Source organism: Angelakisella massiliensis (assembly GCF_900104675.1).
Classification (GTDB): domain Bacteria; phylum Bacillota; class Clostridia; order Oscillospirales; family Ruminococcaceae; genus Angelakisella; species Angelakisella massiliensis.
The window spans coordinates 1,330,020-1,445,362 of the sequence record NZ_LT629945.1; the positions used below are offsets into that span (position 1 = coordinate 1,330,020).

The window sequence follows — 115,343 nt, forward strand, 5'->3', positions numbered from 1 at the left end:
CTGGCTGTAAGCCCCCGCCGGGCATTGATTACCGCCCCCACCTTCGGGGAGTATGAACAGGCCCTCACGCTGGCGGACTGCCAGGTGGAACGGTTCTTTCTCCGGGAGGAAGAGGGCTTTGTCCTGACCTCTCGACTGTTGGAAGCCATCACCCCCGGCGTGGAGATGGTGTTCCTCTGCGAGCCCAACAATCCCACCGGCGCGGTGTCGGACCGGCAGCTGCTCTTGGAAGTGTTGGAGCGGTGCCGCCGGACAGGGGCGCTGCTGGTGGTAGACGAGTGCTTCGGGGACTTTCTGGAGGACCAGGAAGCTCACACCCTCCGGGGACAGGTGGGGGACTTCCCCAATCTGCTGATTCTCAAAGCCTTCACCAAGATGTATGCCATGGCCGGGGTGCGGCTGGGGTACTGCCTATGCGGTGATACAGTGCTGCTGGAAAAAATGGCCGGGGCAGGGCAGCCCTGGGGCGTTTCCTCCCTGGCCCAGGCGGCGGGACTGGCAGCATTACAGGAAACGGAGTATGTGTCCCAGGTGCGGCAGCTGATTACCAGACAGCGGCCTGTCCTTCAAAAAGGGCTGGAAGAGCTGGGCTGCACCGTCTGGCCCGGAGCGGCCAATTATCTGCTGTTCAAGGTCCATCGCCCCGGCCTGACCGAGGCCCTGGAACAGCGGGGAATCACCCTGCGCAGCTGTAAGAATTATCACGGCCTGGGGCCGGATTATTATCGGACAGCGGTGCGGACGGAAGAAGAGAACCAGCGGCTTTTGGCGGCGCTCAGGGAGGTGCTGTAGGATGGCAAAAATCATTATGATTCAGGGGACTATGTCCGGGGCGGGAAAAAGCCTTTTGTGTGCCGCTCTCTGTCGTATTTTCCGTCAGGATGGCCTGCGGGTGGCTCCCTTCAAAAGCCAGAATATGGCCCTCAACAGCTATATCACCCGGGACGGTCTGGAAATGGGTCGGGCCCAGGTGGTACAAGCGGAAGCGGCGGGAGTGGAACCGGATGTGCGGATGAATCCCATCCTCCTCAAGCCCTCCAGTGATACCGGCAGTCAGGTGATCGTGCTGGGAGAAGTATGGGGCCAGATGGGGGCCGCCGAATATTACCGGAAAAAGGAGAGCCTCAAGCCGGTGATTCGCCAGGCATTTGACAGTCTGGCGGCCCAGTATGATGTCATCGTTATTGAGGGGGCGGGCAGTCCCGCCGAAATCAACCTCCGGGAACATGATATTGTCAACATGGGTCTGGCTCAGATGCTGGATGCCCCGGTGCTGCTGGCGGGGGACATCGACCGGGGCGGGGTGTTCGCGCAGCTCTATGGCACGGTGGCTTTGCTGGAACCGGAGGAACGTCAGCGGATCGTGGGTCTTGTCATCAATAAATTCCGGGGTGACCCGGAAATCCTCCGTCCCGGTTTGAAGATGCTGGAGGAGCGAGCCGGCATCCCGGTGCTGGGAGTGGTTCCCTATATCCGGGCGGATATAGACGATGAGGACAGCCTTTCCACCCGCCTGGACCAGCGTCAGGCCCACCGTCCGGTGGATGTGGCGGTCATCCGCCTGCCCCGCATCTCCAACTTTACCGACTTTTCCCCCCTGGAAGCCCATCCGGCCCTGGGGGTGCGGTATGTGGAGCGGGTGGAGGAACTGGGGGCGCCGGATCTGGTGATTCTTCCCGGAACCAAAAATACCATGGAGGACCTGCTGTGGCTGCGGCAGAATGGTCTGGAAGCGGCAATTCTCAAGCTGGCTGCGGCAGATACTCCGGTGCTGGGGGTGTGCGGTGGCTATCAGATGCTGGGGCGCAAGCTCTCTGATCCCCTGGGCGTGGAGCACGGTGGGGAGCTGGCGGGAATGGGTCTGCTCCCCCAGGAGACTGTCTTTACTGGGGAAAAGACCAGGACCCGGGTTTCCGCTGTTGTACAGGCTCCCCAGATGAAGGGAGCGGCTATAGAGGGATATGAGATCCACATGGGCCGCACCACCGGAGGGGGAGAGCCCTTCTGCGTCCTCTCTGATGGCAGAACCGAGGGCGCATGGCGGGGGGATGTGTGGGGAACCTATCTCCATGGGCTGTTTGACACCGGGGAGCTGACCGCCGCCCTGGCCCGATGGCTGCTGGAACGGAAGGGTTTACACCCGGAAGATGCCGTCCCGGAAAGCCACTGGGCCTACAAGGAGCGGCAATATGACCTGCTGGCCCGGCAGGTGCGGGAAAATCTGGACCTGAAAGCCATTTGGAAGGCAATGGAGGACTATGAGCATGGATGAACAGTTGGGGCTGCTCCACTTGTACTGGGGAGACAGCAAGGGAAAAACCACCGCCGCCATGGGACTGGCAGTGCGGGCGCTGGGAAACGGCCTGCGGGTGGCGGTGCTCCAGTTCCTCAAAAGCGGGACCAGCGGAGAGCTGGAACCTCTGCGGCAGCTGGGGGCTTCGGTCTGGTCCGGGAAGGGCAGCCGGAAGTTTGTTTTTCAGATGACCCCGGAGGAGCGGGAGGAGACCCGGCAGCTTCAGGACGAAAACCTGCGGCAGCTGCTGGAAGGCCAGTGGGATCTGGTGGTGCTGGATGAGGCCTGCAGCGCCTGGCAGCTGGAGATGGTGGACCATCAGCTGCTCCGCCGGGCGGTGCTGGAGCGCCCCAAAAACCAGGAAATGGTCCTCACCGGGAGGGAGCCTGCCCCATGGATGATGGAGGCGGCGGACTATTCCACTGAAATGCGCTGCCACAAGCACCCCTATGAGCGGGGAATCAAAGCCAGAAAGGGAGTGGAGTTTTGAGACCGGAGCATTATCTGCCGGGGGATATTGAGCGCACCAGCATGGCAATCATCACCCGGGAAATGAAGGAGCGGGGCATTTTCGTCCCGCCGGAGCAGGAAGCTGTGGTGCGGCGGGTCATCCACACCACAGCGGACTTTGATTATGGGGAGAATCTCCGTTTTTCGTCTGATGCGGTGGCCGCAGGAGCGGCTTATCTGGCGAAGGGCGGTGTTATCGTCACCGACACCAATATGGCCCGGGCAGGAGTGAGCAAGCCGATTCTGGCCCGACTGGGGGGAGAGATTCGCTGCTTTATGGCGGAGGAGGAGACCGCCCGCCAGGCAAAGGAGCGAGGGTCCACCCGAGCGGTGGTCTGTGTGGACCGGGCAGCTGAGGAATACCCCAACGGATTACTGGCGGTAGGTAATGCTCCCACGGCGCTGCTGCGGGCGGTGGAGCTGATGGAAAAAGGTTACCGTCCCGCCCTGATTGTGGCCGCTCCCGTAGGCTTTGTCAACGTGGTGGAAAGTAAGGAACTGCTGTGGGAGACCTGCCTGTGCCTGGGAGTGCCGGTGATCGCCGCCATGGGCCGCAAGGGAGGCAGCAATGTGGCCGCCGCCATCTGTAACGCTTTACTGTATCAGGCGGCGGATGCCCTGGACCCTTCCGCACGAGGTTGGCAGGGATAACTATCCCGCCGCAAGAAAAAAATGGATCGCTGTCGGCTGGTCTGATCCATGGGAGAAAGCTTTGGTTTCGCAGCGTTTGTCCAGATTTCAATCAATTCAAAAATTGCCCCTGATACCTCAGGTACAGGGGCATTATTCATTTCCTGCGGACCTGAATGTAAATGGGAAGGAGGAAATTTCGGTACAAACGATGCTGATCGTTGTCAGGGAAAAGTATCCATTGTTCAAATTTCGAATGGCGGAAAGAACTTTTTACGCAGATTTGGAGAGAGAATTTTTCCAGCCGAAGTCGTCCTGATTTTAGAAAAGCTGTGTTTTGCCTATGACCGCAATCGGAATGCAGTACCAGGCGCACCAGGAAGAGCTTGTAGCTTTGCAATATTTCTTAGTTGTATTTTAATGAAATACTAAAATGAGCACAAATGTATTTAATTAAAATATAAATTGTGATTATGACGAAAAATATTCGCATAAATTTGTTGAAAAATACATATAGTTTTACGGGATTTTTCACAAAAATGAAAAGAACCAGGCAAAAGCTGGAAAATTGTTTTGACATACAATTAACAATCCGTTATACTGTCTCTTGTTCAACGAGAGATTCTCTCACAAAACAGGAACAGTAAAAGGAGAAACTTGCATGAGAAATCTGTGGAAAAACAGCCGGAAAGCCCTTGCGGTAGTTTTGGCAATCGTCATGACTATGGGCCTCGCCGCCTGCGGAGGCAGTCAGCCTGCCGCCTCCCCCTCCAGTGAAGAAAGCACAGCCTCTACCGGGGCACAGAGTGCTACCGGTACAGCAAAGGGCTTTGGCGGAGATGTATCCGTCACCGTAACCGTTGCCGACGGCAAGATCACCGAAGTGGTTGCTGAAGGCCCGGGCGAGACCGAGGGTGTGGGTTCTGCCGCTTTGGAGCAGCTGCCCCCCAAGATGGTTTCCGGACAGACCCTGGATGTGGATGCCATCAGCGGCGCCACCATCACCAGCAAGGCTGTAGTGGAAGCGGCCAAAGCTGCTGTGACCGCCATGGGTCTGGACCCCGCCTCTTTTGCGGGAACCGGCGAGACCGCCGCTGCTGAAGATCAGGAAATCACTGCCGATGTTGTGGTGGTGGGAGCCGGCGGCGCAGGTATGACCGCCGCCATCACCGCTGCCAAGGAAGGCAAGCAGGTGGTTCTGGTGGAGAGCATGGCCATGGTAGGCGGCAACTCCGTCCGGGCCACCGGCGGTATGAACGCAGCCAAGACCACCGCTCAGGATGCCAATGAGTTCACCGAGAACGCCGGTGTGGACAAAACTCTGGCAAGCGCCGCGGAGTACGCTTCCAATGAGACCATTGCCGCCCTTACCGCGACCGTCACCCAGCAGTGGGCGGATTATCAGGCCAATCCCACTGGTTATTTTGACAGCGCTGAGCTGTTCCAGCTGGATACCCTCATTGGCGGCAAAGGCGTCAATGATCCCGCTCTGGTGGCTGCTCTGGTAAACAACAGTGCCGACAGCATCGATTGGCTCAAATCCATCGGCATCGATCTGCCCAGCGTGGGCAGCTTCGGCGGCGCTTCCGTCAAGCGTATCCACCGCCCTGTGGATGCCGAGGGCAAGACCCTGTCCGTTGGTTCCTATATGATCCCGATTCTGGAGAAAAACTGCAAGGAGCTGGGTATCCAGCTGCTGCTCAACACCAAGGCTGACAGCATCCTCACCGATGACACCGGCGCTGCTGTGGGCATTACCGCCACCGGCGAGGGTGGAGCCAAAGTGACCGTCAACGCAGGCAGCGTGGTACTGGCTACCGGCGGATTTGGCGCGAACCTGGAAATGGTCACCGAGTATAAGCCCGAGCTGGCTGGCTTTGCCACCACCAATGCTCCCGGCGCTCAGGGCGACGGCATCGCCATGGCTCAGGCCATCGGCGCGGCTACTGTGGACATGGATCAGATCCAGATTCACCCCACTGTGGAAGTAGAGACTGCCGCTCTGATCACTGAGGGTCTCCGTGGCGACGGCGCTATCCTGGTCAATGCCGAGGGAAAGCGCTTCTGCGACGAGGTAGGTACCCGTGATGCCGTCAGCGCCGCTGAAATCGCTCAGACCGGCAGCTACGGCTGGCTGGTGATCGACCAGAAGATGGTGGATGCTTCCAGCGTCATCGCAGGCTATATCACCAAGGGCTATACTGTACAGGGCGATACTTACGAGGCTCTGGCTGAGGCGATGGGCGTTCCCGCCGCTGACTTTGCCGCTACCATGGAAGCCTGGAACGGCGCTGTGGCTGCCGGTAAGGACGAGGAATTTGGCCGCACCAGCTTTGCTGAGGCGCTGGATACCGCTCCCTACTATGCCATCAAGGTCAGCCCCGGTGTCCATCACACCATGGGCGGCCTGAAAATCAACACCGATACCCAGGTCCTCAACGGGGAAGGCGCTCCCATTGCCAACCTCTATGCTGCCGGAGAGATCACCGGCGGCGTTCACGGCGCAAACCGTCTGGGCGGCAACGCTGTGGCCGATTTCGTGGTCTTTGGCCGCATCGCCGGTGCAAAGGCTGCTGAAAATGTCGGCTGAGAAATGAGCCCGGAAATAAAGCATAAACAATAAACCAGAGCCTTCCGCTTCAGTACAAGCTGATGCGGAAGGCTCTGGTTGTTTATTAAAAGGCGGTAGGTAGCCAAAGGAATGAATACAGAAAAGATTTGGGCATGACTTGACAAAATTTCTTTTTTATATAATGATTGTTATATAACTAATGTTATTTAATGCAATTTTGCAAGGGGAGATAACGAAATGCCGCCCAAAGCAAGGATATCAAAGGAAATGATTTTGGATACTGTTTTAGGGCTCACCAGAGAAGATGGATTTGACACCGTAAACGCCAGAAGAATCGCGGACAGAATGAATTGTTCCACACAGCCCATTTTTACCTGCTATGAAAATATGGAGGAATTAAAAAGGGATTTTCTGGAGTTTGCCTTTGATTTTTATCAGCAATATGTAGCTGACTATGAAAAATCCTCCTGGGTGGAGCCGTATTTGATTCTGCCCCTTTCCTATCTTCAATTTGCCAGGGAGGAAACATTTTTATTTCGGCTGCTGTTTATAAGTGATATGGATTTGCGGATGGCCCAACCGAAAGATTTTTACCGGGAAGTGGGAAACGAAAAAAAGGCCCAGGTTTTTTCGGAGCAGCTGGGAGTGCGGCTGGAGGATGGAAAAGAAATCTTCCTGGATTTGTTCCTTTATACCCATGGAATGGCGGTGTTGACAGCGACGGGCAAGCTGTTTCTGGAGGAGAACAGCCAGGAAAAAATGGTCCGTGGGCTGCTGTCAGCCCTTGTGAAGGAAAAAGAAAAAGCTTGAAATGAGGAGGTGCGAGATGGAGACTAACCCCTATGTGACGGATTTCTACAATCATTACGATGAGGATCAACGGCTTTGCTCTAGACATGGTTCGGTGGAGTTTCTGACTACCATGAATTATATTCAAAAGTATCTGACCCCTGGAAGCCGGGTCCTTGAAATCGGGGCTGCCACAGGACGATATTCCCACACCTTGGCCCGGCAGGGTTATCAGGTTGACGCGGTGGAACTGGTGGAACACAATATAGAGATCTTCCGCAAAAATACGGTCCAGGGTGAAAATATCACCATTGTACAAGGGAACGCTTTGGATTTATCGGGTTTTCCCGACAGCTGGTACGATCTGACACTGCTGCTGGGGCCCCTTTACCATCTCTATTGCGATGAGGACAAAGAGAAGGCGCTCAGGGAGGCCATCCGTGTCACAAAGGAGGGAGGAATCATCTTTGCGGCTTATGTCATCTCCGACGGCTGCCTGCTGGATGAAGGGTTCCATCGGGGGAATATCGATGTGGCGGAATATATAAAAAATGGTCTGGTGGATGGGGAAACCTTTGCCGCCAGATCGGAACCCAAGGACCTGTTTGAACTGGTGCGAAAAGAGGATATCGACCGGTTGATGGCTCCTTTTCCCACGGTCCGCTTACATTATGTGGCGACAGACGGCTGTGCTTTATTAATGAGGGAATCGCTGGACCAAATGGACGATGAAAAGTTTCAGTTATATCTCAAGTATCATTTTACCACCTGTGAGCGGGAGGATTTTTGTGGGGTCACAAGTCATGCCCTTGATATTTTCAGGAAAAAAGCCACAGGAAAATAAAATGAGCAAAAATCCAGATTTCTCACCCATCAGGTGTGGAAAACCAAGGTGCCAGATATCATTTTCAGCCACGTCAAAAGCGCCTGGAAGACTTACAAAGTCCTTCCAGGCGCTTTTATCATAGGACAAAGCGAAAAAAACAATGTCGTTTAATTTTCCTCCACCCACGCCCCGTAAACAAAGTAGGTGGTGATGCCGTCGGCGTAGATGGAATTGTTGGGGCCCTGGGACAGCTTTTCCGGGGAAGAGGAATGATCCAGCTGGACAAGGGAAGCGCTGGTGGCCTCAGCGGCCCGGAGAAAGGTGGTCACCGAAGGGGGAGAGTCAATATTGCTGTCAGTGAATTTTAAAATTCTGGAATAGTCGAAGCTTTCAATGGCCTGGGCGGTTTCCGCATCCCGGGGGACCGCCTGGGCTGGAGTGAGATAATGGGAGCAGTCTGCCGATGCCACTACCAGCACCCCTTCCCGGCTCAGCTCCTCCGCTAACTGCTGAAAAGCCTCCAACCGCTGGGAGGAAAGGGTGTTTGCCAGCAGACAAACGGAAACTTCCGCCCTTGGCAGGTAATATTTGATAAAGGGAATCAGCCCTGCCGCTCCATGATCCCACTCCACCGAAGAAGGGGAGTCCACTGCAACAATCTCCTGGCTTTCCAGGATACGGCCAATGGTTTCACGGTCCGGTTCCACTTTGCCATAAGGGGTGTCCCAGGCGGCCAAAGCGGTAAGAACCTCCCCGGGGCAGTTTTCAGGAAAATGGGAGGGGGAAACGATGAGGACCCGCTGGGGAGGACTTTCCTGAGCGCCGGCCATCTGGAAAAATCCGGCGATCATATCCGAGGCCACCAGATGATGGGGAACCATCCCCGCTGTCAGTTTGCCGGGCAGCTGATAATCGGGAGCATCCCGGAAGCCACCCTCCACCTGTGCCTGGTCAAAGTAAAGGCACTGGAGCAGGGGAAGGCTTGTTTCCGCCTCCTCTTTTTGGGCCGAAGCAGAGGCCCCTTCTTCCCGAGCCTCAGCCGGGGCTTGGGAAGAGGGGGAGGAAGCCGGGGCGGCGGCGGCCGGGGTCCCACAGCCCGCCGCCAGCCCCAAAGCAAGAATCAGGGAAAGAAGAGGAAGGAGTTTTCTCATGAAATGCTCACCATTTCCCGGTCAGAAGCGCCCCAGTTTTCTCCCGAGGTGCTGGTGACATAGGCGCTCTCCACCACATAATCGCCGGGAGCCACGCACCGGGCATAATAGACAATGGGTTTCAGCTGCGTGTCTGCATCATTGCCCCCCCAGGCGGAGAATTGCAGCCGCTGTCCCTGGCGGGAGGAGAGGAACCAGCCCTGATTGTTGTAAGAATTATCCACCGCGCTGTACCGCTCAAACCGCATTCCGGTGGGGATGTAGTCGTCGATGACCAGCTGGGCTTCTCCCACATCCAGGTCGAAGGCGGACAGGTCAGGGGTAATGGTGATCCTGGCCAGATCACCCACTTCCAGCGTGCCTCCGTCCACCGCTTCCACCTTCTTGGCAACGGGGATCTTTTTATTCTCGGGGTCCAGATCCTGGGAGGCGGGAGCCACATAGTAGACGTCCGCCCATACCTTGCCGGAAGTGACCTGGAAAGCCGCTTCCTCCAACTGCTGACGGGTGAAGGAGATCCGCTCAGTCTGAGTGCCCAGCTCCTGGGTCACCTGTTCTCCGTCCCTGGTATAGGTGAAGGAGGCGGAACCGGCGGCAGCGGAATTCTCTTTCACTTTGGCCAGATAGTACAGCCGCTCCATGATGTAGGGCTCATATTCGCTCTTTTTCCAGGTAACACCCAGAGCCAGCCCGTCGGCATCCTCCTGTCCGCAGGCGGTGGCCAGCAGCAGGGCGGCGGCGGTGCAGTCCCCATCGGAGAGGGAATCCTGCCCGGGCACCACCAGAGCGGTACTGCCGGAGACCCCTTCCAGTTTGGTCACCTTGGGAGATACCAGCTTTTTATACCACTGGGCGGCGATTTCGGTCTCTCCCAGTTGGGCGATGGCGGTGGCCAGATACATCTGGTCCACAAAATCCAGTCCGTCTGGGTTCTCCAGCATTCCTTCAAGGGTGGCCAGATCCACGTTGCCGTAAAGACTCTGGGCCAGGTATCCAATGGAGGCTCGCTGACCGGAAGCTGCCACTGTCTCCGGCGTGAGGTCATAGATGATGTAGCTGTCCACCACATCGGGCATGGCCATCACCGCCAGGGTGCTCAGCTGGGCGTCGGTATCGCTGTAGGGGAACAGGGAGAGAAGCTCTCCGTTTGTCAGGTCGGAAAGCTGTTCCTTCATTTCTCCCACATCGTACCAGTCGCAGCCCTCAGACTGATACTGCTGGGCCACAAAGTAGGCGGCCAGCCGCTGATCCGCTCTGGCGCCATAGGTGTCCATCTGCCGCAGCACCTCATTGTAAGCTGCCAGGCTTTGGTCATAGAAGGCGATGGTGATGGGCCAGCGGTAAGGTTCCACATCCAAGCCCTGGGAGAGATCAAAGGTCTGCACCCGGGTCACTTCGATGCCGGTTTCTGCCACGGTGAAGATGAGCTTCACACCGTCGCTGCGGCCTTCGCACTCGCCCAGGATGGAAACAGTATAATCTCCCGCTTCCAGTTTGGGGAAGGAGACGCTCTGGTAATCCCGGACGCCGCCGGAAGTGGTGAGGGTCTCATTGACCCCATCGCCCTCCACTGTCACAGTATACTGGGCCTGGGAATCGGTAGTGACAGCGGTGCCTGCGCCCCGCAGGCCGATGGTGATGCTGTCCCCTTCCAGATACAGGCTGCCCACGATGGGGGAGAGGAAGAATTCCTTGGTGGCTGCCCGGTTTTCCTTCACATTTCCGGCATAGTTCTGGTCAGTGAGGGCCAGCCCGGTGAGACGCCAGCTGGTGATGTTGTCCGGCAGGGTGAAGGTAAAGGTCAGCTTTCCGCTGTCGTCGGTGCGTCCGGTGAAGAACTGGGCGGTATCCTGGAAGTCTTCCCGGAATTCTTCGCCGCCTCCGCCACCGCCGCCTTTTTCTCCGGCAGCATCGGTATTGCCGTTCTCTACATAGGAGGCGTATTTGGCGATGTAGGGATAGGAGAGGGATTCATAGATGCTGCCAAGGATATCGCTGGACTGCTCCTGGAGGGCGAAGATGGCCTCATCCACCACGCTCACCACCACTTCCGCCTGTGCGGCAGGCTTTCCGGTGGCCTTTTCGGTGACGGTGGCGGTGACGGTCATTTCCCCGCCCGGCTCATAGGTCTGGCTGTCGGTTTCCAGCTTGATTTCCAGGGCCCGCTGCTGGGGATCAAAACGCATCCCTTTATCCTGGAGGTTGTAGATATGTTTGCCGTCGAAGTAGGCGCCGGTGATGATGTAGTTGGGCAGCAGCTCCTCGCCAAAGGGCAGCTGGAGCTCAGTGGCATCGGTGACGGTGGTGTGGGTGAAATCATCCTGGACCACGGTGTACAACAGCCGTCCGCCGGTCTGGGTCACCGGCTGGTCATTGTCCACCAGCTGGAAGGTAACGTCCTCCCCGTCCCCAAACCGGGAACGGAGGGTATAATTTTCCTCAAAGGCGGTGCCGGAGCTGGTTTCCACCTGATCCTGGATACCTGCCTCCATCATTTTTTCCAGTCCGTACTGATGGTTTCCGTTGCCGGAGCCGTTCCAGTAGTACTGAACGCCCAACCCCACTTCGTACTGCACTGCCTTGCCGGTGGAATCGGTGGTGGACAGGGTGAGATAGTAGTAGTTCTCCTCATCACATCCAGGCAGGCCGGTGAGGGTATAGCTGCCGCCTGTGGTGGTAAAGGAGCGGTTGTCGATGATCTCGTCGTGGCGGACATATTTGAAGTCCTCCACCATGGTATGGGAAATAAAGTCGTAACGGGTGCCGGTCTTTTCTTTGGTATAGTAGACGTGGTGAACAGCGGCGCTTACTTCTTTATTGAGGGCGGCGCCCTGGATATTTTCCGGCTCCCAGAGCTGGTCGCTGTCGGTGATGGAGGAAATATCTACCTGGTGGGTGGTTACCTCCACTGAGACACCATCAGCGGATTGTTCTGTCACCTTGCCCCGAAGCATCACATCCCGGTGGATGACATAGATGGTGGGATAGAAGTAGAAGTTTTCCCCCTGGGCGTCGGTGTTGGAAACGGTAATGCTGTAACCCCTGGGATACCAGGTGTTGGTTCCCTCAGCTTCCGAGAACCGCATGGGAATGCGCACCATTCCATCCTCTCCGGTAGTCAGGTTATCCTGTCCTCCGGGGAAGGAGACATTATCCTGCCAGGTGTTGGCCTGGAGGGCAAAGCCGGAAGCGGGGGTTCCGTCATAGAAGGTGATCTCCGCCACCAGAGCCGGGTCGGCGGCAGGGTCGGAGAGGAGATACACCGGTTTTTCCGGGGCCACGGAGGCGGTGTAGGTGGGCTTGACATAGTCCTCGATTTCCAGATACAGCTCCCGCAGGGTGATGTCATCCTGGATCTTCAGGGACAGGTAGGAGCTGGCGGTGGTGGAGAAATTCTGGATGGACAGCTCCGCTGTGAACAGTCCGTTATCCTGGGTTTCCACCTCCTGGGTTACTGCCCCATTACCCAGGTCCAGAATGACCGTTTCCGGAACGGTTCCATCAGTGTCTCTGGGACGTACCATGCCCCAAACCTTAATGGTATCTGTGGTTTGATAGATGGGCCGGTCAGTGAACAGATAGCTGTAATAGGCGTGCGCAGTGAGGGTATCATCATTGGTGTTGTAGGTATTCAGCCGGGCCAGATCCACAAAGGTCCGGTCTCCGGCAGTGACGGTGAAGAGGCTGTAGCTGCGGTTCCCCTTTTCATCAATGACGCCGGTGGAAACAGAGGCCACGCCGTTCGTGTCGGTGACAGCGGAAGCGGTATACTGGCCGGTCATTTCCAACTTGGCCTCAGCGACAGGCTCCCCGGTGGCGGCATCGTTGACCCACAGCAGCAGATTGGAGCCGGAGGCCATCTGGAACACGGACAGGTCGCTCACCTGGAGATACATCTGCCGGGTGAGGGTGAAGGGGTCGCCGGAGATCGCCGCATCTTCTCCGGTGGCGGAAAACTCCACCACATAGTAGCCCTCAGGCAAGGGCTCCGGGAATTGGAGGAGGAACTGGGAGGAATAGTACCCCTTTCCGCCGCTTTCGTCCTCTGATGCGGAGAAGGGAACCCCCTCAAATGAGGCGTATTCCGTCAGTTGTGTGGTATCCACAAGGCCGGAAGCGGGAAGCTCATAGGCTCGGTAGGGGAGCACCCGCTCCAGCTCCTTGCGGTATTCCTCCGCACTGTCCAGCTGGTAGATGGTCACATCCAGTTTGGAGCGGTCCAGGGAGGAATCCAGATACATGGACACCAGGGGTGTTTCGGAGGAAAGACAGTTGTAGGAAAGGGTCTCTCCCATCTGGAACAAATAAGCGGTTTTTTCCTCCTCAATACTTTGCGTGGTGAAGGTGAAGGAATAAGGCTCCCGCAGTTTCAGTCCACCCGGCGTGGCGAGGGGTGGGGAGAGGGTGACGGTGTAGGTGGTATCGTACTCCATATTTTTGTCGGGATAGAAGACAAAGCGGTCTTCCCCCAGGGAGATGCTGCCCTCCAGAGGCGGATCGATGGTCAGCGCCTGCTGGAAATCCACGGTGGACAGGGCGCTGGAATTGAAGGAAAACTCAATACCGGAGGAGGTCTGCACCTTTTGGGCGCCATCGGTGGGGAAGGTGGATGTCACTACCAGGACCTTCTGAACCTGGAAGGAAAATTCCTTTCCCAAAACGGTGATGGTATATTCCGCTCCCGCCTCCAAAGGATGAAGGGGTGTGAGCAGCCAGCTTTTATCCTCCTCCTGGGAGAGATAGAAGCTGGTTTCCGGCTGTGCTTTCAGCTGCTGACGCAGACCGGCTTCGTCCAGATTGGAAACACCGGTGAGACGAAAGGCGGAGCGGGGGTCCACTCCTTCTTCGCTGGATATGGTCGGGGTCAGCTGGGGATTGGTCAGCAGGCGGGGCAGAAAAGCCAGCGCTGCCGCCAGAACCGCCACAACGACGCAGATAATCACCACCAGACGGCGATGCTGCTTGAAGCTTTGGCTCAGTTCCATAAAAACGCCTCCTTACGGCTGAATAATCAAAGCTGCTGAAAAAATGCTCTCATAAAAAGAAACGTCCCAGAAGGGGCAAATATTGGCCTTCCGGGAAAGTTTTGGGATGAAATTTGCGAGAAAAGAGGGGAAAAGGGCGAAGGGTTGTCCACAATCCTTTCCTGAAAAGAGCTGCTCCTGTCGCGTTGCCTGGCTTTGGCTTTCTGACCGCCGTCAGACTCAGTCATCCTTGGGTCCATACCCTTCCAGGCCAAAGACCGGCGGAATCACCTGCAGTTCACATTCCGGGATGGGGCCGTGCTCCGCCTCATACCGCTGCCGTTCCTGTTCCAGCGCTCCCTCCAATCGGGCCCGGTCCGGCTGGGGAGCCTGGCGCAGTTCCTTGGGAGGGGGAGCAGGCCGGTCAGTGGGACAGGCGGGGGTGAGCCAGTGCTCTTCCACCTCCTGTACCTGTTCCGGGGTCAGGGAGGCGAAGGCAAGGAGATTTTCTCCCCAACGGTGGTCTGCCAGCATGGTCTGGTCACAGCGGAGAAAATACCGGTAGGTGAGCAGATCGTTGCGGATGACGTTGTCCTCCAGCTGTGGGTCCAGATGGTACCAGACCCCATCCAGCTGCACCATACACCAGGCGTGGTCCACAAAATCCCCATACACCGAGACAGTCAGCCCCGGAACATATAAGGTTTCAAAGCCCATTTCCTCCAGCACCAGGCAGAGGGCCGCGGCATAGTCTTCGCAGCTGCCGATACCGAAGGCCAGGGGGCTGAGGGCACGGTTTTCCAGATAGGAAGGGGCCTCACCGCCGCCCCGTACCTGCCAGATATCCAGCCCTACCGGTTGGGCGAAAAAGGTGCGGGCGATCAGGTCCTCATAAGCAGCCTGGATTTTCTCCTCTCCGGTCATTCCCGGTTGTACCAGCCTTTGGGCGGTTTGACGGGCAAGGCCCCGGATATAGGCGGCTCCGGAAGAAGGAGGCGGTTCCTCCTGAGAAATTGTGGAGGATGCCTGGGAAGATGACGAACTGGAAAGGGAGGATGGGGAAGCTGGAACGGACAGGGAGGAGGAAGCTTGAGAGGAAGAAAGTTTGGTTCCCGTTTCGTCTTTGGGAAAAAGCCGAAGGAGGGCCAGAACTGCCGCCGCAGCGATAGCAATGACAGCAAAAAGCAAACATTTCGCTTTCATCCGCTTTCCCGCCTCCTTTGCTGGTGATGCCCAGAAAGTTTATATCCCCATCTTAACACACCCTTACATAGAAAGTACACCCCAGGGAAGAAAAAGCAAAGCTTTCTGAGGGCGCGGCGCTTTTGGGGGCAGGCTGATAAACTATACTGATACATTTCTCGATACACTGTCTGCGTCATCACCGGCCGGAGGGCGATCCCATAGATTCATACTGAAATGATGAAATTGCCTGTGGAATGCCGCCCGTTCAGTCAGAAAAACAGAAGCAGAAGGATTTTGACAGAAAAAGCCCACCCCAGGCATCATACCCCGGAGTGGGCTTGCAGAGCGATTATTCGTTCAGGGAGTTGATATAATTGGCAGCCTCAAAAGCGGCCACAGCGCCGTCCGCGGCAGCGGTGACGATCTGCCGCAGGGCTTTGGTGCGGGTATCACCGGCGGCAAAGACTCCCTCCAGGTTGGTTTTGCAGTCCTCTCCCGCCAGCAGGTATCCTGCCCGGTCTGTTTCCACCTGTCCGGCGAACATTTCGTTGTCCGGCTCCAGGCCAATGGCTACAAACACACCGGTTACCGGCAGATCGGTGGTGTCGCCGGTTTTGACATTGCGGATGGTCAGGCGGTCTACACGTTCTTCCCCTCCGATTTCCTCCGGTACGCTGTCATAATGGACCTGAATATTTTCCCGCCGCAGCAGGGCATCGGAGAGAATCTTATTTCCCCGGAACTGATCCCGGCGGTGAATCAGATGGACCTTGCGGCAGATGTTGGCCAGGAAAAGAGCATCCTCCAAAGCGGTGTTGCCGCCGCCCACAATGGCCACCTCCTGCTCCCGGAAGAAGGAACCGTCGCAGGTGGCGCAGTAGGATACGCCCAATCCGGTCAGCCGGTCTTCACCAGGGCAGCCCAGCTTCCGGCGGCGCGCTCCGTTGGCAATAATAACAGCGGGAGCCTCATAGGCGCCCTGTTGGGTACGGACTTCCTTGACAGGAGTATCCAACCGGCAGGATACCGGCGCTTCCAGCTTGATTTCCACCCCCAGAGCGGTGACCTGGTCATAGAGAGCCATGGCCAGCTCTACACCGGAGATGTGTTTGATGCCGGGATAGTTTTCCACCTCGGGGGTGTTGGCGATCTGTCCGCCGTAAATGTTCCGCTCCAGCACCAGGGGATTCAGTCCATACCGCTTGGCATACAGCGCAGCAGTCAGGCCGCAGGGCCCGGCGCCCAGAATAATCATATCATACATGGTTGCTACCGCCTTTCTCGTCATTACAGAACAGCCGTCAGGGCCGTCTGCCCTCATTATATCCTGATTATGCGGGAGATTGCAAGAAGTTTCGTTGCGTTCCGGCAGACAGGGGTCAGGATGATTGAGGGGAAGGAAAAAGTATGGTACAATAACCCCTGAAAGCGGCGAAAAGAGCAAAATATTTGCGTTATTTATTCCGTAAGCAGTGGCAGAGACTGATGACCGCGTCCGGCGGAGAATTTCAGTTTGATGCGGCTGGGTTTACACAGTCAGAAAAGAAATCCTGCTGAAATCCCACTGCGTGAGAAAGGATGAAATAAAGATGGAACCAGTGGTTTTTGTCACCGGGGGCTCCCGGGGCATTGGCGCGGCCTGTGCCAGAGCCTTTGCTCAGGCGGGTTATCGGGTGGCTGTGGGCTACCGGCAATCGTCGGAGCGGGCGGAAGTGCTGGCAGCCGGTTTGGCGAAGGAGTTTGGCCGTCCCATGCTGGCGGTGGGAGGCGATGTGGCTGACGAAGAGGATGTGGCGGAGATGTTCCGGCAGATTCGTCAGGAATTGGGGGAGCCTCAGGTCCTTCTTAACAGCGCCGGCATCTGCTGGCAGGGCGTATTTCAGGACATGACGGTGGAGCAGTGGGACCGGTTGTTTGCGGTGGATGTCCGAGGCGTTTTTCTCTGCTGCCGCCAGGCGGTGACGGGGATGCTGCGGCAGGGATCGGGATGTATCATTAATATTTCCTCCATGTGGGGCACTGCCGGTGCTTCCTGTGAAGCGGCCTATTCCGCCGCCAAAGCCGCCGTGGACGGTTTTACCAAGGCACTGGCCAAGGAGCTGGGGCCATCAGGCATCACCGTCAACGCTATTGCGCCGGGGCTCATTGATACTGATATGAACGCCCATCTGGGGCGGGAAGCACTGGAGGAGATCCGCCTGGAGACTCCCCTGGAAAAACTGGGACAGCCGGAGGATGTGGCCGCCGCTGCGGTTTTTCTGGCCTCTCCGGGGGCAAGATTTATCACAGGCCAGATTTTGGGTTGCAACGGCGGACTGGTGATTTGAGGATTCCTTTTATAAAAACAGCGGTTTCCGTGGATGCTGTTTGCGTCCATTGAAGCGGTCAAAACCCGATCTTTTAAGAAGACCAGGAAGAGTGTGCCGAAGGAGTTCGGCCCACTTCCAGGGGGACCCAGTCCCCCTGGTATCGCCGCAGGTTCCTGACGAAACCAGCGGCGATACCCCCGGTTTCGCGCCCCGGTGGGCGCGGGTCGTGGTATAAAAATCAGGCACATGTCCTGATTTTTATGATTTTGAATTTTGTTTGCGCTTTGGAATGTTTTTTCTATAATAAAAACCCGGCCTTTTTAAAGGCCGGGAATTTTTTTATGTTTCAGTAGGATTTTACTGCTGTTCAAAGGGAAATACGGTCTCAGCCATGGTTGAGATGGTACAGCCGCAGCAGTCCGGTGAGAAGCAGATTTTCATCGTAGTGGATGGGGCGGCGGCAGAAGGGATATACCACACCCATCAGACCTCCGGTGGCCACCACCGTCACAGGCTGACCTAAGGTGTCCTCCGCCCGCTGGGCCATACCATCCAGCATGGCGGCGGTGCTGTAAAAAGCGCCGGATTTCATGCAGTCCACCGTGTTTTTGCCGATAAAGACCATGGGGGGTTCATCCAGGTTGATGAAAGGCAGCTGCGCCGCCCGGGCCGAGAGAGCGTCCATGGACAGGCGCAGTCCGGGGATAATGGCTCCACCGATATAGTTGCCCTCAGCATCGATGACGGACATGGTGGTAGCGGTACCCAGGTCGAAGATCACCAGGGGAGGCTGATAAAGAGAGAGGGCGGCCACAGCGTCCACCACCAAATCCGCTCCCAGCTGGCGGGGAATGTCCATCTTGATCTCCATCCCACCCAGGTTCATGTCGTTTGTGACCACCAGGAATTTTTGCCCGGTAAGACGCTCCATGGCCTGGCGGAGAAGATACCGCAACTCCGGCACCACGCTGGAGATAATGCCCCCCTCCACCTTGGAGAGGTCCACCTGCCGGTCCTGTAAAAGACCACGGAGATAAAAGACATATTCATCAGCGGTACGGGTGCGGTCACTGCACATCCGCAGGCTGAAACGCAGCTCATTTCCTTCATAGCCGCCGATGACGGTATTGGTGTTTCCCACATCCAGAACGATGATCATAATTTACATTCTCCTTTATGGTTCAGCTGGAAAAGCCCTTGGACAGGACCTTTTGCAGCGGCAGCCCCACAGCGGGAACCAGGACGGCGGCGGCAATCGCTTCGGGAATACCGTTGCCCGCCACCACCGCCATGATGGCGGCAGACACCTGGGATACAGGCAGATTATTGGCCAGGGCGTAAGCATCCTGGAACAGCAGATAAATCAGCCCCATCACCAAAGCGGTGTTGGTGATAGCCCCGGCCACAGCAGCCACAGCCATACTGATGGTGCGGCCATGGAGCTTTTTCCCCAGCAGCCGGGAAAGCAAAGCGTACACCGCCCAGGCCACCAGACCGATAAGCATTCTGGGCACCATGGAGATCACCAGGGCCCATAAGCTGCCCCTGGAGGCGCCGGGCACCGGAATCAGGGGACTGAAGGCGAAGGCCAGCAGACTGGGGACCATGGTGTTTTTCACCACACTGGTGATGCCGAAGACCGCTCCCAGGAAGATTCCCTTTTTAGGACCCAGAAGAATAGCGCCGATGATTACCGGCACATGGAGGATGGTGGCCTTGATGAGAGGCAGATCAATGAGCCCGATGGGGGTACAGGCCATCAGGATAATGATCGCCGTGAACAGGGAGAGGAGCGTCATCTCACGGATGGCGTTCCGGGAGGAACCGGGGTTTGTCTGATTTCTGTGCTGATTCAATTGTAAGACCTCCTGCTGCTGTTCCGATGGGATACAGCGCAAATAAATTTTTGTGCCCGGGAGCCCGTTGATTCCTGCCGTCCCCAAGGGGGGTACAGCGGAAGGACCCCGCCGGCATCCTCATTATAACGCCGCCAACAGGACAAATGCAAGACAAAATGTACCGCCGGCGGACGTTTACATCAGGCAGGGGATTTGCTATACTAAAGTTGCGGCGGTGGACAGCACAGTTTGGCTGGAATGCTTTGAAAGAGCCTGCTGCCGGAAAGGCGGAAATTCTGTTTTCCGCTGAAAATATGGAGATAATAAAGTTTTGGGGAAGCGAAAGCGAGGGACCATTTTATGCTCAAGGGAAAAACCGTACTGCTGGGGATCACCGGCGGCATCGCCTGCTATAAAGCGGCGGCGCTCACCTCCGCCCTGGTCAAGCAGCACTGCAATGTACAGGTGATCATGACCAAAAACGCCATGGAGTTCATTTCTCCCCTCACCTTTGAGAGCCTCACCGGCAACCGGACCGTGACAGACACCTTTGACCGGAACCACAGCTACCAGGTGGAGCACATCTCTCTGGCGGATCAGGCGGACCTGGTGATGATCGCTCCGGCGACCGCCAATGTTCTGGCGAAGCTTGCCCATGGCATTGCCGACGATATGCTCACCACCACGGTACTTGCCTGTAACTGTCCTAAGATCGCTGCTCCGGCGATGAATACCAAGATGTATCAGAATCCTGTTACTCAGGATAACCTGAAGACGCTGGAGAAATACGGGTGGGAGATCATCACCCCTGCTTCGGGACGGCTGGCCTGCGGTGCTGTGGGCCTGGGAAAGATGCCGGAGCCGGAGGATCTGCTGGAAAGCATCCTGCATCGGCTGGCCCATGAGCGGGACATGGAGGGGCTGCGGGTACTGGTTACCGCCGGTCCCACCCAGGAGGCCCTGGACCCGGTGCGCTATCTCACCAATCACTCCACCGGCAAGATGGGCTACGCCATCGCCCGGGCTGCCGCCGCAAGGGGAGCCCAGGTGACACTGGTCACAGGTCCTACCCAGCTGCGCCGTCCCGCCTATGTGGAGACAGTGGAAATCGTTACCGCCGGGGAAATGTTTGAGGAGGTAACCAGCCGCTCGGCACAGCAGGATATTATCATCAAGGCGGCGGCGGTGGCGGATTACCGTCCGGCCCAGGTATCCGGAGACAAGATCAAGAAGTCTGAGGATGGCAGCGACCTCGCCTTGTCCCTGGAGCGGACACAGGATATTTTGGGCTGGCTGGGAGAACACAAACATCCTGGACAGTTTCTCTGTGGTTTTTCCATGGAAACCCGGGATGTGCTGGAAAATTCCCGCCGCAAGCTGGTGAAAAAGAACCTGGACCTTATCGCCGCCAACAGCATCCGGGAGGAAGGAGCCGGTTTCGGGGTGGACACCAATCACGTTACCCTCATCGCTGAGGACGGGGAGCGTCCGCTGCCTCTCCAGTCCAAGGATGAAGTAGCCAACAGCCTATTGGATGAAATTCTCCGCCGCCGGGGGTTGTCCATCAAATAAGCCCTTACATGACAAGTTGAAAAATAAAACAGTCCCCATCTTTCACTGCCAACGAAGGATGGGGACTTAATCTGTTCTGAACTGCTCCAGGGAGAAAAAAGGGCAAAATAAGATCTGGTTTGCTAAGAAAAATGAAGCGTTGGAGGGTTTGGCACATCTGAATAAAGATAAAAGCCAGCCTCCAGCTCATTTTCTCAAATCCGAAAAAGATGGATTGAAATGGTGGTAGATGCAGAAACCTAGGAAGCGGATTGTGATCGTTTCAACCGGTCTTTCCCAAATGATGATGCTTTTTGCTGTTACCCTGCATATCTTTTTTTGCAGCAGATTTTTCGGTACGTTTACTTTCCTCTCCTTCTCAATGAGTGTCAATGGGCACGGACGGTCTATGATATAATGTCTTGGACAGCAAAACCCCCCGCCTTGGCGAAAGAGCCAGGACAGGAGGTTTTTTGTTTTGCCGCCGGTGCACCCACAGGCAGCGAAATGTTCTATTCAAAATCCTTCCGGAAGGTGGAACAAATGTACAGGCAGTTACAGAGCCTCCCCTGCCGCAATAGACAGCAGCGCCTCTTTGGCGGTTTCCGTATGGAAGGAGGTGGAGGATATAAAGACGCCGCAGGGCTTATCTCCATAAATGTCGGAAAACTGCTCCATGGAAGTCAGTTCAATACCGCAGGGAGGCGTTTCCTCCTCCAGAAGGTTTCCTTCCTCATCCGTCAGCTGGAAGGTGATGAGACGCTGAGTATAGGGGGCCAGCTCTTCTTCGGTACAAAGCTGCGACAGATCGCAGAAAGCGCCGTTGCGGCCAAAGGAAGCCGCGTTTTCCAAATCGGAGATCCACAGATCGATATCGCCTGCGGCGCTCATAACCGTCAGCTTCATCACAGAGGTGGAATAGATCATGGGGTCCAGCTTTTCGCTGCCCATGCTCAGAGCCATCACCTCGAAGGAGAGGTTTTGCTCTTCCTCCCAGCTGCTGTCTTCAGGGACCAGTGTATCTCCATACTCGGTTACAGCGGCCTCGTCCAGATAGGGACCGCAGACCACCAGCTGGAAAGCCTCCTGTTCTGTGCCGCAGGCTGTGGTCAGCAGCATCAGGGAAAGCGCCAGAAGGACCAGAGTAAAACATCGCTTCATTTTCAACATCCTTTGCGGTATTCTGGACATCACTCGGGCTGAATGTCCGAATCTCTTTTTTTAAACAGCTGGGACCTCACCTAAGGTGAAAAGTAAAATATCCGGCAGGAGTTTCCCGGAGTTTCTTCTGCCGCGAAAATTTTCAGCACACTCATCATACACAGAGATTCTGACAAAATTATGAAGTACTGTTAAAGTTTTGGAGAAGCTGTAATACCAGGACGCTCCCATGAGAAAATCCCTTTTCCAAGCAGCGGCAGCGCCAAAGGTTTTCCGCTTTATGATACTCAAAAGGTGCGGGAAAATCAACTGGCAGTCTCAAAAGAAAAAGGGGGCCAAAGCCTCAGACACACCGAAAAAAGGAAGCGTTCTTCGGGAAATTTTTGTGTTATTTTTGCAGGGAAAAAGCAAATTCTCTTTCTCAAAAAATACTTACAGTATAAATTTATATTATATATACGGAAAATTGGGAAAAATCTTTGAACTTCTGCTCTTTTGCGTTATACTGAAAGCAATAGAAATGATGATATGGTCATATATCAGTGAAGAACTGGCAGCAGCATTCCAAGAAAAAGTAAATCTGCGGGATGTTTCAGGAGAGCCGGAGCCTTTTCCAACAGAAAGGAGATTGAGAATGAAAGATGCGCTTAAAAACTTTTCTGCGGTGCCGGAAGGCCCTTTTTCAGCCACCGGTGAGATTGCCGGTTATCCGGTCCGGCCGGGATTGTTTTTACTCAATGGGGCCAACGTGGTGCCGGGAGGGGTGAGCTTTACCATCCATTCCGTTTCCGCTGCCTCCTGCGAGCTGTGCTTGTTCCGGCGGGGTGAAGAGGAGCCCTTTGCGGTGCTGCCCTTTCCAGAACATTTCCGCATCGGCAATACCTTTTCCATGATCGTCTTCGGGCTGGACATCCATGAGTTTGAGTACGCCTACCGCATGGATGGTCCCTGGGACCCTGCCCGTGGTCTGCTGTTTGATCCCACCAAATATCTGCTGGACCCCTATGCCAGGGCTGTAACGGGGCAGAGCGTCTGGGGCAGCAGCCGTCATCCCGGCCAGGCTTATCATGCCCGGGTGGTGGAGGATGTGTTTGACTGGGGGGATTTTTCCGATCCTCACCTGCGCTTTCAGGATATGATCATCTATGAGACCCATGTCCGGGGTTTTACCCGGCATCCCTCCTCCGGCGTGAGCTGTCCCGGTACTTTTGAGGGACTGCTGGAAAAGCTGCCTTATCTGTTGGAGCTGGGCGTCAATGCAGTGGAACTGATGCCGGTTTTCGAGTTTGACGAGGTGGCCGACGGCAGAACGGTGGACGGCAAACAGCTGCTGAACTATTGGGGCTACAACACCGTCTGCTTTTTCGCCCCCAACACCAGCTATACCGCCGCCGTTGAATACAACCGGGAAGGGACCCAACTGAAAAAGCTCATCCGGACCCTCAACGAGCATGGGATCGAAGTGATTTTGGATGTAGTGGTCAACCACACCGCTGAGGGAGATCACCGGGGGCCTTTTTTCTCCTTCAAGGGATTGGACAACAACATTTATTATATGCTCACCCCCGACGGCAGCTATTACAATTTTTCCGGCGTGGGCAACACCCTCAACTGTAATCATCCCATGGTGCGGCAGTTTATTCTGGACTGTCTGCGGTATTGGGTGGTGGAGTATCGGGTAGACGGCTTCCGGTTTGATCTGGCCAGTATTCTGGGACGGGACAGCGATGGCAGTCCCCTGGCGGAACCGCCCCTGCTGGAAAGCCTGGCCTTCGATCCCATTCTGGGCCGGGTGAAGCTGATCGCCGAAGCCTGGGACGCGGGGGGCCTCTATCAGGTAGGTTCTTTCCCCTCCTGGAACCGCTGGGCGGAGTGGAATGGCAAATACCGGGATGATCTGCGGCGTTTTCTCAAGGGGGACGAGGGAATGGCCTGGGCCGCTGTGGAGCGGATTTGCGGCTCACTGGACCTGTATCCGCCTGATAAACGGCAGAATGCCTCGGTGAATTTTCTCACCTGTCACGACGGATTTACCCTGTATGATCTGTACGCCTATAACCAGAAGCACAACGAAGCCAACGGCTGGAACAATACCGATGGCGCCAACGACAACAACAGCTGGAACTGTGGGGCGGAAGGGGAGACGGATGATCCGGCGGTACTGTCCCTCCGGGAGAGAATGGCAAAAAACGCCTTCACCGTGCTGCTGTGCAGCCGCGGCACACCGATGTTTCTGGCGGGGGACGAGTTCGGCAACACCCAGATGGGCAACAACAACCCATACTGCCAGGACAACGAAATTTCCTGGATGGACTGGAGCAGGCTGGAAAGCCACCAGCAGCTGTTTTGTTTTGTGAAGGAGCTGATCGCTTTCCGAAAAGCCCACCCGGTGGTACGGGGAAAAACCGCCCCCGCCGGCTGCGGATGGCCGGATGTTTCCCTTCATAATGGCGTCCCGTGGAATAAGGAAATAGACGGCTGCACCCGGCAGATCGGGGTGCTGTTTGCTGGAAGAAACCAAGAGGATACACAAGACGATCTGGTACTGCTGGCAATCAACGCCCATTGGGAGGCTCATTGGCAGCAGCTGCCAGAGCTTCCCGCCGGGATGAAATGGCGTTTGGTGCTGGATACCGCCCAGCCGGATTCCTTCCATCCACAGAGGCCCTTTGACGGCAGCGGATTGCAGCTGGAAGGCCGTTCAGCGGCAGTGTTTACAGCGGAGAAAGTATAGAAAAAACTGTGGAAGGATGTTTTTCGCAAACCATCCCTTTCCCGAAGACAAAAGGCTTCACCCGGGAAAAAACGGAGGGGTGAAGCCATCATCAATTGCATACACAAAAATCCCCGAGGCTCTGGCGCGCTTCGGGGATTTTTGAAAGATTAAAATTTTACGGAAGAAAAGCACATGGATGATTTTATTTGGCGGGAATGATCTCCAGCCAGTAACCATCCGGATCGGAAATGAAATAAACGCCCATCTCTTTGTTTTCAAAGCAGATGCAGCCCATTTCCTTGTGGAGCCGGTAGGCGGCATCAAAATCGTCGGCAGTAAAGGCGATATGGGTTTCATTGTCCCCCAGATTATAGGGGTCCTGCCGGTCGGCCAGCCAGGTCAGCTCCAGCTGGCAGGAGGAACGATCGTCCTGGAGAAAGGCGATCTTAAACTTACCGGGATTTTCCTTTACTCTTTTCACAGACAATCCCAATGCTTTCTGGTAAAAATCAATGCTGGCATCCAAATCAAAAACGTTGATATTGGTGTGGGCCATGGTAAAGGCCATTTCCGGTCACCTCCTGTCTACGGTTTTATTATATTCCGAAGAGAGGAGTTTTTTCATCCTTTTCTGATGAATCTTTGATTACAATCCTGTAACGACAAAGGGCAAGGAGGTTACAATTTGTTCTGCCCTCAGCTGATATAATCCTCCACCAGACGGGTCATTTGCTGGTAGCCCTCTACAGGGATCCCTTTTGTCAGCTGCTGCTGATCCAGCTCCGGCAGGGTTTTGGTATAGATGTCGAAAATCATTTCCGGTTCCTCCACTCCTTCCAGAAAAACCGCCACCCTCCCCTGGTAATCCCGGATGAGATAACGCTCCGCTTCCTCTTCAGCCTGGGCCTGGGAGGAGGAAGAAGAGGAGGAGGAAATGGAAGAAAGAGAGGAAGGAGCTTCCCGCAGAGGGGAAGCGGTTTCGCCGGCAGATACCGTACCGGGACGGCTGCCCAAAGCCAGGGCAGTGCCAATGGCAACTCCCGCAATGGCGGTAAATACGCCGGCCAGCAAACGATGTTGAACCAACTTTAAGACCTCCCTTTGGCGTGGTATACTCCATCATACAGTCGCAGTATGGCCCGAAAAGCCCCTTTTTATACCTTTTCTCCGAAAAAATTCCACCTTTTGAACTGCTTTAAGGTTTGCGGCTTTTGCTCAAATATACAGCTGGAGTATTTTGGTTTGTTTGTGGATGCTTCCCGGCACTGAGCAGATAAAAAGCGATTTTATTTTGATTCCCAGGCTCCCCTCAAAGCTGACGTTTATATCAGGAAAACAAGGAAATCACAGAGATTTGACTTTTCAGGGGGATTTTTTAAAAAATTTTAACACTATAGGCGCTTAATATGGTATAATATCAAAGATAGTTGCATTTTTCTCCCGCAGTCTGCCAACAGGCTGTGGGAGGTCTGTTTCGTATCCCACTGCGGCGGGATACGGCGGCACCCATAAAGGAGGCGACCTCATCCCTTATGAGAGAACAGAATCAAAATCCGACCCACAGGACGGTCAGACCGGCTGCGCCTGAGGCCGGAAGGATGCCGGGAGGGGAGGAACCCCGGAAGAAAGGCCGTGCACCCCGGGAAAAGAAGCCCAAAAGTCCCGCTGCAATAGCGGTGCGGCGTGTGTTTCGCTTTTTCCTGGGCATGATGATGCTTGGCATCATCGCCGGCTGCATCCTGGCCTGTTATCTGACGATGTACATCTTTGATATGCTGGATAACGGCGAAAAGATCGAAATGGACCTGGATGTCCTCAAACTCAACTATACCACCATTATCTATGCGGAGGATTCCGCTACGGGTGAGACTTATGAGCTTCAGCGGCTCTCCAGCCAGGATGGCTCCAGAATCTGGGTGGATTATGAGGATATGCCCCAGGTGCTTTTCGACGCGCTGATTGCTGTAGAGGATAAACGCTTTGAAAGCCACAACGGTGTGGACTGGCAGCGTACCTTTGCCTCCTTTGTCAATCTGGTGGGGCAGAAGTTTGGCTTTTCCCTTTATGAGGGCACACCCGGTGGTTCCACCATCACGCAGCAGCTGGTGCGCAACCTGACGGATGACAAGGATGTCACCATCCAGCGTAAGCTGCGTGAGATCGTGCGGGCGCTGACGCTGGAGAAGCATTATTCCAAAGATCAGATTTTGGAGACCTATCTGAACCTGGTTACCTTCGGCAACAATACCTACGGTATTCAGGCGGCAGCCAATCTGTATTTTGATAAGGATGTCTCGGAGCTGACGGCGGCGGAGTGTGCCTCCATCGTGGGTATTACCCAGAATCCCACCAAGTATAATCCTTACTATAATACAGACGGCAACAATGGCTATCAGAATAACCAGGACCGCAAAGAAGATATCCTGTATCTGATGCATGAGCAGGGCAAGCTGACCGACGCGGAATATGAGGAAGCTCTCGCTCAGGAGATCGTTTTCAATACCGACAACAATGACGCTCGTATTTCCACCGACCAAAGCTATTTTGTGGACTATCTGATCGAGCAGGTCCTCAGCGATATGGAAGAGCAGCTGGGCATCACTTACGCGGAAGCGGAGAAACGGCTGTACAGCGGCGGCTACCGGATTTACTGTACTGTGGATCAGACTGTTCAGGATAAGCTGGAGGAAATATACGTCAATTGGGAGGAGTATTTCCCCAAGGTCTCCAATGTGGATGAGTATCCTGAATCCGCTTTCATTATTACTGATACCGGCGGAGCCATCAAAGGCCTGGTGGGCGGTAAAGGTGAAAAGGAAGGAGCCCGCGTTTGGAACAGGGCGACGGATACCAAGCGGCAGCCTGGTTCCACCATCAAGCCTATTTCTTCCTATGCGCTTTCCTTTGAAAATGAGCTTGTTCACTGGTCCTCTTTGCTGCTGGACGGCCCTTACAAGTATGAGATTCCCGGACAGCCTGCCTGGGAGCCGGTGGATTATTACGGTGAGCCCAAAGGCTATATGATTCTGGAGGATGCCATTCAGCGTTCCACCAACCTGATTCCTGTGCGTCTGGTGGAGATGCTTACCCCCAAGGCTGTGTGGACCTTCCTTCACGACACACTCCATATTGAATCTCTGACAGAATCGGATCAGGCCATGGCTCCCATGTCTTTGGGAGCGCTCACCTATGGCGTCACCCCCATGGAGATGGCGGGAGCCTATCAGATGTTCGCCAATGGCGGCACCTATACCGAGCCTTACACCTATACCAAGGTATTGGACAGCAAAGGCGAGGTGGTGCTCCAGCGGGATATCACTCCCACCCGGGTCATCAGCTTTGAGACTGCCACCATCATCAATCGTTTGCTGCAGCGCGTGGTTACAGGTCCTTATGGTACCGGCAGCGCCGCGTCCCTGGCTCAGACCAATCCGGGTATTCCTGTCGCTGGCAAGACCGGTACGACTGATGATGACGTGGACCAGTGGTTTATCGGTGTGACCCCCTATTATGTGGGCGTTTGCTGGATGGGCTTTGATGATCAGATTCTGATGCAGGAAAATGAGGACGGCACCAAAACGCCGGTTTATGACCAGTGGGGCAATACGATTCCTCACAGCATCGGCTACCGCTACCTGCCTTATCCGCCCCCCCTTCTGTGGAAGACTGTCATGGCTTCCGTTCATGAGGGGCTGGAGCCCAAACAATTCCAGTACAGCTCCAATGTGGTGTCGGTCACCTATTGCCGTATGACAGGCTACGCGGCCAGTGAGGATTGTGAGGATACTGCTGTTGGCTGGTACACCACCAGCAACATTCCTGGTCCCTGTCCGCTTCATGGTTCCGGTATGGAGACCGATTACTATGTGGCAGGGGATAAGCCCTGGCTGGACGAGGTTTACGATCATGAGGACGCCGACAAGAATAAGGATGGAGACGAACCCGGCTCTGAGTATGATGATGAGTACGGTGAGTACACCTATGAGCGTCCGGATGATGATGATTGATCTGCGTCGTTTGCTTTAAAAAGCGGGCGGTCTTCCATTTACCCATGGAAGGCCGCCCATTTTTGATTTGGCAGTTTTGAGGCGATGCGAAATCGCCATTGCTGAAACGGGGGGAAGACATTGACCGTTTGTTTCACCAAACACACAAGGCTCTGTGGGAATGATTCCGTAATCAGTTTAAGGGAAAAAAGAAAACATACCGGCACGATGAGCCGGGAAAAAATTGCAGTTTCAATATCTAAGGAATGTGATTTCCGATAAATCTTTCGATCAAGAAGAACTTTTATGAGCATATCCTATTCTGTTTTCAGGAGGATAGACAAATGCCCCGAGAGGATAAAATTCAGCAAAGCGCAAAAGTTCTGCTGCCCGAAGAAAGGGAAAAAGGAAGGAAAGCGGCAAGCTTTAAACTGAATGATGGGACTTCACCATGGCGGCTCAAAGCCGCCTTTTTTAATGCAAAAGAAAAAGACGGCCATCCCTGACCCAGGGAGAACCGCCTTTTTTAGATGTAAAGTATGCCCGCTGCAAGAACAGGGAATTTTACAGGACCTTATCCAAAAACTGTTTGGCCCGCTCCGATTTTGGTGTGGAGAAAAACACCTGAGGGGGAGCATCCTCCACCAACCGGCCTTCATCCAGGAAACAGATCCGATGAGCCACTTCCCGGGCGAAACCCATCTCATGGGTCACCAAAGCCATGGTGATGCCGGTGCCCGCCAGGCTCTTGATCACCGTCAGTACTTCCTTGACCATCTCCGGGTCCAGGGCGCTGGTGGGTTCGTCAAAGAGGATCACCTCCGGGTCCATAGCCAGGGTTCTGGCAATGGCCACCCGCTGTTTCTGACCGCCGGAAAGGGTGGCGGGATAACAGGCGGCTTTGTCCGCCAAACCCACCCGCTCCAGCAGCTCGATGGCCTTATCCATCGCCTGCTTGGGAGCCATATTTTTGACATTGATAGGAGCGTAGGTCATGTTCTGCATCACTGTCATGTGAGGAAACAGATTGAAATGCTGAAAGACCATCCCCACCTTTTGGCGGATCTTCTGAATATCGGTTTTGGGGTCCACTACATCCACACCGTCTACATAGATATGACCGCTGGTGGGCTTTTCCAATAAATTGATGCACCGCAGCAGGGTGCTTTTGCCGCTGCCGGAGGGACCGATAATGGCTACGATCTCACCGTCACTGATATTCAGGGAAATGTCACGGAGGACCTCCAGCTTACCAAAGCTTTTTGAAAGGTGTTCAACGCAAATCACTCTTGTTCACCCACTTTTCCAGTTTTTTGCCCAGGAAGGAGATAGCCATCACCATTACATAATAGAATACGGCTGCCGTCAGCAGCGGTTCAAAGGCTCTGAAGGTGTCGGAAACAATCATCTGTGCCGCCCGGAGAACATCCACCAGTCCGATGGTGGAAATCAGGGTGGTGTTTTTCAGCAGACCGATGAACTCGTTGACCAGGCTGGGCATAACGCTTTTGATTGCCTGGGGAAAGATGATGTCCTTCATGGTTTTGCCATAGGAGATACCCAGGGCCATAGCGGCCTCCCTCTGCCCAGCGTCCACGGCCATGATTCCGCCCCGAAGGCTCTCGGAGATATAGGCGGCGGAGTTGAGCGCGAAGGTGACACATCCGGCCTGAAAGGCATCCATTGTCAGTCCGAACTGGGGCAGCCCGAAGTATACAATGAAGATCTGCACCAGCAGCGGAACGCCGCGGAAGATGGAGGTATAAAAGGTACCTACCGCCCGAACAGCCCGGAAGCGGGACAATTTGATGAGAGACAGAGGAATTGCCAGCAGGATGCCCAGCAGCAGCGACGCAGCGGTCAGCTGAAGGGTAACCTGGAGAGAACGAAACAGATAGGGCATATATTTGCCCATCATACCAAAATCAAGAAGCATGGACAGACGCTCCTCCACTTAAAATGATGATGCCGCAGGGGCGAAGCCGCCGAAAACAGTTCCGGCGGCTTCATTGAAAGGCCGGATTGATCAGCCTTCCTTGATGTAGTCTTCACCCAGCCAGGTGGAGATGATCTCATCCAGTTTGCCATTTTCTTTCATCTTGGCGATTTCTTCATTGAAGATGGGAACCAGTTCGCTGCCCTTGGGGAAGGCGATATTGTAGGTGGACAGGCTGCCTACATCCAGCTGGGAGGGATCGATGATGAAGTAGGACAGGCCCTCATTTTCCTCGCAGACCTTCTTGCAGGCGGTGGCGCCGGTGATGGTGGCATTGACCCGTCCGGCCAGCATTTCCTGGGTGCAGGCGGCCTGACCGTCAAAGGTTTTCAGCTCTGCGCCTTCGATGCTCTGGATAATCTTTTCATAGTTGGTACCGGCGCTGCAAGCCACAGCCTGACCGGAGAGTCCCGCTACATCGGTGATGCCGGAGTCGGACCGCACCAGGCAGCCAACCTTGGCAGTGGCATAGGCGTCGGAGAAGTCCACGCTTTCAGCCCGCTCTTCCGTATAGCTCATGCCGGAGATGACGAAGTCTGCCTGACCGGCCTGAAGACTGCCTATGAGGCTGGAAAAGGGCATATTGGAGATGGTGTAGGTGAAGCCCAGATCCTCGGCCATATAGTCCAGAATATCAATGTCCAGACCTTCATACTTCTCGTTGCCCTGAGCGTCCACCGTCACACTTTCAAAGTACTTGAAATTGGCGCTCAAAGCTACTTTCAGTTCCTTGCCGGCCAGGGGCTTGTCGCTGTCGCTTGTAGCGGCGGCCTCTGAGGAAGAAGCCTGGGAGGATGCCTCAGAAGAAGCGGCGGTGGAAGAAGGAGCCTCCGAGGAGGCGGAGGAAGCGGCGGAAGAGCCGCAGCCGGAGAGCATGGAGACAGCCAGCAGGGAAGCGAGTATCATAGAAAGCATCTTTTTCATGTTAAATTCCTCTTTTCTCTTTCTTTGTCAATGGGGCTTCTGGAGCCCGGTGATGTTCAGAGCATCTCTTTTTTGATGCCCTTTTGAAGGATGTTGTCATAATCGATATACGAATAAATGGTTTCATCAAAAACAGGGGAGAAGGTAAGAAGCTCATTGAGCGTCAGTTCCTCAATGGCTTTGCCATGATCTTCACAGTAGATAACGATTTCACCGACGATACCGTGAGCGTCCCGGAAAGCCACGCCCTTTTTCACCAGATAATCGGCTACTTCTGTGGCGTTGAGGAAGCCCTTTTTCACCGCTTGTTTCATTGCTTCCGGCTTTGCTTTAAGGGTGCCGATCATGCGGTCCATCATTTGCAGTGAACCGGTGACCACATCCAGAGCGTCGTAGAAGGTGGATTTATCCTCCTGAAGATCCTTGTTGTAAGCCAGCGGCAATCCTTTCATAGCGCAGAGAAGGATAAACAGATCTCCATATACACGTCCGGTACGGCCTCGCACCAGCTCCGCCCCATCGGGATTTTTTTTCTGGGGCATGATGCTGGAACCGGTGGTGTAGCGGTCATCCAGCACCACAAAGCCGAATTCCGCGCTGGTCCACAGTACCAGCTCTTCCGCCAGACGAGACAGGTGCATCATCAGGATGCTGAAATCCGCCATGGTCTCCAATACAAAATCCCGGTCGGAAACCCCATCCAGAAAGTTTTTGCAGGCTCCGCCCTGGAACCCCAGCAGTTGGGCGGTGTAGGCCCGGTCAATGCTGTGGGTGGTGCCTGCCAGAGCGCCGCATCCCAGCGGGGACTGATCCATGATTTCCAAGGCGTTGGAGAGGCGTCGCTTATCCCGTTCCATCATCTCATAGTAGGCCAGCAGATGATGTTTGAAGGTGACTACCTGGGCTCGCTGGAGATGGGTGTATCCCGGCATGATCCACGGATTTTCCTCCGCCACACGCTGAAGGGTTTTCTGGAACTCTTCAATCAGTCCGATCACCCCTGCGGTTTGGGCTTTGACGTAGAGCTTCATATCCACGTTGCACTGATCGTTCCGGCTGCGGGCGGTGTGCAGCTTTTTGCCCACCTCTCCCACCTTGCGGATGAGGTTAAGCTCCACGAAGGTATGTACATCCTCGTATTCAGGACCATAGATCAGTTTTCCCTGCTGATATTCCCCCAGCAGCTCCTTGAGCCCCGCGGAGAGGATGTTTCCTTCCTCCTGGGTCAGCATTCCGCATTTGACCTGCATGGCCACATGGGCCAGACTTCCTTGTATATCCGGCTCTACCAGCCAGTCAGTTCGGCAGCGGCCGCTGTTGAAGCGCTGCATCAGCGCATCCTCATCTTCCCGAAATCGTCCGCCCCAAAGCTTGGTTTCATATGCGTTTGCCATAGCGTCCTCCTGTGGGCTTGCAGCCCTCCTTTGTTTTGCATTATTATACGCCTTAAAAAATAATTATGCAATATGCTTTTAAAAATATTCTGTTTTACACATAAAAATAACGAAATATCCTTAAAATAAAGACTATATAACCATATTTAAGAATAAATACATACCATGATATGACTATTTATTCTTAAAACAGAGGGCAATACGATGAAATTTTTTGGTATGGTACCCAGGTTTTATACATCCTTAAAACAGCCAAACTATTTGAAAGAAAGCTGTCAGAGGCGCTGAACAAAGTGCAAAATGAAACAGGAATAAAAAGCAGGAAGAGAAAAAGCCGATAAGGGCGCTGCAAAAAATCCTTTTTTCCGCCAATGACCAAACAATAGTAAGGAAGACTGATTCAAAGCAGGGGGAGGGGGAGGCACCGGCACTTTTTGGCGGTCACAAAAGAATACCGGAGCGTCCTGTTGGAGATTTTCTGACGTCGGCTTCAGATGTCCCCTGGACCAGGGAAGCATTTTGAGCAAAAAGCAGATGAAAAAATGGCGCCCCTGTACGGTCAAGTACAGCAGCGCCATAAAATGAAATTTTCTTTTGCTTTGCTTTGGAAAAGAGCAGGGGAAGGAAACGCTTTATTCTGTCAGATGCATGGTTTGCAGCAGAATCAGCCAGGTGAGGCCATAATAAGAGACCACAGCCACCAGATCGTTGATGGTAGTGATGAGGGGACCGGAAGCCACGGCGGGATCGATTTTCATTTTCTTGAAAAAGATGGGGACGGCGGTTCCGGCGATGCTGGAAAGCACCATCGACAGCAGCAGCGCCATGCCGATGCAGGCGGAAACGGCAAAGGAAAACAAGGGGGATTTCTGTTTGAAGATCAGGATGTACAGGCCGATGACGACAAAGGAAAGCACTCCCAGGAGCAGCCCATTGAGAAAGCCTACCTTGGATTCCCTGAACACCAGAGAGAGCTTCTGACGTCCCGTAAGATGCTCATCCATCAGCACCCGGATGGTTACCGCCAGGGACTGGGTGCCCACATTGCCCGCCATGTCCAGCACCAGGGACTGAAAGCAGACCACCAGCGTCAGCTGAGCCACCACACCTTCAAAGAGGCCCACAGCGGAGGAAACCACCATTCCAAGCCCCAGCAAAATAATGAGCCATGGAAGCCGTTTACGGGTGCTTTTGAGAACCGGCTCCCGCAGGTCCTCCTCGGCAATCAGACCGGCCAGCTTGGCATAATCCTCTCCCATCTCATCATCCACCACCTGGATGAAATCCTGAGCGGTGATGACCCCCAAAAGATGGTTGTCGCTGTCCAGAACCGGAATGGAATCTTCGGAATAGTCTTTGATCCGTTCCATGCAGTCCTCAATCTGTTCCTGAGCATAGATATAAGGATAGGAAGTGGTGATGATGTTTTCCAAAGGATCGGTTTCCCTGGCAATGATCAGGTCTTTGAGGTCGATAGCCCCATAAAAGGTACCGTCTTTTTCCACTACATATAGGGTGGAAACATTGTCGTGCTCTGCTGCCTGGTCGATCAGCTGCCGCATGGCCTCACGGACAGTGATGCCCACCGTGATGCGGATGAAATTGGTGGTCATGATGCTGCCAACTTCGTCCTCGTCAAAGGACCACAGCAGCGTGATATCCCGGCGCACCTTTTCATCCATCAGCTCCAGCAGGATATTCCGCTGGTCCTTGTTCAGCTGCCGCAGATGGTCTACCGCCCGGTCCGGTTCCATGTGGGAGAGAACATCCACCTTTTTGCGTATGCTCAGCTCACCAAAGTAAGGACTATCCTCAGGGGTGTACTCCAGAATGTTGGACAGGGTTTCTGCGTCCAGAATATGATACAGGCGCTCCCGGTCCTCCCGGGAAAGCAGCTCCAGAGCGGCGGCGACATCGTTTTCATGATAATCTGCCACCTTTTCCCGCAGAGCGGGGGGAGAGATCCTGCTGTGAATGATTTCTGCCAGCTCCCGGGGATAATCCCGATGGGCGGCGCCGTTTTCCGTCAGCTGATATTTTTTCTGTTCCATGTTCAGACCTCCCTTTCTGTGGGACCGGTCCGCAGCCGGTCCAAGAGATCTTCCGGCCTGGGAAAGGGATGGACACAGCGAGGTCCTCCGCAACAACGCAATCAGATAAAAAAATACCATTGCCTCCGGAGAACCTGCTCTGCCGATCCCCAAAAATGGGACGGAAGATCGTGTTCAGAAGGGGCAATGGCAAAAGTTCCATAGGGAAATCAGCCCGGAGAGGTCCCCGGCAGTGCCGGAAACGTCTTCAGACGATGATAAAATTCCATTGCCCGTTTTCGATCGCAGCTACTGCCGCCGTCCATCTCCTCACCTCCCAAGGAATCATAAAATATTCTGATTGTCAGCTTAATGCGTCATTATTGTAGTCCGTTTAGCTGCAAATGTCAACATTTCCCACATGTCGGAAATGTGAACTTTTATAGACAAAACAAATAGGCAGAAGCTGCTTTTTAAGAACAGGTGTTTTCCCTGTGCCCATAGGCCCGCTGCCGAAAAGAGCAGTGTAAAATTCGCGCCTTTGGTTGAAACAGATGCAGGTATGGTATATAATAAATAAAGTCAAGGTCCCCAAAAAGGGGCCCCTTTCCTGTCCGATTGTCTGATAGGAACAGAGTATCTGAACATTGAAGGAGGTGGCAGGGTTTGAGCAGCGACCCCGGAGGTAGTAGACGCAGCATACATTTCAAAAAAAGGGAAGCAGCGGAGGACTCTGCCGGGTCCGCTGCTGTCTGCCTGTAAAAAGGAGACGCATTGTTTATGATTCAGTACTTCAAGACCATCGACAATCGCTTGGTGGAGCAGGACAAGCTGAGCAGCGGCTGCTGGATCAATGCCATCGCCCCGGATGAAAAGGATATGGACTTTTTGCTCCAGGAGCTGGAACTGGACCGGGACTTTGTCATGTCCTCATTGGATGAAGAAGAATCCTCCCGTATCGAGAGCGAGGAAGACCAGACCCTGGTGATCGTGGACCTTCCCACCGCCGAGCCTCAGGAGGACGGCACCATGTCTTATTCCACGATGCCTATGGGCATTATCCTCACACCGGATTATGTGGTCACCATCTGTCTGCGGCCGCAGCCGGTCATCAGTGAAATTGCCGACGGCCAGGTGAAGAATGTGACCACCCACCTGCGGACCCGCTTTGTACTCAGCCTGTTGTTCCGCATTGCCACACGATATCTTACCTACCTCAAGCAGATCGACAAGATCTCTTCCAACACGCAAAAGCAGCTGCATCAGTCCATGAGAAACAAGGAGCTCATCCAGCTGCTGGGGCTGGAGAAATCCCTGGTATACTTCTCCACCTCTCTCAAGGGCAACGAGATCACCCTGGAAAAGATTCTCCGGGGCCGCATCATCAAGCTGTATGAGGAGGATCAGGACCTGTTGGAGGACGTGCTGGTTGAAGTCAAGCAGGCCATTGAGATGTGTAATATTTACACCAGCATCCTTTCCGGCACCATGGATGCCTTCGCGTCGGTCATCTCCAATAATCTGAACATTGTGATGAAGATCCTCACCTCCATCACCATCGTTATGGCTATTCCCACCATCGTTTCCAGTTTTTACGGCATGAACATCGCCGGTGGAATGCCCTTCGATCAGTGGTGGTGGTTCCCGGTGCTTCTCTCCGTGGCGGCCAGCGCGGCGGTGGCGGCTATTCTGGTGAAAAAGGACCTGTTCCGGTAAAAAACGTGTTGTCATCATAGGTCATTTCGTTTAAAAGCTTATCAGGGCTTTGAAGCGCTTTGCTTCAAGGCCCTTTGTGCAACTTATACGAGATTGTCAGCAAAGCTGGAGAGGGATTGACAACCTGTTAGAATTTTGCTATTTTATATTTGGACTACAATTTGTTATCATAAAGCTGAAAGGCGGGGGAAACCAGAAGGTTTTACCGGCCCTGTTTTGTTCAAAGAGAAAGTTGAAATGGAGTTTTGCCGAAAAATTCTCTCCCCGGATATTGGCTGATTTTATGAAAATGCAACGGAAAGGATGAATTTCCATGAAAAAGAAAGTGGCTGCTTTGGCTCTGGTCCTGCTTCTCCTGCTATCCGTTTCCTGTGAGGGGAAGAATGCGGGATCTTCCCAGTCCTCTGAGTCCCAGCCTTCTGAGTCTCAGTCCTCCTCTTTGTCGGAATCGGTGCCGGAAAGTGATATTTCCCATGAGATCCCCGCCCATGAAGTGACAGACCCCCAGCAGCTGGATCAGTTGTGGTGGGATTATTTCGGCTTGGCGATCATTCCCCTCCAAAGAGAATTCGCCGCCCCGGAACAAATGGACCTGGGATACCTGACCACCTACTGCTGGTACAGCTTTGCCCGGCAGAATGGGGGAGCGGAGGGCCTTACACCGGCGGGAAATGATGAATATATCCTTCCCGGCGAGAAGATGATGGAGCTGTTGGAGCAGTATTTCAACTGGAAGCCGGAGAGCCTGTCCGGTGCCGCTCCCCAGGATTTTTATGCAGGCATCCGCTATGATGAGGAAAAAAATCAGTTTATCGTTTCCTGGAGCTCCTCCGAGGAACTGATCCTTCCCGGTTATCCTTCGGGAGAGGGTAATCCCTGGGGAATCACCTTAGAGAGCTTCCGGTACAACGGGGATGGCACCGCCACCGCTGTTATATCCCATGAGAGCCTGTATGTAGACGGCGAAGTGGACAGCAGGGATATTTACACCATGGGGGTACGTGAGGAAGGAGACCTGTATTTTATCTCCATGGTTACGGAATATGTAAAAACCAATCTGGGCAATGTCACCGGAGAATACATGACCCTGCCTGCCCTGTCTGAAAAGGACTGGATTTATCAATCCACCCGGGGCAGCGGCAGCTATGTCACCGCAGACAGCGTCATCCTGGGCGCTACAGATGAGCCGGAAGACCAGGTGATCTGGCATCTGGAGCAGTATGATACCGGCACCTGGCAGACTGCGGCTACCCTTGATGTACCGATGCCAAAATCTTCTCAGATTACTTTCCGGATGATTTCCACCGATCAGGGACCCGCCCTCACCGGCCCGGATGGACTGTATCTCATCAAAGAGGATCTGTCCAGTTATGAAAAGCTGCCTCTGCCTCAGGTGATTCTGGAGGGCATCCAGGCAGCGGAAGGGGCGAATTGGGAAAGCCCGGAGGCTCATTTCACCGGCTATGATGTGACAGCGGACCTTCGTTACTGGCTCTACTGCGACGCTGAGGGCCTGCAGCTGCTGGACCAGGAGACTGGGGAAATCCGGTGCCTGCGGGAAAATGAGCTGACTGATTCCGGTAAATTTGGAATCATGGGATATCAGAGCGGGCCCGTGTTGCTGGATGGAGGAAAAGGGGCCATGGCCTATGTAGGCGGCTATGAGCATATTGATAAAATCGTCCTGGCGCCTACCGATGGCGGAGAGGTCACTGTGCTGGATGGTGTCCTGTGGGACGTTCAGCAGGTGGGAGATAAGGGTCTGGCTCTGACCCAGTTTGACGAAACCCTGGAACCGGTGGAGATCTCCTACTATTCCTTTGCCGCAGGACAGCGGTGGAAACTGGATCTGGACGCTTCCGCTTTGGGTGTCAGCGACTGGGTGGCCGGAGAGCATAACGCCGCCTTTGTCGCCAGGGACCGGAATTATAAGGACGAGAATGCGGCCCAGCACCTGTGGCGGATGAGCGTCACCGACGGCAGTGTTCATGATACTGGGGTATCAGTGACCACCAATTATGCGGCCTCTATGAAGACACTGGCGGCGTTAGAGGATGGCAGTGTGCTGGCCTGCTACAGTGTAGGCCCTGGTGAACAGGAAGTATTTCTGGTTCCCTGAATTGGAAATGGGCAGTGATGCGTTTTGAGAAAAGAGCGCATCATAACGGAATAAAAAGTGGGGCATGGTTTTCTTTTATGGAAAGCCGTGCCTCGCTTTTTATTTGGCACAATGAGCTTCTCGGCTTTGGGGAAGGAAGCAGCAAGCTTTGGATTCAAGGACCGGGCGAAGGGGAAAAGGAATCAATACAGCTTTGCCAGAAAGTTTTTTGGCATCAGTAAATCTGCTTTTACCAGTCAGAAGGCAAGGAAAGAGGCTGCGGAAAACTCAGAGCTGCAAGAAACTTGCTGGTACAAGCCCCTGCAATTTTTCCCCCAGACTTTCACTCTGCATTTGGCCCAGTTTAACCTTTTCTTGTCTGTTCTGCCGGATTGAAAGGGAGAAATTTCTCCACCTCAGGCAGTTTCATAACCTTGACGGAAGAAAAATCCAATGATAAAATGAAGTTAGCTTCACAGGAAGTAAACTTCACTTTCCGGGAGGAGAGCCGATGAAAACAAAGGTCCGCCAATTCCGTATCGCCAGCGGTATGACCCAGCAGCAGCTGGCTCAGCTGGTCCATGTTTCCGCCCGCACCATCATTTCCATTGAGGGAGAGCGGTACAGTCCCTCCCTGATGCTGGCCTACCGGATGGCGGAGGTGTTCGGCACCACGGTGGAGGAGCTTTGCTGCCTGCGGGAAAACCGTGAGAAGGAGGATGAGCAGCTTGAGAATGTTTGATGGAGTTTCATATGTCCAGCGGGTCCGGTGGCGGATTCGGGGCCTTTGGCTGGTGGTATTGGGAATGCTTATATACATGGTTGTGGTGGGAGAGACCGGCGGCGGTGATTCCCGCACCATGACTCAGCTGGCCCAAACTGTCAGCCGTCTGATCTTTTTCGGTGGACTGATTTATATTCTGGTGCAGATTCACCGGTACAAAAAGCTGCTGTCCAGCCCTGCCCTGCTGCGGGGACAGCGGATGCTGGAGCAGGATGAACGGAGGATGTGGCTCCATGACAAGAGCGGCGGAATCGTTGTGGACCTGCTGCTGGTGGTGCTGCTGTTTTCTACCCTCACCGCCGCGCTGTATCATCAGGTCCTGTTCTTTTTCTCCCTGTTTTTGCTGCTGCTGACGGTGATTCTCAAAGGAGCCGTCTGGCTGGTTTGTGACAGGATGGGGTAAAGGAGGATGAGGATGAAGAAGGATTGGCTTCTCCAGCGGGAGCTGAACCGGATGCAGCGAAAGGAGAATAAAAAGCTGCTCCGTGAGGCGGACCGCACTCAGCCGGGGCCGGTGGAACGTCTGGGAAAAAAGGTGGAACAGCATCTTCCCTCTCAGGGGGTGGCGGCAGCGGAAGCGGCCTTTCAAAAAGGTTTTGGAATGCTTTTTGAACAGGGGCTTCCTTTGGTGGAAAAGACTGCCGGGGGAGAAAAACGGCGTCTTTGGGGCCGGGAAAACGCACGCCAGCTGGAGCAAGAGCCTTCCTTATCCCGGTTAAAGGAAATGGATCGTCAGGCCAGAGGAGCAATGACACAGAATCAAGCCGTCACGCTGGCGGAAGGGGGAGGACTGGGGCTGCTGGGTGTGGGAATCCCCGATATCCCTCTGTTTTTGGGGATGATGCTGCGTACCTTGTGTCAAATCGGGGCCAGTTATGGCTTTGACTTCCAGTCTCCCGGAGAGCGGCTGTATCTGCTTTCCCTGATTCGTCTGTCTGTGTCCAAAGGCAAAGAGCGGCTGACGGCTGCTCAGGAGACGGATCGTTTGGCTCATTGGCTGGATGGGGAGGGAGCTCCGCCGCAGGAAGCGGAACAGGAGAGTATCGCCCGTACCTCCCATTTGCTGGCTGGGCAGATCACTTCTCTAAAGCTGCTGCAAGGTGTTCCGGTAGTAGGAGTGCTGGGCGGGGCGGCCAATTTGAATATTCTTACCGCTCTGGGAGAAACTGCCCGTCTCAAATATCGTCAGCGGAGACTGCGGCTGCTCCAGAATGGGAAAGGAGCGGCAGAGGGTGCTTCGTCTTGTCCCTAAACTTTTTGGTGGAAAGTGATTTCGGTTTATAACCCTCCGAAAACCATTATGGGAAGATGCCATCCCGGTGGCAAAAGAAAAATGGAACCCAACTTTGGGGGAAAAATGAAACGGCCCTTCGGCAGTTATGCCGAAGGGCCGTACAGGTTGTCCAGAAACCCATTAGTTGAGAAGAAATTCAATTTAAAATCATAAAACGCAGGACATGTGCCTGCGTTTTATACTACGACCCGCGCCCACGGGGGCGCGAAACCGGGGGTATCGCCGCTGGTTTCGTCAGGAACCTGCGGCGTATCCAGGGGGTATTGGATACCCCCTGGAAGCGTGTCGAATTTTTTCGACACGCATAGCGGCCCTTCGGCAGTCATGCCGAAGGGCCGCTTTTCATATTGCCTGATACTTTTTATTGGGGCTGATACTCCTGCTCGCAGTAGATGCAGCGGTACACGCCCTTTTCAGTGAGGGCGAAAACATGGTCCAGCTCCTGCTCCACGCTGGTGATGCAGCGGGGATTTTTGCATTTGACCACGTTGACCACCCGGGCGGGAAGGGTCAGCTTTTTCTTTTCCACAATTTTGCCGCCGTCGATGATGTTGACGGTGATGTTGGGGTCAATGAAGCCCAGCACATCCAGATCGATGTCAATGCGGTCCTCGATCTTGATGATGTCCTTCCGCTCGCTCTTCTTGCTGCGGGCGTTCTTGATGATGGCCACGCTGCAATCCAGCTTGTCCAGCTCCAGCACCCGATAGATTTCCATGCTCTTTCCCGCTTTGATATGGTCGATGACCACGCCTCTTTCCAGGCTGTCGATATTCAGCATCTTACTCCACCTCCAGCATTTTCATGATCAGAGCCATCCGGACAAATCTGCCGCACCGTGCCTGTTTGAAGTAGCAGGCGCGGGGGTCCTTGTCCACCTCCACGCTGATTTCATTAACACGGGGGAGGGGATGGAGGACGATCATATCCTTCTTGGCCAGCTCCATTTTCTCTGTATCCAGAATGTAGCTGTCACGCAGGCGGATATAATCCTCTTCGTTAAAGAAGCGCTCCCGCTGTACACGGGTCATATACAGGATATCCATCTCCCCGATGGCATCCTCCAGGCGCTCCACTTCCTGGAAGTCGAAGCCGCCGGCGGTCAGATCATCCCGGATGTAGTCGGGAATCTGCAATTCCTTGGGGCTGACCAGGATAAAGCGGATGCCTTCATAGCGCATCATGGCGCGGATGAGGGAGTGGACGGTGCGGCCAAATTTCAGGTCGCCGCAGAAGCCGATGGTCAGGTTATCCAGATGACCCTTGAGCCGGCGGATGGTCAGCAGGTCGGTGAGGGTCTGGGTGGGATGCTGATGGCCGCCGTCGCCGGCATTGATCAAAGGGCACTCCACATTGGCGGCAGCCACAGCAGCGGCGCCTTCCTTGGGATGACGCATGGCGATAATGTCCGCATAGCACTCCACAGTGCGGACGGTATCCGCCACGCTTTCACCTTTGGATGCAGAGGAGGAACTGGCCGAAGAAAAACCCAACACCTTTCCGCCGAGACTGAGCATCGCTGATTCGAAGCTGAGGCGGGTACGAGTGCTGGGTTCAAAAAATAGTGTCGCCAAAATTTTGCCGTCACATTTGTGGGCATAGGCTGTGGGGTTCTCCATAATACGATCAGCGAGAGACAAAATCTCGTCGATTTCCTGCGTCGTCAGGTCCAACGGACTGATGAGTTTTTTCACGATGGAACGTCCTCCTCTTGGTCAAATTTTTTATATTCTACTACACCTTTCGAGCAAAAGCAAGCTCTTTTTATCAGGAGAGGAAAATGAACGCGCAATATTGGACAGTTGGACAATTTTAAGCTGCTGAGAAGTTCTACCTTTGATGGAGGGCATGAAGAAGAGATGTTGAAAGGCACTGGAAATCATTGTATAATAGCCAGCAGGCGTCTGTGATACCAGCCGGTTTGTACCCGCGCTTAAAATGATTTTGTTTGAGGTGCCTGCCCTATAAAGAAAGCGGGCCCATGGATGGAGGAAAAGAATATGGCCGAGCCCACCAATACCAGTCTGCTGCCGCATATAGGGCTGAGGAATCTGAAAACCGCCATAGCGGCATCCTTATGCGCGCTGATTTATGAGCTGATCGACCGCAACCCCACCTTTGCCTGTATCGGGGCGATTTTCGGCATGGGCGCCGACATGGAAAATTCCAAGCTCCATGGCGGAAACCGCCTGTTCGGCACTGTGATTGGCGGCTTTCTGGGAATGATCCTGTTCCGCTTCTATCTGATTTTTTATCCTGATGGAGGCAATCATCCTGCGCTGATGATCTTTTTGTTTATTGGTGTGATTATCCTGATCCTCCTCAGTCAGTATTTTTGGGTGGGAGCGGTGCAGCCGGGCGGAGTGGTACTGTGCATCATCCTCTTTAATACCCCTACCGATACCTATATCAGTTATGCTCTCAACCGGATGCTGGATACAGGGGTGGGCGTGGTGATGGCGCTGGCGATCAATTGGCTTTTCCCCCGGGAATGTCTGGTTCGGTGGCGTACCGCGTTTAAAAATAAAATGAAAAGGGGAGACAGCGAGCAACAAACCGCATAAATAGGATCTCCCCACGGTCGCTGAAAAAACAAAGAACGGGAAAAGATTTCTTCCAAAGGGAAAAGTGACGAGCGGTATTGAGAAGCATTCCAGGAAAGATTTGGGACGATCTGCAAAAGCACCTTGATCAGGTTATGAAAAAAGCAGTGGCAGTGTTTTTTCCCCAAAGCAGACAGCAGAAGGATACGTTAAAAACGGCAGAAGGTACAGGAAACCTTCTGCCGTTTTTGATGATTTTTATTCTATCTGTTTGAGAGAAACAGCCCTTTCCCGTCAGACGTTGTACAGCTCCCGTCCCAGCTGGAAAGCTTTCAGATTCATTTCCAGGAACTGAGGCTTGACGCACTGTTTAAGCGCCTCTTTCCAGGCGTCCTCGGGAAGGTCCATCATTTTAGAGAGCAGCCCCAGCAATACCACATTCACCGCTTTGCTGCTGCCTGCCTTTTCGGCGGGGGTGAGGGCGTCCACAATATAGGCATGGGAGCAAACCGCCCGAAGGTTCTTTTCCAGGTCGGCGGGATACTGGGTGGCGCCGGTAATGACCGGCATGGGCATGATCTGCTGTGTGCTGGTGATCAGTACACCGTCCTTTTTCAGATATCCGCTCCACCGGGCTGCTTCGCACAGCTCAAAGGAGAGCAGTACATCCGCCTCGCCGGTCTGGATCACAGGGGAGCAAACTCTCTGACCATAGCGAACATAGGTGACCACCGAGCCGCCCCGCTGGGACATTCCGTGCACCTCAGAAACCTTGACGTCATATCCGGCGTTCATCAGCAGCCGTCCAAGGGTTTTACTGGCCAGCAGGCTTCCCTGTCCGCCCACGCCGACGATCATGATGCTTTTGGTGTTTGTCATCTTATTCAGCCTCCTTGATGGCGGATTTGGGGCAGAGGCCTACACACAGGCCGCAGCCGACGCAGAGGGTATCATCAATATGGGCTTTGCCGCCTTCCATGGTAATGGCGGGACAGCCGATCTGGAAGCACTTGCGGCAGGCGATGCACTGCTGAGGCTCCACATGGACGGGAGGCTTTGCCTTGACGCCCTTGAGCAGCGCGCAGGGACGGCGGGCGATAATAACAGAAGGCTCCTCAGCGGCAGTTTCAGCACGGACGGAAGCTTCCAGCGCTTTGAGATCGGCGGGGTCCACCACCACGACCCGGGACACGCCCAGAGCGCGGCACACCGCTTCCAGAGAAATCTGGTAGGCAGGCTGGTTGTGGATGTCGTATCCGGTGGTGGGATTCTGCTGATGGCCGGTCATACCGGTGATGGAGTTGTCCAGAATAATGACGGTGGAAACGCCGTGGTTATAGGTGATATCCGCCAGGCCGGTCATACCGCTGTGCATGAAGGTGGAGTCTCCGATGACCGCTACCGCTTTTTTGGCGGCTTCAGGCCCCCGGGCCTTGGTAAAGCCGTGGAGACCGGAGATGGAAGCGCCCATGCAGAGGGTGGTATCCATGGCCAGCAGGGGAGGAGTGGCGCCCAGTGTATAGCAGCCAATGTCCCCGAATACAGTCAGGCCCAGCTTATGTAAGGTGTAAAAGACACCCCGGTGAGGACATCCGGGGCACAGCACGGGGGGACGCACCGGCACCGCTTCAGGATAGGCACAGCCCTCCAGAGGCGGCTGCCCCAGCAGCTTTTCCCGGATGATCTTCTGGGAAATTTCACCGATATAGCCGAAAATAGACTTGCCCTCAACAGGGATGCCCAGAGAGGCACAATGGTTTTCGATGATGGGGTCCAGCTCCTCCACCACCACCACCCGGTCCACGGTGGCGGCAAAATCCCGGATCAGCTGTTCCGGCAGAGGATTGAGCAGACCAAGCTTCAGCACAGGAGCGTCGGGCATGGCTTCCCGGACATACTGATAGCAGATGCCGGCGGTGATGATGCCAATGCGCCGGTCGCTGCCTTCTTCCACCCGGTTGAGGGGTGTGGTTTCGGCAAACTGCCGCAGCTTCAGGGTGCGCTCCTCCACAAAAACGTGACGGCCCTGGGCGTTGGCGGGCATCATCACATATTTCTTGGCGTTTTTCTCATAATCCCGCACCGGCAGCTCCTGACGGGGGCCTACCTCCACCAGACTCTGGGAGTGGGATACCCGGGTGGACAGGCGGTAAAGCACCGGTGTGTCGAATTCTTCGGAGATGGCATAGGCGGCCTTGATATAGTCGGAACACTCCTGACTGTCGGAAGGCTCCACCATGGGCACTTTGGCGGCCTGAGCATAATGGCGGGAATCCTGCTCGTTCTGAGAGGAATGCATTCCCTGATCGTCGGCCACTGCCACGATCATTCCGCCGCCAACGCCGGTGTAAGCGGTGGTGAACAGGGGGTCCGCCGCCACGTTGAGGCCCACATGCTTCATGGCGCAGAAGCTGCGCGCGCCGCCGATGGCCGCGCCGATGGCTACCTCATAAGCCACCTTTTCATTGGGGGCCCACTCGGAATAAATTTCAGGGTATCCGCTGATATACTCGGTGATCTCAGTGCTGGGGGTACCGGGATAGCTGGAGACCACATGACAGCCCGCTTCGTAAAGACCTCGGGCAGCCGCCTGGTTGCCTAACATCAGTTCTTTCATTTCGTCACGTTCCTTGCTCTTTGGTGTTGTGCCCGGCAGACAGCGACAGCCGCTGCTTTTTCAGCTTGCTGGTTTAAAGGAGTAAAATGCAGCGGCCAAAAAGATCATGGGTGCCGCCGGAGGTCCCATGATGGCAGAAAGGAGCTGCCGCTTTATCTGTATTTTATTTATGATACAACAAAATCCGCCCCGGCACAAGTGATAAATTTCACCAATACAGGGCGGATGGAGAAAAAACTGGTTTATCCAAAGGTATGTTCCACAAAAATTTTCAGTCCGATGGCAATGAGGATCAGTCCGCCGAAAATCTGTGCCCTGGATTCCAATACTCTGCCGAAGCGTTTGCCCAGGCTGACCCCAAAGAGAGAACAGGTGAAGGTGACAACGGCAATAAAGGAAGCTGCCGGAACAATGTCTACACGAAGGGCGGCCAGGCTGATGCCAACAGCCAGAGCGTCGATGCTGGTGGCTACAGCCTGAAGCAGCAGGCTGCGCACCGTAAAGACCCCGCCCACGGGACATTCATCGCCGCCAGCCGCTTCCTTCCGGGCCTCCCAGATCATTTTGCCTCCCAGATATCCCAGCAGGATCAGAGCAATCAGATGGTCTACCGATTCGATCATGGAAATAAAGGTGGTTCCGGCAATAAAGCCCAATACCGGCATCAGGCCCTGAAAGCCGCCGAAGGCAAGAGCAGTGCAGAAGGCTTGGCGGGAAGTGTAATTCCTGTAGCAGATACCGTTGCTGACCGAAACAGCGAAGGCATCCATGGACAGGCCGACGGCCAGGATGAACAGTGTGGCGAGATTCAAAGAGAACCAGCTCCTTTTGATAGTCGGAATAAATGTTTTCTATCACAACTGGAATGAAAGTTTAACTTTTTTATTATATCGGTATGAGGACATCTTGTAAAGAAATATTTGGCGGGAAGTGTCATAAACGGTGTTTTTCTCCAGAGGTGTATGCAGTTTATGGCATTTTACAGTTTATTAATGCTTTTTGCAATTTTCTGGTGTAAGATAAGGATGTACTTGGAGGCGGACAAAAAGAGCCTGAAGCAGGCGGGCCGCCCGGGAAAACGGGGGAAACGTCATTGTTTGGTTATATCAGGGCCTTTAAGCCGGAGCTGAAGGTAAGGGAGTTTGAAAGCTACAAGTCGGTCTACTGCGGGCTTTGCCGGGAGCTGGGACGGCAGTATGGGCCCCTTGCCCGGCTGACCCTCAGCTACGACTTTACTTTTCTGGCTATGCTGGCGTTGTCGCTGTCCCAAGAGGAGCCCCGGACCACAGTGGAGCGCTGTCCGGTCAATCCTCTCAAACGCGTCCCCTGTTCGGTGGGAACGGAGGAAGCGGTTTTTTGCTGTGATATGGCTGCCCTGATGCTGTGGCACAAGCTGAGGGATGATGCCGCTGACGATGGCCCCATCCGACGGCTGGGAGCCAGGCTGGGGTTGCTGCTGGCCGCTCCTGCCAGAAAAAAAGCACAGCAGCGTCAGCCACATCTGGCGTCCCTTTTTCAGCGGCAGATGGACCGGCAGGCGGCGTTGGAGCGGGAAGGCTGCGCCGACGTGGATCAGGCCTGCGACCCTACCGCCACAGTTTTGGCGGAGGTATTTGCTTCGCTGTCATCCCAGGAACGGGAAAAGCGGGTGTTATGGCGGCTGGGCTATCTTTTGGGCCGCTATGTATATATGGTGGATGCTTTGGATGATCTGGATCAGGATCAGAAGCGGGGAAGCTACAATCCCTTTCTGCGGCGGGGAGATCCGCCGGAGGAGCTTCGCTCCAGAGCGAAAGGTTCACTGTATTTGACCATTGGCGAGATGGGAACGGCCTGGCAGCTGTTGGAACCCAGGCGCTTTGGCCCTATATTGGAAAATATTCTCCTTCTGGGGCTGAAAAACACAGTGGACTGGGTGGCCCTTCCTTCAAAGGACCGGCCGAAACAACGATATTGGTAAGTTTTTCTTTTTGAGGGACTATCCATTCATCAGAAAATTTGCTATACTTTGCAAAGGGAAATTCATGTAGATTGGAGTTTTTGCCCATTATGACCGATCCGTATAAAGTATTGGGAATCTCTCCCTCCGCCACTGACGAGCAGGTAAAGGATGCCTATCGCCAGCTGGCCCGGAAATATCATCCGGATAATTATGTGAACAATCCGTTGGCGGATTTGGCTACGGAAAAAATGAAGGAGATCAATGAAGCCTATGACGAGATCCAGCGGCAGCGGCGTTCCGGCAGGGGACAAACCGCTGCGGGAGCTTCGGCAGGGGCTTATGGGTCGTCTTATGGGTCTTACAACTCCTACAACGGTTATGCCGGACAAGGAGGCCAAAGCGCTTCCCAGTTCTCCGATATCCGGGTCATGATCAACAGCGGACGGCTGGTGGAGGCGGAGGAGCTGCTGGACGGCGTACCGGAATACCGCCGGGATGCAGAATGGTTTTTCCTCAAGGGCAGCGTTGCTGCCAGCAAGGGATGGATGGATGCGGCGCTTCAGTATTTCAGCACCGCTTGTCAGAAAAACCCTTCCAATCAGGAGTACCGGGCTGCCCTCAACCGGCTGATGTATCAGCGGCAGACGGCTTATAATCAGAGTGTGCAGATGACCAGTATGTCCTGCTGCGACCTGTGCGCGGGAATGTACTGCGCCAGCTGCTGCTGTGATTGTTTGGGTCACGGCTGCTGATCAGATCCCCGTTTTTCGGGAGGATTACGCCTTGGGGCGAAAAAAGGAGAGGCGTTATGTCAAGGTCCTCGGGAAAGAGCACCCAGGTAGCGTTGGGCGGACTGGCTGCGGCGCTGAGCCTGCTGCTGATGTTTTTGACAGGGATGATCCCCTTTGGTGATTATGCGCTGCCCGCCTTTGCGGGAGTGGTGCTGCTGGCAAACGTGGTGGAGAACGGACGGAAAACTGCTCTGATGGTTTATGTGGCGGTATCTCTGCTGGCGCTGTTTGTGGTGCCCAGCAAGGAGGCCGCGCTGTTGTTTGTGTTCTTTTTTGGCTATTATCCCATTCTTCAGACCCTGCTGGATAAGATCTCCGTAAAAATTTTGCGGATGGCGCTCAAGCTGGTGATCTTTAATACAGCGGTCATTGCCGCTTACTGGATCATTATCAATCTGATGGGTGTGGCGGACATTTTGGACGAATTTGGTCCCTTCGGCCAATATTCGGCGTTGGCGCTGCTGGTGTTTGGAAATATATTCTTTGTGGTATATGATAACATGGTAGCCAATTTGTACGCGGCTTATATTCATTGGTTCCGGCCCCGCTTTTTGCGCAGAGCGGGCTGAACCGATAAAAAATCATGGCGTTTGCTTCCCGGGTCCGGCCTGAATATACCTGTGGCCGGATGTGGGGAAGATTTGAATGGCGGTAGTTCCAGCGACCATGGGCCACCGTCTTGTTTTCTTGCAGTGCAGGTGTGTGTTTCCCAGATGGTGCCGTATGAACGGCAAGGAGGTTAAAACAGTATGAAACAATCTGCCATGCCGCCCGTTTATTCTCAGGTGGCTTATGACATTGCCGCAAAAATCGCGTCGGGAGAGATCCGGGAGGAGGAGCGTTTTACCGGACGTTCTCTGATGGGTTCTCAGTATGGCGTTTCAGCGGAGACTATTCGCCGTGCCATGCGGCTGCTGTGTGATATGGGCATCATCGCCATCCGGCAGAACGTGGGATCGGTGGTCATATCCCGGCAGCGGGCGGCGGAGTATGTAGAACAGTATCAGACCCATCGGGATCTGCGGGCCATGAAGGCACAGCTGCGTCAGCTTCTGCGGCAGCGGGAGGAGCTGGATGGACAGATCTATGAAACCATCAACCAGATCACCGATTTGGGAGAGCGGTTTCAGCGGAGCGACCGGCTGCGGAACTATGAGTTTCCCCTGAAAAAGGATTCGGCAGTGGTGGGAAAAAGTATTGGCCAGCTGGAGTTTCGCCAAAAAACAGGAGCTACCATTGTGGCGGTGCGCCGTGGAGAGGAGATACTGCTTTCTCCCGGTCCGCAGCTGGTGCTTCAGGAGAATGATGTGTTGGTGGTGGCCTGCGATATTACCCGTATCGGCAGGGTGGGAGAACTCATCGGCTGATAAAAAATTTGAATAAAGCCGTACATTGGCGCAAACGGTCCCTTTCTATATTTGACTGAGCGAACAGAGGAAAAAACAAGACAGGTTGTGTGCAGAAAAAGCTTTGGGAGGAGACAAAATGGCCTTCGATCCGAAACAGAACTTTACCGGCAATCCCTTTGGCGCTGCGGACATGAAGCGTGCCGGCAGCGGGAAAAAAGTGGGAAAAATCCTTTTGATCGCAGTAGTGGTGCTGTTTGCGGCAACCATCGCTTTGGGCGCCTTCACCACAGTGGATGAAGGTCATGTAGGCGTTCGGTATCAGTTCGGACGCATCGTGGAGGACGATATTCCTCCGGGACTGGTGTTCAAAATCCCCTACGTTCAGCAGATCGTCAAGGTGGATGTTCGGGAACAGACCTATGAGCTGATTACCAATGCCTACACCAAGGATACGCAAACGGTGGAAAACCTGATTATCAAGCTCAATTATTCTTATGACGAAAGCGCCTTGTCCGATATCATCCGCAATGTAGGCATTCAGAATGTGGAATCCAAGCTGATCATTCCCCAGCTCCAGTCGGTGGTGAAAAATGAGATTGGTCAGTACCGGGCGGAGGAGCTGATCCAGAACCGGGCAAAGGTCCAAAGCACCATTGAGGAAAAAATGTCTGAAAGCTTGTCTCAGGGCGGCATTCTGGTCAACAACCTGGCCATTGAGGACATCGACTTTGAGGATGGTTTTGAGGAGGCGGTCCGGGCCAAAGTGGTGGCGGAACAGGAAGCGCTGAAGATGCAGAACAAAACCAAAGAAAAAGAGGAGATGGCCCGTCAGACGGTCATAGAGGCGGAGGCGGAAGCGGAGAGCCAGAAAATCCAGGCAGACGCTCAGGCTTACGCGATTCGTACCGTTCAGCAGGAGCTTCAGAACAGTCCCGAATACATAGAACTGGAAAAGGTGAAAAAATGGGACGGCAAGCTGCCCCAGGCGATGGGGGACAGCATCAACCCCTTTATCAACTTCGATCAGCTCACCGGCCAGGAGTAAGGACATATTGCTGGCTTTTATAAGAAAACCAAAAATGCGTGCAGGTGGAAAGATTCCATCTGCACGCATTTTGTTATCCATGGAAACCACCGGCTCTGCCGGTGGAGGCATCCCGTAAAAAAGCTTCAGCTTCAAGTATCGAGCGAAGCGGGCTATGAGGAGCAAATTGCCGCACATGAAAAACTTCCGTGGAACGGAGACGGCCCGTTTACGGGCTGCAGGGCAAGGGGTGCAAGGGAAGTAACGTTCAGTGCGTCTGAAAACGTATGCCGGTAATATGCCCTTTTAGGGCTGGTGCACACCACCAGTTCAACTGGTGGTTTTGATTTTTCAGCAGGCAGCAACTCCCTTGGTCAAAAGAGAAACCGTCGCTGTCAACTTGTCAAACGAACACCGTTTGAATCAGCAGCATATAGACCACGGTTCCGCCGCCAATGCTCAGCAGCGTGTTTTTCTTCCACAAATGGAGAAGCAGAATCACGCCAACCGCTGCGGCTTCCGGCAGGCCGTAGGGAGAAGCGGTGATGGACACTCCTTTGAAGCAGTAAACCACCAGCAGCCCGATGACCGCATAGGGCAGAACCTTTCCCAGATAGAGAATATAAGCGGGAGTGGGCCGTCCGTCTGGAAAAAGCAGAAAAGGGAGAAACCGGGTGATGGCGGAGCCCAGGGCCACCATCACAATCAGCAGCATCATCTGTGTGGAGGTCAACATGATTCTCCCCCCTCTCCTTCCAGGTGTTTTCGCATCAGTGTCAGTACCGCCAGGATAACGATCATGGCGGGGATAATAAAGTTGTCCGGTCCGAACACCATCAGGCACAGGATGGAACAGCCCACCCCGACGAGAGCCGGGATTCGGTTGCGCCGCTGTTCCCACTGCCCCAGAAAAATCACCACAAACAGGGCGGTGAGGACAAAATCCAGCCCGTTTGTATTGAAGGTGACCAGGGAGCCGATCACACAGCCTGCCAGTGTGGCCGCGGACCAGTACAGATAATCCAGCAGTGTGACAAAGAAGAAAAACCACTGCCGGTCCACACCCTCAGGAGGCTGAGCGGAACACAGGATAGAAAAGGTCTCATCACACAAGCCGAAGATGAGGAAGGGTTTTATTTTTCCGGTGCCCCGGTAACGTCTCAGCATGGAGATGCCGTAAAAAAGATGGCGGGCGTTGACCATCAGGGAGAGGGCCAGCGCAGCCAGAGGATCGAAGGCGGAAGTCAAGAGGGTGACAGCGGCATACTGCATACTGCCGCAGAAGGCCAGCAGGCTCATCAGCACCGCCCAGGGAAACCCATACCCCTTGGCAGTCATAAGGATGCCATAGGCCATCCCCAGAAAAGAAAAGCCGGTGAGCACCGGAATGGTGTGAGGAAAGGCGGCCTTTAAAGCGTCAAGGCGGGAAGAAGACATGGAAAGGACCTCATTTCACTTGGAATATCTTTGGTGAGCGGCGGACAATGGTGCTTCACAGACAAAAAGTAAGACAGCTGTTTTGAGCCTGGGGAAAGGATGAAAGGACAAAAAACAGTTCATTCTTTCATTTTCCATGCCCATGCTGATCCACTTCTCAGGGGATGTTCAGCAAGCAAGGTATGCTGTCAGGATACGGCGCTGAAAAATTTCCCAGGCATTCTGTGTACCAAAGATAAGATTTTAATGATACCAGTTCTGGCGCAGGAAGCGGCGGCGGCAGACAATGCCCCGGAAGGTCAGATCCGCGAACATAGCCACCCATACCCACTGGAGACCCAGACCGAAGCCGAAGACAAAAATCACCGCCAGCAGCACCCGGATTCCCCAGACGCCTACCAGATTGATATAGAAAGGCCAGCGGGAATCTCCTGCGCCTCTCAAAGCGCCGGTATAGATATTGGCCCAGGCTTCACCCGGCTGAGCGAATGCCACCACCCGCAGCAGGCTTGCGCCCAGAGCGATCACGGCGGCGTCCCGGGTAAAAATGGAGATAATAGGCGCGGCCAGCACAAACAGCAGCACGCCGGTGACACTCATACAGGCAAAGCCCATGTTGGCGGCGATACGGCCAAAATTCAGCCCCTTCTCCGGCTGAGAGGCACCCACGGACTGTCCCACCAAAGTGGTGGCCGCCACTGAAAAACCGAAGGAGGGCAGATAGGAAAGGCTTTCCGCCTGTACTGCCAGATGGTGAGCCGCCACGGCAGTGGTGCCCATGGTGGAAACAATCCGCAGATAAGCCACCTGTCCCAAAGACATGGTGATTCGCTCCAGTGCCACAGGGATACCCAGAAAGGCTGCCCGTACCAGGACTGGGCCATCAAAGGAAAATTTACCTCCAAGGCTCAGCTTCAGCCCACTTTTGCCCTGCAGCAGGGGAAGCAGGACCAGCACCGTGGCCGCCCCGATGGACAATACAGTTCCCAAGGCCGCGCCCGCTGGTCCCATTCCAGCCCGGGGGATGGTGAAGCTGTTCCCGCCGATCTGCACAGTCAGGGGAGGGAAGATAAACAGCCAGTTGAGAAAGATGTTGAGTACAATGGCGATGATGTTGGCAGTCATGGGGGTGCGGGTGTTGCCCATACAACGCAGTGTGGCAGCCATCACCGTTTCCAGACTGTTGAAGAAAAAGGAAAAGCACACCACGCCGAAATATTGCCCTGCCAGGGGCAGTACCTGGTCTTCGGCTCCCATCAGGGCGGGAAGCACCGGGGTCAGCAAAAAGCAAATAAGCGTCAGCGCTCCTCCTGAAAGGGCGGAAAAAACAAAGGCCTGCCGGATAACGCTGGAGGCCCGGTCCAGGTCTCCGGCCCCTACATCCTGGGCCACCTGGACGGAAAAGCCAACGCTGACCGCTGCGATGATGCCGTTTACCAGCCACAGCACCGGCGCGGTGATGCCCACGGCGGCGGTACAGGCGGCGCCCAGCACCCCAACCATGGCAGTGTCCGCGAAGTTGAGAACGGTGAAGGCGATCTGTTCCAGGATTGTGGGCCAGGAGAGTTTGAGAACAGTGGAAGCGGGGGTTTTCCCCAGCTCCAATACATTCATTGGTTGTGCAGCCAAGTCGTCAGGTCCTTTCTTTTATTTGATCTATGGGAAAGCGCTGTGTTGGAACTTGAAAAGAAGGTCAGGATAGTTTCTTCTATCCCGAGAAAAAGAGGGGCGGAAGCGGAAAAACAGTTTCTCAAAACGTTATTAATCTTAGCATAAAACCTCTTTTCTCACAAGAGAGGAAGGCAGCTGCTGAATAAGGGCGGAAAAAGGATTAGCTGCCCTAAAAGCGCATAGAATAAAAGAAACGGGGATATGCGGGAAAAAGCGGACCGGACCAGGGGAACTGTTGGATTTTTGGGGTAATAGCTTCAGGATGGCCTGAGCGTGCGCTTGAGATTTCCAGGGAGCAATTCCCAAGTTTGAGAGAAAATTTTTCAAAAAGTGCTTTTTTATGCAGTAAAAATGGAAAAAAGGACCACTGATAAAAGGATGAACTTAAAAGGTGTTTCCAGCGGTGGTCCTCGTGGGAGGGCTTGCATCATGAAAAAAATATTGCCATGGGTGATGGCTGTTTTGCTGCTGACCGGCTGTGGAGCTTCAGAGCCTTCGCAGCCTCCGACCCAGTCTGGTGAGAGCACGGTTCCCCAGACCAGTTCAGATGCATCCGGGGATACTTTACAGCAGGAGGCTGTCCGGCTGTGGCAGATTTCTCAACCGGTTTATCTGGATTTGGAGCAGACAGCCGCTCTGCTGGGGCTGAAAACAGAATGGCTTTCCGATGGCTGGGGCGTGGTTTCCGCCAAGGAGGAGTGTCCCGATACCTTGATTTTCCTTTCGCCTGTGCAGGAGAAGGAGAAAAAGGCGGAACAAAGCCTGGAGGATCGCCTGTCATTTTTGCTGGAAGCTTTCCCGGGGGAGACAACCATGGGCAGCGTTTTTCTCACCGGCAGCGGACCGGTGCTGGCGGTAACCGGAACGGGGGAGGACCCCTCCAGACTCCGGGAGCTGCTGGTGGAGCGGCTGGGGACAGCGGAAGAAGCTTGAAAAATTTTCAGAATTCTCCCTGGTAAAAAAAGCGGTTTTTTCTTTGCCGGACTTTCCAGCGGAGGCTTTTTCTGCTATAATACAGAACAGACTGTTTGGGAAAAATTCTCTCCGGACCTTTTTGGGGATACGCTGGCCATCTGAAAAAGAGAGTGCTGGAAGAGCACAGTCCCTTTCTACCATTGCCCTGACAGAGGCTTTGGAAGAGTTGTAAATATGATTTCCCTTTTGGTTTATATGCTTTAACGAAATTTACATCGAATTTCGGATTTTTTAAAATCTCAGGAAAGTACAGCAAGCGGAGGATTGTTCATGGTTTTCAGCAGCATCCTGTTTTTGTTCCGGTTCATGCCCATCGCCTTTATTGTTTATTATCTCACCCCCAGGCGGTATAAGAACCTGGTGCTTTTTATTGAAAGCATCATCTTTTATTCCTGGGGCGAGGTAAAATATTTTCCCATCATGGTGGCCTCGGTGCTGGTGGATTACATCGCCTCCAAAGGCATTCGCCTCCACCGCCAAAACAAGGCCGCCTGTAAGGGCTTTCTGCTGATGTCGGTCTTTTTTAATCTGGGAATGCTGTTCTTCTTCAAATATACCGACTTCTTTATTCAAAATATCAATGCCGTGGCGGGCACTTCCATCCCGCTGCTCCATCTGACGCTCCCCCTGGGCATCAGCTTCTATACCTTCCAGACCATGAGCTATACCATTGACGTCTACCGCGGCGATGTGGAAGCGGAGCAAAACATCATTGACTTTGCCGCCTTTGTGGTGCTGTTCCCCCAGCTGATCGCCGGTCCCATTGTCCGGTATACCGACATCAACCGGGAACTGAAGGAACGCACCATGGACCTGGGGCAGATTCAGCGGGGCGTGGAGACCTTTATCCTGGGCCTGGGCCGGAAGGTGCTGCTGGCCAACAACATCGGCGCTTTGTGGAGCGAGGTGGAGGCCATGAACTACGGCTCTATTTCCACCCCTCTGGCCTGGATGGGCATTCTCGCCTTCTCTCTGCAGATCTACTTTGACTTTTCCGGTTATTCTCTCATGGCTATCGGCCTGGGACGGATGCTGGGCTTTGAATTCCCTCAGAACTTCAATCATCCTTATATCTCCCGCAGCGTCACCGAGTTCTGGCGCCGGTGGCATATGACCCTGGGCTCCTGGTTCCGGGAATATCTGTACATCCCTCTGGGAGGCAACCGGTGCAGCAAGGCCCGCAACTTCTTTAATATCCTGGTGGTTTGGGCCTGTACCGGATTCTGGCATGGAGCCAGCTGGAACTTTGTACTGTGGGGCTTGTTCTTCTTCGTTTTTCTGGTGCTGGAAAAAAGCTTCCTGCTTCCCCGGCTCAACCGTCATCCCGTTCTCAGCCGGATTTACCTGCTGCCGCTGCTGCTGATCAGCTGGACCCTGTTCGCCATTACCGATTTTTCTCTGCTGGGCCAGTATTTCCATACCATGTTTGTCTATCAGCCGGGAGGAGATTGGGTCTATTATCTGCGCAACTATGCTGTGGTGCTGGTGCTGGGCATCCTGCTGTCCACTCCGCTGCTGGAGTGGCTGGGAGAAAAGGTCTCGGGCCACCGCTGGATTCGCTACAGCTTTTTGAGCGTGGTGCTGGTGGTTTCTATCGCCTATCTGGTGGATGCCACCTATAACCCGTTCCTGTATTTCAGATTCTGAGAAAGGGAGGCTCAACGCAATGAAAGAAAAAATAAAAAAACTGCGCCGCTATCCCTTTTTAGTGGTTTTTGTGGCCTTTATGCTGGTGGTTTTCTGTGCCGATATGCTCACCACCCGCCGGCAATATTCCGAGCTGGAAAATCGTACCCTGAAACAGCGTCCGGATTTTTCCCTCAAGAGCCTGGTGGAAAATGAGTACACGCTGGAGTATGAGGAGTTTGTCAACGATCAGTTTGTGCTGCGGGATCAGTGGATCACCCTGAAATCTGTGGCGGAAAGCGCCTTGGGTAAAATTGAAAACAACGGCGTTGCCTATGGCAAGGAGCACTATCTCTTCGGCAAGACCACCCAGACAGACCAGCAGCAGGTGGACCGGAATGTCAGCTATGTCAATCAGTTCATCAGTGGTTATGATGGGGATGTTACCTTTGGCGTCATTCCCAATTCCTATGCTATTTTGACGGACAAGCTGCCGGTTGGCCTGGAAAACATCAATATCGATCAGAAATCCCTGATTCCCCAGCTCCAGCAGCAGGTACAGGGAGAAAATCTCAATACACTGGAGCTGCTGCCGGTGATGGAAAGCCACAGCCAGGAGGAGATCTATTACCATACGGACCACCACTGGACCACTCTGGGCGCCTGGTACGCTTATGAAGCTTATGCTCAAAGCCGTGGGCTGGCCTATGGTTCCCTGGAGGAGATGGAAGCCTGGAAGCAGGCGGTACCGGATTTTTACGGCACTTATTTCAGCAAGTCCAAGAACTTTGACGCTCAGCCGGACACCATCTATTGGTATGATTTCCCGGTCACGGATGTTACCATTGACGGCAAATACACCCTGCCCACCAGTGACGGCGGGGAGATCCCGGTGGAAGGGATGTACAATGTATCCCAGTTCAGCCAGCGGGACAAATATGCCGCTTTTCTCTATGGCAACAACGGCTTGACCGTCATTAAAAGCGAGAACAACAAGAATCATCAGGATGGAGTTACCAGCCGGGTGCTGCTGATCAAGGATTCCTATGGCAACTCTTTGGCGCCCTTCCTCACCTGGAGCTACGATGAGGTATATGTGGTGGACCTGCGGGCGCTGCCCATGACGATGAGCCAGCTGCTGGAGCAGACGGAGTTTGATGATGTGCTCATCCTTTACAATTATGAAAGCTTCCAGCTGGACCGCAACGTGGTGCGCCTCATTGCCTGACGGCGTCTGAGCCTGTGAGGAATGGCCTGCGGGGAAGGGGCTGGGACCATTGACTGCTGTGTATCCACTTGTCAATGATGAAAAGCGGGAAAGGCTGCTTTTCTCCCGGAAGCTTTGAAAAACAGAAAAGGGGCTTGCCTGGACCAAAAAGAGAGGAATCAGATCTCATCTTTTGGTCCGGCAAGTCCCTTTTTATTGGGAAAAACAACCGCTGTGCTGTCATTGCTGCTGAGAGCCTGTCATCCCCGTGAAATTGAAATCAGGCAGGATTCCCAGGGAGAAAGGCGGCGCTGGCTGCCATACAGCTTCGGGTTTGGCGGCTGAGCCAATACAAACAGCGCACAGCGTCCTGCTCCGCTTCCGGTTGGGGGACATGAAGGCATTGGGTAAGGTAATTTTGCAGCAGAAGAAATTCCTGATACAGGCTTTCCGATTGCCGCTGTCCCTGGAAGGTAAGACGGATCCTGCCGTAAGGTTCCTTTTCCACCATTCCTTGGGAAATCAATGCCCGGAGCATTTTGGCTACACTGGCCCGTGTGACATTGAGACAGCGGGCCACATCCACAGAGCGTACAGCCGTGTCATGCTGGGTCAAACGGTAGATGGTCAATAAATAGCAAACGCAGGAAAAGGATGGCGGCAAGGGGATACACCTCCGTAAATTAGCATATGCTAACTTAAAAGCAAAAAAGAAGCAGCATATTAGCTGCAACTAACTACATAGAAATCATAACACATGGGAAAAGGGATGTCAAGAAGAATGGAAATCAGCGGCAATGGTCTTTGGCAAAGGACCGCTGGTGGAGGATAATGACAACAGGCGCAAGTGCTGTTTCTGCCCCGGATGTGCTGATTTTTTTTCAATCAAAAACAGGTACTGCCTGATGGAGGAAGACCAAGTCAGGAACAAAGAAAACAGGAACAGCCACATGAGACAATGGAAAGTTTTTTCTGGAGTTCAGAGAAAAAACGAACGCCGCCGTAAAATAAAAGGAGATATTTTCAACATTTTTGCATAGTTTGACTATAGATTTTTCGTTGCAAATGGACTATAATAGATTTGATTTCGGATTTTTGCATAGTTTTCATAACAACTTTGTTATGATTACCTTTGCAAAAAAATGCAACACCGAAATGGGTTTATATGAAGCAAAGAGTCTGAGAGATTGTGGAATATAGGACCAACAATATACTTTAGGGGGATATCAAAATGAGTCTGACCAACAACAAGTATGTTCTGGGATGGATCGAAGAGATGAAGGCTCTGGTCAAACCTGATCAGGTCATCTGGATCGATGGCAGCAATCAGCAGCTGGAGCAGCTTCGGGCCGAGGCTTGTTCCACCGGAGAGATGGAGAAGCTCAATGAGGAAAAGCTTCCCGGCTGCTATCTTCATCGCACCGCCCCCACCGATGTCGCTCGGGTAGAGGGCAGAACCTTCATCTGCACCCGCAAGAAGGAAGATGCAGGTCCCACCAACAACTGGATGGATCCCAAGGAAGCCTACGAAACTCTGGGCAAGCTTTATGACGGAGCCATGAAGGGACGTACCATGTACATCATCCCCTACACCATGGCCCACAGCGGTTCGCCTTTTGCAAAAGTGGGCATTGAGCTGACCGACTCCATCTATGTGGTGCTCAATATGTGCATCATGACCCGGGTGGGTCCCAAGGCTATGGAGCAGCTGGGAGATTCCCCCGATTTTGTTAAGGGTCTCCATGCCAAGAAAGACCTGAGCGAGAAAGACAAGTACATCTGCCAGTTCCCGGAGGACAACACCATCTGGTCCATCAACTCCGGCTACGGCGGCAACGTGCTGCTGGGCAAGAAATGCTTCGCACTGCGTATCGCTTCCTTCCAGGCCAAAAACGAGGGCTGGATGGCCGAACATATGCTGATCCTGGGCATCGAGAATCCCCAGGGAGAAACCAAGTATATCACCGCCGCTTTCCCCTCTGCCTGCGGCAAGACCAATCTGGCGATGCTCATTCCTCCGGAGATTTATGCCAAAGCCGGATATAAGGTATGGTGCGTGGGCGACGATATCGCCTGGCTGCGCATTGGTCCCGACGGACGGCTTTGGGCGGTCAATCCCGAGTATGGCTTCTTCGGCGTGGCTCCCGGCACCAATGCCAAGTCCAACCCCAATGCCCTGGCCAGCTGCAGCAGGGGTACTATCTTTACCAATGTAGTACATAATCTGGATGACAATACTGTTTGGTGGGAGGGCCTGGATAAGAATCCGCCTCGCAACGCCATCAACTGGAAGGGCGAGAAGTGGGACTATACCGACGGCTCCAAGGGCGCTCATCCCAACAGCCGCTTTACCGCTCCCGCCAAGAATTGCCCCTGCATCAGCCCCGAGTTTGACAATCCTCAGGGCGTGCCCATCAGCGCCATTATCTTTGGCGGCCGTCGTGCCAAGACCGCTCCTCTGGTGTATGAATCCAGAGATTGGGCCCATGGTGTGTTTGTAGGTTCCGCTATGGCTTCCGAGACCACTGCCGCCGCTTCCGGCGCTGTTGGTGTTGTCCGCCGTGATCCCATGGCTATGCTGCCCTTCTGCGGCTACAATATGGGCGATTACTTTGCTCACTGGCTGGAGATGGGGGAGAAGCTGGGTGACAAGGCTCCCCGCATCTATAATGTCAACTGGTTCCGTACCGATGAAGAGGGTCATTTCCTCTGGCCCGGTTTCGGCGACAATATGCGTGTGCTGATGTGGATTCTGGGCCGGTGCGAAGGTAAATTCGACGCCGTGGAAAGCCCCATCGGCAATCTGCCCAAGGTGGATGATATCGATCTGACCGGTCTGGATATGACCAAGGAAGATCTGGCGAATCTGCTGACAGTGGATAAGAAGCTGTGGGCAGAGGATGCCGCGGGTATCCGGGAGTTCTATGCCAAGCTGGGCGACCGTCTGCCCAAGAAGCTCATGGAAGAGCTGGAGATTCTGGAAAACAACGTCAAATAACTTCTTCTCTCCTTGTCCTTCCGGCCATGCCGGTCGGGAGGACAGGGTGCTTCCCCTGATTTTTTCTGATAGCTCTCACCCTATGGGATATGGAGAGCGCTCATGCCGCAGAAAAGGCCGATGTCCAAGGACATCGGCCTTTTTTGCATCAATGGGCGGAGAGGAAAAATCAGTAGTTTTTCACATTCAGGCAGAAATAAGCCTGGGGATGATCGCAGACAGGACACTTCTCAGGAGCGTTGGCGCCAAAATGAATGTGGCCGCAGTTCAGGCAGATCCAGCCCACTTCCTCACCCTTGGCAAAGACAGAGGCCTCTTCCACGTTTTTCAGCAGGGCCAGGTAACGCTCCTCATGGTGCTTCTCGATCTTGCCCACTGCCTCAAACAGATAGGCAATCTTCTCAAAGCCTTCCTCATGGGCTTCCTTGGCGAAAGTGGCATACATATCGGTCCACTCGTAGTTCTCACCGGCAGCAGCGTCCTTCAGGTTGGTGGCAGTGTCGGGAACCTGACCGTCATGGAGCAGCTTGAACCAGATCTTGGCGTGCTCCTTTTCGTTGTTGGCGGTTTCGGTGAACAGCTGAGCGATCTGCTCATAGCCTTCCTTTTTGGCTTTGGAGGCGTAGTAGGTATACTTATTGCGGGCCTGGGATTCACCGGCGAACGCGGCGGCCAGATTGGCTTCGGTCTTGGAACCTTTGAACTCCATAGTCATTGTCCTTCTTTCTGTTGATAATCTGTGATATTGATATGGCTTGCGCCAGCTTGCACAATTTCATTCAGCCCTCGGTTTTTTTGTGGTTCCGGCAGTTGGGACACAAGCCGCTGTAGACGACTGTTCTGCCGGTGACGATGTATCCAGTCTGCTCCTCCACTGAATGGTCGGCGGAGGAAAAAGCGGTGGATTCCACATCACAAACCTGTCCGCAGTTGATGCAGATAATGTGGGAATGGGGCTCCAGGCGGCCGTCAAAGCGGTCTCCGCCCAGGGGCATACTGAGCTTTTGCAGCGTTCCGTTTTCAGCCAGAAGATTCAGATTGCGGTACACGGTGCCCAGGCTGATTTTGGGCTCCGCCATCCGGACGGATTCATAAACCATGTCCGCGGTGGGGTGTACAGGGTGCCGCTGAACTGCTTGCAGGATCAGCTCCCTCTGCCTGGAATATTTCATTGGACCTCCTCGCAAGATCTAATTAATAATAGTAATAATGATTACTGATTTGATTTTACCATAAAAGTCTGAAATGTCAAGAGCCTGGAAAGAAAAAATTTCTTCCTCCCGGTACCTTGCGCTTTATGGCGGTGTATGGTACCCTTTTGATGGCGGAAGGAGAGATATTTTTCCGTCCAAGGAAAGGAGAGAACAGCGATGAAACTGATCTCATGGAACGTCAATGGCCTGCGGGCCTGCCTGGGCAAGGGGTTTATGGATTTCTTCACCCAGGAGCAGGCGGATATTTTTGCTTTGCAGGAAACCAAGATGCAGCAGGGACAGGCTCAGCTGCCCCTGGAAGGATATTATGAATACTGGAACAGCGCTGAGAAGAAGGGTTATTCCGGCACAGCTGTTTTTACCAAAAAGGAGCCCCTTTCGGTACGGTATGGACTGGGAATTGAGGAACATGACCATGAGGGGCGGGTCATCTCGCTGGAATTTGAAAACTTCTGGTTCGTCACGGTTTATACCCCCAACTCACAGCGGGATTTGGCCCGGCTGGAATACCGGATGACCTGGGAGGACGCTTTCCGGGCTTATCTCAAGGAGCTGGAAAAAAGCAAGCCGGTCATTGTCTGCGGTGACATGAACGTCGCTCATCAGGAGATCGATCTGAAAAATCCCAAAACCAATACCCGCAACGCCGGTTTCACACAGGAGGAGCGGGATAAGATGACCCAGCTGCTGGACAGTGGTTTCTGCGACACTTTCCGCCGGCTGTATCCCGACGTCACAGGGGTGTACAGCTGGTGGAGCTATATGTTCAACGCCAGAGCCAACAACGCGGGATGGCGCATCGACTACTTTCTTACCTCAGAGCAGCTGATGCCAAGGGTGCGGGACAGTCTGATCTATACCCAGGTTCTGGGCAGCGATCATTGCCCGGTGGGTCTGCTGCTGGAGGACTGAGGGCTTCACGGTTCAGGCAGGAATGTTCCGGCCTGTCCCTGACAAAAGAGATAAGTTCATTCCTCCACATGGACCTGCTGCCGCAATAGAAAAAGGGACCCTCCACTGCCTGAACAGGCAATGGAAGAGGTCCCTTTGCTGATAGAATTTGCTTTTACATCCGCCGCCAAATGACGATGAGCAGCAGCAGAAAGGAGAAAGCGGTAACAACACCGCAGGCATAGGTGATGATATAAACATCCTGGGAAACCAAAGCACCGGTCACCATTTCTGTGGTGGGGGTACTTTCCCGCAGCAGCTCCGGCAGCTGCCCCAAAATCTCCAGCAGGCTGTGAGGCAGGTCGGCAATCAGGCGGTCCATCAGCTCCCGGTTAGGAAGCAGCCGCACCAGCGCCCAGCTGACAGCGGTGACAGTCAGGCTTGCCAGTGTAAAAATAATGGAGCCGGCCAAGGCGGGTGTGATCCGATATCCTCCGGGGACCTTCCAAAGGCGGCGTCCCCGCCAGCGAAGAAAGCGCAGCCGCGTCCCCGCCCGCTGAAGGAAGTTGCGGGCTTTTGCAGGGAAGGATGAGGAGGTTTGTTTGGTGGTCTGCCCGGTCATGTACAGGGTTCTCCTTTCCCGAAATAAAAGATCGTAAACACATCCCCACAGATCCAGAAACTTCCAACAGCTCTGAATCTCCGGATGAAGCTCTGATAATCCAGGTTTTCAGTCGATGCAGAATGGGGAAAAGGATTGGCATCAAATCTGTATCCAGCTTTCAGGATGGTGTGGTTGCTTAAAAGCGAATGGTATGATAATCTGAGGACATTTATTTTATTCTACCATATTTCGACGGAAAAAGACAACCAGGCAGCTGAACTTTTTTCTGTCCTTTGCGGGAAGAAAGAGTTTCCTGCCCTGACCAGGGTGGGATGGTACTGCCTGAGGTCAGGGGATATTTTGTTTGACATCCCACGCGCTTGCTGTTATGATTAGGGAAAATCAACCATAGCCGCTTCCCGGCGGCGGAACGGACGGTGAACACAGGTGGAACATAGAGAACAGGTGGCCCAGCTGTTGGAGGAATCCCCCATCATTGCGGCTGTCAAGGATGACCAGGGGCTGGAAGTGGCCCTCCATACCGAGTGCCGGATGGTATTTTTGCTGTATGGCAACATCTGCAATGTAGCGGAACTGGTAGCCAAGCTCAAGGATGCGGGAAAAATCGTTATGGTCCATGTGGACTTGATCGACGGTTTGGCCAGCAAGGAGGTGTCGGTGACCTTTATCCGCCGCAACACCAGAGCGGACGGGATCATCAGCACCAAGCCGGTGATCGTCAAGTTTGCCCGGGAGCAGGGGCTGATGACGGTGCAGCGGTTCTTTCTCATTGATTCCATCGCCATGGAGAACTGCCGGAAATACATTGAGACAGGCAATGCGGATATGATCGAAATCCTCCCCGCCGCTATGCCCAAGATCATCCGCAAGATCACGGATTACTGCAAGATCCCTGTGATCGCGGGGGGACTGATCACCGACAAAGAGGATATCATGCTGGCTCTCCAATCAGGGGCTATGGGTGTTTCCTCCACCAATCACAGTGTCTGGAATCTTTGAAGAATGGGGGCAGATGTCTTTCTGGAACTTTTTCCCAACAGCAGGAGGAGCTTTCGGCAATGACGCCTTTGGCTTCACTTGAAGGATGGTACAAGCCCCATTACTCATTATAAAGAAAAGCGTCCGTTTCAGAAAATGCTGAAACGGACGCCTTTTATCTGTACTGCTTTTCTCTTTCTGTTTTTATTCTTCCAGGGAACATCCGGGGAAAAGGGCCGCCCATTCTCCCATGGCCTGAGACAGGATCGCTTCTTTAGGAGCTCCTGCGGCATCCAGAACTTCGCTGACCACATTCAGCAGTTCTTTACAGTGGAAAGCGTAGCTTTTCTGTACGCTGTTGCCCAGCACTGCCTTTTTCTGTGCCAGGGAGGTTTGTTCCTCCGGCGTCAGCCCTTCACTCCACCGAAACAGGCAGCGGTCATCTCCGGCGCCCATGGTTTCCTCCACTGTCAGGTAAAATCCGCCCCCATATCCGGTGCACAAGCCAGCATCCACCTGACGGCAATAGATTCTGCCATATTCCCAAAGTCCATACTGCTTCCAGGCATCTGCCCAGGCGCAGCGCTCCACTGCGGACAGGGTACTGTCATGCTGAAACTCCAGGGAAGAGCTGTTCTCTCCAGGGCGGCTGTTCAGTTCCCCATAGAGAAAATAACCCGCCAGATCTTTGGAACCGTTATGGGTTTCAGCGTTTTTGGCCATACGGCGGCCCCGGCGGAAACCATATCGGAAGGTGGCCCGCTCCATCAGATCTTCCCCTTCCTCGCGCCCCAGATGCTCACAGACGGCCCGGCAGATTAAGGCGTATAAAACGGCATGATGAACGATCCTCAACTGTTGTGACATTGGCCCACTCCTCCTTTTTTCCAGTATAACCTGTGGGGGTAAAGCCGTCAAGAAGGATGCACTCTTGCGGCATTGCCTGGGGCGTGTTACAATAGGTGCTGTCAAAAAGTCCCTTTGGTATGAAATGCTTTTCAGACGGGGGAGGTTTGCAGGCTCCGGGTCCAGAAGGCCCTGTTCACCAGTAATGTGAGGAACAGGAGGGACTGAAACGTTTGGGGCAGGCGGAAAGGAGCAGGACAGAATGGAGCGATACTATTTTCGGGGAGATGGCCGTAAACAGGCGGCACAGCTCCTCTTTGGAAAAAAGGAAGATTTTGATCTGGGCCGGTATGAGATTTATGAGGAGCTGGAACTGGCCCTCCAGGAGGATGGCAGATTTTCCGTATGGGGTAATCTGCCGGGGGACAGCCAGCTGCTTCGGGATACCCATCCGGATTTTGACCGGATACTGCCTCAGCTGCTTCCTCTGGCGGACAGGATGGAGGTGGAGGAGCCCCTCCCTGATGATGGAGAACCCTGGGTGGACCCCAACGATCTGGTGGATTTTGAAGGCTGGGAATAACCGGCCGGGAAAGGAAAAGGAACAAAAGGATGAACAAACGGCAATATCCTGTTTATACCGTCACGGAAAAGGCGGAGAGAAGCATCCGGGGAGGCCATCCCTGGGTCTATCATACTGAGATCCTGGAGACTTCCGGGGAGGCGGAAAACGGCGGGCTGGTGGATGTGGTAAGCAAAAAGAACCGGTATCTGGGCACCGGGCTGCTGAGCCTGGAATCCAAGATCCGGGTGCGGCTCATCTCTCACAATGCCAACGACCGCTTTGACGAAGCCTTTTTTGAGCGGCGTCTGCGCCATGCCATAGATTATCGCCGCACGGTGATGGGGGAGGACTTCTCCTGCTGCCGCCTGATTTTTGGGGAAGCGGATCTGTTTCCCGGGCTGACAGTGGACCGCTTTGGGGATATTCTGGTGACCCAGACCCTGTCCATCGGGATGGAACGGCGCAAGGAGATGTTGTTTCCCATGCTGTACCGCATCCTGACGGAGAGCGGTGAAAAAATCAGCGGCATCTATGAGCGCAATGATGTGGCCATCCGCCGTCTGGAAGGATTAGAGGAGGGAAAGGGCTTCTTTCCTCTGCCGGGAGTGGATACCTCGGGTCTGACGGGAAAGACGGAGATCGTGGAAAACGGTATCCGCTATGAGGTGGATTATGTGGAAGGGCAGAAAACCGGATTTTTCCTGGACCAGAAATATAACCGCCAGGCGGTAGCCCGGCTGAGCAAGGGCAAAAAGGTATTGGACTGCTTTACCCATACCGGGGCATTTGCCCTGAACGCCGCCGCGGCGGGGGCCGCTCATGTGCGGGCGGTGGATATCTCTCCCGACGCTATCGCGCTGGCGGAAGAAAACGCCCGGCGCAATGGGCTGACCAATATGTCTTTTCAGACCGCCAATGTTTTTGAGCTGCTGACCCAGTACGCCCAGGAGGGAGGCTGCGACTATGATTTTATCATTCTGGACCCGCCTGCCTTCACCAAGTCCAACGCCACAGTCAAAAACGCGGTCAGAGGATATAAGGAGATCAACCTCAAGGCCATGAAGCTGCTGCCCAGAGGAGGCTATCTGGCCACCTGCTCCTGTTCTCATTTTATGACTGATGAATTGTTCCGCAAAATGCTCCATGAGGCTGCGGCAGACGCATGTGTTCAGCTGCGGCAGATTGAAGGACGGCAGCAATCCCCTGACCATCCGATTTTGTGGAATGTGCCGGAAACAGATTATCTGAAATTTTACCTTTTCCAGGTGTTTTAACGGCGCAGAAAAAATGGATAAAAGGAATCATCCTCAAATTGGGGGATGGTTCCTTTTTTAAACTTTTTGCCCGCTGATTGTTTTGTCTTCCGGGTAGATTTATGGAGAACAGGAACAGTGGGAGAACCGCTCTCCGGAGTAAAGTCTCCAACGTATAGGGAGAAGTGACTTGTCTTTCTTCTTTGCAGCGGTGACGACTGAAAAAGTTTCCTCCGCTCCGCTGTCAGTACGCTTCCGGACACTGTCGCCTTTACCGCAAACCTTTCAGAAAAATGCCCCAGGGGCCGGAGAAGCAGATCTCCAGCCCCTGGGGTCGTCCATATATAGCGAGGAATGTGTATGGCAAAATGATCAGCCCAGAGGCAGAACCTCCAGAATCCGGACGAAGGTAGCGCCTACGGGAATCTCAGGATTTTCCGCTACCAGCTGGTCAATGACCGCTTGATCGGTCTCCAGGGCGATGCGGAAGCGGGCGCCTTTGTTCCGCTCATTTTTGTCGGCAGCGTCCTTGGTGTAGATGTAATAGGAAACCATACCGTCCCGTCCGGCGGCCAGGTTGGCTTTGGTGACATTTTCCGAGAAGGTGAAGGAGAGATGATCCTCACCGGCGGGATAGGGAACAAAGTTGGCCAGATTCACAGTACCGTCATCATTGACAGTGGCCACAGAGCAGGAGCCCTCGGCGTCCCGAATGGCCTGCCGCAGCTCCTCACCGGTCAGAGAGCTGTCCTCATAGAAAGTCAAAGAGGCAGAAGAAACGGCATCAGGGGTTTCAGCGGCCTCAGAGGAAGAGCTGCCGCCCTCTGAAGTGGTAGCGGAGGACACCGCCTCGGCGGAATCGGAGACAGAAGCGGAAGCGGACTGGGAAGCAGAGGCGCTTTCACTCTGACTGCTGGAGGAAGGCGCGGCAGAGGCGCAGCCGGTAACGGTCAGCGCCAGGACAAGAGCGATGGAAATCAGTTCCTTTTTCATGATTATTTCTCCTCCTTGGAAGATTCTTTGGGGGCGCGGCCCCACTGAACGCAGCTGACAGGCTGCCCGGTCATAATGGACGCCACACATTTGGCGTTGCAATAGGTGCAGTAGAGGATCTCATTTTCCCGGCCTTCGGAAACTTTCAGCGGCCAGTAGGGATCGGCCACCAGCTGGCGGGACATTCCCACACAGGCAAAGCCCTCTTCCAGCAGCTTTTCCATCGCGTCGGCGTGCTGAAGCTTGCCCACGATGCAAACCGGTTTGGTGGCGCAGCTGAGCACAGCCCGGCCCAGATGATTGAAGCAGCCTTCGCCCTTGAGATCAGGATGATTGAAGGCGGGGATGGTGTCCCGGATATTGGAGTGATTGGCGATGGCCACATGGAAGCTGTCCACACCGGCAGCCTCCAGCACCCGGACAAATTCCGGTACCTCCTCCAGGAGTGCGCCGCCGCGGCCCAGACGGGGGCTTTCGGTACGGATGGTCAGTTTGTAATCCAGGGTCATTTCCGGCACAGCAGCCCGGACAGCCTTGACCAGTGCCTCAGCGTAAGCAGTATGAGGGGCGTACTTGTCGGTGCGGTGGTTGAACAGAGCGGAAGAGAAGCTGCCCACCAGCCGGTCGCCATGGATCTGGATCATGTCCAGGCCGATTTCCTGAGCGTTGCGGGCGGCGGTAACAAACTTCTCAATGATCTCGTCCGCCTGTTGGGTGGTGAGATTGTCGGCATAGGTCATCATGTTTTCCGCCAGCAGACGATGGACCTCATCGCCGGAGATTTTATCCCGCTGCCGGTACAGGCTGCCGATATAGGCTACATCATATTCAGGATGGAACAGCTGAACGGCAACCTTGCAGCCATAACGGTGGCAGATCTCCAGCACCTTGCGGAAATAATCAGCGAACTTCATGGAATCCAGGGAAGGAGCTCCCAGCATGGAGGGAACAACCGACACATCAGGCAGTACGATCAGGGAAGTGCCGCCCTGGGCGATCTTCTCATAGAAATCCAGTCCCTCCCGGCCAACGGAGGTGGGGGCGAAAACGATGGGGTTTTTCAGGGTTACATTGCCCAGGGTCACGGGGGTGAAAAGCTTGTTCATATCGGTCCCTTTCTGTAGCTTTGCTACGGTCTTTATGTTTACGGTCAAATCCATTTAACTGACGAAGTCAACGTTATGGATGGTACCGTTGAAATATGGCCATAAGAGAGACAAAATATGAACAAAATGTAAATTACTGATAAAATCAGTTAGTTTTGGTTAAAAGGCCGGAAACAAAGGTAAAAAGCGCCTTTGAACGGTGTTTCTGAACAAAGGGACGGCAACGATTTTGGGGATAAAAAGAGGTGAATTTTTATTGTCATGGAAAAACTTACCGGAAGAAAAAGTATACCGGCGTAAAGGCCGCTCTTTTAAGCCTTTTCAGTTTTCGGCATTTTCTGTGCCCGAGAGCAGTATAAAAGAAGTTTAAAAATCACATCCGTTCCCAAAAGGTATCAGGCTGCCGGATACTTTATGTTTTAGTTTTGGAAATATCCCACTGTTTCACAGGGGAGAAGAATGATTTTATTCCTGCTCTACTATCGGTGCCCAAAAAGAAAAAGGCGCGGCAAGAGCCGCGCCGGAAAAACTTTGCGGCAGAGCTGCGGCTGGGTTCCCAGGAACAAAAGCAGGCGCTGTAATAAAGGGAAGAAAGCGAATCCCTCCCGTAATTTTATCAGCACTGTCGCTTCTGCGCAGAACAACAGCAAAACAGACACTACCTTGACTGATTTCAGTATAAAGGATGAAAAATCATTTTGTCAAGCTTGATGCTTACTTGGTGCAGCCATCATCAAAGAGCTCGTCATCGTCATCATCCCCAGAATCGTTATCATCGTGAAGAACTTCGCCCACACGCATCCGCCGGGCGATTTTCATCTCCTCCACCTGTTTGTGGAGCAGCTCCTTCACATCCATGGGCCTCCTGATGTTTTTCATTTCCAAATGGGGGATGGATTTATCAGAGGAATGTACAGTGACAGTACCTACGCCGAAAATCCGCTGGAACAAGGAAATGGACAGGCTCAAATCCCGAACCCGGTAAAGGATGACTTCCTCCTGGCGGGTGTTGAGCAGGCCGGTTTCCAAAAACAACCGATCTTCGCTGAGGGAATATTTTGTAAAGCTGATGGGCATACCCAAAATCCGCTTGCGGTCGCTCCAAAGCAGTTGGATATGGTTTTTCATCAGGCAGGTCAACTCCTTTCTTTGCTGTCGGTACAATCAAGAATCCGATATTGAGAATATTGTAGCATTTTCCTGGGAAAAAACAAGCGAGGAATCAAGATTTCCCTGCCCAACAGATGAGAAACTTTTGTTGTTCCGCTTTTGCGTAAGCGTCAGTTTGAAAGAAGCGGGAGAAAAATTGGTGGGAAAGGCAAAGTGCAGCTGTATTCATGAAGAAACCATGAACAGATGCCTTCCTTCCTTTACGGATGTGGAGAAGATGTAGTATAATAAAACCAATAACAGCCGATGGCTGAAACATCCCGGAACATGGGAGGGAATATCATTGAGTAAAGTAAAGCACCTGTTTCATAAAGGATTTACAGCTGTATCGGAGCAATCCGGACTGCTGCTGGAGATTTCCCGCCTGAAATCCCGCATTACTCCTCTGGAGGACCGCAACGAGGCCCTGAGAGAGGAGCTGGGACAGCAGATCTATCGCCTGTGGAAAGAGAAAGCCCCCTTGGAAGCGACAGTGGAGAAGTTCTGTACTCAGATGGCCGCCAACGACAGGGAGATTCAGCGTTTATCCAGGGAGATCGACAAGCTGCGCAGGCCTGAAAAGCCAAAAGAGCCCCAGCCCCAGGGGATTGTATGCGTATGCGGGGCTCTCAACCGGCCCCATGCTCGATTCTGCGCCAGGTGCGGCGCACGTCTGGGAGAGCTGCCCGCGGAGGAGGAGCCGGGTGCTCCCCAATCGGAACAGGATGCCGCTACATTGCCGTAAAGCCGGTGTGAAAGGAACATCATGATGAAAAAGAAACGCTATCAAAAAAGATATACCAGAGCAGAGATCATCCGCAACCGCATCCTGGTAGTGCTGGTGGTGCTGGCGCTGGCATTGGCGGCCGCCTGCGGACTGTCCATGCTGGGGGATGGAGATGAAGTATCCCAGGAGCAGTCCTCCTCCAGTTCCCGGAGTGAGACGGAACAGGAGCAAAACTCATCCTCCCAGGAGGAGCCCTCTTCTCAGGAGGAGCCCTCTTCCCAGGAGGAGCCTTCCTCTGAGCAGGAGCCTTCGGAGCAGTCTTCTTCTCAGGAGTCTTCCGCCGGGGAGGAACCCTCTTCCCAGCCCGTGTCGGCTTCGGGAGAACCCTCTGAGGAGGACCCCTTCTACGAGCCGGAAATGCCCATTTTGGTCAATCCCACCAACCGCATTCCGGAGGATTATGTGCCGGATGTGGCGGATATGGGCAATGGCTATCAGTTCGACCGTAAGGCTACCCAGGCTTATAATGAAATGCTCCGGGCGGCCAACGCCGACGGTATCAGCCTGTGGGTGGTGTCCGCCTATCGGGATAACGACAAGCAGACCACCAATTTCAATAACAAGGTCAAGGAGTATGAGGCGATGGGCTATTCGGCCCAGGAGGCTTACGACGCCACCGCGAAGATCATTGCCGTACCCGGTACCAGTGAACATTCTCTGGGGTTGGCGCTGGACCTGAACAGTCTGGAACAGAGCTTTGAGAATACCGAGACCTATCGCTGGCTGGTAAGCCACTGCGCGGAATATGGCTTTATTCTCCGGTACCCCAAGGATAAGGAGGACATCACCGATATCATCTTTGAACCCTGGCACTACCGGTATGTGGGCACCAATCACGCCAAGATCATTATGGAAAATAAGATCTGCCTGGAGGAATACCTGAGCGGAGATTACTGATACCGAGGGGAGGAAAGGGACCCATGAAATATTGTATCCATTGTGGGGCGGAGATCCCTGACGACAGTATCTTCTGTGATCACTGCGGCAAACGGACGGAAGAAGCGTTGGAGGCGCCCTCCCAGCCCCAGAAGAAAAAAAGCTCCCCCCAGAAAGGAAAAAAGAAGGCGCCTGCTGGTGAAAGCAGGGAACAGCCCCGAGAGGAAAATAAAAGGGGCTGGAAGCTGTTCCTGGGGCGGGACGAAGCGCCTTTGGACCGGGACAGTACAGCCATTACCATGCCCCGGTCTGTGGATCAGGACCCGGTATACCGGGCTTCCCGGTGGCTGCTGGCTCTGGTAGCGCTGCTGATGGTGGTTTTTGCCGGAACACTGGCGTACAATTTGTATTGCCGGATGGGCTTTGGGGACAATAAATACAAAAACATCCCGGTCATCTATGTTCAGGGGGATAATACGCTCAAATTCAGCAGTCCTCTGGTGGAGGAGCCGGTAACTATTACTCAGTCTCTCAACTGGGGAAATATGTCCCTGGAAGAAATGACCTGCCTGTCGGAAGATGGGAAGGATCTGCTCTATCTCAACAATTATTCCAGCGGCTCCGGGGACCTGTACCTGCGCAATACCGACAGCGACCGTCCCCGGTATGGAGAAAAGGAAGACAAGGGCGTCAAGGTGGATGAAAACGTGGTGCCCGGACAGTTTTTCTGGAGCAGCGATGGGAAATATGCCATCTATCGCAAAAATGACGGGGATCTGTACCGCTGGCGGAAAAATAAAGCGGTGGAGAAGCTGGACACTCAGATTGAGGAAATCGTGGCGGTGACCACCTCCGGTCAGGTGCTCTATACCAAGGCGGAGGAAGGCGCAGGGGAAGGAGTGACCCTGTACAGCAAGGTCCTGGATTCCAATGATGACGACAAGCTGAAACTGGATACCGGTGTTTCCCAAATTTTTTCCTGCAATGCCGATGGCAGCAGCATCTATTACGGTAAGCCCAGCGGAGATGAGCACAATCCCTGGGATGTTTATCGTTACACCCCCAAGGGCGGCAGTGAAAAGCTGGCGGGAATGGTGGTGCAGCTGCTGGATTATAATGACAAGGGCGAGCTGTTTTTTACCAGAGCGGAGCCTACGGAAATCGATCCTTTCCAGTATTTTGTAGATGATATGGCGGAAACGGATGCGCAGATTACTGAGGAGCCTCAGCTGAGCGATTATAATATTGAAAAAACCACCATCTGGGGTGTGCCGTACACCGTGCCGGACTATGAAGGGTATCAGGCGGCGCTGGAGGCCTACCAGGCCAAGCTGAAACGGGATGAGATCCGGGAGGCTATTGCCGGCGAAAGCCGTACCATCACCACCTATCAGCTGTTTCATAAAGCGGGCAGCAGCGAGACCCGCCTGGATTTTGGCATCCGCTGGGTGGAGTCCGCGGATGCTGGTACCGGCAACGCAGTCTACACCAAGGAACGGGTCACTTCCGGACAGTCGGTGCTCATTTCCGATGTAGAGGACGCCGAGGATGCCATCCGTCTGCTTAGTGCCGTCAATGGCAGCGCGGTGCAGGATTACTACTGGGCGCGGGTAGGCAAGGAGCCCACAGTCTTTGTGACAGCCACCAATGAGGAAACGGTGAGCGTCACATTGGACCCCGGGCGCGGCGTTTATTATCTCCTCATTGAGCAAGGCAAGGAGGGAGGCACCCTTACCTGGCTGCCGGTGGAGCAGGAAGGATTGGGCGTATCCCGCAAAACAGATGACGACGTTTATGCCATCACCGATATTTTCTATGGCAATCGGATGCTTTATTATCGTGACGTCACCGGAGAAAAGGGAACCTTGTGCGGAGCCAATGCAGGCAGCAAGGAGAAGCTGAGCGAGGGTGCGTCGGAGCAGCTGTGGCTGGAGGAAAATGGTTCCGCCATGATGCTGCTGCGGGATTACAGCCAGGAGCTGGAGATGGGCGAACTGATCCTCTATCGGGACAGCAACAGGCGGGTGGCTACCGATGCCCATGCCTACAGCTATCGCACCAGGAACTATATCTATGTCCAGCGCTCTTACAACACCACCAGCGAAAAGGGCGATTTGTATCTCTATACCGGCAATGACCAGAAGCTGACATTGTTGGATTATGACGTAACGGATTTCGGATAAAGGCGGAAAGAGGTATATGATGTGCCCAAAGCCTGAACACTGGCGCTGATTAAACAGTCCCTGTCAGGGACCTCCGGAATATTTCTGGGGGTCCTTGATTTGGACGACAAAAAGAACATTTATTCGCAAAGGAAGTGAAAGAATGGACCGGGTGATCCTTCATTGCGACTGCAACGGCTTTTATGCTTCGGTGGAGTGCCTGCTGCAGCCCTCTCTGCGGCAGGTGCCCATGGCGGTGTGCGGCGATCCCGACAGCCGCCACGGAATCATTCTGGCGAAAAACGAGCTGGCCAAGGGTTATGGCATACAAACGGCGGAAACCCTTTGGCAGGCCCGTCAGAAATGTCCGGAACTGGTGCTGGTACCTCCTCATCGGGAGGAATATCTTCGCTGCTCCCGGCTGGTCAACGAAATTTACCAGCAGTATACCGATCAGGTGGAGCCTTTCGGCATCGATGAATCCTGGCTGGACGTCACCGGCAGCAGACAGCTGTTCGGGGAGGGGCCGGAGATCGCTGATCAGCTTCGCCGCCGGGTCCGGGAGGAGGTGGGGCTGACCATCTCTGTGGGGGTGTCCTTCAACAAGGTCTTTGCCAAGCTGGGCAGCGACTACCGCAAACCGGATGCCACCACCGTCATCACCCGGGAAAATTTCCGACAGATCGTCCACCCTCTGCCTGTTTCAGCGCTTTTGTATGTGGGACGCTCTGCCCGACAGACCCTGGAATCCTTGGGTATCCATACCATTGGACAGCTGGCAGAGGCAGCTCCTTCTGCCCTCACCCCCCGGATGGGCAAGCTGGGCCCTCAGCTGATCGCTTATGCCAGAGGGGAGGAGGACAGTCCTGTCCGCTATATTTGGGAAGAGCAGGAGGTCAAATCAGTGGGCAACTCCATCACCTTTCCCCGGAACCTTACCACCCGGGAGGAGGTGAACGCCGGCATCACCGCTTTGGCGGACGAGGTGGCGGGACGGCTGCGGAAGCATGGGCTCCAATGCGCTACCGTACAGATTCAGATCAAGGACCCCCAATTTCGGGTTATCTCCAGGCAGAAGGCGTTGGAGCAGCCCACCGATCTGGAACGGGAGATCCGCAAGGCGGCGCTGGAGCTGGTGTGGAACAACTGGACCCCGGGCGCACCCATTCGGATGCTGGCGGTTACCGGAGCTGCCCTCACCAGCGGCGGAGGAGAGGGGATGCAGCTGACCTTTTATACCGGTGAGGAGGAGAAGCGGAAACGTCAGCGGCGTTTGGAGCAGGCGATGGACCGGGTCCGGGACAAGTACGGCAAAGAGGCCCTTTCCTTCGGGCGGCTGCTTCACAACGACCTGGGATTGCGGGGTGCGGGAAAAGAGCGTTCAGAAGAGAATGACAGTGGTGATTCCGGTCAAGAATGAAAATATGGGATCATACAGAGAACAATCAGGATTAAAATAGGGGTATTTTTGTATATAAAAGATTGAAATATACTAATTGTATTGAAAAGTTTGGAGATAAACAGGCCATAACCGTGTTTTCATCAAGAAAAAACTCCCGCGCCATATTTTCATGACGCGGGAGCGAACAGATGGTTTCACTTTTGAGGGGGATGGAAATCCACCGCTTTTTCGGCGCTGTTGATCAGGTTGAGCAGGGAGGTGCCAAAGAGGGGATACTCCCTGGTGATTTTCTCGGTGGAAAGGGAAAGGCTGTCCACATCCTTGATCCGGTCCATCCCATCCAGCGGTTTGCCGGAGGCGACAGCGGAGGCGTTGGCCTGACGCATTTCCATGGCGGCGGCGCAATACTGATGGGCGATCTGTTCCGGCAGCTTGAACATGCCGCTCTGGTTTTTGTCATTGGCGCTGTATACCACCCGGAACATCCGGTAGACAGCGATCATGATATAATCGCTTACTTCCCGGGTCAGAGAGCTGCTGCCCGCCTTGTTGAGCATATCGAAAAGGATGTTCAGGGAGTTGGCGATCAGCTTTTTGTTGAGCACCACCAGAATGCTGCCCTTCATGACGTTTTCCTTACCGGCGGAGTCAGGCTCCGGAATTTCCTCAATGGAAAGGGTGGTACCGCTGCGGTCGGGAGTACGTCCCAGCATATAATCGCAGGAAACTCCATAAAAATCTGCGGCACGCACCAGAAAATCCAATCCGCACTCCCGAATGCCCTTTTCATAATGGGAAAGAAGGGCCTGGGAAACGCCCAGACTGGCGGCCGCAGCTTTCTGGCTGATGCCTTTCTCCTTGCGCAGGAGAGTCAATATCCGTGAAAATTCAGAAGACACAGCCACACCTCTTTTGCGCCATGACGGCAGGATTATCCCAATACAACAGCGATGCTTGGGGGAAATTTAACCTACGAATGCCCCGCTCCAGCCAAAATAAAAGGCAGGACCGGGGCCTTTTTACCGGACGACAAAAAGACGAAAAAGCTTCTTTCAACTTGTCCGCCTGTCGCTTATTACGTTTAGTAAAGAACATTATATTATATACATCGGGGTTTGTAAATACAATTTGTCGCAAAAGGTAAAAAACTGTTTAAACTTTGGCTATATTTTATAGTTGTATCTGGCTTTTTTCTACGTTAAAGTGTATAATGGTCGGAACTGGAAAAGAGGTACAAGCCTTTATTGGCAGTTTGACATCCCGGGGAATCATGATAGAATTGAGAGAGAAACGCCGGGGATATTTCCCGCCGGAGATTCCCCCAGGAAAGGACGATGGCAATGAAAAACTACCGCCTGCATTTGATCCGGCACGGCCGGACCGATCTGGATGGAAAGGGACTTTATCTTGGCTGCAAAACTGACCCGGAGCTTTCCCCTGAAGGGATCCGGGAGCTGCTGCGGCTGCGGGAACACTTTGAGTATCCGCCGGTGGAAATGGTGTATGCCAGCCCCATGGCCCGGTGCGTACAGACGGCGGGGGTGCTGTACCCCGACGCGGGTATGACCACTGTGCCCCAGCTGCGGGAAGCGGATTTTGGGGAATTTGAGGGCAAGAGTATCCAGGAGCTGAAGGATAACCCGGAATATGTCAGCTGGCTGAGCAATTCCCTGAAAAACGCCCCTCCCGGCGGGGAGAATGGAGAGGATTTTCTACTGCGGGTGGTGGAAGGTTTCCGGTTTGTATTGGAAGACATGATGCGCTGTGAGCTGTATGATGCGGCGATTATCGCCCATGGCGGCGTTATCATGAGCCTTTTGGCGGCGATCGGTCTGCCCAGGCGGCAGGTGTATGATTGGCAGATGGCCAACGGGCAGGGCTTTACCTGCTTTGTCAATCCACAGCTGTGGCAGAGGGACCAGCTGATAGAAGTGGCCGGGATCCTGCCTCATGGGGCCTCCAGCGCGTTGAAGGGCCTGGAGCAGGCGGTGGAACAATAAGGGAAGAGCGTATCGAAAAAGTTGGACACGCTTCCAGGGGGGATCCCATACCACCTGGATACGCCGCAGGTTTCTGATGAAGCCAGCGGTGATACCCCCGATTTCGCGCCCTGGTGGGCGCGGGGCGTGGTATTTTATGGTTTTTAATTTTATTTGTTCCTTAAACCAGGTTTTTCTGCAGCCTGGAAAAAAGAATTTTTCTCAAGGACAATCCTCCGGCGGCCGGCCGGGGAAAGGAGCATGGAAACAATGACCTTGCGTAAGATGATCAAAACCGAAGCCAAAGCTTCTCTCAGAGGAAGCTGGGGCAGGGCAATCCTGTGCCTGGCGGTGGTGGCGGCGGTGGAGCTGTGTATCCATCTGGTGGATGCCGCGGCGATGGCGCTGCTGGGATATGATTTTCAGTGGAACTTTACCAGGATGAGCTTCAGCTACGGGCAGCAGTTCTTTACACTGCCTGCCCTGGGGGTGACAGCTGCTGCCGCGGTGATCTGGCTGCTGCTGGCCGCTCCGCTGTGGACAGGATGCCGCAGCTGGCTGCTGGAACTGACTGACCGCCGGGCCCATCCGGTATCTCATATTTTCTGGCCCTATGAGGGGAAGGCATGGCTTCGCAGCGCGGGACTGGTGATGGTGACCCGCTTATCCACATTAATCATGGCAGTTCTTTTGGGAGTGATTCCGGCGGCTCTGCTGATGCTGGGTACTGGAAATCTGCCCTTGGCTGGAATGGGCGCTTTACCGCCTCTGCTCTCCGCTATTCTCACAGGGGCGGGAGGAATACTGGCTGTGGCGGCGGCTCTGCTGCTGTGGGCCTGGTGGCAGCGCTTTACCATCGCACGCATTCTGCTGTGTGAAAAGTATCACCTTTCCCTCAAGGAAGCCCTGAGATTGTCCCGGCGGTATATGAAGGGCCACAAATGGGAAATGGTTCGTTTTGACCTTTCCTTCCTGCCCTGGGCGCTGCCCTCTTTGGCAGTCATACTGATGACCGGGCTTTTTCAGCGCACCATAGGCGTGTATCTGTTTCGGTTTGACTTGTTTTACGGTCCCAGTATGTTTCTGCTGTTTCTGGTGACGCTGCTGGTGCTGCTGTATGTAGCGCCTTACTATGGAATGGCCAGGGTGATGTATGCCCGATATCTGTATGAGTGCGGACAGTGGGAAGATGGTGCGGCAGCCTCTGAACCTGAGAACGCCGGGCAGACGGAAGATCAGCAGCAGGCTATGGAGGAACAGCAGCCGTCTGACGCTGACAAGACAGTGGACCAGCTGATAGAGCAGCAGCAGACAGCTCCGGCCATCCGCAATATTGTTTTTGATGTGGGGGATGTGCTGCTTCATTTTGATATCGACAGCGGTTTGGAGAAGGTTTTTCCCGATTATACTCCCGAGCAGCGCCAGGAGCTGAAGAATATTATTTTCCATGCCGAAACCTGGAAGGAAATGGATCGCGGCACACTCAGTGAGAGTGCGTATTTTGACCGCCTGCGGCAGGAATATCCCCATCAGGCGGAGGACATCACCAAGGCGGAAAAGGGATGGTATGAGTGCTTTACTCCCATCGCCGGAACAGTGGCCTTGATGGGCCGCCTGCGGGAGAACGGCTATCGTCTGCTGGTGCTGTCCAATTTCCCGGAAAAAGCATTTCAGGAGATGACCCGTCGGTATCTGTTCCTGCGGGATTTTGACGGCGGAGTGGTTTCCTATCAGATGCATCTGCTCAAGCCGGATCCGGAAATCTACCAGGCGCTGATCTACCGTGAGAGGATTGTACCGGAGGAAACAGTGTTTGTAGACGACAAGCTGGAAAACGTGGAGGGCGCCGCAGCTGCCGGTTTGCGGGCGTTCCAGCTGAAGGACTGCCAGGTGGAGCCTTTTGAAGCCTGGCTCCAGCAGCAGGGCGTCCATACCACCTTGGAACAGACTACATAAAAAGCGGAGTATTCCGTTTGCAAAGGATGATAAAAGGGAGAGGCCGGGTGCTTCTCCCTTTTCCTTTAAAGAATGCTTTGGGGATAAAATTGTGCTCAGCGAGATTTTGTGCTTATCCATTCCGGAAAATTCTGGCATAGATGAAACAGGAAGCAGTCATTTCGTTGCTTTTTGCGGGAAAATCCGATACAATAAAATTAGTCACAACAGAGAATATGCCTTTGCTTTATAGCCGATCTTCTGTCCTTGCAGGAAATTGGTTGTAAGGGAAAGCATATCCGGGAAGAGGCTGATTTCTCGCCGGGAAGCTCTTGCGGCTGCCGGTTTTTATCCCAGCGGAATAAAGAAAATCCCATAGATGAAGTGGTATTGTGGAGGCGTAGAGATGAAATATTGTCCCCGTTGCGGCACAGCCCTGCAGGATGATAATCAATTTTGCTACCGCTGCGGCTTGAAGCAGCAGGATTGGCGGCAGGTTTCCGGTGGAGAGGCTTCCCCCTCTCAGCAGCAAGATACATCAGCCGGTCAAGCTGAGGTAAATCAGGGGACAGGTGCGTCTTCCCAGAGCGGGGAAAAGACGGAAGCTCACTGGACCACCAATGGACAGTGGCCGAAGCCCCCTTCTTCCGGTCCATGGTACCAGCAGAGTGGGGGGAATTCTTCCGGTCCCCATCCTTCAGGGCAGTGGACCGGCGGCGCTCAGAATCAGGGTCAGTGGCCCAATGGTTCCCAGAACCAGGGGCAATGGCCTGGCGGTTCCCAGAATCAGGGGCAATGGTGGTCTGGGGGTTCCCAGAATCAAGGACAGCGGTCTGGCGCCTCCCAAAATCAGGGAGGATGGGTTCCCGGCAGTGCCGGGCAGGGAGGATATTGGACCGAGGGAGGCTTTGTTCCCAATCAGGGAAATGAAAGCGGAAATGGCAGCAGCGGTCCTGCTTACACCCAGCAAACCCCACCCCAGCCATCTTCACAGCCCCAATATCAGAGCAATACGCCCAACCCCCAAAACAGCGCTGTAGCCGCAATGAAAATCCTGGCCCTCATAGGGATCACCTTCAGCATTTTCATCCCTTATCTGGCTATAGCGGCGGCCATTGCGGTCATAGCCATCTATTACATCAATGAGTGCGGCGAGGAAGCCGGGTGGACGATGCCAGCAGCAGTCCTTACGATTGTGGCGGCTCTTGCCAGCATGGCTTTTCAGTGGTTTTAATGACTGTAATTACGTTGCCCTTTTTATGAAAGTTTCATGAGATTAATGGAAAAGAAATGAATCTTCGAAAGACATTTGATTCGCAGCCCATATGTCGGTACTAGCTGGGGTCAAATGCTTATGTGCTGTAAAGCCAGTATAAGAGTTTTATCAGTAACCCATTATTCCAAATAAAACGCAGGCTGTACAAAAATACAGCCTGCGTTTTTCATAACCTGTTGTGATCTCCCCATTCACACATACCGTCCAGAATTGGAATCAGGGATTTTCCTCTCTCTGTCAGGCTGTACTCTACTTTAGGAGGGATCTGTGGATATTCTTCACGATGTACCAGCTGATCCGCTTCCAGTTCTTTCAAGGTTGCGCTCAGGGTTTTATACGATATGGATCCGATATACTTTTTCATTTCATTAAAGCGCACCACGCCAAATTCCATCAAAGTATAGAGAATTGTCATCTTATATTTTCCGCTGATCAGCGAAAGCGTATAGCTGAATCCGGTTGTTCCCAGGTTCTCCTTGGCAATGCAGCGCTCCCTCATTTTACACTCTCCTTTAAGAAAGTATAGAACTAATATGTAAGTATTACACTTTTATGTGCGTACTTGTTTATGAACTTGTACTTGCTATAATTATAATGTAAGCAATGGAGGAAGTCAATTCCGCAAATAAAGGAGGAAATTTACATGAGCAAAAAAATCGTTGTAATTACCGGGAGCCCCCGCAGGGGCGGAAACAGCTTCGCCATGACAGATGCTTTTATTGAGGCGGCTGAAGCCAAAGGGCATAAAGTGACCCGATTTGATGCCGCTATGATGAATATTGGTGGCTGTCATGCTTGCGAAACCTGTTATAAGACAGGCAAAGCATGTTCCTTTGACGATGATTTTAATATGATCGCTCCGGTCATATTGGAGGCCGATGTCGTTGTTTTTACGATGCCTGTCTATTGGTATTCCATCCCTTCTCAAATAAAGGGCGTCATTGACCGTATCTACTCTCTGGTTGTGGGTGGTAAGGACATTGCTGGAAAAGAATGTGTTTTGATTGCTTGTTGTGAGGAGGAGGATAAAACTGTATTGGATGGTGTGCGTATCCCCATTGAACGTACAGCTGCACTAAATAAGTGGAAAATGGCAGGAGAAGTGCTGATTCCAGGTGTACTCAATATTGGAGACATCAATCGTACCGACGGCTGCGCGCAGGCAGCTGCTCTTGCAGAAAAAATCTAGAGGGAACGGAGTGATCTGTATGGGCAAAAAAATTGTAATACTCAACGGCAGTCCACGGAAAAACGGAAATACATCTTCCCTTGTGAAAGCCTTTACCGAGGGTGCGGAAGTCGCTGGAAACGCGGTGACAGAGTTCTTTCTGGGCAGTATGAATATTCACGGCTGTAAAGGCTGCTTTGGCGGACACAGCGGCCAGGAGTGTCCTTGTGTCCAGAGGGATGATATGAGCAAAATTTATCCTGCCGTGAAAAATTGCGATGTACTCGTACTGGCGACACCACTTTATTATTGGAATATGAGCGGTCAGATCAGAACTGCTGTTGACCGTTTGTTTGCGCTTGAGGAAGGAGATGATAATCTTCTCCGAGGGCATAATCGAGCCTGTGCTCTTTTAATGGCAGCAGAAGGATATGGCTTTGACGATGTGCTGCTCTATTATAATCATTTGGCAGAACATTTGCGGTGGAAAAATCTTGGGGCTGTTCTTGCAGGCGGCAACGGCAATGTGGGCGATATTCAGGGAAAAAGCGAATTGAGAGAGGCTTTTGAACTTGGACGGTCTATCCAGTAAGCGAGAGGGGAAATACTGTTGATCCAGTCGGCGGGCAAGATAAACGATACATACTATACCGCTGTGGACAGCCGCGCTTCTCCTTTTGTCACAACAGCTTTGCGATAAGCTTTGGAAAGCCTGAAAAATCAGTGGCTCCACGGTTTAAAAAGCGTTTATTCCACCACAGCTATCCCATTTTTGAAAGAGCTTTAGGTGAGAATCTGATAAAATAAACAATAAACGGCAGCATCCCTGATGTGGAATACTGTCGTTTACTTCACGCCCGCCTATCCTCCCCAAAGAACGTATCATATCTGGAGCTGGAACCTTTTGCGTTCTGAAAGAACCTCCCAATGGTGAGTATATTCTGGGACGGGGGCCGTTGTTCCCCTTTGGCCTATACTGCCTTCACCAGTAAGATACAAGAAAAGCGGACAGCCAAAAGTTACCCACAGCCCGCCGAAGGAAACGATTTTCTGTGTTGTGATAAAAAATCAACAGACCCGGACTTGGCTTTTGTCAAATCCGGGTCTGCTTTGTTATGTGGGTCAGGTGCTTCGATTAAAATACAGGAACTACAGCGCCGCTGTACTTCTCGGTGATGAACTGCCGGGTTTCCTCGCTGGTGAGGGCTTCAATGAGAGCCAGAATCCGGCTGTCCTCCGCATCCTCAGGACGGATGGCCACGATGTTGGCGAAGGTCTGAGCAGCTTCGGACTGGGGGTCCTCACTGACGATGATCTTATCGGACAGACCGGCGGGGATGGCGTAGTTACCGTTGATGACCGCCACGGCCACTTCAGTGACAGCGTTGGGAACCTGCTCGGCGGCCAGCTCCAGGAACTTCAGATTTTTGGGGTTATCCACAATATCCATGGGAGTGGCTTCCAGGCCCACGCCCTCCTTGAGGGTAATGAGGCCCTGAGCGGCCAGCAGGTTGAGGGCACGGGCTTCATTGGTGGTGTCGTTGGGAACAGCGATGGAATCTCCGTCCTTCAGTTCCTCCAGGGAAGAGACCTGTCCGGCATAGATGCCCAGGGGCTCAAAGTGGATGGAACCGGCGCTCACCAAATCGGTGCCATTCATTTCATTAAAGTTGGTCAGGTAGGGCTGATGCTGGAAATAGTTGGCGTCCACATCGCCGCTGTCCACAGCGTTGTTGGGCAGAACATAGTCAGTAAACTCCTGAATCTCCAGCTCGATCCCCTTGGCGGCCAGCTGATCCTTGACCGATTCCAGAATTTCGGCATGGGGGGAGGGGGAAGCGGCAACCACCAGCTTTTGGCTGGCAGCAGCTTCAGAAGAACTTTCAGCGGTGGAAGAAGACGCTTCGGTGGAAGAGGACTGGGCGGCAGCGGAAGAGGAAGAAGCCTCGGAGCCGCCGCAGCCGGCAACAGAAAGGGTCAGCAGCAAAGCTGCGAACAATGCGGTCAAACGTTTCATGGGATAATACCTCCAGGTTTTCAGGATTTTCATTTTAGTTTTATCACAGGAGGGGCGCCCCTCCGGGATAACGAAATTTTCAAAGTCCACTGAGCAGGAGCAGCTGACTCCGGCCCAGGGAGTGTCACGGATTATTTGCTTTTATCGATTTTGCGGGCGATCAGGTCAAAGATTGCCTGAATGATCTGCACCAGCACCACCAGAATGATGATGGTGGCCAGCATCACATCCCCCTGATACCGGTGGAAGCCGTAGCGGATGGCCACGTCGCCCAATCCGCCCGCGCCAACAGTACCCGCCATAGCAGTGTAGCCCAGGAGATTGATGGTGGTGATGGACATTCCCCGCACCAGGGAGGGAAGGGATTCCGGCAGCAGCACATGGAAGATGATCTGGCTGTTGGTGGCGCCCATAGCCCGTGCGCTTTCCACCACGCCCTTATCCAACTCGCTGAGGGAGCCCTGGACCATCCGGGCTACAAAGGGGATGGCGGCGATGGTCAAGGGAACGATGGCGCCTTTGACGCCGATGAAGGTACCGGCCACCAGCTTGGTAAAGGGGATGATGGCCACCAGCAGCACGATGAAAGGAATGCTGCGGGTAATATTGATGCCGTAATCCAGGGTGGTGGAAAGAGGCTTGTTGGGAGCGATGGAATTCATCCCGGGGAAGGTGACATAAACCAGCACACCCAGGGGAATGCCCACCAGATAGCTGATGATAGCGGGGATGAAGGTCATGATCAGGGTTTTGCCGGTTTCGGTGAGAAGGAGGGAGCCGTAGGTTTCCAGAAAGGCCATTTATACCTCCTCCTTTCCAAAGAACTTGCGGGTGATCTCGTGATTTTGATGGGCGATGATGTCCGATACGAGGCCGTTGTCCACCAGATGACCGCCCTCCAGCACTGCGACTTTGTTGCAGATTTTGCGCACTACGCCGATCTCATGGGTGATGATGACAATGGTCACCCCCAGGCGGCGGTTGATGTCGCTGAGCAGGTCCAGAATGGACTGGGTGGTCAGGCTGTCCAGAGCGGATGTAGGTTCATCGCACAGCAGCAGCTGGGGATGGGTGGCAAGGGCCCGGGCGATGGCCACCCGCTGTTTCTGGCCGCCGGAAAGCTGAGCGGGATAGGCGGATGCCTTGTCGGAGAGGCTCACCAGCTCCAGCAGCTCTTTGACCCGGCTGTCGATTTTGCTCTTCTCCCATTTGGAAAGCTTGAGGGGAAAAGCCACATTGTCCGCCACCGTCCGCTGCATCAGCAGGTTATACCCCTGAAAGACGGTGCCGATGGTGCGGTAATAGTCGATTTTTTCCCGGGCGTTGAGGCTGGCCAGGTTTTTGCCGTTGACGGTAATGGTACCGGAAGTGGGGGTGTCCAGCAGACCGATGAGCCGCAGCAGGGTGCTTTTGCCCGCGCCGCTCAAACCGATGATGCCGTAAATATCCCCCTGCTCCACCGTCAGGGAAATATCCCGCAGAACATGAAGATCCTGCTGCTTCTGATCAGGGAAGCTTTTACAGACATGGGAAATTTCAATCATTTTTTATTCTTCTCCTCCTTTGGGCGGATGAGCGATCTGTCCGCCGCCGATGGCAGGGCAACAAAAAAGCCCTCGTCCCTTATAATAAAAGGACGAAGGCAAAGCCGCTCCGTGTTACCACCTTTGTTCGCGCCGGCCTCACGGCAGACGCCTCTGCGGGTACAAACATACCCTGCCGCTGTAACGGGCGGGCCCGTCGCAATCTATGTTCCTGCTGCACAGGAACGGTCGGTGCGCGACTCCGAGACCATTTTCAGACCAACCGCTGCCTGCCCCTTTTCAGCTGCCGGGGCTCTCTGGAAGGAGCCTGAAGGACTTACTCTTCTCTTCACAGTCTTTTTCTGCTATATCCCGTATTATAGCCCCCCATGAAACAATTGTCAACAGCTTTTTCCTGGTGAAGACTGGAAAAAGAGAGGAAAAGGAAGAAAATCTGTCCGCCGCCGGATGCAGAGATAAGACCGCCTGCCGCCGGCAGCATTTCCCCGGCCCCATGGTGGGGCGTTCCTTTTCAGGCTTCGGGAGCCTCTTTTTGTCCCCGGGAAAATGAGCGGAGCTTTTCTTCCTCCGTCCGCACCCGACGATGCCATTCCTTCCAGAAGGTGAGGTATCCGTTGCGGTCAAATTCATCCTCGGGAATCACCTTCGGGCTGCACCGATTATAGAAATCCTCCACCTGTTGGGCAAAGGCCAGCACCTGACGGCGATAGTCCCCAAGGTCCACCAAAAATTTTTCCCCGTCTTCGGTGGTCAGTTCCACCGCGTCCCCCTGATGTACCACGGCATAATCCACGCCATAATCACATCCATCAATATAGACGTTTTCCAGGGACTTGTCGGCGATGAGAAAGTGGCCGCAGCAGGGAAGCATCTGGGGGCCGTGGGGCTCTATCAGGTGATCTTCCGTCAGGGTTTTCAGCATCCGCAGGGCGGCGGCACTGGCACAGCAGGAATAGGAAAGTTCTCTTTCCCCTACCGTTACAGTGACGTCTCCATGAGCGCAAAGGTCCTGGGGGTCATCAGTGCTGCCGTCGATCCACTGAAAATTTTGTACCGAGATGGAAAAAGAAGCGGTGGACATGAAAATCATCCTTTCATAAGTTGTATTTTGTTTCTGTGTGTTGGAACAACGCCTTGCTGTCAGCACGCTCTTCCTGCCTGGAAGCACCGGCAGCGTTTATACAGGAGAAATCCCACCAATGCCGCCAAAAATTCAGTGATGGGACAGGCCAGCCAAACCCCGGTCATACCCAAGGAGGCGGCCAGCAGGAAAGCCATGGGAATAATCAGCACAAAGCCCCGCAGGATGGAGAGCAGCTGAGCGGGCAAAGGCAGTTCCACAGAGGCGAAAAAATTGGACAGGAGGGTATTGTAAGCGGCAAAAACAGAGGAAAGAAAGTAGAGACGCAGTCCTCCCTCCGCCATTGTCTGCATGGGAGCCAGACCTTCGCTGTTGAAAACAGCTGTCACCGGGGAGGCGAACACAAAAAGCAGCAGCTCTGTTGCGGCTGCGATCAGTACCGCCGTCACAACGCCATACCGCTGGACCTTTCTCGCCTGATGGTAATCTCCCTGACCGTAGAAGCTGCTCAGCAGGGGCTGTACTCCCTGAGCCACCCCAGTATAAACTCCTGTGGCCACCAAAGCAATGTTGGCGATTACGCCGTAGGCGGCCACGCCGATGTTTCCCTCCAGGCGGAGAATGAGAAAATTAAAGAGGATCATCACAATGCCGGAGGAGAGCTGTGCTACCAGAGAGGGGAAGCCCAAAGCCATTGTCTGCAAAGCGGTTTGGGGGTCCGGTTTGGTGGGAAGGAAGCGGAGGGTATGGCCTTTGCTTCGCCAATGGGGAGCCATTGCGGCCATACTGATAAGAGGGGAGAGCCCGGTGGCAAAAATGGCGCCGAAAATGCCCATTCCCAGTGGAAAAATGAACAGATAGTCCAGCAGGATATTGGAGAGGCTGCCGATGATCATGGCTGCCATGGAAAGCTGGGGTCCTCCATCGTTGCGGACAAAGCACAAGAGGATATTGTTGAAAATGAAGGCAGGAGAGAACAGCAGCAGCCACCGCAGGTAGGTGCAGGTGAGAGGCAGCACAGCCCCTTCTGCCCCCAACAGAACAGCCAGTTCCTCCGCCCGGAACAGGCCCGGCAAAAGGAAGAGCACCGAAAAAAGCCCTCCCAGATACAAGGTGTTGAGATAGATATGGTTTGCCTTTTCCTCATCGCCCTGACTTTTGCAGATGGAAAATTTGGTAGCGCCGCCCATCCCCAGCATTAGGCCGGCGCCGAAAATGAAGTTATATACCGGGATGGCCAGATTCAGAGCGGTAAGGCCGTCAGCCCCCAATCCTCTGGAAATAAAAAAGGTATCCGCCAGGATATAGCAGGATACCCCCAGGGTTCCCAGTACGCTGAGGGATGTATAACGAGCAAATTTCCTCAGACAGGATGGCTGTTCCATGTAATTCCTCCCAGATAACAAAAAAGCCAGTATTTTCTATCTTCAAAGGCCTACGATAGAAAAAACTGACGTGAAATTCCCTGCCCGGCGGCAGAAAACTGTCGTAAAGATTCTTTTGTGTGGCTGCTGGACCCATCATACCATGGACTGAAATGGAAATCAAGTCCGTGTCCTCACAAACATTTTCCGACAGAAGCTGCTTGGAAAGTATCTTTCCAGAAAAAAGCGGGCTATGCTGCAATGAAAAGACAAGCGGAAGAGAAAATCCTCTTTGCTTTCAGTGGGAAGAAACCGTGCTGTTATCACTTCCTGAAAAAAATAAAGTGCTGCCGGAAATTGAAGGGGGACAATGGTTTCAATACCTATGGCGTTTGCGATGTACCGGCGGTGGAGAAGCGGTATATCATAGATATGCCTCTGTGGGACGGCAGATTTAGCTGATGTGTCAGCAATAAAAGAGAACGGAACCATGCTCTGCCCATGCTGGAAATCCAGCGGCGGAGACGGTTCCGTTTTTTCATAAGAAGCCTGTGGGGGCAGAAATCATTTTCTTCTTTCCACCGCTCTGAGAATAAAGCATCCCATTACGGCAATGGAAAGGATGACGCCAAGATATCCTTCCATATTCAGCGCCCCTCCCAGAAAAATGCCGGCGAGACCGGACAGAACAGTTGCGGCAAATGCTGTGAAAAGATTTGTTTTCACCCTCATACCCTCCCCGCTCATTTCTGTAATGATTATACCAGACTCGGCGGCAAAAGGACAGAGGCCATGGCAGAGGTTTTCAGCACGGGGAATGCCATCATCCAAAATGGGGCTATATTCAAGCTTTCAGCCGATGGCAGATGGGAGGGGATATGGTCTTGGAAAGGAAAACATGGTGCCGGGGGATTTTCATATAGCTTTTGTCAGACAAGCTTGCGCGCAGCCAGGGGTAACTTTACCGTTCCATCACACAGCGGTCAGGGGACGAGGGGCATTTTTTACATTATCGTAACAAAGAGGCTGTCCAAAGCAGGTATAATCAGATTCAGAAGTGAGGCGGGAGGAGAGTTTTCCGGTCCCGCCTTGCTTTTTTCGTGAAAATCCGGTATAATTCTAAAGATTGTAGAAGAATATTTCGGCTGGAAAATTCCGGCCATAGAAAATACCGTGAAAGGAGGCGGCACATGGAGAACAACCGCAGACCCAGCGACAAGGCGGTTTCTGAGGAAGAAAACGAGCGGGAAGCGCCGGAACAGCAGGCTCAGCAGCAGGTTGCCTCCGGTGAAGCCGGGGGAAAAAAGAAGAAAGTAAAATTTTCTTTTTCCCGTCTGGGCCGTTTGGCGCCCAAAGGGATTCCGTTTCGCAAAAAAGATATGCTTCCAACCAAGGAGGAGCAGAAGGAAGATACTTCCGGATTGTCCGGACGATATCTGGAGTGGGTCTATCACGAATGCTATTATATTGGAATGCAGCTGATCCGGGACGTCAATGATTTCAAGCGTCTGATTCAGAAAGCGTTTATCTGGCTGTGGTATACCATTCCTCCCATACTGGAAAGCGCGCGGCGGCGGGTGGTTACCTTTTTTGACCGTATCGCAGGCGCGTGTCTGGCTCCTTTTGATGATATCACCCTCAAAACAAAAACCTTGGGCAAAGATTTGCGCGCCGGAGCGTGGAAAAAGGAAGGGGAGAAAAAGCCAGGTCCTTTGCGGCTGATTGCGGGATATTTCCATTCTCTGGGACGGCCCCTCAATCAGATCGCCAACTTTATTGCTCCCATTATCGGATGTACCATTCTGGCGGCGGTGATCCTTTATTTTGACGGCATCGACTATGCCCTGGAGGTGGAATACTCCGGTCAGAAGCTGGGATGCATCGCCAGTGAGAGCGACTTTTATGAGGCGCAGAACATGGTGCTGGACCGTCTGCTGGAGGAGGAATACCTGGCCCCTGAGGACAGCAAACCATCCTTCCGGCTGGTCATTGCCAATGAGGACAGCCTGATTGATACCGACACCCTGGCCAACAAGATCCTTTCCGCCTCCCGCAACGAAGTGGAACAGGCCGACGGTATTTATATTGACGGCCAGTTTTTGGGCGCGGTGGAGGATGGCACCGAGTTTCTGTTTTATATCGATTCCATCCTGGAAAGCTACCGCACCGGTACTGAACATGAGCTGGTACAGTTTGTCAAGAAGGTGGCGCTGCGGGAGGGAGTCTATCCTGTCAGCTCCATCAAATCTGTTTTTGAAATCAAGAACAGTTTGGAATCCAACAAGGATTATCAGATCGATTATCAGGTGCTCCCCGGCGATACGCTGGAATCGGTGGCTCAGGCCAACAATACCACAGTGGAAAGCCTGATGGAGCTTAATCCTCAGTTGGAAAGCAGGCTGGATGAGGACGCCGAAGAAGGACAGCTGCCCCGCCTTTGGACCGGCGAGACTTTGACGGTGGCCCGGTTCGACCTGAGCCTGGGAATCCAGGTCACACGGCGTGAAACCTATACCGAAGAGCTGGATTACGAGATAGAGTATGTGGATGACAACCGGTATCCGGAGGGCTATGTGGAGACCATCAGCATGGGCGTGGCCGGAGAACAGACGGTTGTCTCGGATATCACTTATATTGACGGAGAAAAGGTCGATGAAAATCGCATCAGCGTCACCGTTACAAAGGAGCCGGTCAATGCGCAGCAGCGCCGTGGTACTCTGCGGCCCAGCCAGTATCTGACCAGCAGCGATGATACCAGCGCCAACTTTATCTGGCCGGTGGACGGCGGCTATATGAGCGCCGGTCTGTACGGCTACTACGGCCATACCGGTATGGATATCGCCTGCAGCCAGGGTACTGCTATCCGGGCCTCCCGGGCAGGTTATGTCACCTACGCCAGCAACTATTCCAACGGTGCTTATGGTAAACGTGTGGATATCAGCCATGGCAACGGTGTGATGACCCGTTATGCCCACTGCTCGCAGGTGCTGGTTGCGCCGGGCGATTATGTGGAGCAGGGCCAGCTGATCGCGTTGGTGGGACGAACCGGAAACGCTACGGGCAATCACTGCCATTTTGAAATCCGTATCAACGGTCAGATCATGAACCCGGCAAACTATATCGGCACCTATTATCCCGGCAGATAACCAGAGTTTTGGAATATCGAACTCACAGGGAACACTTTCAGCGGTTTAAAACGCGGCGAAGGTGTTCCCTGTTTCTTTGCTTTCAGGAGCCTTAGGCATAGTGGCCTTAGATGAGAAAGCAGGTTCTGAAAGCTTTCAGGCGGGGCGCTTGGGGACCCAAAAACGTCTTTTCCGGCAGGTAAAGGAGCCTCTAAGGGTTCCAATATGCTTCATATGATGAGAAGACATACGCCTGCCCAGCATCGCCGGAATGGAGCAGACACTTTTGCCATAGAAAATCGGAGAACCGCTGCCTTTTGGGCATAGGTCCTCCGATTGAAATGCTGTTGTGAAATTGTGATTTTTTCTGCCGGAGAAAAAGGATGTCTCAAGCCATAAACCAATACTTTTCCGGTCGGCTTTCCCAAAGGAGATTTGGCCTTTGGTTCATGCCCGTCAGGTGGAGAGCGGTTCAGCCTTCTTCCGCATAGGCTCCGATGAACAGATTCCAGCCGTTGGGATAATCATACCAGTTTATCAGCTGCTCCGCTGCCAGATACTGTTGACCATACCAGAACAGGGGGACCACAGCACGGTCCTTTTGCACCAACAGTTCCTCCGCCTGGTGCAGCAGCTGGATTTTGGAGGGCTGCTGTTTTTCCTCTTCCTCCTGCGAAGCGGCTTCGCTTTCTTCCTCGGATTGCTGCTGAGTATCGGGGGTGGAGGATTCCTCCGGGGTGGAAGAGCTTTCGTCGCTTTCCTCCCCCTCGGTGTCTTCCTCAGGCATACTCAGAACCTCAGCTCCATAGCCTCCGGCCACCAGCTGGTCAAATTCCTGGCTGCTGTAGCCGGTGACATTCTGGGCGCCATCGGTGATCCAGCCCAGGAGAAAGGTTCCGGGATCGGTGCGCCCGGAAAGGAAGGCGCTGCGGGTAACGTCAAAATCTCCCTCTGTCAGGGCTTGCTGATAGTCATCCCAGCCCAAAGCCCGGATCTCTGTTTTCAGGCCCAGCTTTTGCTGCCAGACCCCGCAGACATATTCAGCTACACGGGTATGAAGAGCGCTGTCGTTGGTGAGATAAACCAGGGTGGGCAGCTTTGATGGATCCTCCCATCCCGCTTCTTTCAGCAGCTCCAGAGCTGCCTGGGCGGAGTCCTCACCAAAGGTTTCCAGCAGGGAGCCCCCTTCTTTTCGGAAGTCCCCTTCCTCACCGGTGGTTCCTCCGGGAATCAAAGCCTCGGCGGCGGTGCTGCCATCCCGCAGCTGCGCTGCCAGCTCCTCCCGATCCAGTACCATGGACAAAGCCTGGCGTACCAGGGGATCGCCATATCCTTCCCGGCCATCCTTAAAAGCCAGGGAATAGGTGCCCAGCAGCGGCTGACGGCACAGCTGGGTGTCTCCCGCTTCTTCCAGCTCCAGCAGGGGCAGTGTTTTGGCAAAGAGGATCTTGCCGGACTTATAGGCTTCCGCTACAGCCTGCTCATCGTCGGAGAGCACGAAATTAAGTGTTTGGGTAGCCGTTGCCTGAGGATTATGGTACTGCTCATTGGCGGTAAGGGTCAGACTTTGGTCGTGCAGCCACTCCTTGATCACATAGGGACCGTTACAGGGATATTTTTGCACATCGTTGGACCAGCCCTCAGGATTGGCGGAAACCACATCCTCCCGCAGGGGAGCAAAGACAGGGGAGGCCAGCCTGGTGAGAAAATCCGGGCAGTCCCAGCCAAGGGTCACCATCAGCGCGCCGTCCTCACTGGCAGAGACCCCCAGCTGGTCCGGCTCCATCGTCCCTTCCGCCACAGCCTGCGCGTTGAGGATGGGATAAAGCTCATAGGCAAGGGGAGAGGCGGTATCGGCAGAAAGGACCCTTTTCCATGCGTAGATAAAATCCTGAGGGGTGACAGCTTGTCCGTCATTCCATTTGGCCTGAGGATTGAGCTGGAAGGTGTACACAGGAAGGCCCTCGTCATTAAAGCCCTTCTGCCAGCTTTCCGCTGCGCCGGGCATGGGCTCCATTGACTCCGAGAGGCTCACCAATCCTTCCAGAATATGAAGCAGATAGCTTTGCTCCGCAGTTGTTTGGGCAAAGGCAGGGTCCAGAGAATCCGGTTCCCCGCCCAGCTGGATGTTCAGGGCGCTTTCCACCACCGGAGCGGGAGTGACAGAGGTTTCTTCCTCACCGCAGCCGGTCAGCAGGATCAATGCGCCGGCCAGCATCAGTGCAAAAATTTTTTTCATAGTGCGTAGACTTCCATTCCGCCGACAGCGCGGCACAAATTTTTTTGAAAGGGACAATTTTTTGCTCCCCTCATTCGTTCTGTATTATCATACCCAAAAAAACGGAAAATGGAAAGAGGCTGGGAACATTTTTCCCTTTTTGTAAAGAAGAGGGTTTGGAGAGGCCTTTTATTGGAAAAAAACAGCTTCGGCGGTGGAATCACGATTTTGTAAGAGAAAAACTGTAAACAAATCATGAAAATTCACACAGAGAGCGGTTTTTATGCTAAAATAAAATGTCATTGGTCTGTCCCCAGAGGGACAGAGGAAAGAACAGGGAGGCGGAGCTGTCAAAACCGCCTTTGGAAGGGAAGTAATCCAGTGGAAACTTATCTGGACAACAGCGCCACCACCAGGGTATCGGATACGGTTGCCGCGCTGATACACCGCATGATGACCGAGGAATATGGCAATCCCTCTTCCCTGCACCGCAAAGGCTTTCTGGCGGAGCAGAGGATGACTGCCGCCAGGGAACAGATCGCGGCAGTGCTGGGGGTGCGGCGGGAGGAGATCGCCTTCACCTCCTGTGGCAGCGAGGCCAATAATTTAGCGGTGCTGGGAGCGGTCCGGGCCAATCGCCGGACAGGCAGCAAGGTGGTGACCACGGCGGTGGAGCATGATTCTCTGCTGGCGGCTGCAGCTCAGCTGGAAAAGGAAGGCTTTCAGGTAGTGCGGGTGGCCCCACGGTCCGACGGTTCTCTGGACCCTCAGGAGGTGGCGGCCCAGGTGGACGAAAATACCGTGCTGGTGTCGGTGATGCACGTCAACAGTGAAACCGGCGCCATCAACGATTTGCGGACCATTGCCCGGCTGGCCAAGCGGAACAATCCCAAGGTTCTGGTTCATGGAGACTGTGTCCAGAGCTTCGGACGGCTGCCCATCGCCCCTGAAAGCTGGAAGCTGGATCTGGTGACCATGAGCGGCCACAAGATCCATGGCCCAAAGGGGGTGGCGGCCCTTTATCACCGCAAGGGTGTGCGGGTACAGCCTCTTTATTATGGTTCCGCCCAGGAGTATGGATTTCATCCTGGCACCGAGAATGTCCCGGGCATCTGCGGATTTGGCTTGGCGGCGGAGGAAATCTGGGCCGGCCAGAAGAAAAATATGGCTCTTTATACAGAGCTTAGGCAGCTTTTGCTGGAAAAATGCAGGGAAATCCCCGGGGTGTGCATCAATTCGCCCCTGGATGGAGCACCTTATATTACGAACCTGTCTGTTCCCGGTGTCCGTTCTGAGGTGATGATCCATTATCTGGAGCAGTTGGGCATTTATGTTTCCAGTGGCTCTGCCTGTTCCAAAGGAGCCCGAAGCCATGTCCTCACTGCCATGGCGCTGCCTCTGGAGCGGGTGGACAGCGCGGTACGGGTGAGCCTGTGCCGGGACAATACGCCGGAGGATATTGAATATTTCTGTGTCTGTCTGGCCAAGGGAGCCCGGGAGATCGCCCGGGTGAGATCCTGAACAATAAGAATGAATCCGCCTTTAGGGCGCTGCAGAGGAGAGAAAATAAATGAAGGAACTGATCCTGCTTAAAAGCGGAGAGGTAGTCCTCAAGGGCCTCAACCGCCATAATTTTGAGGATGTGATGATCAAGAACATGAAGCGGCGCATTGAGGATCTGGGCGCGTTCCGCATCTGGAAAAAGCAGTCCACCCTTTATGTGGAGCCTCAGAGCGAGGACATTGACATGGATCTGTTGGTCAGCCGTCTGCAAACGGTATTCGGCATCGCCGCGCTGACCCGGGCCTGCATCGTGGAAAAGAATTTTGAGGACATCTGCGCCAAAAGCCGGGAATATCTGGCTGAGACGCTGGAGGAGGCCCGGACCTTCAAGGTGGAGGCAAAGCGGGCGGATAAGCTGTTCCCCATGACCTCTCCGGAGATCTGCCGGGAGCTGGGCGGTCAGCTGCTGGAGGAGTTTCCCCATCTGCGGGTGGATGTGGAGCATCCCGACGTCACTGTAACAGTGGAGATCCGTGAAACCGCGGCTTATGTACATACCAATCAGCTTCCTGGCGCCGGAGGCATGCCGGTGGGTACCTCCGGCAAGGCGGCGATGCTTCTCTCCGGCGGCATCGACAGCCCGGTGGCGGGCTATATGATGGCCAAACGGGGACTGGAGCTGATCGCCATTCACTTTGCCAGCCCACCTTATACCAGCGACCGGGCCCGGCAGAAGGTGATTTCCCTGGGAGAAAAGCTGCTCCCCTATACCGGCAAGATCCGGCTGTTTGTGGTGCCCTTTACGGAGATCCAGGAGCAGCTGCGGCAGCGGGGTCCGGAGGACTATTTCACCCTGCTGATGCGCCGGGCCATGATGCGGGTTGCTGAAGCCATCGCCAAGCGGGAGGAGTGCGGCGGCCTGATCACCGGGGAGAGCCTGGCCCAGGTGGCCAGTCAGACCCTGCCGGCGCTGGCCTGTACCGATATGGTAACGGAACTGCCGGTGCTGCGGCCCCTCATCGGTATGGATAAGGAGGAGATCATCCGCATTGCCCGGAAGATCGACACCTTTGATACTTCCATCCTCCCTTATGAGGATTGCTGCACTGTCTTTACCCCCCGCCATCCTAAAACCAAGCCCCGTCCGGCCGAGGTGGCCCGGATCGAAGAGGAGATGGCCCTGGAGCCGGAGCTGTTCCAGCGGGCGGTGGATGAGGCAGAGCTGGTGGTTTTGTCCCGCCGGCACAGTGGTTATCGCGAAGTCTGATCCCAAGGAACAAGGGAGGAAAAGGATTTGATGAAAGCAGTTTTGCTGGCCGTGGGAGAAGCCGCGGTTTACAGCGACTTTTTCCAGGCCAGTATGACTTATCTCCGTCAAGCGCTGGAACGGCTGAAGATCCAGGCCGACCAGGCCGTGGCGTGTTCCGCCGATGAGGAGGAGCTTTTTGAACTGGTGCGGGAGTATTCCCATCAATCTCAGCTGGTGGTGCTGCTCACCGCACCCCAGCCGGAAGCGGCGGCAGCGGTCTGCCAGGTGGTGGCCCATGGGCTTCATCTGGAGACAAAGATCAATAAAACGGCCCTTTCCCTGGTGCAGGAGCATTTGCAGCGCACAGGGATGGAACTTTCCGGGGAGGAGCAGGAATGCTATGCCCGGATGCCTCAAAGCGCCCTGCTGCTGCCCAACAGCAGCGGTTTTGTCCAGGGCTATGTACTGGCCGCCAGACAGCAGATGCTGTTGGTATTGCCTGCCAGCCCCAGTGAGCTGCATCTGGTGTTTAACCATGATGTGGAACAGCTGTTGGTGCGTTTTGGCAACCTCCTTCGGGACCGCCAGCGCCCGGCTCAGAACAGCGGCGGTCCTTCAGCGGTACGGATGACCCTGAAAGCGGCGGAGGTAGGCAGCAAGTCGGTGGCGCAGCTGCTGGAGCCTTTCCTGAAAGAAGAAGATCCACAGCTGAATTACCGCTATACAGCAGGGGATTATGAGATCACCGCCGAAGCCACCGGCAGCACCCGTCAGGAAGCGGAAGAAAAGCTGGACAGTTTGTATGAAAAGCTGGCTCAGGCGTTGGGTCCTTGTCTGTACAGCAGCAAGCGGCAGTCCATGGCGGCTGCAGTCTGTGAGGCGCTTTCCTCAGCGGGGCTGACCATTGCGGTGGCGGAATCCGGTACCGGCGGGCTGCTCAGCCAAAAGATCCTGCGTCTTTCAGATACTCAGCGGGTTTTAGACGGGAATTCTGGGGTATTCTATAACAGAGCCAAATTGGAAACTCTGGACATTTCCAAAAAACTCCTTTCCTCCTGTGGTACCATCAGCCGTCAGGCTGCCGCTGCTATGGCGCTGAAAGCCCGTCAGGCGGCTGGAACCTCGCTGGGTGTTTCCATCACCGCCTCGGTGGGAAAATCTTCCGATCCCACCAAGCCGTCAGGTGTGGTCTATCTGGCGATCACCAACGGCAAGCAGGTCTGGAGCCGCCAGCTGCGGCTGGGAGAGGGGGACGCCGATACTCAGCGGGAGATCGCGGCGCTTCATGCGCTGAATATGCTTCGCCTGTATGCAGTGCAGCAGGGGAATCTGCCGGGCGGCGTTCCCGCGGAAGAGGCGCTGCGCGCCAAAGCAGGCGGCGGCAAGGGAGTTTCTTTGTTCCAGGGGCTGTTCCATTCGGCCAAATCAGGTTCCCGTAGTAAAAAGAAGGGAACAAGTAAGGAGAAGGATGCCTCCAACATGGAACAACCAACCGAAAAAAGCAGCCTGATGCAGCGATTCCGGGCGGGTAAGCTCACCTCCAACGACAAGGTGCGGGTCATCGCGGTGGCAGTGTGTCTGGCGGTGTTCCTCAGCTGTCTGGTGTATATCGGCAGCGTTTATCTGGAGCGGTACAATAACCGCAAGCTGTCCGATGCGCTCCGTGGCCTCATCAGCGACGACATCACCGCTTCCGACGCAGCTATGATCGATGGATATCCTGCCGCCTATCTGCCCAAGTTTGCCAACCTCTATGCTCAGAATGAGGACATCGCCGGCTGGATCAAGATCCCTGACACACAGGTGGATTATGCTGTGGTACAGACGGTGGACAACAGCTATTACGAGCGGCGGGACTTCACCCGGGCCAGTAATAACCACGGTGTTCCCTTTGTGGATTTCCGGGTGGATCAGCGCGCCCCCAGTACCAATACTGTTATTTATGCCCACAACATGAATGATGGTCAGATGTTCGGAGAACTGCTCAACTATAAGTCCATTGCTTATTACCGGGAACATCCCTTGGTACAGTATGACAGCGTCTATTATCCGGGCACTTATAAAATTTTCGGAATCGTCGTATGCAAAAAGGACGACCCGGAATTCAACTATCACAACTTCATTGAAAAAGACAGCGATGAGGATCTGATGAATTATGTCAATCAGATCAAGGAACGCAGCCTGATCAACACCACTGTGGACGTACTGCCCAGCGACCATCTGCTGACCCTGTCCACCTGTGATTATTCCTTCCGCAGCGCAAGCGGTGAACGGATTGCCCGCTTTGTGGTTTTTGCCCGGAAGGTACGGGATGGGGAACGCACAGAGGTGGATACAGCAGGAGCAACCATCAACTACAATCCTGTGATGCCCGCCGAGTGGTATGCCGCCATTTCCAAGGCACAGGAGCAGGAGCGTCAGGCGGAAGAGCAAGCGGCAGCCTCCGCGGCGGCAAGCAGCGGCAAGTGGCTCACTGACGAGGAGAAGAGCGGTTTGTCCGCCGAAGAGCAGACAGCCCTTTCCGCTGAGCGTGCTCAAAACGCTCAGAAGTATCTGACCAGCGACGAGCAGTCCGAGCTGTCCCTGGACAGTATGCTTTATTTGATAGAGCAGCGTAAGGAAATGTTCCAGCTTTACCTGTCCAGCAGTGAGCAGGATCTTTCCCTTTCAAAGAAATTGGATCTGGCCCAGCAGCGGCAGGATCTGGCGGAACAGTGGCTGACGGACAGCGAAATTTATTCTGCCGGACGCTGGAACAGGATCGAGGCTCTCATTGAAGAGCGGATGGAGGAGTACGGGGAACAAATGCCTTCCAGCTCCTCCGGTACATCATCCTCCGGTTCTTCCCTGCCCTCCGCGGGGACTGAAGCGGAGCAGTACATCAAGGATAATCCCAAGTGGCTGGACAGCGGCGATAGCGGATTGTCTGTGCGGGATTTGAGAAACCTGGTGGAGGAACGCAAGGCTCTGGCCCGTGAGTGGGGAGTGGATTCCGACCGCTATGGTACCTGGGAGGAAATGAGCGCTGCCATTGATGACGCCCGGCGGGAGGATCTGTATCAGTCCAACCGGATGTGGCTCAATGAGAGTGAGCGGGGGATTTCCTACAGCAAGATGTCTTCTCTGATTGCGGAGCGGAAAAAGATTGTTTCTGACGCCGGTTTCTCCCAGGAGGATGTGTGGGATTCCCACAGCTGGGATGAGACGCAACAGATCATCCGTGAGCTTCAGCAGTCATCCTCAGGTGGTTCCCTGCCTTCCTCCAGCAGTTCCAGCACACCTCCCAGCAGCTCCAGCACACCTCCCAGCAGCTCCAGTACACCTCCCAGCAGCTCCAGTACGCCTCCAAGCAGTTCCAGCAGCTTGCCGGACAGCTCCGGCAGTTCAAGCAGTCAGGAGTCTCTGCCGGACAGCTCTGAAAGTAGTTCCGGCAGCTCCAGCTCTCAGCAGGAGAGCTCCGGTACATCATCCTCCGAGTCCTCGCAAGAATCTTTGCCGGAGGATCCGTCCAACAGTTCGTCCCAGTCCCCGGAAGCTTCCCCATCTTCTTCTCAGCAGCAGGAACAGCCGGAGTCGGGAGAACAAGCCTGATCAAAATCAGCAGTCCTTTTTGACATACAGAAAATTGAGCCTCTTTGGAACGGCAGTTCCCGGGAGGCTCTTTTCTGTTTTCCGGCCTGTATGAAAAGAATAACAGCTGCTGGGAGGGGTAAAAATTGGGGAAGGACAGCCTAGCCGGGAGCCTGCGGAATGATGCTTCCTGCCCTTCATTTGGATGCTTGGGCAGTTTTCGTTGACGGTTCCAAAGAAAAAGTGTACAATAAAACAGACAACTGTTTTTCAGTACGGGAAAGAATCTCAGGACTTTGGACGGCACACACCCATGAGTGAGGAATGTGTATGATTCAAAGCATTTCTGCATTTGGGAGAAAGGGGCGGGACAATGTCTGCGGACCATCGTTTTGCGGTACTCATTGATGCCGACAACGTTTCGGAAAAATATATCAAATTCATTCTGGACGAGCTGGCTACCGAGGGCACTATCACCTATAAAAGAATTTACGGGGACTGGACCAAACCTTCCCTGGGCTCCTGGAAAGGAGTGCTTCTGGACCATTCCATAACGCCCATTCAGCAGTACAGCTATACAGTGGGTAAAAACGCTACCGATTCCGCCATGATCATCGATGCCATGGACATTCTGTATACTGGCAATGTGGAGGGATTCTGCATTGTTTCCAGTGACAGTGATTTTACCCGCCTGGCTTCACGTTTGCGGGAAGCGGGGAAATACGTTATTGGTATGGGGGAGAAAAAGACCCCCAGTCCCTTTGTGGCTGCCTGCAACAAGTTTACCTATCTGGAGGTATTGGGGCGGGAGAATGCCCCTGCCGCCGGGGAAACCTCTCAGGCGCCGGTGGAGGAAGTACAGGTCCGCATTCCTGTAAAGGATCTGTCCAAGGTGATCCGGAATATTGTGGACGAAACCTCTGATGACGACGGCTGGGCCACCGTCAGCGACATCGGCAATATTCTCATCAAGCGTTATCCTGATTTCGATGTGCGCAACTACGGATTTAAAAAGCTGACCCGGCTGATCAATTCCCTGAACACCTTTGAAATCAAAACAGTAGGACGGCAGGACGGCGGCGGCAAGACCATCTATGTCCGCGAAAAAGTACAGAAGAAAGGAAAAAACTAAGATTCCGGGGAGTTTGTAACATATGGGAATAGACACAGAAAAGGGCTGCGGAGCGGGATGACAGATCCCCGGCAGCCTGGTGGAGCGCCGGAGATACCATTTCAATGGAATGGCGCTATCCGGAAATGGCTTTCTGTGATTTTCTCACGCTGCGTTTTTCCGGGGACCAATTGTGGGTAGACCGCCGGGTCAACGTCAACAGCCAGGTCACCAGCCGTCCAACGGTGGTGGGAAAGCTGGAGTGAACAGCAGGCATTTGAAAATGATCCATAAAAGAACTGCCAGGCATCCCCTGAGTTTTTTCTCGGGGGATGCCTGATTTATGGCTGAATCTTCGTCCCTGGCAAGGGCGAAAACCACCATCCCCCGTAAAACAAAGGTCAAAAAGGCTTGACAGCGGCAGACACTGATCCAGGAGACGATGGCGGTAAAGAAACGCTGTCAAACGACACAGCAGCCGCTTGTTTTCCAGGGTGCTTTCAGTCAGGCGGATCCTTTTTCCAGATTTCTCTCTTGACAGAACCTCCTTTTTCCTGGTATGATGACAGCACAAACTGGAACAATAAAAGTTACAGTGAGAAAAGGAGAGGTGCCTTCCATGAAATACGATTTTCTCCGAAGCCTGGCCATGCTGCTGACCATAGGACTTTTGCTGTTGGCAGCGTTGTGGGGCGGCAGCAGCGTATGCGGGCTTTAAAAGGCAGCCTTTTCTGATTGAATGGGTCCAGTTTCGATTCTGTAAAAAATTCGATGACAAAACAGGAGGTTCTGACTGATGAAAAACCATAGACACAGACTGTCTTTTGTGGCCGTGGCCATGGCTCTGGCGCTGATGCTGGGAGCCTGCGGCGGACAAACCGCTTCTTCCTCCAGCCAGCAGTCCGATGCACAAAGCACTTCTCCCAGCGCGCCCTCTCAGGAAGCGTCTGAGGAGAGCGGCTCCCAGGAGGAGAGTTCTGTTGCCGAAGTTACTCCGGTGTTTGGGGAGACCTTTACCAGCGAGGATCTGGAAGGCAATGCGGTGGACCAGACCATCTTTGAAGGACATGACCTGACCATGGTGAATATCTGGGCTACTTTCTGCGGCCCCTGCCTTGATGAGATGCCGGACCTGGGAGAGCTTAACACCCAATATGCCGATCAAAACTTTCAGATCGTAGGAATAGTTGTGGATGTTCTCAACCAGGACCTGACCTATAATGAGGAGCAGGTGGCATTGGCAAAGGAAGTGGTGGAAAAGACCGGCGCCTCCTATACCCACCTTCTTCCGTCTACGGATCTGCTGATGAACAAGCTGATCTATGTTACCGGTGTTCCGGAGACGGTTTTTGTGGACAGCGAGGGCAATCAGGTGGGAGAATCTTATCTGGGTGCCCGCAGCAAGGAAGAATGGTCCGAGATCATTGAGGAGCTGCTGGCGGAGGTTCAGGGATGACCCCCCTGCGCCGGAACCTGCCTGCGCTGGTGGTCTTTGCGTGCGGGCTGGTCTTTTTTCTCATCGGCATTGCCCGGGGTGAAGCGGATACAGTGCTGACCAAAGCAATCAATTTGTGTCTGGAGTGTATCGGTGTTGGGTAAAGTGTTTTCCTCTGCCGGAAAGCGGCTGCGGCTGTGGGTTCAGGTGTGCTTCACCGCACTGACCAACGGCTACGCCGCGGGATTTTTCAAAGGGAAAATTTATACCGGCTCTACCAAGGCCATCTGTGTGCCGGGGCTTAACTGCTATTCCTGTCCCGGCGCGCTGGGCTCCTGCCCCATCGGTTCCCTGCAGGCGGTGCTGGGCAGCCGTAATTACAAGTTCTCTTTTTACATTCTGGGATTTTTGATGATGGTGGGGGCGGTGTTTGGCCGCTTTGTTTGCGGCTGGCTGTGTCCCTTTGGCCTGGTGCAGGATCTGCTCCATAAGATCCCCTTTCCCAAAAAGCTGCGGAAGCTTCCGGGGGATCGGTGGCTGCGCTGGCTGAAAGTGGTATTGCTGGCGCTGTTTGTTATCCTGCTGCCGCTGTTTGTGGTGGATATCATCGGTCAGGGAGACCCTTGGTTCTGCAAGTATGTTTGTCCTTCCGGAACCCTCACCGCCGGTCTGCCCCTGGTGGCGACCAATCCTGCTTTGCAGGCAGCCGTGGGATGGCTTTTTGCCTGGAAAGGTCTGATTCTGGCAGTGGTGGTGCTGTTGTCCATTGTGGTGTACCGTCCTTTCTGCCGGTATCTCTGCCCCCTGGGAGTGATTTACGGCCTGTTCAATCCCATCGCTTTTTACCGGCTGCGGGTGGATGAGGAGAAATGCACCTCCTGCGGCGCTTGTCAGCGGGCCTGCAAGCTGGATATCCCTGTATGGCGCAAGCCCAATTCCATGGAGTGCATCCGCTGCGGAGATTGCCGGAGAGCTTGTCCCCACGGCGCCATCTGCTCCACCTTTTCCTGCCCTTCAAAGGAGAAAGAGAAATGAACAGCTATTTTCTTTTGTCCACAATACTTTCATTTTTGGGGCTGGCAGCTGCCGCGGCAGTGCTGCTGCTCAATCTGTTCCGCCTGCACCGCCACGGCTTCCGGTGGGATGTGGGCGGCTATCTGGCCATCTCGCTCTTTTACGGATGGCGGCTGATCCTCAGCCTGCGGCAGCAGTTTACCGGCATCGCCTGCGCGCTGACGCCGGAGCGCACGCTGCTTGTTTATGGAGGACTTTTGCTGCTGCATATAGGATTTGCGTGGGATTCCTGGCGGTCTCTGGTATGTGAGAAAGGGGAGAAGAAAGATGACCAGTGAATTTGCCATTGCGGTTCACAGTCTGGTCTATCTGCACCATCGGGGGGAGATGGTCTCCAGCGAGGTGTTGGCGCAGAATGTCTGCACCAATCCGGCCCGGGTGCGGAAGGTGCTGTCCTGCCTGAAAAAAGCGGGACTGGTAGCCACCCGGGAAGGAAATGTGGGAGGATACCGTTTGTGCTGTCCGGCGGAGAAGATCAACCTGCGCCAGGTAGATGAAGCGGTACAGGGAAGGTTGGTTTCCGCCTCCTGGCGTTCCGGACGGCAGGATCAGCCCTGTATGATTTCCTCCGGGATGGCGGAGGTGATGGATGACATCTACAATGACCTGGACGCCCTGTGCCGCCGCCGGCTGGAGGAGACGACCATACTGGATGTCTATAAAAAAATCCTTCACCGGCTTCCTGAAGGGGCTTCCCCCTGCGGTGGGATGATGGCAAAGAAGACGAAGGAATGAAAGGCGAGGGGAAGATCTTCATTCCCTTTTGATTTCCTTTATTGGTCTGAAAAAATGAAAAGCAAAAAGCCCTCTTTCCGGTGGAAAAGCTCCAACCAGGAAAGAGGGCTTTCAGTTGTTTCAGGATACCTGCTGACAAGGTGTATGCCGCTTTGCAAAAATCAAACAGTGGGCTTTTTACTTTATCCGATATTCAGCCAATATTTTTAAGAGACTAAGATCTTCCGTGCAAAAACAGAAAGGCTCTCATGAAATTGGAGAGGATTGCGGTAATCAGAAGGAAGCAAGTTCCCGGCCAAAAGCCTGGCAGTCAGCCAATCCCTGGTCATCAGGGGTTTCATTGATCATCAGCCCTTCCCCCCGGAACAGCTGTGCTCCGCAAGCGGAGGTTCGTTCCTGCCAGTCCCGCATCCACTGACCGTCACCCCAGCCATAAGAGCCGAACAGCGCCACCTTTTTCCCGGACAGATTTCCTTCCAGCTGGGTGAAGAAGGGCTCAAAGACATCCTCCTCCAGTACCTCTGCTCCCATGGCCGGGCAGCCCAGAGCCAGTACGTCAAAGGCAAGAGCCTGCTCCGGGGTGGTCTCTTCCACCGTCAGCAGGGAAACATCAGCTCCAGCATCTGTTGCGCCCTGAGCGATGGCCTGGGCCATTGCCTCGGTGTTGCCGGTCTGGGACCAGTAAATGACAGCGATTTTACTCATAAAAAGTACCTCCCGTTTTTTTATGCCGCCTGGAACAGCTGCGAGATGGACATACCCAAGGCCACCCGCCTGCACAATGCGTCCCTGCATTTGTCATAACGCCGGAACAACTCACGGGCTTGTTCGGGATGGGCGTATACCTTCCAATGACCGCACAGCAGGCAATTTTTGCCGCCATGACGCAGAAATCCGGTCACATCCTCTGGGGGATAGCCCAAAAACAGCCCGATCTCATGGGGAAAGCCTTCTTTCTGTTCCGCCAGGCGGCGGCCCAGACGCTCCAGCTGTGCTGCCAGGGGACATCCAGTGGGATATCCCGCCTCACTGAGCAGCTGGGCGATTTCGGGACGTTCCAGCTGGGCGGAAAGCTGGCGGCGGCGATAAACCAGCAGCAGATAGCTTCTCTCCAGCTGGGACAGGACCTGGAAATAGATATCACGGCTGTTGAGCGCCTGATTATACTCCTCCACCAATGCGGCAAAGTTGGGACAATCGGCTTTGGCGCAGGAAATCAGGTTGGCGGGCTTGATTCCGGCCAGGGCGGGGGCGCAGTGGAAGGCGAGACCTTCCTCCAGATGACGGCACATAAAGGACCTCCTGTAGAAATGACAGTGAAAAACAATGGGAAGGCAATGAATAAAACCGGTGCTTTTTCCTGTAGGACGCGGGAGGATAAAAAATCACTCTTTAGTTAGTTATTGCTAACTTGTGGGCAGCAGGAACAACCTTCACAGGATGGGCACTGGGAACAATGACAGTGGAGCAGTTCCCGCAGAGCGCAGGCGCTGCTGCTGTGGCACCGGGCGATGGGACAGTTTTGTCGGGTGGCTTCCTGCACCGCACTGCCTACCATTTTGTGTGAAACGGTATTGGTGAACAGCACCACCAGATCGGGGCGGCCAATTTGCTTTTTGAAATCAGCAGGCATTTTGGTAAAAACCTTGGCCTTGTATCCGAATTGTTTGCAGATTTGCCGGTATTGACACTCCATACGTTCATTACCGCCGACGATGACAACGCTCATGGGAACCTCCTTTTGTATCGGTTAGCTTATGCTAACTTGATTTTATCATAGAACAACCAGCTTGTCAAGCACTGGCATCAAAATTTGCCTGCTCCCTTTATCCTGGAAGAAAACAGGAGGTGAAAAAGTCAGCTTGCCGTATTTAAATTGCAAGCCCTGTAAGTGAAAAAGGATTTCCCCCAAAATTGCCGCACACCTTTTGGATAGGTGCTTTCAAGCAAGGAGGCTATTTGATTTTCATGCAGCGGATCTTTCTTTGACAGGAAGGTTTTCCTTCTGTTTGAGGAAGAAAAGCTGGACCGTCAGTTTTCCGGCAAGCTCCATGGGGAGAAAGCAGCAGGAAACAGAACGCGAGTGCAAAGAATGGATGGCCAAGTTCACAGAATGTAAACCCTGAGATGTGTACCAGGGAAATGGCAGCAACGGTATTGCTTTCTCAGCCGATTTTGGAGCATCCGGCAAATGATACATATTCCCGGCGGGACCATGCCGAAAGAATTGGAAAGCCGCTTTGTCGGCTGGAACAAGAAAAGGGGAGAGACACACGGCCTCTCCCCTCATGTTTTTCCTGATGATGATTTTGAGCCCTTGAAGGGTTACTCCACGAAAGAAATTCTGCTTTGCTGTCAGCGGGTGGCCAGCAGTTCCGCTACCGCCTCCGGAGAAGGAACGCTGGGAATTCCTCCGAAAACAGTGGTGGAAAGGGCGGCGGAGGCACAAGCAAAACGAACCACCTGCTCCAGCTCTTCTCCTGTCAGATCTTTGGGATGTTTGCCCAGCCGCAGCACCTGGGACAGTGCGGAGCCGCCGAAAATATCTCCAGCACCGGTGGTATCCACGGTGTTCATCACAAATCCCGGTACCTTTCCCTGAGCCTGAGCATTGGCGTAGTAGCAGCCGTCAGCTCCCAGAGTGACAAACACCAGAGAAACGCCGAACTGCTCCAGAATATGCCGGGCGCCTGCCACCTCATCCAGATCAAAAAGGAAGCGGACCTCTTCCTCGCTGATTTTAACGATATCTGCCTGAGCAAGGCCGTAAAGCATCTGCTCTTTGGCTTCCTCCAGATCTGCCCAGAGGGGAGGACGAAGGTTGGGGTCAAAGGTAATCAGGGCTCCATGCTCCTTGCTGTAGGCAATGGCCCGGCGGGTGGCATCCCGGGCAGGCTCATTGGTCAGGGAAAGAGAACCAAAGTGAACAAAGCGGCTTTCCCCCAGCAGCTGTTGATCGATCTCTTCCCAGCGCAAACAGGTATCCGCGCCCGGTTTGCGGGCGAAAGCGAATTTCCGGTCGCCGGTGGAATCCAGAGTAACAAAGGCGAGGGTGGTAAAAACATCGGGGTCGATCAGGACATTGCGGGTGTCGATGCCGCATCCGGCAGCTGTTTGCTCAAGCAGGTGGCCGAAGGTATCATCTCCCACCTTTGCGATGAGGGCGGTACGGGCGCCGAACCTGGATAAGGCTGCCAAAAAATTACAGGGAGCCCCGCCTGGATGGGCTTCCAGAACAGGGTATCCGTCGGTTCCGGTGGTCCTGGCAGTAAGGTCCACCAACAGCTCGCCGATAGCAGTAACATCCATCATAATATGGATTCCTTCCTTTCGATGGTTCTTTTCTTTCATTTTACCGGGGGGAACGGCAGATGTAAAGCCCCAAAAGCAACCTTTAACAGCTTTTGGGCGGTCCAAAACGGACGGGAGACAAGCCAAAGTTGTTCCCGGCATTGGTTTGTAAAACGGAACGCTTTTTTCAGTAGGATGACCCTGAAACCGAAGAAAAATGTTTCGGCCGCGCCGGCGGGCAGAAAAAGGAAAGAAAAGGTTTTTCCGAAAGGTCCTCCCCACGTATCTCTTGGAATCCGTCGGGTGGTTCTTGTATGGGAAAAAGGAGCGTGCTATAATGATGCAGTTGTGGATTTCAAAAAGCCATTTACCCTCTGTGACCAAACGGGTAGGCGCTGGACAAGGTAAAAACAGATGATGCCTGGAGTTTAGCTTCAGACAGGTGCTATCCTGCTTTCATTTTGCAGACTTGGCAGTCCATTTTTGGCCTTTGCATGGGGGATAGAAGAGAATAGCGGCCCAACAGGTGCGGATGCGCTTTCAGCGTCCTTTTTGCGCGTCGCTGCGATATTTGATCCGGGAGGAGAACGTTTTTATGATCCGTTTCGGCAGAGAAGAGGATATCGAGGCCCTGCGCCTCATTTATAATGATGAAGTGGAGCATTCCGTTGCCACCTTTGACCTGGATCCCCGCACCCCCGAGGAAATGGAGGCGTGGTTCCGGGCCCATCACGGAATCCATCGTCTGCTGGTGTGGGAGGAGGCGGGAGAGGCGGTGGCCTATGCCACTCTGTCCCCTTATCGCCAGAGAAAAGCCTTTGACGCCACGGTGGAGCTTTCGGTTTATGTCCGGCAGGATCAGCGAGGAAAGGGAATCGGCCGGGCGCTGATGGAGAAGCTGCTGGAAGAAGCGCGCCGGGACCCAGGCATTCATACAGTGATATCGGTAATTACCTCGGAGAATACCGGCAGTATCCGTCTTCATCAGCGGCTGGGCTTTACCTTCTGCGGCAGGATCCAGGAGGCGGGATTCAAATTCGGGCGCTGGCTGGGCATCGACCACTATCAGATCATGGTGGATGAGCCGGAGGACATGGCTGAAAAAGGAAAAAGCTGAAGCGGTCCCATTTTTCAGCAGGGAAGAAAGGCGGGTGCGCCGGAGGTCAACCTGTATGGGAAATCCTCCCCTTGTTTTATATTTTTAGGAAAACAACCCCTGCAAGGCTGTCATTACCTTGCAGGGGTTGTTTTGACTGTTTTCCGCCAATCCAATTTTGTATCGCTTTCCGGTCTATGGGAAAATCCAGGGGGAATATCTGATGATAAAAGCCTGTTCACTCAGGGACAGGCTTTTGGGTACTGTATGGCTGGTCCGGCCTTCTTTTTATGTCAACAGGATCAGATACAGTGCCGCCAGGTATTCCCGGGGAAAAGCGGCGGCCAGCCACGGAAGCCGGTTCTTCTCCTTTTCCTCCGACAGCCCCCGGCGCAGCAGGGCCTCCACTGTCAGCAGCAGCTGTTCCTTTCCCTGACCCTCCAACGCCTTTTTCAGCCGGGCCGGACCAATTTCCGACAATGCAGGAACCCCATCCCCCGGCTCCAGCTGCTGGCGGCGCTCCAATACAGCCTGTTCAAACTCCTCTGCAGTATACACCGGCAGTGGGTCCACCCCCAGCAATTCAGCGGCCAGTTCGCAGGAAGCCAGAAGAATATCTGTGGGCTGCTGCTCCTTGGGAGATTCTCCCGCGGCATCCAACAGCCGTTCCGCTGTCAGCCTTCCCAGCAGCTTGTTTCCCTCCTCGGGCAGTGCTTTGTCCAGGGCCGTCATCAGCAGCGAGGACATTCCCATCAGTCTGCTTTCAGCCATCCGCTTCAGCTGTCCCCCGGAGAAGGTATAAGCGTGTCCCTCCAGGCGCCCCATAGCCTTCATCATATCCTGATAACCCAGGCGAATGTTCCGGCGGCTGCGGCCGCTGTCAAAAATCAGCAGATCCCCCAGGTCCCAATGGCAGCGGATGGTGCGCAGCGGGATATGAGTATGGACACGCCGCACCAGTCCGATTCCTTCCACATCCACGGCAATGATCTCTTCTGGTGTCTGTCTGGCCCGCAGAGCAAGATTGATGGGAATATTGTTGGTGTAGCCCCCGTCCACGAAGGTAGCTCCGCCGATCTCCTTACTTTGCAGAAAAGGAAAACAGGCGGCGGAGGCCAGCAGATAATCCGCCAGATGTCCCTGTGGGATTTCCGGCAGGAACAACTCCAATGCCCGTCTGGCGCTGACGTCCACTGTAACGATTCCCAGCTCCCGGGAAGAACGGCGCAGCTGCTGTTCATCCACCAACTGCTTTACCAGCCGGGCCAGGGGAGAGGTATCTACGCCTCCCTCCCGCATGACCTGGCGAAAAAAGCTCCGGTAAATTTCAAGACGGCTGTTTTTGTCCGCTGTCAGATCGGGCATATTTTTCATTACATCGCTGTTGTCCAGGTGGTTCCACAAATGCAGTGCGCCCTCCAGATTCTGCTGAACCATCAGCGCGCCGTTGAGCGCTCCCACTGAGGTGCCGGTAACCACCTGATAATCCATCCCCAGTTCGGCCATGGCTTGCCAGACGCCCACTTCATAAGCTCCCCGGGCGCCGCCGCCGCCCAGCACCACTGCCCGTACCGGCTGCCGCTGTATGTTTTCCATCGGATGCCCCCTGTCTCCTTCCGCTCCGTAACAGATTTTACGGGGAAAGGGGTCTTTTTTACTATTATATCTCCCGGGCCAATTGGATACAACCTCAGAGATGGAAAAGGGGAAGGCTGTGGGATGGATGTGCAGATTGTTCTGCATTCTCCTTGGGACATTTTTCCGGATTGCCTGGAAAACCGGTTTGAAAAAGAGAGAAAATGGCATATGGCGGCAGGAACCAGCCGACGGCGTTATCCGGCGGATCTGCCACAGAACGGTATGACCTGTTGGCAACAAAAACGAAATGGGATTGATCATTTCCCTTGAAACAAAAAGAACCGGATCGCACAGCGCCGCACCGTGTACAGGAGAAGCAAGATCATGTTTTGATCAAAAGCTTCATTGGGCGGGGCCTTCTATGTATCCCTTTTTTAGTTGCTGGTAAAAAAAGAGGGATACGGTTTCTGAAAAGCGGGCGTTAACCCAAAGCCTTGGTGATGATCTGCTCCGCTGTCACTCCCCAGGGGCGGTTGTATCTGGGAATACGGTAGAGGCAGCTTTCGTTGCCCTGTATGACCTTGTAAACCTTTCCCTGAGCATCCAGTGAGGCAGAGAAGCCCAGTTCCAACACCACGGCATAGCTGTCCTCGCTGACCCTGCCAAAGGGATAGGTGAAAGCGGTGGGCATATGGCCTGTCATTTCCTGAAAGCGCTGCTGCAGCTGTCCCAGGTCCTCCCGGAGTACCTGGCGGTATTCCTCCGTGCCTTCTCCCTGCTTTTTGGAAGCTCCCTGCCTGGCGCCGTTCAGACCGTGCAGATCATAGCTGTGGTTCTGGAATTCCACCAGACCGGAAGCCTCCATCTCCTTAATTTGATCCCAGGTGAGATGGGAGTAATTTTCTTTGTTCTCATCCAGCTGGGAATATCGGTCTGTCTCCCGGCCGATGATGGAGATGACTGCTTTGGCCCCATATTCCTGGAGCAGCGGAAAGGCGTTGAGATAATTATTATAATAACCGTCGTCAAAGGTGAGCATTACCGGCTTTTCGGGCAGGTCCCCTGTACCCCGTACATAGGCAACCAGCTGGGAAACGGTGATGGTCTCATATCCTTCCCGCTGCAAAAACTCCAGATCCTGCCGCAGCGCATCCGGCGTAATCACATAATCGCCTGCTTTATTGGGATTGGAATGGATGGAGTGATACATCAGTACCACCATTTCCACCGGTTCAGTCTGGTCCAGGGGCAAAAAGGCTTCCAACGCCGGGTGGGACAACAGCACTGATCCAATGAGCGTTATCGCTGCCGCCGCCAGTCCGCAGCGGATTCGCTTTCCATAATCCATGACGCGTCCTCCTTTCTCCTCTCCTGCTATTTTACGAGGGGAAAGGGTGATTCATGACCATCCGCTGACGACAAGGAGCAGAAGTTGATTCATTCCTGTATGACCAGCGAACAGCGAGTCTGCGGGCTGTCCAAACGACCGTTATTGGCAGGCAGGACGGACGAAGGGTGCTGATGGATCTTGTAAAAGAGATATACATGAATATTCGCATAAATATTTACTTAAAAATTCATTTTTATACTTATTTCACAGTTTTGTCCGATGAAATACCAGTAGTTTTTCTGCTAAAGCAGGAAAAAAGCCCTTTACAACCGCTCTTTTGTGTTGTATAATCATACACATCAACCGGATAAAAATTATCCGAAGCAAAGGAGTGGACGTTATGTCTCCCCTCTATCACCTGGAACTGCGACGAAGCCGATGATGCTTTGCCGGTTCTGTGATCGTTCTGTTAAACAACACCTTTGAAAAGAAGAAAGAATAAAGGAGAAACATACCATGAAAAAGTTCTGGAGCATTTTGCTCGCTTCCATGATGATCCTGTCCATGACTGCCTGCGGCGGCAGCGAAACTCCCGCCTCCTCCTCTTCCAGCGAGGCTGCTCCCGCTTCCAGCAGTGAGGCTGCTTCCAGCGAAGCCGCTTCCGCTTCCAGTGAGGCTGCTTCCAGCGAGGCCTCCGCGGAGACTGCCGATGTGCCCACCATGCCTGATGTTTCCAATGTGGATATGGCTGCGCTGGACGCTCAGATTGACGAGTTGGCCGCCAAAGTCACTCTGGCCAATGAGGGCAAGCTGGTTATGGGCACCTCCGCTGATTTTGCTCCCTATGAGTTCCACATCCTGGACAATGGGGTGGATAAGATCGTAGGCTTTGATGTGGCGCTGGGCCAGGCCATTGCTGATGAGCTGGGCGTGGAGTTTGAGGTAAAGGACATCTCCTTCGATTCCATCCTGATGGAGCTCAACGCCGGTACCATTGATCTGGGTATTGCCGGCTTCTCTCCCACACCTGAGAGAATGGCTGCTGTTGATATGTCCTGCCTGTATTACACCGGTGGTCAGTCCCTGATGATCCGGAAGGCGGATGCTGATAAGTACACCGGTCTTTCCGACTTCGGCGCCGGTAAGTCCGTAGGCGCTCAGACTGGTTCCATCCAGGAAGGCTTGGCCAAGGAGCAGACCCCTGAAGCGGCTCTGGTTTCCCTCCAGACTGTTCCCTCCATCATCATGGAGCTGAAGTCCAACAAGATCGACGCGGCCTATATCGAAACTGTGGTGGCCGAAGGCTACGTCAAGACTCAGGATGACCTGATGATCCTCTGTGAGGTTCCCTTTGACGCGGAAGGTTCCTCTGTCGCTGTCAAGAAGGGCAACACCGAGATGCTGGATTTTGTCAATGCTGTCATCACCAAGGTGGTAGCCAATGGTGATATGGCCAAGTTTGTGGAAGAGGCCAATGAGCTTTCCACCCAGGCGGCAGGCTGAACAAAAGCCGGGTAAATGTCAGTCGGTCCATTCCTCCCTCAGAAAAGGGGGAATGGACCCGCTTTTCATGTGTCCCCCTGGGAAAGAAAGGAGAACCTGAAAGAGATGAGTTTGAATTTTGCGGCTATGGAAAAATACGCCATCTACTTCCAGCAGGGCGTATTGTACACAGTGGTGCTGTCCTTCTTTACGGTGGCCTTCGGTTTTGTCATCGCTCTGGTGCTGGCTCTTATCCGTATTGCCAAACCGGGCCGCAGCACCGGCAGCAAGATCGTGGTGGGCATTCTGCAAACCTTTGCCAAGCTGTATGTGGAGTTTATCCGGGGCACCCCTATGCTGGTACAGCTGTACCTGATGTTCTATGTGGTTTTTGGTACCATGGGACTGAAAGCTCCTCAGTTTACCCTGTTCGGCTTTGTGCAGGGAGACCGGCTGATCCCCGGTATTATCGCGCTGTCTCTCAACAGCGGCGCTTATGTTTCCGAGATCATCCGGGCTGGTATTCAGGGTATCGATTACGGCCAGACGGAAGCTGCCCGCTCCTTGGGTATGACCGCGGCCCAGAATATGCGGTATATCGTGCTGCCTCAGGCGATCAAGAATATTCTGCCTGCCATTGCCAATGAATTTGTTACCATCATCAAGGAATCCTCCATCTGCTCGGTGCTGGGAATGCAGGAGCTGATGTACAACGCCAAGCTGGTGCAGGGCGCGTCCTTCCTGCCGGCAGAGCCGCTGGTGATCGTCACCATTCTGTATCTCTGCCTGACTGTGCCTACATCCAAAGTCATTCAGTATTTCGAGAGGAGGATGAGCCGTGGCGACAAGCGGTAATCTCATCGAGGTCAAAAATCTTTGCAAGTCCTTTGCCGGCAACAAGATCCATGCTCTCAACGATGTCAGTCTGGATATCCATAAAGGGGATGTGGTGGTCATCGTCGGTCCTTCCGGTTCCGGCAAATCCACCTTTCTGCGGAGCCTGAATATGTTGGAAGAGCCCACTTCCGGTCATGTGATCGTGGAAGGGGTGGACATCGCCGGCAAAAAGGTGAATCTGAATCGGCACCGCCAGAAGATGGGCATGGTGTTTCAGCATTTTAATTTGTTCCCTCACCTGACCATCCTGGAGAATATGGTGCTGGCTCCCATGAAGGTGAAAAAAATGCCCCGGCAGGAGGCGGAGGAGCTTGCTCTCCGGCTGTTGGACCGGGTAGGGCTGAAGGATCGGGCCAACGCTTATCCCATTCAGCTCTCCGGCGGACAGAAGCAGCGTATCGCCATTGTCCGGGCTTTGTGTATGCAGCCGGAAGTGATGCTTTTTGATGAGCCTACCTCTGCCCTGGACCCTGAAATGGTGGGTGAAGTGCTGGAAGTTATGCGGAGCCTGGCCAAGGAAGGAATGACCATGGTGGTGGTTACCCATGAGATGGGATTTGCCAGAGAGGTGGCTACACGGGTAATCTTTATGGATGCGGGAAAAATTGTGGAGGAAAATAACCCTCAGGAATTTTTTACCCATCCCAAGAGCGAACGCCTCAAAGATTTTCTGGCCAAGGTGCTGTAAAGTTTGTTGTTTTGCTGGTGCCCCCGGCGGAGAGATCATCTTTCCGTCGGGGGCGCTGTTGTTTTTTTATAAAGGAACCGGGAATTCCAGAAGCTGGAATATTGCCGGAGCTTTATAAAACAATATTACTTGAAAAGATAAAATTGTAACGTGTATAGTAACATTATTTTTATTTTACGTTGTCGTATTTGACGAAAAAATTCCATAAGCTATATCCATGGAGGAATCGCTTATGGAACGCAAGCACTTTGAAGAATACAAAAAACTTGGCCTGAATATCGCTTATTACAGAAAAGAGCGAGGGCTGTCTCAGATGCAGCTGGCAGATCGGATCGATATCAGCCGTACCCATATGTCACGAATAGAAAACAATGACTGCGCCGTATCATTGGACGTCATTTTCAGCATCGCCAAAGCATTGGAGATTCCTGTGGCAAAGCTGTTTGAATTTCGATGAAAAGCATGGCTTGCCTTAAAGTGAAAGATTCGCCCAGAGGGGAAAGGGGGAGCGGCTTGACTTGGATGGAGTGGCTGGGGGATCTGTTTTTCCCGCCCCGGTGTCTGTTGTGCGGACAGGTGGTGGAGACAGGACGAAAACTATGTACCCGGTGCCATGAAAAATATCGTTTGTCTCCAGAAAAACAGGAATTTACACTGGGGACTATTACCGTGATATCACTGTTTCGGGACAGTGAGGAGAGCCGGCGCGGTGTGAACAAAGTGAAGTTTCAAGGGGATCCCAAGACGCTGGAATACTTTGGCCTGGAAATGGCAAAGATGTTAAGAGACTGCTGTCCGGATCCTCTTTTTGATGGAGTGACCTTTGTCCCCATGCCCACAGAGAGGCAGAAGA

The 115,343-nt window shown here is 53.9% G+C and carries 105 protein-coding genes (2 of these 105 cut by a window edge); 60 read left to right on the forward strand and 45 right to left on the reverse strand.

All coding sequences use genetic code 11. The annotated features are described in order from the left end of the window. The 8 genes from cobD to BQ5383_RS11765 all read left to right on the forward strand — a co-directional run. Positions 1-792: the 3' portion of a threonine-phosphate decarboxylase CobD gene (gene cobD, locus BQ5383_RS11735; RefSeq protein ID WP_071432203.1), read on the forward strand. 261 nt of this gene lie to the left of the window's left edge; 792 of the gene's 1,053 nt are visible here — the last part of the coding sequence; its start codon lies off the left edge, out of view; it ends in the stop codon at positions 790-792. Position 793: 1 nt separating this feature from the next. Next, on the forward strand, positions 794-2,272 hold the full coding sequence (locus tag BQ5383_RS11740; RefSeq protein ID WP_071432204.1) for a cobyric acid synthase: 1,479 nt from the start codon (positions 794-796) through the stop codon (positions 2,270-2,272). After that, positions 2,265-2,783 carry a cob(I)yrinic acid a,c-diamide adenosyltransferase gene (locus tag BQ5383_RS11745; RefSeq protein ID WP_071432206.1) on the forward strand — a complete coding sequence of 173 codons (519 nt, stop codon included), beginning with the start codon at positions 2,265-2,267 and terminating at the stop codon, positions 2,781-2,783. Before BQ5383_RS11740 ends, BQ5383_RS11745 begins: the two co-directional genes overlap by 8 nt. Then, positions 2,780-3,454, forward strand: a complete 675-nt coding sequence (locus BQ5383_RS11750) for a precorrin-8X methylmutase (RefSeq protein WP_071432208.1) — start codon at positions 2,780-2,782, stop codon at positions 3,452-3,454. The genes BQ5383_RS11745 and BQ5383_RS11750 overlap by 4 nt, the downstream gene beginning before the upstream one ends. Before the next feature lie 48 nt (positions 3,455-3,502). Then, entirely contained in the window at positions 3,503-3,865 is a 363-nt protein-coding gene (locus BQ5383_RS20780) for a hypothetical protein (RefSeq protein ID WP_139193414.1), read from the forward strand. 229 nt (positions 3,866-4,094) lie between these two features. Continuing rightward, a complete protein-coding gene (locus BQ5383_RS11755) occupies positions 4,095-6,023 on the forward strand; it encodes a flavocytochrome c (protein ID WP_071432210.1) in 1,929 nt (642 codons plus the stop codon). 249 nt (positions 6,024-6,272) lie between these two features. After that, positions 6,273-6,815 carry a TetR/AcrR family transcriptional regulator gene (locus BQ5383_RS11760; protein WP_338061415.1) on the forward strand — a complete coding sequence of 181 codons (543 nt, stop codon included), beginning with the start codon at positions 6,273-6,275 and terminating at the stop codon, positions 6,813-6,815. A 16-nt stretch (positions 6,816-6,831) separates the two neighbouring features. Next, on the forward strand, positions 6,832-7,638 hold the full coding sequence (locus BQ5383_RS11765; protein WP_071432214.1) for a class I SAM-dependent methyltransferase: 807 nt from the start codon (positions 6,832-6,834) through the stop codon (positions 7,636-7,638). Positions 7,639-7,787: 149 nt separating this feature from the next. On the opposite strand, the gene amrB is transcribed toward BQ5383_RS11765, so the two are convergent. The 4 genes from amrB to trxB form a co-directional block, all read right to left on the reverse strand. Continuing rightward, positions 7,788-8,771, reverse strand: a complete 984-nt coding sequence (gene amrB / locus BQ5383_RS11770) for an AmmeMemoRadiSam system protein B (RefSeq protein WP_071432216.1) — start codon at positions 8,769-8,771, stop codon at positions 7,788-7,790. Next, positions 8,768-13,756, reverse strand: coding sequence for an Ig-like domain-containing alpha-2-macroglobulin family protein (locus BQ5383_RS11775; RefSeq protein WP_071432218.1), 4,989 nt, complete (start codon positions 13,754-13,756; stop codon positions 8,768-8,770). Before BQ5383_RS11775 ends, amrB begins: the two co-directional genes overlap by 4 nt. A gap of 219 nt (positions 13,757-13,975) precedes the next feature. Then, positions 13,976-14,938, reverse strand: coding sequence for a transglutaminase domain-containing protein (locus BQ5383_RS11780; RefSeq protein WP_071432220.1), 963 nt, complete (start codon positions 14,936-14,938; stop codon positions 13,976-13,978). A 331-nt stretch (positions 14,939-15,269) separates the two neighbouring features. Beyond that, a complete protein-coding gene (gene trxB / locus BQ5383_RS11785) occupies positions 15,270-16,184 on the reverse strand; it encodes a thioredoxin-disulfide reductase (protein WP_071432222.1) in 915 nt (304 codons plus the stop codon). A 325-nt stretch (positions 16,185-16,509) separates the two neighbouring features. Between trxB and ymfI the strand changes: the two genes are divergently transcribed. After that, positions 16,510-17,247 carry an elongation factor P 5-aminopentanone reductase gene (gene ymfI, locus BQ5383_RS11790; protein ID WP_071432223.1) on the forward strand — a complete coding sequence of 246 codons (738 nt, stop codon included), beginning with the start codon at positions 16,510-16,512 and terminating at the stop codon, positions 17,245-17,247. Between the two features lie 367 nt (positions 17,248-17,614). Here ymfI and BQ5383_RS11795 read toward each other — a convergent pair whose 3' ends face one another. Continuing rightward, positions 17,615-18,388 (reverse strand): type III pantothenate kinase, encoded by a 774-nt coding sequence (locus tag BQ5383_RS11795; protein ID WP_071432225.1) that lies wholly within the window; start codon positions 18,386-18,388, stop codon positions 17,615-17,617. A gap of 22 nt (positions 18,389-18,410) precedes the next feature. Beyond that, positions 18,411-19,085: an ECF transporter S component gene (locus BQ5383_RS11800; protein ID WP_235821976.1), complete on the reverse strand. Its 675-nt coding sequence runs from the start codon at positions 19,083-19,085 to the stop codon at positions 18,411-18,413. Between the two features lie 342 nt (positions 19,086-19,427). Between BQ5383_RS11800 and coaBC the strand changes: the two genes are divergently transcribed. Further along, on the forward strand, positions 19,428-20,639 hold the full coding sequence (gene coaBC / locus BQ5383_RS11810) for a bifunctional phosphopantothenoylcysteine decarboxylase/phosphopantothenate--cysteine ligase CoaBC (protein WP_071432228.1): 1,212 nt from the start codon (positions 19,428-19,430) through the stop codon (positions 20,637-20,639). A gap of 534 nt (positions 20,640-21,173) precedes the next feature. Here the strand turns inward: coaBC and BQ5383_RS11815 are convergent. Continuing rightward, positions 21,174-21,779 carry a hypothetical protein gene (locus tag BQ5383_RS11815; RefSeq protein ID WP_071432230.1) on the reverse strand — a complete coding sequence of 202 codons (606 nt, stop codon included), beginning with the start codon at positions 21,777-21,779 and terminating at the stop codon, positions 21,174-21,176. Between the two features lie 634 nt (positions 21,780-22,413). Here BQ5383_RS11815 and glgX point away from each other — a divergent pair. Continuing rightward, a complete protein-coding gene (gene glgX / locus BQ5383_RS11820) occupies positions 22,414-24,513 on the forward strand; it encodes a glycogen debranching protein GlgX (protein WP_083389945.1) in 2,100 nt (699 codons plus the stop codon). 184 nt (positions 24,514-24,697) lie between these two features. On the opposite strand, the gene BQ5383_RS11825 is transcribed toward glgX, so the two are convergent. Next, a complete protein-coding gene (locus BQ5383_RS11825) occupies positions 24,698-25,063 on the reverse strand; it encodes a VOC family protein (protein ID WP_071432232.1) in 366 nt (121 codons plus the stop codon). A gap of 128 nt (positions 25,064-25,191) precedes the next feature. After that, complete coding sequence (locus tag BQ5383_RS11830) at positions 25,192-25,581, reverse strand: hypothetical protein (RefSeq protein ID WP_071432234.1); 390 nt, start codon at positions 25,579-25,581, stop codon at positions 25,192-25,194. Between the two features lie 446 nt (positions 25,582-26,027). Here BQ5383_RS11830 and BQ5383_RS11835 point away from each other — a divergent pair, with 446 nt between their 5' ends. Both BQ5383_RS11835 and BQ5383_RS21150 read left to right on the forward strand, forming a co-directional pair. Next, on the forward strand, positions 26,028-28,502 hold the full coding sequence (locus tag BQ5383_RS11835; RefSeq protein WP_071432236.1) for a transglycosylase domain-containing protein: 2,475 nt from the start codon (positions 26,028-26,030) through the stop codon (positions 28,500-28,502). Positions 28,503-28,825: 323 nt separating this feature from the next. Further along, complete coding sequence (locus tag BQ5383_RS21150) at positions 28,826-28,987, forward strand: hypothetical protein (RefSeq protein ID WP_172724624.1); 162 nt, start codon at positions 28,826-28,828, stop codon at positions 28,985-28,987. Positions 28,988-29,045: 58 nt separating this feature from the next. Here the strand turns inward: BQ5383_RS21150 and BQ5383_RS11840 are convergent, their stop codons facing one another. The 5 genes from BQ5383_RS11840 to mgtE form a co-directional block, all read right to left on the reverse strand. Then, positions 29,046-29,768, reverse strand: a complete 723-nt coding sequence (locus BQ5383_RS11840; RefSeq protein WP_071432238.1) for an amino acid ABC transporter ATP-binding protein — start codon at positions 29,766-29,768, stop codon at positions 29,046-29,048. Continuing rightward, positions 29,755-30,417 carry an amino acid ABC transporter permease gene (locus BQ5383_RS11845; protein WP_071432240.1) on the reverse strand — a complete coding sequence of 221 codons (663 nt, stop codon included), beginning with the start codon at positions 30,415-30,417 and terminating at the stop codon, positions 29,755-29,757. Before BQ5383_RS11845 ends, BQ5383_RS11840 begins: the two co-directional genes overlap by 14 nt. 90 nt (positions 30,418-30,507) lie before the next feature. After that, positions 30,508-31,401: a substrate-binding periplasmic protein gene (locus BQ5383_RS11850; RefSeq protein ID WP_071432242.1), complete on the reverse strand. Its 894-nt coding sequence runs from the start codon at positions 31,399-31,401 to the stop codon at positions 30,508-30,510. A gap of 56 nt (positions 31,402-31,457) precedes the next feature. Further along, positions 31,458-32,795, reverse strand: a complete 1,338-nt coding sequence (gene argH / locus BQ5383_RS11855; RefSeq protein WP_071432244.1) for an argininosuccinate lyase — start codon at positions 32,793-32,795, stop codon at positions 31,458-31,460. A gap of 632 nt (positions 32,796-33,427) precedes the next feature. Beyond that, positions 33,428-34,846, reverse strand: a complete 1,419-nt coding sequence (mgtE, locus tag BQ5383_RS11865; RefSeq protein WP_071432248.1) for a magnesium transporter — start codon at positions 34,844-34,846, stop codon at positions 33,428-33,430. Positions 34,847-35,605: 759 nt separating this feature from the next. Between mgtE and BQ5383_RS11870 the strand changes: the two genes are divergently transcribed. The 6 genes from BQ5383_RS11870 to BQ5383_RS11895 all read left to right on the forward strand — a co-directional run bounded on the left by BQ5383_RS11870 (position 35,606) and on the right by BQ5383_RS11895 (position 40,675). After that, entirely contained in the window at positions 35,606-36,541 is a 936-nt protein-coding gene (locus BQ5383_RS11870) for a magnesium transporter CorA family protein (RefSeq protein ID WP_071432250.1), read from the forward strand. A 313-nt stretch (positions 36,542-36,854) separates the two neighbouring features. Then, a complete protein-coding gene (locus tag BQ5383_RS11875; RefSeq protein WP_071432252.1) occupies positions 36,855-38,660 on the forward strand; it encodes a hypothetical protein in 1,806 nt (601 codons plus the stop codon). Between the two features lie 14 nt (positions 38,661-38,674). Further along, entirely contained in the window at positions 38,675-38,881 is a 207-nt protein-coding gene (locus BQ5383_RS20785) for a hypothetical protein (protein ID WP_139193415.1), read from the forward strand. A gap of 269 nt (positions 38,882-39,150) precedes the next feature. Next, positions 39,151-39,381, forward strand: coding sequence for a helix-turn-helix transcriptional regulator (locus BQ5383_RS11885; protein WP_071432256.1), 231 nt, complete (start codon positions 39,151-39,153; stop codon positions 39,379-39,381). Beyond that, the gene (locus BQ5383_RS11890; RefSeq protein ID WP_139193416.1) at positions 39,368-39,826 is read left to right on the forward strand and encodes a hypothetical protein; all 459 of its coding nucleotides are present in this window, start codon (positions 39,368-39,370) and stop codon (positions 39,824-39,826) included. The genes BQ5383_RS11885 and BQ5383_RS11890 overlap by 14 nt, the downstream gene beginning before the upstream one ends. A gap of 12 nt (positions 39,827-39,838) precedes the next feature. Further along, positions 39,839-40,675 carry an EcsC family protein gene (locus BQ5383_RS11895; protein ID WP_071432260.1) on the forward strand — a complete coding sequence of 279 codons (837 nt, stop codon included), beginning with the start codon at positions 39,839-39,841 and terminating at the stop codon, positions 40,673-40,675. Between the two features lie 403 nt (positions 40,676-41,078). Here the strand turns inward: BQ5383_RS11895 and BQ5383_RS11900 are convergent, their stop codons facing one another. Then, the gene (locus tag BQ5383_RS11900) at positions 41,079-41,498 is read right to left on the reverse strand and encodes an aspartate carbamoyltransferase regulatory subunit (protein ID WP_071432262.1); all 420 of its coding nucleotides are present in this window, start codon (positions 41,496-41,498) and stop codon (positions 41,079-41,081) included. A gap of 1 nt (position 41,499) precedes the next feature. After that, positions 41,500-42,411, reverse strand: coding sequence for an aspartate carbamoyltransferase (pyrB, locus tag BQ5383_RS11905; protein ID WP_071432265.1), 912 nt, complete (start codon positions 42,409-42,411; stop codon positions 41,500-41,502). Positions 42,412-42,702: 291 nt separating this feature from the next. Here pyrB and BQ5383_RS11910 point away from each other — a divergent pair, with 291 nt between their 5' ends. Then, positions 42,703-43,281, forward strand: coding sequence for an FUSC family protein (locus BQ5383_RS11910; RefSeq protein ID WP_235821977.1), 579 nt, complete (start codon positions 42,703-42,705; stop codon positions 43,279-43,281). Positions 43,282-43,554: 273 nt separating this feature from the next. Here BQ5383_RS11910 and BQ5383_RS11915 read toward each other — a convergent pair whose 3' ends face one another. The 3 genes from BQ5383_RS11915 to BQ5383_RS11925 all read right to left on the reverse strand — a co-directional run bounded on the left by BQ5383_RS11915 (position 43,555) and on the right by BQ5383_RS11925 (position 46,647). Further along, positions 43,555-44,139, reverse strand: coding sequence for an indolepyruvate oxidoreductase subunit beta (locus tag BQ5383_RS11915; protein ID WP_071432269.1), 585 nt, complete (start codon positions 44,137-44,139; stop codon positions 43,555-43,557). Position 44,140: 1 nt separating this feature from the next. Further along, the gene (iorA, locus tag BQ5383_RS11920) at positions 44,141-45,877 is read right to left on the reverse strand and encodes an indolepyruvate ferredoxin oxidoreductase subunit alpha (protein WP_071432271.1); all 1,737 of its coding nucleotides are present in this window, start codon (positions 45,875-45,877) and stop codon (positions 44,141-44,143) included. 242 nt (positions 45,878-46,119) lie between these two features. Beyond that, on the reverse strand, positions 46,120-46,647 hold the full coding sequence (locus BQ5383_RS11925) for a manganese efflux pump (protein WP_071435052.1): 528 nt from the start codon (positions 46,645-46,647) through the stop codon (positions 46,120-46,122). A 323-nt stretch (positions 46,648-46,970) separates the two neighbouring features. Here BQ5383_RS11925 and BQ5383_RS11930 point away from each other — a divergent pair, with 323 nt between their 5' ends. The 5 genes from BQ5383_RS11930 (at position 46,971) to BQ5383_RS11950 (ending at position 51,004) form a co-directional block, all read left to right on the forward strand. Beyond that, entirely contained in the window at positions 46,971-47,837 is an 867-nt protein-coding gene (locus tag BQ5383_RS11930; protein WP_071432273.1) for a DUF5685 family protein, read from the forward strand. 89 nt (positions 47,838-47,926) lie between these two features. Then, positions 47,927-48,571 carry a J domain-containing protein gene (locus tag BQ5383_RS11935; protein WP_071435054.1) on the forward strand — a complete coding sequence of 215 codons (645 nt, stop codon included), beginning with the start codon at positions 47,927-47,929 and terminating at the stop codon, positions 48,569-48,571. A 56-nt stretch (positions 48,572-48,627) separates the two neighbouring features. Then, positions 48,628-49,179 carry a hypothetical protein gene (locus BQ5383_RS11940; RefSeq protein WP_071432275.1) on the forward strand — a complete coding sequence of 184 codons (552 nt, stop codon included), beginning with the start codon at positions 48,628-48,630 and terminating at the stop codon, positions 49,177-49,179. Between the two features lie 180 nt (positions 49,180-49,359). Continuing rightward, positions 49,360-49,977: a GntR family transcriptional regulator gene (locus BQ5383_RS11945; protein ID WP_071432277.1), complete on the forward strand. Its 618-nt coding sequence runs from the start codon at positions 49,360-49,362 to the stop codon at positions 49,975-49,977. A gap of 118 nt (positions 49,978-50,095) precedes the next feature. Then, positions 50,096-51,004 carry a prohibitin family protein gene (locus BQ5383_RS11950; protein ID WP_071432279.1) on the forward strand — a complete coding sequence of 303 codons (909 nt, stop codon included), beginning with the start codon at positions 50,096-50,098 and terminating at the stop codon, positions 51,002-51,004. A 382-nt stretch (positions 51,005-51,386) separates the two neighbouring features. Here the strand turns inward: BQ5383_RS11950 and BQ5383_RS11955 are convergent, their stop codons facing one another. From BQ5383_RS11955 to BQ5383_RS11965, 3 genes are all read right to left on the reverse strand, one after another. After that, positions 51,387-51,722 (reverse strand): branched-chain amino acid transporter permease, encoded by a 336-nt coding sequence (locus tag BQ5383_RS11955; RefSeq protein ID WP_071435056.1) that lies wholly within the window; start codon positions 51,720-51,722, stop codon positions 51,387-51,389. Next, a complete protein-coding gene (locus BQ5383_RS11960; RefSeq protein WP_071432281.1) occupies positions 51,713-52,420 on the reverse strand; it encodes an AzlC family ABC transporter permease in 708 nt (235 codons plus the stop codon). Before BQ5383_RS11960 ends, BQ5383_RS11955 begins: the two co-directional genes overlap by 10 nt. Positions 52,421-52,663: 243 nt before the next feature. Beyond that, positions 52,664-54,049: an MATE family efflux transporter gene (locus BQ5383_RS11965; RefSeq protein WP_139193417.1), complete on the reverse strand. Its 1,386-nt coding sequence runs from the start codon at positions 54,047-54,049 to the stop codon at positions 52,664-52,666. A 471-nt stretch (positions 54,050-54,520) separates the two neighbouring features. Between BQ5383_RS11965 and BQ5383_RS11970 the strand changes: the two genes are divergently transcribed. The 3 genes from BQ5383_RS11970 (at position 54,521) to BQ5383_RS11980 (ending at position 57,920) form a co-directional block, all read left to right on the forward strand. Continuing rightward, a complete protein-coding gene (locus tag BQ5383_RS11970; RefSeq protein WP_071432286.1) occupies positions 54,521-55,024 on the forward strand; it encodes a putative periplasmic lipoprotein in 504 nt (167 codons plus the stop codon). A 312-nt stretch (positions 55,025-55,336) separates the two neighbouring features. Next, entirely contained in the window at positions 55,337-56,713 is a 1,377-nt protein-coding gene (locus BQ5383_RS11975; protein ID WP_071432288.1) for an MBOAT family O-acyltransferase, read from the forward strand. A 19-nt stretch (positions 56,714-56,732) separates the two neighbouring features. Then, positions 56,733-57,920 carry a DHHW family protein gene (locus BQ5383_RS11980; RefSeq protein ID WP_071432290.1) on the forward strand — a complete coding sequence of 396 codons (1,188 nt, stop codon included), beginning with the start codon at positions 56,733-56,735 and terminating at the stop codon, positions 57,918-57,920. A 259-nt stretch (positions 57,921-58,179) separates the two neighbouring features. Here BQ5383_RS11980 and BQ5383_RS11985 read toward each other — a convergent pair whose 3' ends face one another. After that, positions 58,180-58,563, reverse strand: coding sequence for a metal-dependent transcriptional regulator (locus BQ5383_RS11985; protein ID WP_071432292.1), 384 nt, complete (start codon positions 58,561-58,563; stop codon positions 58,180-58,182). Between the two features lie 567 nt (positions 58,564-59,130). On the opposite strand from BQ5383_RS11985, the gene BQ5383_RS11995 reads away from it, so the two are divergent. Further along, entirely contained in the window at positions 59,131-60,897 is a 1,767-nt protein-coding gene (locus tag BQ5383_RS11995) for a phosphoenolpyruvate carboxykinase (GTP) (protein ID WP_207646814.1), read from the forward strand. 169 nt (positions 60,898-61,066) lie between these two features. On the opposite strand, the gene rbr is transcribed toward BQ5383_RS11995, so the two are convergent. Together rbr and BQ5383_RS12005 are read right to left on the reverse strand one after the other, a co-directional pair. Continuing rightward, the gene (gene rbr, locus BQ5383_RS12000; protein ID WP_071432295.1) at positions 61,067-61,606 is read right to left on the reverse strand and encodes a rubrerythrin; all 540 of its coding nucleotides are present in this window, start codon (positions 61,604-61,606) and stop codon (positions 61,067-61,069) included. A gap of 70 nt (positions 61,607-61,676) precedes the next feature. Continuing rightward, positions 61,677-62,069, reverse strand: a complete 393-nt coding sequence (locus BQ5383_RS12005; RefSeq protein WP_071432297.1) for a Fur family transcriptional regulator — start codon at positions 62,067-62,069, stop codon at positions 61,677-61,679. A 198-nt stretch (positions 62,070-62,267) separates the two neighbouring features. On the opposite strand from BQ5383_RS12005, the gene BQ5383_RS12010 reads away from it, so the two are divergent. Further along, entirely contained in the window at positions 62,268-63,023 is a 756-nt protein-coding gene (locus BQ5383_RS12010) for an exodeoxyribonuclease III (protein WP_071432298.1), read from the forward strand. A 154-nt stretch (positions 63,024-63,177) separates the two neighbouring features. On the opposite strand, the gene BQ5383_RS12015 is transcribed toward BQ5383_RS12010, so the two are convergent. Next, on the reverse strand, positions 63,178-63,624 hold the full coding sequence (locus BQ5383_RS12015) for a hypothetical protein (RefSeq protein WP_071432300.1): 447 nt from the start codon (positions 63,622-63,624) through the stop codon (positions 63,178-63,180). Positions 63,625-64,053: 429 nt separating this feature from the next. Here BQ5383_RS12015 and BQ5383_RS12025 point away from each other — a divergent pair, with 429 nt between their 5' ends. Further along, complete coding sequence (locus BQ5383_RS12025; RefSeq protein WP_071432305.1) at positions 64,054-64,626, forward strand: glycerol-3-phosphate responsive antiterminator; 573 nt, start codon at positions 64,054-64,056, stop codon at positions 64,624-64,626. A gap of 183 nt (positions 64,627-64,809) precedes the next feature. Here BQ5383_RS12025 and BQ5383_RS12030 read toward each other — a convergent pair whose 3' ends face one another. Further along, the gene (locus BQ5383_RS12030) at positions 64,810-65,472 is read right to left on the reverse strand and encodes an L-2-amino-thiazoline-4-carboxylic acid hydrolase (RefSeq protein ID WP_071432306.1); all 663 of its coding nucleotides are present in this window, start codon (positions 65,470-65,472) and stop codon (positions 64,810-64,812) included. 241 nt (positions 65,473-65,713) lie between these two features. Between BQ5383_RS12030 and BQ5383_RS12035 the strand changes: the two genes are divergently transcribed. Together BQ5383_RS12035 and BQ5383_RS12040 are read left to right on the forward strand one after the other, a co-directional pair. Continuing rightward, positions 65,714-66,034 (forward strand): hypothetical protein, encoded by a 321-nt coding sequence (locus BQ5383_RS12035; RefSeq protein WP_071432309.1) that lies wholly within the window; start codon positions 65,714-65,716, stop codon positions 66,032-66,034. A gap of 29 nt (positions 66,035-66,063) precedes the next feature. Then, positions 66,064-67,290, forward strand: coding sequence for a class I SAM-dependent rRNA methyltransferase (locus tag BQ5383_RS12040; RefSeq protein WP_071432311.1), 1,227 nt, complete (start codon positions 66,064-66,066; stop codon positions 67,288-67,290). Between the two features lie 351 nt (positions 67,291-67,641). Here BQ5383_RS12040 and BQ5383_RS12045 read toward each other — a convergent pair whose 3' ends face one another. From BQ5383_RS12045 to BQ5383_RS12055, 3 genes are all read right to left on the reverse strand, one after another. Then, entirely contained in the window at positions 67,642-68,262 is a 621-nt protein-coding gene (locus tag BQ5383_RS12045) for a hypothetical protein (protein ID WP_071432313.1), read from the reverse strand. Between the two features lie 2 nt (positions 68,263-68,264). Further along, positions 68,265-69,368 (reverse strand): oxidoreductase, encoded by a 1,104-nt coding sequence (locus BQ5383_RS12050; RefSeq protein ID WP_071432315.1) that lies wholly within the window; start codon positions 69,366-69,368, stop codon positions 68,265-68,267. 714 nt (positions 69,369-70,082) lie between these two features. Continuing rightward, positions 70,083-70,496, reverse strand: coding sequence for a PH domain-containing protein (locus BQ5383_RS12055; RefSeq protein ID WP_071432317.1), 414 nt, complete (start codon positions 70,494-70,496; stop codon positions 70,083-70,085). 325 nt (positions 70,497-70,821) lie between these two features. Between BQ5383_RS12055 and BQ5383_RS12060 the strand changes: the two genes are divergently transcribed. From BQ5383_RS12060 to dinB, 4 genes are all read left to right on the forward strand, one after another. Next, positions 70,822-71,262, forward strand: coding sequence for a zinc ribbon domain-containing protein (locus BQ5383_RS12060; protein ID WP_071432319.1), 441 nt, complete (start codon positions 70,822-70,824; stop codon positions 71,260-71,262). A 21-nt stretch (positions 71,263-71,283) separates the two neighbouring features. Next, positions 71,284-72,201, forward strand: a complete 918-nt coding sequence (locus tag BQ5383_RS12065; RefSeq protein WP_083389949.1) for a M15 family metallopeptidase — start codon at positions 71,284-71,286, stop codon at positions 72,199-72,201. A gap of 23 nt (positions 72,202-72,224) precedes the next feature. Then, a complete protein-coding gene (locus BQ5383_RS12070) occupies positions 72,225-74,363 on the forward strand; it encodes a zinc ribbon domain-containing protein (RefSeq protein ID WP_071432323.1) in 2,139 nt (712 codons plus the stop codon). Between the two features lie 142 nt (positions 74,364-74,505). Beyond that, on the forward strand, positions 74,506-75,762 hold the full coding sequence (gene dinB, locus BQ5383_RS12075; RefSeq protein WP_071432325.1) for a DNA polymerase IV: 1,257 nt from the start codon (positions 74,506-74,508) through the stop codon (positions 75,760-75,762). A gap of 176 nt (positions 75,763-75,938) precedes the next feature. Here the strand turns inward: dinB and BQ5383_RS12080 are convergent, their stop codons facing one another. After that, positions 75,939-76,643: a helix-turn-helix domain-containing protein gene (locus tag BQ5383_RS12080; protein ID WP_071432327.1), complete on the reverse strand. Its 705-nt coding sequence runs from the start codon at positions 76,641-76,643 to the stop codon at positions 75,939-75,941. Between the two features lie 441 nt (positions 76,644-77,084). On the opposite strand from BQ5383_RS12080, the gene BQ5383_RS12085 reads away from it, so the two are divergent. The 3 genes from BQ5383_RS12085 to BQ5383_RS12095 all read left to right on the forward strand — a co-directional run bounded on the left by BQ5383_RS12085 (position 77,085) and on the right by BQ5383_RS12095 (position 80,892). Continuing rightward, entirely contained in the window at positions 77,085-77,744 is a 660-nt protein-coding gene (locus tag BQ5383_RS12085) for a histidine phosphatase family protein (protein WP_071432329.1), read from the forward strand. A 249-nt stretch (positions 77,745-77,993) separates the two neighbouring features. Beyond that, complete coding sequence (locus BQ5383_RS12090; RefSeq protein WP_071432331.1) at positions 77,994-79,679, forward strand: DUF975 family protein; 1,686 nt, start codon at positions 77,994-77,996, stop codon at positions 79,677-79,679. 385 nt (positions 79,680-80,064) lie between these two features. Beyond that, the gene (locus tag BQ5383_RS12095; protein ID WP_071432333.1) at positions 80,065-80,892 is read left to right on the forward strand and encodes a zinc ribbon domain-containing protein; all 828 of its coding nucleotides are present in this window, start codon (positions 80,065-80,067) and stop codon (positions 80,890-80,892) included. Positions 80,893-81,100: 208 nt separating this feature from the next. On the opposite strand, the gene BQ5383_RS12100 is transcribed toward BQ5383_RS12095, so the two are convergent. Continuing rightward, positions 81,101-81,433 (reverse strand): winged helix-turn-helix transcriptional regulator, encoded by a 333-nt coding sequence (locus tag BQ5383_RS12100; RefSeq protein WP_071432335.1) that lies wholly within the window; start codon positions 81,431-81,433, stop codon positions 81,101-81,103. A 144-nt stretch (positions 81,434-81,577) separates the two neighbouring features. On the opposite strand from BQ5383_RS12100, the gene BQ5383_RS12105 reads away from it, so the two are divergent. Both BQ5383_RS12105 and BQ5383_RS12110 read left to right on the forward strand, forming a co-directional pair. Beyond that, a complete protein-coding gene (locus BQ5383_RS12105; protein WP_071432337.1) occupies positions 81,578-82,123 on the forward strand; it encodes a flavodoxin family protein in 546 nt (181 codons plus the stop codon). Positions 82,124-82,142: 19 nt separating this feature from the next. Then, positions 82,143-82,694, forward strand: a complete 552-nt coding sequence (locus BQ5383_RS12110) for a flavodoxin family protein (protein WP_071432339.1) — start codon at positions 82,143-82,145, stop codon at positions 82,692-82,694. A gap of 543 nt (positions 82,695-83,237) precedes the next feature. On the opposite strand, the gene BQ5383_RS12115 is transcribed toward BQ5383_RS12110, so the two are convergent. The 6 genes from BQ5383_RS12115 to BQ5383_RS21155 all read right to left on the reverse strand — a co-directional run bounded on the left by BQ5383_RS12115 (position 83,238) and on the right by BQ5383_RS21155 (position 88,834). Next, positions 83,238-84,119 carry a MetQ/NlpA family ABC transporter substrate-binding protein gene (locus tag BQ5383_RS12115; RefSeq protein ID WP_071435060.1) on the reverse strand — a complete coding sequence of 294 codons (882 nt, stop codon included), beginning with the start codon at positions 84,117-84,119 and terminating at the stop codon, positions 83,238-83,240. 131 nt (positions 84,120-84,250) lie between these two features. Next, on the reverse strand, positions 84,251-84,919 hold the full coding sequence (locus tag BQ5383_RS20790; RefSeq protein WP_071432341.1) for a methionine ABC transporter permease: 669 nt from the start codon (positions 84,917-84,919) through the stop codon (positions 84,251-84,253). After that, positions 84,920-85,663 carry a methionine ABC transporter ATP-binding protein gene (locus BQ5383_RS20795; protein WP_071432342.1) on the reverse strand — a complete coding sequence of 248 codons (744 nt, stop codon included), beginning with the start codon at positions 85,661-85,663 and terminating at the stop codon, positions 84,920-84,922. A gap of 511 nt (positions 85,664-86,174) precedes the next feature. Then, entirely contained in the window at positions 86,175-86,744 is a 570-nt protein-coding gene (locus BQ5383_RS12130; protein WP_071432344.1) for a hypothetical protein, read from the reverse strand. 59 nt (positions 86,745-86,803) lie between these two features. Further along, positions 86,804-88,129, reverse strand: a complete 1,326-nt coding sequence (locus BQ5383_RS12135; RefSeq protein ID WP_071432346.1) for an MATE family efflux transporter — start codon at positions 88,127-88,129, stop codon at positions 86,804-86,806. A gap of 543 nt (positions 88,130-88,672) precedes the next feature. Continuing rightward, a complete protein-coding gene (locus tag BQ5383_RS21155; protein ID WP_172724625.1) occupies positions 88,673-88,834 on the reverse strand; it encodes a hypothetical protein in 162 nt (53 codons plus the stop codon). A 464-nt stretch (positions 88,835-89,298) separates the two neighbouring features. Between BQ5383_RS21155 and BQ5383_RS12150 the strand changes: the two genes are divergently transcribed. Continuing rightward, positions 89,299-91,254 (forward strand): M23 family metallopeptidase, encoded by a 1,956-nt coding sequence (locus tag BQ5383_RS12150; protein WP_071432352.1) that lies wholly within the window; start codon positions 89,299-89,301, stop codon positions 91,252-91,254. Between the two features lie 451 nt (positions 91,255-91,705). Here BQ5383_RS12150 and BQ5383_RS12155 read toward each other — a convergent pair whose 3' ends face one another. Continuing rightward, positions 91,706-93,472 carry a peptide ABC transporter substrate-binding protein gene (locus BQ5383_RS12155; RefSeq protein WP_071432354.1) on the reverse strand — a complete coding sequence of 589 codons (1,767 nt, stop codon included), beginning with the start codon at positions 93,470-93,472 and terminating at the stop codon, positions 91,706-91,708. A 360-nt stretch (positions 93,473-93,832) separates the two neighbouring features. On the opposite strand from BQ5383_RS12155, the gene BQ5383_RS12160 reads away from it, so the two are divergent. The 10 genes from BQ5383_RS12160 (at position 93,833) to BQ5383_RS12200 (ending at position 104,128) form a co-directional block, all read left to right on the forward strand. Then, a complete protein-coding gene (locus BQ5383_RS12160) occupies positions 93,833-94,972 on the forward strand; it encodes a cysteine desulfurase family protein (protein ID WP_071432356.1) in 1,140 nt (379 codons plus the stop codon). A 49-nt stretch (positions 94,973-95,021) separates the two neighbouring features. Further along, on the forward strand, positions 95,022-96,221 hold the full coding sequence (thiI, locus tag BQ5383_RS12165; protein ID WP_071432358.1) for a tRNA uracil 4-sulfurtransferase ThiI: 1,200 nt from the start codon (positions 95,022-95,024) through the stop codon (positions 96,219-96,221). A gap of 30 nt (positions 96,222-96,251) precedes the next feature. Next, a complete protein-coding gene (gene srtB, locus BQ5383_RS12170; RefSeq protein WP_071432360.1) occupies positions 96,252-99,794 on the forward strand; it encodes a class B sortase in 3,543 nt (1,180 codons plus the stop codon). 352 nt (positions 99,795-100,146) lie between these two features. Continuing rightward, positions 100,147-100,905, forward strand: a complete 759-nt coding sequence (locus BQ5383_RS12175; protein WP_071432362.1) for an NYN domain-containing protein — start codon at positions 100,147-100,149, stop codon at positions 100,903-100,905. Between the two features lie 104 nt (positions 100,906-101,009). Next, a complete protein-coding gene (locus BQ5383_RS21160) occupies positions 101,010-101,150 on the forward strand; it encodes a hypothetical protein (RefSeq protein WP_172724626.1) in 141 nt (46 codons plus the stop codon). A 530-nt stretch (positions 101,151-101,680) separates the two neighbouring features. Next, positions 101,681-102,340 (forward strand): TlpA family protein disulfide reductase, encoded by a 660-nt coding sequence (locus tag BQ5383_RS12180; protein ID WP_071432364.1) that lies wholly within the window; start codon positions 101,681-101,683, stop codon positions 102,338-102,340. Continuing rightward, the gene (locus tag BQ5383_RS12185; RefSeq protein WP_071432366.1) at positions 102,337-102,483 is read left to right on the forward strand and encodes a CD1871A family CXXC motif-containing protein; all 147 of its coding nucleotides are present in this window, start codon (positions 102,337-102,339) and stop codon (positions 102,481-102,483) included. The genes BQ5383_RS12180 and BQ5383_RS12185 overlap by 4 nt, the downstream gene beginning before the upstream one ends. Then, entirely contained in the window at positions 102,476-103,354 is an 879-nt protein-coding gene (locus tag BQ5383_RS12190; protein WP_071432368.1) for a 4Fe-4S binding protein, read from the forward strand. Before BQ5383_RS12185 ends, BQ5383_RS12190 begins: the two co-directional genes overlap by 8 nt. Then, positions 103,351-103,671: a hypothetical protein gene (locus BQ5383_RS12195; protein ID WP_071432370.1), complete on the forward strand. Its 321-nt coding sequence runs from the start codon at positions 103,351-103,353 to the stop codon at positions 103,669-103,671. Before BQ5383_RS12190 ends, BQ5383_RS12195 begins: the two co-directional genes overlap by 4 nt. Further along, positions 103,661-104,128 (forward strand): RrF2 family transcriptional regulator, encoded by a 468-nt coding sequence (locus BQ5383_RS12200; RefSeq protein ID WP_071432371.1) that lies wholly within the window; start codon positions 103,661-103,663, stop codon positions 104,126-104,128. Before BQ5383_RS12195 ends, BQ5383_RS12200 begins: the two co-directional genes overlap by 11 nt. Before the next feature lie 273 nt (positions 104,129-104,401). Here BQ5383_RS12200 and BQ5383_RS12205 read toward each other — a convergent pair whose 3' ends face one another. The 4 genes from BQ5383_RS12205 to BQ5383_RS12225 all read right to left on the reverse strand — a co-directional run bounded on the left by BQ5383_RS12205 (position 104,402) and on the right by BQ5383_RS12225 (position 107,440). After that, a complete protein-coding gene (locus BQ5383_RS12205) occupies positions 104,402-104,833 on the reverse strand; it encodes a flavodoxin (RefSeq protein WP_071432373.1) in 432 nt (143 codons plus the stop codon). Between the two features lie 20 nt (positions 104,834-104,853). Then, positions 104,854-105,420 (reverse strand): DUF3793 family protein, encoded by a 567-nt coding sequence (locus BQ5383_RS12210; RefSeq protein WP_071432375.1) that lies wholly within the window; start codon positions 105,418-105,420, stop codon positions 104,854-104,856. A 104-nt stretch (positions 105,421-105,524) separates the two neighbouring features. Further along, positions 105,525-105,857, reverse strand: coding sequence for a DUF2325 domain-containing protein (locus tag BQ5383_RS12215; RefSeq protein ID WP_071432377.1), 333 nt, complete (start codon positions 105,855-105,857; stop codon positions 105,525-105,527). A gap of 626 nt (positions 105,858-106,483) precedes the next feature. Then, entirely contained in the window at positions 106,484-107,440 is a 957-nt protein-coding gene (locus BQ5383_RS12225; RefSeq protein ID WP_071432381.1) for a carbohydrate kinase family protein, read from the reverse strand. A gap of 574 nt (positions 107,441-108,014) precedes the next feature. Here BQ5383_RS12225 and BQ5383_RS12230 point away from each other — a divergent pair. After that, on the forward strand, positions 108,015-108,536 hold the full coding sequence (locus BQ5383_RS12230; protein WP_071432383.1) for a GNAT family N-acetyltransferase: 522 nt from the start codon (positions 108,015-108,017) through the stop codon (positions 108,534-108,536). A gap of 267 nt (positions 108,537-108,803) precedes the next feature. Here the strand turns inward: BQ5383_RS12230 and BQ5383_RS12235 are convergent, their stop codons facing one another. Continuing rightward, positions 108,804-110,111, reverse strand: a complete 1,308-nt coding sequence (locus BQ5383_RS12235) for a patatin-like phospholipase family protein (RefSeq protein WP_172724627.1) — start codon at positions 110,109-110,111, stop codon at positions 108,804-108,806. A gap of 123 nt (positions 110,112-110,234) precedes the next feature. Here BQ5383_RS12235 and BQ5383_RS21165 point away from each other — a divergent pair, with 123 nt between their 5' ends. Beyond that, entirely contained in the window at positions 110,235-110,423 is a 189-nt protein-coding gene (locus BQ5383_RS21165; RefSeq protein ID WP_071432387.1) for a hypothetical protein, read from the forward strand. Positions 110,424-110,574: 151 nt separating this feature from the next. Here BQ5383_RS21165 and BQ5383_RS12245 read toward each other — a convergent pair whose 3' ends face one another. Continuing rightward, the gene (locus BQ5383_RS12245; protein ID WP_071432389.1) at positions 110,575-111,441 is read right to left on the reverse strand and encodes a polysaccharide deacetylase family protein; all 867 of its coding nucleotides are present in this window, start codon (positions 111,439-111,441) and stop codon (positions 110,575-110,577) included. A gap of 498 nt (positions 111,442-111,939) precedes the next feature. Between BQ5383_RS12245 and BQ5383_RS12250 the strand changes: the two genes are divergently transcribed. The 5 genes from BQ5383_RS12250 to BQ5383_RS12270 all read left to right on the forward strand — a co-directional run. Continuing rightward, positions 111,940-112,926 carry a transporter substrate-binding domain-containing protein gene (locus BQ5383_RS12250; RefSeq protein ID WP_083389954.1) on the forward strand — a complete coding sequence of 329 codons (987 nt, stop codon included), beginning with the start codon at positions 111,940-111,942 and terminating at the stop codon, positions 112,924-112,926. 111 nt (positions 112,927-113,037) lie between these two features. Next, positions 113,038-113,760, forward strand: coding sequence for an amino acid ABC transporter permease (locus BQ5383_RS12255; protein ID WP_071435064.1), 723 nt, complete (start codon positions 113,038-113,040; stop codon positions 113,758-113,760). Further along, positions 113,744-114,490 (forward strand): amino acid ABC transporter ATP-binding protein, encoded by a 747-nt coding sequence (locus BQ5383_RS12260; RefSeq protein ID WP_071432391.1) that lies wholly within the window; start codon positions 113,744-113,746, stop codon positions 114,488-114,490. The genes BQ5383_RS12255 and BQ5383_RS12260 overlap by 17 nt, the downstream gene beginning before the upstream one ends. 232 nt (positions 114,491-114,722) lie before the next feature. Continuing rightward, on the forward strand, positions 114,723-114,947 hold the full coding sequence (locus tag BQ5383_RS12265; RefSeq protein ID WP_071432392.1) for a helix-turn-helix domain-containing protein: 225 nt from the start codon (positions 114,723-114,725) through the stop codon (positions 114,945-114,947). 65 nt (positions 114,948-115,012) lie between these two features. Further along, a protein-coding gene (locus tag BQ5383_RS12270) for a ComF family protein (RefSeq protein WP_071432394.1) crosses the window boundary here: on the forward strand, positions 115,013-115,343 show its 5' portion. The gene runs 317 nt beyond the window's last position; the window shows 331 of its 648 coding nt (coding positions 1-331); it begins with the start codon at positions 115,013-115,015; its stop codon lies off the right edge, out of view.

Coding starts and splice junctions, on each gene's coding strand:
- BQ5383_RS11740 (WP_071432204.1), top strand. CDS start 794: ATGGCAAAAATCATTATGATTCAGGGGACTATGTCCGGGGCGGGAAAA.
- BQ5383_RS11745 (WP_071432206.1), top strand. CDS start 2,265: ATGGATGAACAGTTGGGGCTGCTCCACTTGTACTGGGGAGACAGCAAG.
- BQ5383_RS20780 (WP_139193414.1), top strand. CDS start 3,503: ATGGGAGAAAGCTTTGGTTTCGCAGCGTTTGTCCAGATTTCAATCAAT.
- BQ5383_RS11755 (WP_071432210.1), top strand. CDS start 4,095: ATGAGAAATCTGTGGAAAAACAGCCGGAAAGCCCTTGCGGTAGTTTTG.
- BQ5383_RS11760 (WP_338061415.1), top strand. CDS start 6,273: ATGATTTTGGATACTGTTTTAGGGCTCACCAGAGAAGATGGATTTGAC.
- BQ5383_RS11765 (WP_071432214.1), top strand. CDS start 6,832: ATGGAGACTAACCCCTATGTGACGGATTTCTACAATCATTACGATGAG.
- amrB (WP_071432216.1), bottom strand. CDS start 8,771: ATGAGAAAACTCCTTCCTCTTCTTTCCCTGATTCTTGCTTTGGGGCTG.
- BQ5383_RS11775 (WP_071432218.1), bottom strand. CDS start 13,756: ATGGAACTGAGCCAAAGCTTCAAGCAGCATCGCCGTCTGGTGGTGATT.
- BQ5383_RS11780 (WP_071432220.1), bottom strand. CDS start 14,938: ATGAAAGCGAAATGTTTGCTTTTTGCTGTCATTGCTATCGCTGCGGCG.
- trxB (WP_071432222.1), bottom strand. CDS start 16,184: ATGTATGATATGATTATTCTGGGCGCCGGGCCCTGCGGCCTGACTGCT.
- ymfI (WP_071432223.1), top strand. CDS start 16,510: ATGGAACCAGTGGTTTTTGTCACCGGGGGCTCCCGGGGCATTGGCGCG.
- BQ5383_RS11795 (WP_071432225.1), bottom strand. CDS start 18,388: ATGATCATCGTTCTGGATGTGGGAAACACCAATACCGTCATCGGCGGC.
- coaBC (WP_071432228.1), top strand. CDS start 19,428: ATGCTCAAGGGAAAAACCGTACTGCTGGGGATCACCGGCGGCATCGCC.
- BQ5383_RS11815 (WP_071432230.1), bottom strand. CDS start 21,779: ATGAAGCGATGTTTTACTCTGGTCCTTCTGGCGCTTTCCCTGATGCTG.
- glgX (WP_083389945.1), top strand. CDS start 22,414: ATGAAAGATGCGCTTAAAAACTTTTCTGCGGTGCCGGAAGGCCCTTTT.
- BQ5383_RS11825 (WP_071432232.1), bottom strand. CDS start 25,063: ATGGCCTTTACCATGGCCCACACCAATATCAACGTTTTTGATTTGGAT.
- BQ5383_RS11835 (WP_071432236.1), top strand. CDS start 26,028: ATGAGAGAACAGAATCAAAATCCGACCCACAGGACGGTCAGACCGGCT.
- BQ5383_RS21150 (WP_172724624.1), top strand. CDS start 28,826: ATGCCCCGAGAGGATAAAATTCAGCAAAGCGCAAAAGTTCTGCTGCCC.
- BQ5383_RS11845 (WP_071432240.1), bottom strand. CDS start 30,417: ATGCTTCTTGATTTTGGTATGATGGGCAAATATATGCCCTATCTGTTT.
- BQ5383_RS11850 (WP_071432242.1), bottom strand. CDS start 31,401: ATGAAAAAGATGCTTTCTATGATACTCGCTTCCCTGCTGGCTGTCTCC.
- argH (WP_071432244.1), bottom strand. CDS start 32,795: ATGGCAAACGCATATGAAACCAAGCTTTGGGGCGGACGATTTCGGGAA.
- mgtE (WP_071432248.1), bottom strand. CDS start 34,846: ATGGAACAGAAAAAATATCAGCTGACGGAAAACGGCGCCGCCCATCGG.
- BQ5383_RS11870 (WP_071432250.1), top strand. CDS start 35,606: ATGATTCAGTACTTCAAGACCATCGACAATCGCTTGGTGGAGCAGGAC.
- BQ5383_RS11875 (WP_071432252.1), top strand. CDS start 36,855: ATGAAAAAGAAAGTGGCTGCTTTGGCTCTGGTCCTGCTTCTCCTGCTA.
- BQ5383_RS11885 (WP_071432256.1), top strand. CDS start 39,151: ATGAAAACAAAGGTCCGCCAATTCCGTATCGCCAGCGGTATGACCCAG.
- BQ5383_RS11895 (WP_071432260.1), top strand. CDS start 39,839: ATGAAGAAGGATTGGCTTCTCCAGCGGGAGCTGAACCGGATGCAGCGA.
- BQ5383_RS11900 (WP_071432262.1), bottom strand. CDS start 41,498: ATGCTGAATATCGACAGCCTGGAAAGAGGCGTGGTCATCGACCATATC.
- BQ5383_RS11910 (WP_235821977.1), top strand. CDS start 42,703: ATGGAGGAAAAGAATATGGCCGAGCCCACCAATACCAGTCTGCTGCCG.
- BQ5383_RS11915 (WP_071432269.1), bottom strand. CDS start 44,139: ATGACAAACACCAAAAGCATCATGATCGTCGGCGTGGGCGGACAGGGA.
- iorA (WP_071432271.1), bottom strand. CDS start 45,877: ATGAAAGAACTGATGTTAGGCAACCAGGCGGCTGCCCGAGGTCTTTAC.
- BQ5383_RS11925 (WP_071435052.1), bottom strand. CDS start 46,647: ATGGATGCCTTCGCTGTTTCGGTCAGCAACGGTATCTGCTACAGGAAT.
- BQ5383_RS11935 (WP_071435054.1), top strand. CDS start 47,927: ATGACCGATCCGTATAAAGTATTGGGAATCTCTCCCTCCGCCACTGAC.
- BQ5383_RS11940 (WP_071432275.1), top strand. CDS start 48,628: ATGTCAAGGTCCTCGGGAAAGAGCACCCAGGTAGCGTTGGGCGGACTG.
- BQ5383_RS11945 (WP_071432277.1), top strand. CDS start 49,360: ATGAAACAATCTGCCATGCCGCCCGTTTATTCTCAGGTGGCTTATGAC.
- BQ5383_RS11950 (WP_071432279.1), top strand. CDS start 50,096: ATGGCCTTCGATCCGAAACAGAACTTTACCGGCAATCCCTTTGGCGCT.
- BQ5383_RS11960 (WP_071432281.1), bottom strand. CDS start 52,420: ATGTCTTCTTCCCGCCTTGACGCTTTAAAGGCCGCCTTTCCTCACACC.
- BQ5383_RS11970 (WP_071432286.1), top strand. CDS start 54,521: ATGAAAAAAATATTGCCATGGGTGATGGCTGTTTTGCTGCTGACCGGC.
- BQ5383_RS11975 (WP_071432288.1), top strand. CDS start 55,337: ATGGTTTTCAGCAGCATCCTGTTTTTGTTCCGGTTCATGCCCATCGCC.
- BQ5383_RS11980 (WP_071432290.1), top strand. CDS start 56,733: ATGAAAGAAAAAATAAAAAAACTGCGCCGCTATCCCTTTTTAGTGGTT.
- BQ5383_RS11995 (WP_207646814.1), top strand. CDS start 59,131: ATGAGTCTGACCAACAACAAGTATGTTCTGGGATGGATCGAAGAGATG.
- rbr (WP_071432295.1), bottom strand. CDS start 61,606: ATGGAGTTCAAAGGTTCCAAGACCGAAGCCAATCTGGCCGCCGCGTTC.
- BQ5383_RS12005 (WP_071432297.1), bottom strand. CDS start 62,069: ATGAAATATTCCAGGCAGAGGGAGCTGATCCTGCAAGCAGTTCAGCGG.
- BQ5383_RS12010 (WP_071432298.1), top strand. CDS start 62,268: ATGAAACTGATCTCATGGAACGTCAATGGCCTGCGGGCCTGCCTGGGC.
- BQ5383_RS12015 (WP_071432300.1), bottom strand. CDS start 63,624: ATGACCGGGCAGACCACCAAACAAACCTCCTCATCCTTCCCTGCAAAA.
- BQ5383_RS12030 (WP_071432306.1), bottom strand. CDS start 65,472: ATGTCACAACAGTTGAGGATCGTTCATCATGCCGTTTTATACGCCTTA.
- BQ5383_RS12035 (WP_071432309.1), top strand. CDS start 65,714: ATGGAGCGATACTATTTTCGGGGAGATGGCCGTAAACAGGCGGCACAG.
- BQ5383_RS12040 (WP_071432311.1), top strand. CDS start 66,064: ATGAACAAACGGCAATATCCTGTTTATACCGTCACGGAAAAGGCGGAG.
- BQ5383_RS12045 (WP_071432313.1), bottom strand. CDS start 68,262: ATGAAAAAGGAACTGATTTCCATCGCTCTTGTCCTGGCGCTGACCGTT.
- BQ5383_RS12050 (WP_071432315.1), bottom strand. CDS start 69,368: ATGAACAAGCTTTTCACCCCCGTGACCCTGGGCAATGTAACCCTGAAA.
- BQ5383_RS12055 (WP_071432317.1), bottom strand. CDS start 70,496: ATGAAAAACCATATCCAACTGCTTTGGAGCGACCGCAAGCGGATTTTG.
- BQ5383_RS12065 (WP_083389949.1), top strand. CDS start 71,284: ATGATGAAAAAGAAACGCTATCAAAAAAGATATACCAGAGCAGAGATC.
- BQ5383_RS12070 (WP_071432323.1), top strand. CDS start 72,225: ATGAAATATTGTATCCATTGTGGGGCGGAGATCCCTGACGACAGTATC.
- dinB (WP_071432325.1), top strand. CDS start 74,506: ATGGACCGGGTGATCCTTCATTGCGACTGCAACGGCTTTTATGCTTCG.
- BQ5383_RS12085 (WP_071432329.1), top strand. CDS start 77,085: ATGAAAAACTACCGCCTGCATTTGATCCGGCACGGCCGGACCGATCTG.
- BQ5383_RS12090 (WP_071432331.1), top strand. CDS start 77,994: ATGACCTTGCGTAAGATGATCAAAACCGAAGCCAAAGCTTCTCTCAGA.
- BQ5383_RS12095 (WP_071432333.1), top strand. CDS start 80,065: ATGAAATATTGTCCCCGTTGCGGCACAGCCCTGCAGGATGATAATCAA.
- BQ5383_RS12100 (WP_071432335.1), bottom strand. CDS start 81,433: ATGAGGGAGCGCTGCATTGCCAAGGAGAACCTGGGAACAACCGGATTC.
- BQ5383_RS12105 (WP_071432337.1), top strand. CDS start 81,578: ATGAGCAAAAAAATCGTTGTAATTACCGGGAGCCCCCGCAGGGGCGGA.
- BQ5383_RS12110 (WP_071432339.1), top strand. CDS start 82,143: ATGGGCAAAAAAATTGTAATACTCAACGGCAGTCCACGGAAAAACGGA.
- BQ5383_RS12115 (WP_071435060.1), bottom strand. CDS start 84,119: ATGAAACGTTTGACCGCATTGTTCGCAGCTTTGCTGCTGACCCTTTCT.
- BQ5383_RS20790 (WP_071432341.1), bottom strand. CDS start 84,919: ATGGCCTTTCTGGAAACCTACGGCTCCCTCCTTCTCACCGAAACCGGC.
- BQ5383_RS20795 (WP_071432342.1), bottom strand. CDS start 85,663: ATGATTGAAATTTCCCATGTCTGTAAAAGCTTCCCTGATCAGAAGCAG.
- BQ5383_RS12130 (WP_071432344.1), bottom strand. CDS start 86,744: ATGTCCACCGCTTCTTTTTCCATCTCGGTACAAAATTTTCAGTGGATC.
- BQ5383_RS12135 (WP_071432346.1), bottom strand. CDS start 88,129: ATGGAACAGCCATCCTGTCTGAGGAAATTTGCTCGTTATACATCCCTC.
- BQ5383_RS12150 (WP_071432352.1), top strand. CDS start 89,299: ATGGAGAACAACCGCAGACCCAGCGACAAGGCGGTTTCTGAGGAAGAA.
- BQ5383_RS12155 (WP_071432354.1), bottom strand. CDS start 93,472: ATGAAAAAAATTTTTGCACTGATGCTGGCCGGCGCATTGATCCTGCTG.
- thiI (WP_071432358.1), top strand. CDS start 95,022: ATGAAGGAACTGATCCTGCTTAAAAGCGGAGAGGTAGTCCTCAAGGGC.
- srtB (WP_071432360.1), top strand. CDS start 96,252: ATGAAAGCAGTTTTGCTGGCCGTGGGAGAAGCCGCGGTTTACAGCGAC.
- BQ5383_RS12175 (WP_071432362.1), top strand. CDS start 100,147: ATGTCTGCGGACCATCGTTTTGCGGTACTCATTGATGCCGACAACGTT.
- BQ5383_RS21160 (WP_172724626.1), top strand. CDS start 101,010: ATGGAATGGCGCTATCCGGAAATGGCTTTCTGTGATTTTCTCACGCTG.
- BQ5383_RS12180 (WP_071432364.1), top strand. CDS start 101,681: ATGAAAAACCATAGACACAGACTGTCTTTTGTGGCCGTGGCCATGGCT.
- BQ5383_RS12185 (WP_071432366.1), top strand. CDS start 102,337: ATGACCCCCCTGCGCCGGAACCTGCCTGCGCTGGTGGTCTTTGCGTGC.
- BQ5383_RS12195 (WP_071432370.1), top strand. CDS start 103,351: ATGAACAGCTATTTTCTTTTGTCCACAATACTTTCATTTTTGGGGCTG.
- BQ5383_RS12200 (WP_071432371.1), top strand. CDS start 103,661: ATGACCAGTGAATTTGCCATTGCGGTTCACAGTCTGGTCTATCTGCAC.
- BQ5383_RS12205 (WP_071432373.1), bottom strand. CDS start 104,833: ATGAGTAAAATCGCTGTCATTTACTGGTCCCAGACCGGCAACACCGAG.
- BQ5383_RS12210 (WP_071432375.1), bottom strand. CDS start 105,420: ATGTGCCGTCATCTGGAGGAAGGTCTCGCCTTCCACTGCGCCCCCGCC.
- BQ5383_RS12215 (WP_071432377.1), bottom strand. CDS start 105,857: ATGAGCGTTGTCATCGTCGGCGGTAATGAACGTATGGAGTGTCAATAC.
- BQ5383_RS12225 (WP_071432381.1), bottom strand. CDS start 107,440: ATGATGGATGTTACTGCTATCGGCGAGCTGTTGGTGGACCTTACTGCC.
- BQ5383_RS12230 (WP_071432383.1), top strand. CDS start 108,015: ATGATCCGTTTCGGCAGAGAAGAGGATATCGAGGCCCTGCGCCTCATT.
- BQ5383_RS12235 (WP_172724627.1), bottom strand. CDS start 110,111: ATGGAAAACATACAGCGGCAGCCGGTACGGGCAGTGGTGCTGGGCGGC.
- BQ5383_RS21165 (WP_071432387.1), top strand. CDS start 110,235: ATGGATGTGCAGATTGTTCTGCATTCTCCTTGGGACATTTTTCCGGAT.
- BQ5383_RS12245 (WP_071432389.1), bottom strand. CDS start 111,441: ATGGATTATGGAAAGCGAATCCGCTGCGGACTGGCGGCGGCAGCGATA.
- BQ5383_RS12250 (WP_083389954.1), top strand. CDS start 111,940: ATGAAAAAGTTCTGGAGCATTTTGCTCGCTTCCATGATGATCCTGTCC.
- BQ5383_RS12265 (WP_071432392.1), top strand. CDS start 114,723: ATGGAACGCAAGCACTTTGAAGAATACAAAAAACTTGGCCTGAATATC.